Source organism: Gymnodinialimonas sp. 202GB13-11, assembly GCF_040932485.1.
Taxonomy (GTDB): Bacteria; Pseudomonadota; Alphaproteobacteria; order Rhodobacterales; family Rhodobacteraceae; genus Gymnodinialimonas; species Gymnodinialimonas hymeniacidonis.
On the sequence record NZ_JBFRBH010000001.1, the window covers coordinates 2,416,141 to 2,529,841 of the forward strand.

Consider the following 113,701-nt stretch of genomic DNA (forward strand, 5'->3'; position numbering starts at 1 on the left):
CTGCCGACACGATGATCTCAGAGGCCGGTCCGGGCCAGTTCGAGATCAACTTCATGCACCAGCCCGACGCGATGAAGGCGGCCGACGATGCCTGGCTGTTCAAAATCCTGACGCGTGGGCTTGCGCGCAGCTACGGGTTCGCGGCCAGCTTTATGGCCAAGCCCTATCCCGACTATGCGGGCAACGGGCTGCACACGCATTTCAGCGTGCTGGACACGGAGGGGCGCAATGTGTTTGACGACGGAACCGGCGAAGGCTCTGCCATCCTCCGCCACGCCGTCGCCGGGTGCCTCGCGGCGATGCCGGGATCTATGCTGATCTTCGGCCCTCACGCCTCCAGCTACGACCGCTACGTGCCTGAGGCGCACGCGCCAACCAAGGTGGCTTGGGCCTATGAGAACCGCACGACAGCACTCCGCATCCCCTCCGGCCCCGGTGCCGCGCGGCGCATCGAGCACCGCGTGGCTGGCGGTGATATCAACCCCTACCTCTTCCTCGCCGCCGTCTTGGGGGCCGCTTTGGACGGGATCGAGCGCGCAGAAGAACCGCCCGCCGCGATAACGGGCAGCGCCTATGCGCAAGACCTTCCGCTTCTGCCCACCACATGGACCGACGCCATCGACGCCTTCGGCAAAAGCCCCGAGATCGCCCGCATTTTCACGGAAGAACTCCGCGCCAACTTCCTCGCCACCAAACGACAGGAACTGCACTACATGGCCGAGCTTTCGCCGGAAGAGCAGCAGGAGCTTTATCTCGACACGGTTTAGGGCGCGGCCCTTTCGTCTTGCCAAAAAACCTAGGGGGTTTGGGGGCTGGCCCCAATCCATCCCTTGCCGCCCTGCCTTACGGCCCATACCTTCATCCCACGCAACCAAAACGAGCCATTCATGCACCTCGGCATCCTGCAATGCGGCCATGTCCCCGACGAAGTCGCCGCCAAAGACGGCCCCTACGAGACCCTGTTTCACGACCTCTTCGCCCATCGCGGGTTCACCCAGACGTTGTGGTCGGTTGTGGATATGGACTTCCCCGAAGGTCCAGAGGCAGCCGACGCCTGGCTTGTCACCGGCTCCAAACATGGTGCGTATGAAGATCACGCCTTCATACCGCCGTTGGAGGACTTGATCCGCGCGATCCGTGACAGCGGCAAGCCGCTCGTCGGCTCGTGCTTCGGCCACCAGATTATCGCCCAGGCGCTGGGTGGAACGGTCGTGAAATGGCCAAACGGCTGGTCCGCTGGAAGGACGGAGTATCGGCTTGGCAACTGCACGCTGACACTCAACGCGTGGCATCAGGATCAGGTGACGGACCTGCCCGAGGGCGCAACCATCCACGCAAGTTCCGATTTCTGCGCCAATGCCATCATGGCCATCGGTCCGCGCATTCTGACGGTCCAGCCCCACCCGGAATTTGAGGACAGCGTGGTCGAAACCCTGATCGAGACACGCGGCAAAGCCTTGCCGCCCGAAATCACAGGTGCCGCGCAGGCAAATCTTGGCCATGCCAACGACAACCGCTTCATCGCCGATTGGCTGGCCGATGTTCTGGAAGGGGCCGACGCAACCGCCCCCCGCGTGAAATCATGATGGAAAAGCTGCCCGACGTGGCGCGCACATACCTCGATGGCCGCGTGCTGGATGAGGTCGAGTGCATCGTCGCGGACCTTGCCGGCGTAGCCCGCGGCAAGGCGATGCCCGGCGCGAAATTCGCGCGACAAAGCCAGTTCTACCTGCCCAATTCGATCTTCTTCCAGACGATCACTGGCGATTGGGCGGATGATGTCGCAGATGGCTTTACTGAGCCCGACATGATCCTGACCCCCGACTGGGACACGGCCATTCCCGCGCCGTGGACCGCCGATTGGACGCTTCAGGTGATCCACAACATCGACGATCAGCAGGGCAATCCGGTTCCCTTCGCTCCACGCAATGTGCTCAAGCGGGTCTGCGACCTTTACGCCGCGCGGGGCTGGCAGCCGATCGTGGCACCCGAGATGGAATTCTACCTCGTCGCCCCCAACACCGATCCCGCGCGCGAGATCGAGCCGCCGATGGGCCGCTCGGGCCGCCGCGCCGCAGCCCGGCAGGCCTATTCCATGAGTGCCGTGGACGAATACGGGCAGGTCATCGATGACATTTACGATTTCGCCGAAGCCATGGGGCTTGAGATCGACGGCATCCTGCAAGAAGGCGGCGCGGGCCAGATCGAATTGAACCTGCGCCACGGCGATCCGGTGCGGCTGGCGGATGAGATGTTCTACTTCAAACGCATGATCCGTGAGGCAGCGTTGCGCCACGATTGCTACGCGACGTTCATGGCCAAACCCATCGCCGGAGAGCCCGGAAGCGCCATGCACATCCATCACTCGGTGGTCGATGCCGCAACGGGGCAGAACATCTTCAGCAGTGCGGATGGCGGTGAGACGCCCGCCTTTGCGCATTTCATTGGCGGCATGCAGAAGAACCTGCCCGCCGTGATCGCCCTACTTGCACCTTACGTGAACAGTTATCGCCGCTACGTCCCCGACTTCGCCGCGCCGATTAACCTCGAATGGGGCCGCGATAACCGCACCACGGGCATTCGCGTTCCCGTCTCAGGTCCCGACGCACGGCGTGTCGAGAACCGCCTGCCGGGGATGGACTGCAACCCGTATCTGGGCATCGCGGCCAGCCTCGCGTGCGGCTATATCGGGCTGGTGGACGAGAGCACTCCGTCTGATGAATTCAGCGGAGACGCCTATGCAAGCGAGTCCGGCGTGCCGCGCGGGCTCGGCGATGCCCTTGGCCTGCTGGAATCCAATCCAGCCGTGCAACAGGTCCTCGGCGAGGAGTTCTGCCGGGTCTACGCCGCCGTTAAGCAGTTGGAATACAGCGAATTCCTGCACGTCATCTCACCGTGGGAGCGGGAGCATCTGCTCCTGAACGTGTAGTGCCGGTCTGGCTGAAAGTGGCGCTCATCACGCTCGGCACGTTGGCGGTGCTGATGGCCTTGGCCATCTACATTTTCGCCCGGATGATTGGCGGGATCTTCGACGGATTTGTCGAAGGGTTCACCAACCCCACAGGGTCTGCCCCCGCAGCGGAAACCGGCCCGCAAGAAGTGCGCTTTCTTCAAACGGAGGGGTTTGATCCCACAGCCCCCGGGGCCGCCATTATACTGCATCCAGCCTTTACCGGCCTTGCCAATCCGGTCGCCGTCACCGACCCGGCCCTTCTTGCAGAAGCCGCGGATACGGCCTTCTTCACCGACAACCGAAGCGCGGAGACCAGAATGGTCCTGCTATCGATCCTGTTCCTCAGCCCGCCCGGCAATGGCACGCGCTCCGCGATGGTCAGCCTGTTTCAGGATGGGCGTGAAGTGGGGACGCTGACCTGTTTCACGGGCCAATGCCCAAGGGGCGGCCCGCCGACCGCGCCCTACGATCTTGCGGGGCTGGAGGCGTCCGCGCAGCCCGTGACGCTGGAGGACGAGACCGTCATGGGCCTTCCCGCCGCCCGCGCGTTTCAGGCCGAACTGCTTGAGCAACCGGGCACGCTACTGACCAACGATGTGCAAGACCTGCCAGAGGCCGCGACGCGCTTCGACGGATATATGCGCGTGCGCCTGCCCTCTACCTTCGGCCCGTGGGAGGAATTCTCATCTTACCGGGGGGATGCCGAACAGGCCGCGTTCGAAACAGGGTTGCGCCAGATCGGGCAAGGCACAGAGATCCCGTTTGAGATCACATACTCATTCTCGCGTACGTCGTGGACGCAATACGTGATCCATGATGCTGCGACGGAGCGAGCCGTGGTCGATGCAAATGGCTATGAGATTGTGGATGGGTGGCTGCCCCACATCATCCCGCAGGCCGATCTTTGGGTGGCCGCAGAAGATGCAGACGCGCTGCGTGCAGCGCTTTTGGCTTACGATTGGGCGGACCCGCGCGACCCGCCTGCCGATGACGTCCTTGCCGCTCGTATCCCGCAGGTCATGGCCGCACATGATCTGCCCGGCGCGGCGGAGGACTACATGCACCGGGCCACCGTTTTCGACATGGAGGATGACGTCATCGTTGGCCCGTTCCGCGAGCCGGAGGTCTACTTTTCCTACTACAGGCTTGTCGAATGAGCGCGCCGGGCAGCAAGATCTGGTGGGTTGAGACGGCCCTGATCTGCGCCAGCGGTGTCGCCTTGGCGATCTGGTTGTGGGATGGCCCGGTTTTCGTGACCACCCTTGAACCGGTTTCTGCTGACGCACCGCAAACGGAGATAACCCCAGCCTCGCCCCGCACCATCGTGGAGATGTTCGAGTACGGCTGCGTCACCTCCGAACATCTGCAAGCCATGCGAGAGGGGCGCACGGCACATGTGTTGTGCCCCGTCGAAGCGTTCGCGCCGACCGCCCCCAACGCCCCACCAGCAGACCGGCTATTTCCATGAACCCGCTCTACCGCAATGACAAACCCGGCCAACATGCGCCATCTTCCTATGCGGCAGGGCTGACGCCTGTGGACCGCCCGCCGCTGACCGGCCAGATCAAGGCGGATGTCGCCGTGATCGGTGCGGGCTATTGCGGGTTGTGGGCGGCGAAAACGCTGGCTGCTGCGGGCCGGGATGTCGTGGTGTTGGACGCGCACCGTGTGGGGTTCGGGGCATCGGGCCGTAACGGGGGGCAGATCCATTCCGGCTTCAACAAGACCCAGCCCGAATTGGAAGCCAAACTCGGCGATACCCGCGCGAGCGCCTTGTGGGATTTGGCGGAGGCCGCGAAGGCGCAGGTCCAGGCATTCTGTGCACAGCATCCGGAAACCGCCTTGCGCGAAGGTTTGGGGTACGGCGTCTACGACAAGCTTGAATTGGCGGAATTCCGGCTTCTCGCCGATCACATGTCCCGCCACTACAGCCTCGACATGGACGTGCTCGACAAGGAAGCATTCGCCGATGTGGTGAAATCCCCGCTTTACTGCGGCGGTGTGCTCGACCCGTCAGGTGGGCATCTGCAACCGCTGCAATACGCACTGGCCCTTGGGAACGCGGCAGAGCGTGCGGGCGCCACGATCTATGAGCGCACCGAGGTTGAGAGCGTCACGGAAGGCGCGCGCGTCACCCTGCGCACACCGCGCGGACAGGTTGAGGCAGGCCATGTGATCGTGGCCGGCAATGGCTACCTGCCCAACATCCTTCCGGCGGTGAACCGCAAGGTCATGCCGATCAATTCGTTCATCGCCGCAACCGAGCCTTTACCCGACCGCTGGCAGGAGGTGTTGGCCCAGGACATCGCCGTGGCCGACAGCAAATTCGTGGTGAATTACTACCGCTTCGATCCAGAAAAACGGTTTCTTTTCGGTGGGCGGGAAAGCTATTCCATTGGCTTCCCCTCTGACATCCAGACCGCTTTGATCGCCCGGATGGAAGGGCTGTTCCCGCAACTCAAGGGCGTGAAGATTGAACATGTCTGGGGCGGCTCCCTTGGGATCACGCCCACCCGTGTGCCCCACGTGGCACGTGTTGCCCCTAACATCCTGTCCGGCGCGGGTTTTTCCGGTCAGGGCGTTGCGTTGTCTGGCATGGCGGGGCGTGTGATGGCCGAGGCCGTGTTGGGCCAGGAAGACGGATTGACGACCTTCGAGGCTCTGAATGTGCCCGCATTTCCCGGTGGAACAGCCCTCCGCACCCCGATCCTGACGCTGGCCATGACCTGGTTCGCGCTGCGCGATCGCCTCGGCCTTTAGAGCATTTCGGCGGATTGACGCCATGTCACACCCGCAGGGGATTCCCTTGGCTGCCCGGATCATAGTATAAGGGAATCGAAATTATACATTTCAAAAAGGTGAATGTATGTCCCTCGATCACGTCCCCGCCCCGAATGTCTACGATGCGGAACCGATCCCGCCCGCCGCCCGCGCTGAGATTGACCGGCTTCTGCTCTCCGGCGATCTGTTCCGCTACACCGCGCCATCCGATGCGCCGGTGGCGCTTTTGGAGCGCGAGTTTGCTGCGCTGATGGGCACGAAGTACGCGCTGGCGGTATCGAGCTGCTCGGCGGCTCTGTTCCTGTCGCTGGAAGCGCTTGGCCTGCCCGAAGGGGCCAAGGTCATGATCCCGGCCTTTACATTTGCGGCTGTCCCCTCCTCCATCGTGCATGCCGGGATGCAGCCGGTGCTGTGCGAAGTGGGCGAAAACTACCGCATCGACATGGACGATTTCCGTGCCAAGCTGCCTGACGTAGATGCCGTCATCATCAGCCACATGCGCGGCCATACCTCAGACATGGACGCCATAATGAAGGCCTGTGATGCGGCGGGTATTCCAGTGATCGAAGACGCCGCGCACTCGCTTGGCACCACGTGGCACGGGCGCAAGATCGGCACGATTGGCCGCGTCGGTTGCTTCAGCTTCCAGTCCTATAAGCTGGTGAATGCAGGCGAAGGCGGCATTCTGGTCACAGACGATGCCGATCTGGTGGCCCGCGCAGTGATCATGTCCGGCGCTTATGAGCACAACTGGAAAAAGCATGGCGAAGATGCCGATCTGGCCGAGGCCTTTGCCCGCTGGCAGAACAAGCTGCCGCTCTACAATTTGCGCATGCAGAACCTGAGTGCCGCCGTGATCCGCCCACAACTGCCTGAAGTGGCCCGCCGTGTCCGGGATGGGCGGGCGAACCACGACTACGTGGCAGAGCTATTGAACGCTTCGTCTTGGCTGCACGTGCCCGATGCCCTTTCACCGGAAGATCGCGCGCCGGATTCCATTCAATTCAATCTGGTTGGATTTGAGAGTGACGCGAAGGCGCGCGCTTTCGCGGATGCCGCCGCAGCGCGCGGCGTGAAGGTGCAAGTATTCGGGCTCAGCACAGACAATGCACGCGCCTTCTGGAATTGGCAGTTCATCCCCGGCGACGTGCCGGACCTTCCGCAAACCCGCGCCATGCTGATGCGCGCCTGCGACGTGCGCTTACCCGCGCGGCTGCAAAAGCCGGACCTCGATTTCATCGCGAACGTACTGGTGTCTGCCGCCGAAGAGGTGAAAGGCGCAAAAGCCGCCTGATCTTGCGCATAGGGGCGAGCCTAGGCAGGCTGCCCCCATGACAGATCTTTCCAAAGGCGCGGCCCATTGGCAGGGCCGTATCGTTCCCATTGCAGAGGCCGCCCTGCCCGTCACCGACTGGGGCGTCACCCATTCCGATATCGCCTATGATGTGGTCCCTGTCTGGAAAGGCGGGTTTTTCCGGCTCGATGACTACGTGGCGCGGTTCATGGCGTCGCTGGCCGCTTTGCGGATGGAAATCGGGCGAGATGCTGACGAGGTGAAAGCGGCGCTGACGGAAATGGTCGCCGCCTCTTGCCTGCGCGACAGCTACGTCGCCATGGTTGCCGCCCGCGGACGCAATCCTGTTCCCGGGTCCCGCGATCCACGTGACTGCGAGAACCACTTCTACGCCTGGTGCGTGCCTTACGTGCATATCGTAAAGCCTGACGCCGCCATGCAGGGCACCTCTGTCTGGATCGCCAAACGCATCCGCCGCATTCCGGCCGACAGCGTCGATCCGACCGTGAAGAACTACCATTGGGGCGATTTCACTGGCGGGTTGTTCGAGGCCAAGGACAATGGCTTCGAGACGGTGCTGTTGCTGGACCACGAAGGCAATGTCACCGAAGGCCCTGGGTTCAACGCTTTCGCTGTGTTCGACGACCGACTGGTGACATCGGACCACGGAGTCCTGCACGGGATCAGCCGCCGAACGGTGCTTGAGATGGCAGCAGAGGCCGGGCTGCGCGTTGAGACGCGTCCGCTTCCGTTGGATGAATTTCTTGAGGCGGACGAAGTCTTTCTCAGCTCCTCCGGCGGCGGCGTGATCCCTGTGGCGCAGGTGGATGAGCTGCATTTCTCGAACGGCGCTGCCGGTCCGGTCGCGTTGGACATGCGGCGGCGGTATTTCGACTGGATCGAACGCCCGAGCCACCGCACCGAAATCACATATTGAGCGTGTCCAGCGGCGGGCGTAGCGTGACCGCAAAGGGAGGCCCGTCATGAACACTCACGCCCCGAATTCCTGGGAAGCCCGCGCTGAGGCGCATTCGCTCTACGGCTTCACCGATCTGCCCTCGATCCGCGAGCGCGGCACGGTTGTGATCACCCACGGTGAGGGGCCGTATGTGTTCGACACCAACGGGAAAAAATACCTCGATAGCAATTCGGGGCTTTGGAACATGGTGGCGGGGTTTGACCACAAGGGCCTGATCGAGGCGGCAAAGGCGCAATACGACCGCTTCCCCGGCTATCACGCCTTTTTCGGGCGGATGAGTGACCAGACCGTCGCCCTGTCGGAGCGCTTGATCGACGTCTCGCCGTGGGATCGGGGCAAGGTGTTCTACACAAACTCAGGGTCCGAGGCGAATGACACCATGGTCAAGATGCTGTGGTTCATGGGCCAGCAGGAGGGCACGCCACAAAAGCGCAAGATCCTGACGCGGGGCAATGCCTATCACGGGGTGACGGCGGTGGCGGCCTCGATGACCGCGAAGCCCTATAACGAACTGTTCGGTCTGCCGATGGAGGGCTTCGTCCACCTCACCTGCCCGCATTACTGGCGAGAGGGGCGCGACGGAGAGAGCGAGGCGGACTTTACCGCACGTTTGGCAGCCGAGCTTGAGGACGTCATCGCGCGCGAAGGGGCGGACACGATTGCGGGCTTCTTTGCCGAGCCGGTTCTGGGCGCGGGCGGAGTGATCCCGCCGCCTGAGGGCTATTTCCAGGCGATGCAGGCGGTGCTGAAGCGTCATGGCGTCCCGCTGATCTCGGACGAGGTAATCTGCGGGTTCGGGCGGACGGGTGAGGTCTGGGGCTGTGAGACGTATGATTTCGTGCCGGATGTCATCATCTCCTCCAAGGCGCTGACCGCCGGGTATTTCCCGATGGGCGCGGTGATGCTGGGGCCGGAGATGACAGACCGGTTGCAGGCCGCGATTGATCCGGTGGAGGAGTTCCCGCATGGCTTCACCGCCTCGGGTCATCCGGTTGGGTGTGCCGTGGCGCTGAAGGCCATCGACGTGGTGATCGAGGAAGGGTTGCTCGACATGGTCCGCGCGGGCGCGTCGCGAATGGAGGCGGGGCTGCGCGAGGTGGCCAGCCATCCCAATATCGGAGAGCTGCGCGGTGTGGGCTACATGTGGGCGCTGGAGGCGGTGCGCGACCGCGACGGAAAGGTGCCGTTCGAGGGGCATCTGAGCGTGTCGGAGCGGATTGCCAATACCTGTACCGATCACGGGCTGATCTGCCGCCCGCTGGGGCAATCTGTGGTGCTTTGCCCGGCCTTCACGCTGACCGACGGGCAGATGGATGAGATGTGCGAGAAGCTGGATGCAGCGTTGAAACAGGTCTTCGCGGAGGTGGCGTGAGGCTGGATGCTCACGCGTGAGCAGATGGGTTAAGCTACTGACAAAAAAAGACTATCCTGTTTCTGTTTACCAAAAATTAAGGATTTCAGACCGGATCAATGGATGTGCGCCCCTTGCCAACGGACTTCGACGCTGAGGCCCCGTTACAGTCTGACCTGCTAACCCTGCGCCCCATGACGGAGGCGGATCGCACGGACCTGAGCAAGGCTGCCAGTGATCCGGGAATCTGGGCCGGACACCCCGCATCGGACCGGTGGAAACCAGCGGCGTTCAAGCCGTATTTCGACTTTCTGCTGGAAGCCGGCGGGACAATGACGGCGCGGGACACCAAGGGCCGGGCCATTGGGATATCGCGCTTCTACCACAGCGCCGATGCGCCGGACGGGATCGGGATTGGGTTCACATTCCTCGTGCGTGACCATTGGGGCGGAGCCACGAATTTCGCAATGAAACAGCTGATGGTGGACCATATATTCGCCCACCGCCCGGAGGTCTGGTTTCACATCGCGCCGACGAATATCCGCTCTCAAAAGGCAACGACGAAACTGGGGGCGGGGCGGATTGCGGATGCGGTGCTGGATCTTGGGACCGGCCCTGCCGATTGGGTGCGGATGGTGCTGCGGCCTGATGCATGGAAGGCGGTCCATGCAGCCCGGTCCGAGATGAAGACCTAAGCGGGCTCGCACGACACAGCCGCACCGTTTTTGCATTTTCGTGGAACAAAGATGGGAAGGACGCGGGAAGCGAGTGAGCGCGGCCTATTGGGCAAGCGTCAATTGGCAGCGCTCAGAGGCGGCGACGACGCGATCCAACTCATAGAAATGCCCGGCATTGGCCGGGTCGGTCACGGCCTGCATCTGGGCTGCGGCCTGAACGAGGCGCGCGGCGGCAGCTTGGCGCGCTGACGGGTCGGGCGCGGTTTCGCACAGTGAGAAATCCGCCATCGCAGCGAGGTAGGGGCTTTCATAATCGTCGGCCCGGTCGCCAAAAAGCGCGGAGAAAACAGCGCAACCAGATACGGAGAGGGCCGCACCACTGAGGATCAGAAGCCGAAAGGGTCGCACTTACATCTTGCTCAGTTTGGATTGCAGATCAGCGAGCTGGCGCTTGATTTCGTCCAGCTCTTCCGCAGGGGCGGTGTCGTCTGCGGTAGCTTCGGCCTCTGGCGCGTCGCCGGCCGCCATCCCGCCGGTCATGGCTTTGAAGAATGCCTCTTGCTGCGCGCGCATCGCTTCGAACCCGGGCATGGAGGCCATAGGATTAATGGCGGCCATATTGTCCATCATTTTGGATTGGCCTTGCTGCAGCATCTCGAAGCTCATGGCGAGGAAATCTGGGACGACGGATTGCGCCGCGCCGGTATAGCTGCGCACCAGATCCGTGAGCACGGCGATGGGCAAAACGCTTTCGCCCCGGCTTTCATGTTCTGCAATGATTTGAAGGAGATACTGGCGGGTCAGGTCGTCTCCGGACTTCAGATCAACGATTTTCACTTCGCGGCCAGCGCGGATGAACCCGGCAATATCTTCCAGCGTCACGTAGTCGGACGTCTCGGTATTGTAGAGCCTGCGCGAGGCGTAGCGTTTGATCAGCAGGTGGTCATCGGCGGCCATGTCTGTTGCCCTCCCCTAAAGCGCACGTTGCGCTGCAGCATATTTGGAGCGTACGCTGCACTTGCGAGACAATGCAATCGGCGTTTTGCAAACTTCTTATAGATGAATTGGAGGCGGAGGGATGTGGAGCTTTGATACGGACCGCCTTTCGGTGCGTCCGCTGAGCGACGCAAGTCGCGCGCGCGGGCTCGCAGCAGAATTTGTCTCGCTTTTGACACCCGCAGTGCTGGCACCGCTACCTGCGTCCCTGCAGCTTGGTGAGGGGCCAGATGCCGTTGCCAATTGGATCGCAGAGCGCCTTGCGGAAAGCGATGTGAGCCTTGTGCGCATGCGCGGAGACGAAACGTTGGTTGGTGCATTGATCTGTGTGCAGCCCGAACCCGGCGGTCCCGTGCATCTGGGCTACCTGTTCGGCGAGGCAGCTTGGGGCCGGGGTTATGCGACCGAAATGCTAAGCGGATTAGTGACCATTGCGGGGCCGCAGCCCCTACGCGCGGGCGTGGCGCGCGACAACCCCGCATCTGCGCGGGTGTTGGAGAAGGTGGGCTTCCATGTGGATCACGAAGCCTCAACCGAGCGGGTGCTGAACTACCGGCACCCGGAATAGGAAAAGGCGGGCCGCGATGTGCGGGCCCGCCTTTCTGTCAGCGACGTTTCGGGGGGAGGACCCGATCCGCGCCTATCCTTTTGCCTGAAAGGCCGCGCTTACTTGGCGGTTGCTTTCTTGGCTGCGGTCGTCACTTCGGCAGTTGCCTTCTTGACGGCTGCGGTGGCTTCTTCGGTGGCTTCTTTGCCAGCGGCCATCATCAGCTCAACCGTTTCCATCTGAACCTTCTTGGCGACTTCAGCGAAGGCGGCCATCGTTTCAGCGGCCATTTCTGCCTGAGCCGATGCAAAGTCGGTCATGGATTTGGTGTAGTCGGCAGGCTCGTCCTTGACGGCGGCGACGTCGCCCATCTTGGCGATGGTGTCTTTGGTCCACTTCGAGGAGATCTCGGTGGATTTCTCAGCTGCGTCGAGGGCAACTTTGGCCATTTTCTCGCCAGTTGCGGCCTGCGATTTGAACGCGTCGGTGTAAGCGGACATGTCCATCGGGAATGATGCCATCATTTCCGACATGTATTTGGTGAAGTCGGGGGTCTGTGCGGCTTTAGCCATAATAATTCTCCAGTCTATTCCAGCCCGTGTGGGGCAGTGTGTTACCCTAGGGCGGGCGATTGCTGCGTGTGCACATAATATGGATGCTGCAGCGCAGAAAGTCAAGGTTTATTCTGCACTGCAGCATAGAGAAAGAATCTAATGAAATCAGGCGGCTTTGCTCTCTTTCACGTAAGTTCCAGGGGCTGGAGCCAGAATCTCATGGCCGTCCGCACCCGGTTCGCGCGCCTTGATCATCGCGCCTGATCGCTTGGCCAGCCATGCCTCCCAACGTGGCCACCAGGAGCCTTCGTTGTAGTCGGCTGCTTCCAACCAATCTTCAGCCGCGCCCGAGACATCTGGGTTGGTATAGTGTCCGTATTTCTTCTTCGAGGGCGGGTTCACGATGCCTGCGATATGGCCAGATTCGGACAAGATGAAGGTCTTGTCCTTGGACGCCATCTTGGTCACGCCACGGAAACTGTCGGCCCATGCGGCGATGTGGTCGGTCATGCAGCCAACCGCGCACAGCGGGACGGTCACGTCCTTCAGCGAAAGTGTCTCTCCACACAATTCGAACCCGTCGGTTGCAAGCCCGTTCCCTTGGCACAGGCCGCGCAGGTACTGCATCGTCATCTTGCCGGGCAGGTTCGTGCTGTCGCCATTCCAGAACAGCAGATCGAAGGCGGGCGGGGCCTCTCCCATCATGTAGCTGCGCACAGCCGGGCCGTAGATCAGATCCTTGGAGCGGAGGAACGACATGGTCTTGGACATGAAGTAGCTGCTCAGCACGCCGTCCTGATCAATCTGCCGCTCGATCGCTTCGACGAAATCGTCCTGCAGGAAGGGCGTGAATTCCCCCTGCTCCGAGAAATCGGTGAGCGTGGTGAAGAAAGTGGCGGATTTGATCGACTTGTCCTTGCGCTTCTTCATCAGCGCCAGTGTCAGGTTCAGGGTGGTCCCGGCAATGCAATAGCCGACGGTGTTGACCTGCTTTTCGCCGGTGATCTCTTTCACCTGTTCAATGGCGGTCAGATAGCCGTCCTCGACGTAGTCTTCCAAGCCGACATCGGAATAGCTTTCGTCGGGGTTCTTCCAACTAACGACAAACAGGGTATAGCCCTGCTCCACGATCCATTTGATCAGGCTGTTCTGCGGCTTGAGGTCGAGGATGTAGAACTTATTGATCCAGGGCGGGAAGATGATCAGGGGCGTTTTGTGTACCTTTTCGGTTTTCGGCGCGTATTGGATCAGCTCCATCATGCGGTTGCGGTAAACCACGCTGCCCTCAGACGTGCCGATATTGCCGCCCACTTCGAACGCATCGGGGTCGGCGAGAGTTGGCAGGATCTCACCATGGTGGGTTTCGATGTCGCGGACGAGGTTCTCCAACCCGTGGACAAGGCTTTCGCCATCCGTCTCAACCGCCTTTTCCAGCGCATCGGGGTTGGTTGCGAAGTAGTTGGTCGGTGAGAAGAGCTCAATCACCTGGCTGGCGAAGAATTCGACGCGATGCTTGTCCTTCGGCTCCAGCCCTTCAAGGTCTGCCACGGCCTGACGGATCGCCTCGGATCCCATAACGTATTGGTGGCGGACGAAGTTGAAATAGGGATGCGTGCGCCAGAGCGGATTGGCGAAGCGTTTGTCGGACGGCAGATCATCATCGGGCAAAAGGGGCATCTTGCCCTCGGCCAGCGCATTCTGCATTTCCATGAAATGCGCCATCGCCTGGCCCCAATACTGGGCCTGCGTTTCCAGCATTTTGCTGGGGTTCGACATCATGTCGGCCCAGTAGGCCAGACCCGCCTTCATGTAGAGATCCTGGCCCGGGCCCTGTAGGCCGACATCCGCTGGCGTGCGCTGCCCCATGGCCGCGACGAGGCGCTTGGAAAGCTCCTCCACCTTTGCCAGATTCGCGTTCAACTTTGCCAGATGTTCGCCGTCCTCCGATGCAACCTCTTGGTCTGCATCGCTTTCCGTTTCGTCGTGTGCCACTTGATTTCCCGTGCCTTATGCTGCATCTGCATAGTAGCGGGACCAAGGTGAGGGGGTCCACGCGACGAAATGATCCGGGTCTTCCCGGTCTCGGCGCTTGGAGTAGCTCATGCGGTACATGCTTACCTACGATCTGATGGAATCAATGCGGGTCACGAACCAGTGGATGGGCGCATCGGCGCGCGCCATGTGCTCGTATCCTGCCTTTGGACTGGTTGCGAACCCGCTCATCCAGATGACAGCCGCGTGGGGCGAAGTGACCGAACGCAGCTTTGCGCGCATGGTCGCAAAGCCTGACTGGCACATCGACAGTGTCCCCGGCGATGATGGGCGCGATCATGTTGTAACCGTGGAAACGGTGGTGGAGCGCCCCTTCGGCGATCTGATCCGGTTCGACGTTCAAGGCCGCGCGCCCACAGGCCGCAAGGTTCTGCTGGTGGCACCGATGTCGGGCCACTACGCAACGCTTCTACGGAAAACGGTTCTGTCACTGCTGCCCGATGCCGATGTCTACATCACCGACTGGCACAATGCGCGCGACATTCCAGTCAGTGTCGGCAAGTTCGATATCGAGGATTACACGCATTACCTCGTTGATTTCATGCGCGAAATGGGGCCGGACACGAATGTAATCGCGGTCTGTCAGCCCGCGCCTCTTGCGCTTGCTGCGACCGCCTATCTGGCCGAAGAAGATCCGAGCGCGCAGCCCCGCACGCTGACCCTGATCGGTGGGCCGATTGACCCCGACGCCGCCGCGACAGATGTGACCGATTTCGGACGCCGTGTGACGATGGGCCAGTTGGAGAAGTTCGTGATCCAGCGCGTCGGCTTCAAATATGAAGGCGCAGGCCGGATGGTTTATCCGGGCCTGCAACAGCTGTCGTCGTTCATGGCAATGAACGGGGAAAAGCACGCCAAGGCCTTCTCGGACCAGATCGTACGCGTTTCCAAAGGTGAAGCCAGCGATCACGACAAGCACAACACCTTCTACGACGAATACCTCGCCGTGATGGATATGACGGCGGAATTTTACCTGTCGACGGTCGAGCGCATCTTCAAAAAACGCGAAATTGCGAAAAACATCTTCGTCGTGGACGGCAAGCAGGTGGATATCGGCAAAATCACCACCGTTGCTGTGAAAACCGTCGAGGGCGGGAAGGATGACATTTCAGCACCCGGCCAATGTGTTGCGGCGCTGGACCTGCTGACTGGGTTGCCTGAGGACAAGAAGGCCTCTTACCTTGAACCCGATGCAGGCCATTACGGGATTTTTGCGGGCAAAAGCTGGCGCGACAATATCCGCCCGCTGGTTCTCGATTTCATCGATACGAATGCGGGCAAAACGGCAAAGCGCCGCCCGAAGCCGAAATTGGTTCAGGAACCGCCAGTCGACAACGTCGCGGTGTGACCTGAATGGGCGAAGTGTCTTTATCTTGCCAATGCGGCGCCCTGCGGGGCACGCTGACGGAGAAGACACTGAAATCCGGCACGCACCTGACCTGCCATTGCAAGGATTGCCGCGCCTTTCAGGTGGCCGTCGGGCGTGACGATCCTGGCGCGATCGACGGTGTGCGCATTGTGCAGATCGGACCGGGGGGAATGGCGATTACGCAAGGTGTCGAGCATCTGGCTGCTCTGCGATTGTCGCCGCGCGGTCCGCTTCGCTTCTACGCCGCCTGCTGCGGGACGCCGATTGCGACAACCCCGTCGAAATTGAGCATCCCCTTTGCTGGCTTGCTGGCCGATATGGTCGAGCATCAGGATGCCTTGGGCCGGGTCCGCGCGCAGGTGAACATTACGCAGCCCGACGGCAAGGTCACGCACAAGCGCATGGGCCGCGTGGTTATGGCGCTCTTTTCAAATGCGGGTGCCGCCATCCTAAAAGGTGAACGGAAAAAGACTCCGTTCTTTGACGCTGAAACGGGGCGTCCGGTGGTTGATCCCGTGGTGATCGACAAGGTGCGGAAGGCCGAGATTTACGCACGCCTGTGAGGTGTGACTTTCACTTTTGCGCACAACTCACAGACTTATCCACAGATTTGGCACGTACTATTTCATAAACGCGAATTCGCCAGCTTGACGCCCTCAGACAGCGCGCCAAGCTTTGCATAGGCAATGGACGGGTCCACAGCGCCGAAGCCGGCGAAGGTGCCAAAGCCGCAATCGCTGCCCGCAATCACTCGATCCGCGCCTACAATGCCCGTGAATTTAGAAATCCGTTCGGCGACCAATTCAGGATGCTCGACAAAGTTCGTCGTCGTATCCACGACCCCCGGAACAAGGATTTTGTCGTCCGGTATTTCGCCCGCACGGTCCCGGAACACGGTCCATTCATGGGCATGGCGGGGGTTCGAGGTTTCGAACAGAAGCTGGTTCGCATTCACCGACATGAAGGTGCTGAAAACTGTTTCCATCGGCACGTCACAGATATGCGGCCCTTCGTAATTGCCCCAGCAGATATGCACCCGCACGCGCGAAGGGTCGATGCCGCTGAGCGCATGGTTCAGCGCGTCCACATGGGACGCCGCGATCTTCACGAACTCCTCATCAGAGAGTTCGGCGAACAGCATATGACGCGACAGGGCGAGGTCCGGACAATCCAACTGCAACAGCAGGCCCGCATCTACGATGGTGCGATATTCCTCGGCCATCGCGTCGGCCAGAGCGGCAAGATAAGCCTCTCGCGTCGGATAGAAGTCGTTTTGCAGGAACAGCGAAATCACACCGGGTGACGCGGCATTCATGAAACCTTCCGCCGCACCATGCTTGGCCATTGCGGCCTTCAGATTGTCGATATCCTTCTGCAACTCCCCCTGCCCTTTCGACCGCACCTCGCCCGTGCACATGGGTCGCGCATAGGTTGGCGTGCCGCCATCATTGGCCAGCCGCTCGAGGAAAGAGGGGAACATCTTCAGATCCGCGGGCGCATTGCGCGGGCTGTCGCCGGAAAACCCGGTATAGCGATCTTTCACGTAAGTGGCGTAGCTGATCTTGGAGGTCTCGCCATCGCTGACGATCTCAACACCAGCCTCAACCTGCTTGCGCACCGTCTCGTCCACGGCGGCCGTCATTGCAGCATCGAACGCGACCTGATCAAACGGCTGATCTTTCTCGCGTGCGAAGATGAAATCCACGACTTCCTGCGTGCGTGGAAGCGAGCCTACGTGAGTGGTTTTGATCATTTTGGTCCCCAATCCTTGTCCCTGTTGTCTCTATATCAGACTTCGGCCAGCAGGATCTGCTTCCAAACCGACGTTTCATCGAACAGCGTATATTCGCGGCGCAATTGCGGCTCTGCCCCGCCCAGTTGCCCGAATTCCGCATGGGTGCAGCCAAGCACATAGACCATGGCACCCGTGGGCACACCAAACATACCCCAGCCCTCATGCTTGCCCCAAAGGCTCCACCTGACGGCGGCACGAGGGGCCATGTTCTCATCGTCCATCCCGACCTGGTGGTCGATCTTGAATTCCGCGTTCGGGAAACTGGCACGCAGGCCCATCCAGAAACGATCCGCCTCTGCCGTGCCGTGACCCGTCACATGGCCCGGATATTCCAGATGGCAGGCGCGGTCGTAAACCTCTGGAATCGCTGCCATATCCGCACCCATGATGCGCGTCAGCGTCTCGGCCAGCTTCGCACCCCACGGGTTGTCATTGCCGCGCCCCTTGTACGGACCTTTCATGTCATTTTCGGGAGTCAGAGGCCGCACGCACGCATCGCGCCCGCCTTCGCGCTCAATCAGATCAGCGGCATACGCCTTCGGCTCCCACCCCAGCTGCTTCACGATGGCGGTCTGGTCGCGGATCAGCCATTCATCGTCGATCGCATTGTTCTTGGCGTGGCAATCCGCAAGAATCCGGTACTGCAACTTCTTGCCCGTCGCGGCACCATAGACGCCGTCACCGCCATGGGTCGCCTGGCTGATGATGCGGTGAGAGGACAGCATCCCTTCCTCCGGCGTGCCGGACCAGATCACATCTTCACCCAGCAAAACGCGGTCCGGGAACTCGGCCAATGTCGCCATGGTCGCGGCGATAACCCCCTGATTGCCAACAACAATCGAGGCTGGCGATCGCACCACAATATCCTTGGCATAATACTCATGCAGGGTCGCAATCCCGCGATCCTCCCAAATCTCTTTGGTGATCCCGATGATATAGTCGGGAAAATCGCGGAACTTGTTCGAGAAGCCGATCATTGGGCCTTATCCTTTAGTGGTGCGGGCCGAGCCGCGTACAATCAGCTCTCCCTGGATTTCAGTCACAGTGCCCGGCGGGCGGGCCTGTTCTATTTCATTGAGGAGCGTGTCTACCGTGGCCTCGACCATGCGGTTCACCGGTTGGCGCAGAGTCGTCAGGTCATAGGCGGGCCAGGCGGCCATCGGCACATCATCGTAGCCGACGACACTGACGTCGCCGGGCACATCCAGCCCCATCTCAAAGCGCAGCATGTCCAGCACACCAAGGGCCATGTGGTCATTGCCCACGAAAATCGCGTCGGGCGGTTCGCTTTCCAGCATCATCGCGCGCGCAGCCTCAGCCGCCTTCTCGCGCCGGAACCTCGCATCATATTCCGCGTGCAGGGCCACACCTGCCGCCTCTAGCGCTTGCACGAAACCTTCCCGCCGATCCTTGCCGGTCGAGGCCCCAAGCCAGCCTGAAATATGCGCAATTCGCTTATGGCCGGCATCCATCAGGAACTCTGCCACTGCAGCCCCGCCGACCTTGTTGGCCGAGGTCACAGCACTCAGGCCCGACCCCTCGATCCCCCGGTTGAACAGCATCACCGGAATGCCGGCGGCCCGGCACCGATCCGTCAACTCGCCAGATAGGTTGATCGAGGCCGTGATGATCCCATCAACCTGATAGTCCATCAGATCATCAATCACGCTTTCCACGTCTCCGTCGCTGTTTCCGGCAAGGAAAACAAGGATATGGTAGCCCCGCGCCTGCAAGGCTGCGCTGAGTTTTTCCAGCGCATCGGGGTAAAACGGATTGTCCAGATAGGCCACAACCAGCCCGATTATCCGCGATCTGCCGGTGATCAGCGACCGCGCAAGTACATTGGGCCGATAGCCCAGATCATCCGCCGCCTTGCGTACCCGGTCGGCCATTTTCTTCGACACGCTCGCCCCGGGCGTAAACACCCGGCTCACTGCCGATTGGCTGACCCCTGCACGTTTGGCCACGTCGACCGAAGTGATCTTCCGATCCGCCATCAGCCCGCCGTCCAGCCGCCGTCAACGAGAATGGAGGTGCCCGTGACCATAGCGGAGGCATCTGAGGCCAGAAACAGAACCGCGCCCATCAGGTCTTCGACTTCTGCAACGCGCGGCAGTTTGATCTTCGACTCGATCCACGCGCGCTTTTCAGGATCGGCAAAGGTGGGTGCGGTCAGCTCAGTCCGCACGAAGGTTGGGCAGATCGTATTGACCCGGATATTGCGCGGCCCCCATTCGATTGCCATCGATTTGGTCATGCCTTCGACCGCGTGCTTCGTGCCGCAATAAACGGCGCGATCCTGTCCGCCGACATGCCCCATCTGGCTTGAGATCTGGATGATCGAGCCGCCGTTTTCCATCCCACGCGCCGCGAATTGCGCCATGAAGTACGCCGCGCGGACGTTGATATTTGTGACGGCATCAAAGTCTGACGGATCCGTTTCCAGCGCCGGGGAATGCCGCGCCAGCCCGGCGGAGTTGCACAGAATGTCGAGCGGGCCAAGCGCCGCGATGGCGGCCTCCATCGCGTTCAGATCCGTGACATCGAGTGAGATTCCATCCGCCTGATACCCCGCATCACGCAGGCTTTGCGCAGCACCCTCCACCTGATCCGCATTACGCGCAGCCAAGGTCACATGCGCCCCGGCCTCAGCCAAAGCAGCCGCACATCCCAGCCCGATCCCGCGCGACCCGCCGGGCACAAAGGCACGCTTTCCAGTCAACGAAAAGGAAGGGGTGCGGGGCAGTGTCATATCAGGTCCTCGATCAAGTCTTGTTCGAAATAGTCAAAAATTTCCGGCATATCTGTGGATAAGTCTACATCCGCTACGTGAATTTGATATCAAACAGACAGCTCCCGCATGCGCGCCAGAACATCCACACCCAGTTGCGCGTAAACATGCAGCAGGTCCACCAACACCCAATTCTCCGCAATCTTTCCCTCTTCGATACGCCAGAAATCAAGGCTGCGCATCTCCAACTTTTGCCCAGCGCCCGGCAGGCCAAGCCAGGATCCGCCGGTCAAACTCACATCCATGCCGGGCCACCCCGTGAACCCCACGTAATTGCCCTCGGCAAACAAATGCCCCTCATCCATCCGGGCGAAGCGATCTGGCATTCCGCCCAAGAACGGCGCTTGATGGTGTTTGCGAAAGCCGTCGATCCCGCGCGCAGTTCCAATACCGGATGGACCGTACCAGGACATATGCTCATGCCAGTACTGCGCCATCGTCGCGCGCGGCGTGCCGGCAGGGTCATTTCCCAAACCGTTCAGCATATCCTCGACCGTCTTCAAGGCCGCTGCCCCATCCCCCGCCACGCGCAGGCCGTCCTGCGTGGCCGGACCCGGCACATGGAATTCGCGCCCCAAAGAGGGTGAGAGCGGCCAAACCCCCGCCTGCAACATCAGCTCCGGCAGGTCCCAAAGCGACTGCATCTCAACTACCGCGCCGTCTTCCACGCGGAAAAAGTCGTGAAACCGCATAACGGCCATCCGCTGCGTTGGCGGGATGTCCATGAAGGGGGCCACGAAAAGCCCGCACCAATATCCGCCCTGCCCGACCCAAAGCTGACCGTTTCCATCACGCCCCGCCATTTCGATGGTCACACGGCGTTCCAGATCGGGAAAGGCGGCCGCTAAATCATCCAGCACCGCGCCATAAGCGGCCAGATCCAGCGTCTCGAACGGATGCGCCAGATGCACCGGACATCCAGCCTTGGCGACGTCTTCCAACCGTCCGCTCTTCCGAACCCCGCTCAATAGCTCTTTCGCCTGCAGCTCTTCGCTCATCTTTGTTCCAAAAATATGCCGGGGGTTAGGGGGCAGCGCCCCCAAATGGGGTGGGCGGGCGGGCCCGCCCTACCCCAAACTCATTCCGCTGCGTCCCGATAAGGCGCGCCCTCGCCATACGGAACATTCAGCCCACCGTACCGGCGTACGCGGACGTTGCACTGCTCGGCATGGCCCACAAAGCCTTCCAACATGCACAGGCGAGAGCCATATTCGCCCACCAGCGTCGCCGCCTCATCCGTCACAACCCGCTGATACGAATGGGTTTTGATGAACTTTCCGACCCAAAGACCACCGGTATAGCGACCGGCTTTCTTCGTGGGCAGCGTATGGTTGGTGCCAATCACTTTATCGCCGTTCGCCACATTCGTGCGCGGCCCGAGGAACAGCGCGCCGTAGTTGGTCATGTTGTCGAGGAACCAGTCATCGCGGTCCGTCATCACCTGAATATGCTCGGACGCGATATCCTCAGACACCTCCAGCATTTCATCATAGCCGTCGCACAGGATGATCTCGCCATATTCCTCCCAGGACACGCGCGCGGTCTCAGCGGTCGGCAAGATCCCCAAAATCCGCTCGATCTCAGCCATCGTATCGTCGGCCAGTTTCCGCGAGTTGGTGATCAGCACCGCAGGCGAATTGTATCCATGCTCCGCCTGCCCCAGCAGGTCAGTCGCGCACATTTCACCATCCACAGTCTCATCCGCGATCACGCAGGTCTCCGTCGGGCCAGCGAAAAGGTCGATACCAACCCGTCCGAACAACTGCCGCTTGGCCTCCGCCACAAAGGCATTGCCCGGCCCCACCAGCATATCGACCGGCTTGATCGACTCTGTCCCGATCGCCATCGCGCCCACGGCCTGAACGCCACCCAGCACTAGAATCTCATCTGCGCCGCCTTCATGCATCGCGGCGACAATTGCAGGATGCGGCTTGCCGTTCACCGGCGGGGCAGAGGCCACCACCCGCTTCACGCCCGCCACCTTGGCCGTCAACACCGACATGTGGGCCGACGCCACCATCGGGAACTTGCCACCGGGCACGTAGCATCCCACTGAATTCACAGGGATATTCTTATGGCCCAGGATCACGCCCGGGATCGTCTCAACCTCGATATCCGTCATCGAGGCCCGCTGCGCCTCGGCGAACCGCCGGATCTGCGCCTGCGCGAAGCGGATATCATCCATCTCGCGGGTTGTGACCTGCTGCATCGCCGCTTCGATCTCGGACGGAGTCAGGCGAAACGCCTCGGGCTCATAGCCGTCGAATTTGGCCGAAAGCTCTTTAACCGCCGCATCCCCGCGCGCCTCGATATCGCCCAGAATGCCCTCCACGATGCCGCGAACCTTCGCGTCATCCTCCGCACGCTCTTCGGCTGGTTTGCCGCGCTTGAGATATTCAGCCATCTCTTCCCTCCAGATTCCTCGTCCGGAGGGAGGATACAGGCCGAAAATTCACCTTCAAGTCATTTTTGCATACGATTGCAAAATGCTGCGCCGCGGCACTCTCTGCTAGCGGATCGCCAAACCATCCCCGCCGAAGTAATGCCGCTTCTCTTCGGGGAACATCAACCCCACCGCATCACCGGGGCGCAGCGTGCTTTCGCCATCGGTGCGGACGGTCAATTTGCCCGCTGCACCGCAATCGACAATCAGGAAGATGTCCGCGCCAAGGTATTCGGCCACGTCGACTTTGCCGTCTATCGCGCCTTCGCCCGCAGCACCGATCCCAATCGCCTCAGGCCGTACACCCAGATGCGCCGCATTGCCGGGCATACCATCCAGTCGCAATCCATCGGCAGGCAGATTGATCACGTTCATCTTGGGCGAGCCGATAAACTGCGCCACGAATAGGTTGTCAGGATGATCGTAAAGCTGTTTCGGCGAGCCCACCTGCTCGATCCGGCCCGCGCTCAGCACCACGATCCGGTCGGCCAGCGTCATCGCCTCTACCTGATCGTGGGTCACGTAGACCATCGACGCTTTCAACTGCTGGTGCAGCTTCGCAATCTCATACCGCATCTCGACCCGCAGCGCGGCGTCGAGGTTCGACAGCGGCTCATCAAAAAGAAACGCCGTGGGATCACGCACAATCGACCGGCCAATCGCCACGCGCTGACGCTGTCCCCCCGACAAATCCTTTGGCCTACGCTCGAGATACTCCTCCAGCCGCAACGCGCGCGCGGCCTCGGCCACCTTCTCTTGCTGTTCGGCCTTGGAGGCCCCCGCCGTCTTCAGCGAAAAGCCCATATTCTCGGCCACAGACATGTGCGGATACAAAGCGTAGCTCTGGAACACCATCGCCAGCCCGCGCTTACTCGGTGGCTCCGCCGTCGCATCGCGCCCGTCGATCATCACCTGCCCGCGAGAGGTTTCCTCCAGCCCCGCGATCATCCGCAGAAGCGTGGATTTCCCGCAGCCCGACGGCCCCACGAAAATGACAAACTCACCATCGTTGATCGTCAGGTCCACCCCTTTGATGACCTGCACCTCGCCGTACCATTTCTCAACGGCCTTCAGTTCAATTGCACCCATGTCAGCTCTCCCGTGCAGAGGGGGAGGCCCAGTCGAGCCACACCGCCGCAGTCCATGTGAAAGTTCCTCCACCCGCCGGCGTGCCATCGACGGGTGAGAAGTATTCGGCAAATCCGCGATCCGCGATCAGCTTTGCCGTGTCGCGTCGAATGCGGTCGGCCTGTGCTGCAAGGCCGGCCTCTGCCATGCCATTTGCGGCCATGTAGTTCATGATCGCCCAGACCGGTCCGCGCCAATAGCGCAGATGGTCGAATTGCGGTCCCGCCGGATCGTAGCTGGGAAGCGCATATCGCGCGCGATCCAATACACCATCCAGCGTGGCACGCGCGGCCTCCTTGTCGATCCCCGCCCACCAGCACAGAAAGCCTGCATTGCTCACTGATCCCGTGAAGTTCCCGGTGCGCAGATTGCGCCCTTCGTAGCTTTGCGTTTCAGGGTTCCACAGCGTCTCGGCGCCCGCTTCCAGCGTGGCGATCCAATCGTCGACCTGCGTCCGGTCTTCCCCCAGCAGATCAGCCACGTCCCCCAGATCCCGCGAGGACCGCAAGCAAGTGAACGTCATGGTCGGATCGGCCACCCGGAATGGGCTTTCTTCGGCGATCTTCGCATCGTCCCAATCGCGATCCCGCCCGAATTGCACGAGCCAGATATAGCGGTCGTAATCGGCTTGCGTTGGCCGCATCTTGGCATCCACATGGCCCGTGTCTCGGCGCGTATAGGGCTGCACCCCAACCGGGTCGATCCCGGCCATGGCCTCATCCCAATCCGGTGCATTGTCCCGGCCCGCCTCCCACGGATGGGTAATGCAGACCGCGCCACTTTCCGCGCGCGCTTCCATCATCCAGCGGTGGAAGGCCAGCATCTTGGGATAAAGCGCGCGAAGCCGAGCCTCCCCCGCGTCCGGGTCGGATCGATAGACCCGCCAAGCGAGGGATGCGGCAACCGGTGGCTGGCTGATCCCCGAGGACGGCACAGTCTGCGCCCCGCGCCCAACCGCGTTTTGCGTGCCCCAAACGTCCGGCCCGGGGAAATACCCCTCGTCGACCACATGGAACAGGATATGCGGCACCATGCCGTTGTCCCATTGCGCGGCGAAAAGCGTCTCCAACTCAGTCCAGGCGCGATCCACGTCAAAGGTCGCAAACCCGATGGCCGCAAAGGCGCTGTCCCAGTTCCATTGGTAAGGGTACAGCCCCGCCGTCGGCACCGTATACCCGCCTTTGTCATTCAGGCGAAGGATGCGGCGGGCCTCTTCATCCAGCGGCCCGGTGTTCAAATCAGTCATATCCTTCATCCTTTCACACTCCCTGCTGTCAGGCCCTTGGTCATGAATTTCTCAAGCCCGAGGAACAGCACCATCACCGGCACCGTGGCGATCACCGCACCCGCCATCAGATGCTGGCGCGGAATTTCCGAGGAGTTGAGCGACGCGATCCCCCGCGTCAGCGTGAAGATCTGCGGATCATCCAGCAGCATGAACGCCAGCAGAAATTCGTTCCATGCGATCATGAAGACATAGAGCGACACCGAGACCATCGCCGGAAGCGACAGCGGCAACGTGATCTTCCAGATCACCTGAAGCCGGTTGAGACCGTCCATCAGGCCCGCTTCTTCCACCTCTGCGGGGAGGCCGCGGAAGTATCCTTGCAACATGTAGAGCGCCACGGGGATCGTCGTGACCGGATAGATCATCACGATACCGATGATCGTGTTACGCAGACCCGTTTGCGAGAAGACGATGTAGATCGGCAGCGCCAGAACGATCATTGGCACCATATAGATCAGAAGGATCGACCGGCTGAGCGACTTCTGCCCCTTGAACCGCAACCGCGCGACTGCATAGGCGCCGGGCACGCTGAATAGCAGCGTCACGAAGACGGTGATCACCGAGATGTAGAAACTCGTCCACATGTAGCGACCAAAGTTGAAGTCGCGGAACAGCTCGTCATAGCTGCGGAACAGGTCCCAGCCTCGGCTGAGGTCGATGGAATAATCCAGCGGGTTGGCGATCAGTTCCCCTTGGGTTTTCATCGAGGTCAGCACCATCACGTAGAACGGGATGAACACCGCCGCCGTGAAGAAGATAAAGCCGAAGCCGGTGAGGAAACGGATCACCGCCTCCTCCCATTCGTGCCGCGTCATCGCGCCGGACGGCGCATCCCGCAGGATCGTGGCCAGCGACAATCCCATGGCGAGGCCGAAGAACACAGCCATCGACAGATGCGCACCAAGCCCAAGCGTCTCGCCCACATGTACCGGCGACAACGGCGTATAGCTCAGCGCCAGCGCCAAGGCTGCCCCACCCGCCGACAACACCCAGCCCGAGCGCACATGGAACGCCGCCGCCCCTAGCCCCGCGCCCAAGATTAGGCAACCGAACAGACCGGGCCGGAACGCTTCCCCGGTGGAGAAGCTGAGGATCACAGCCACCGTCGTTGCCACGATGAAGGCCCAAAGGATGCCCAGAACCGGGCCCGTCACATATCCCTGACGTACCATCTTACAGGCCCTCCTCTTTCGACATGAACTTGAAGAACGCCCACGAGAAGCACAGCAGGCAGCACAGGATCACCACGGCCACCGCCGCGCCCGCACCGATATTCGAGACCGCGAAGGCCTGCTCATACACATTCACCGTCAGCGTCCGCGTGCCTGCGTTACCGCCCGTCAGCAGGAAGATGTCGTCGAACTTGTTGAACGTCCAAATGAAGCGCAGCAGGAACAGGACCGACAGGATGCCCATCAGCATCGGCAGGCTCAGGTAGCGGAACTTCTGGAAGGGCGTGGCCCCATCCACATCCGCCGCCTCATACATGTCGGTGTCAATCGATTGCATCCGCGCGAGTATGAACAGGAACGAGAGCGGGAAGTACCGCCAGATCTCGAACACCGTCACCATGATCAGCGCGTTGGGCCGGACCCCGAAGAAGTTGATTGGGCTGTCCACCACGCCCATTTGCACGAGCAGCGCGTTGATGGAGCCCGAGGTCGGGTCAAACAGGATCACCCACGAAAACGCCACGGCGATCACCGGGGCCACGTAGGGGAATAGGTAAAGGCCCCGCAAAACGCCCTGCCCAGCGAAACTCTTGTTCAGCAACAGCGCTGCAAACAGGCCCACAACCAGCGCGCCGATTGTGCCGACAACCGTGTAGAACAAGGTGGCAAAGATCACCGACCAGAATTCACGGGCTTCGAAAATGTCGCTGAAATTCTCCAACGTGAATTCACCGCTGGTCAGAACGTTCGTGGCATCGCCCGTGATTTCCACCGGCGTGTCATCCTCAATCGCGTCCTCGAGGCTCGCCTCGAAGGTCGCGGGGATTTCCAGCGTCACACGCTCACCCGCGCCCAATTCGTCATAGCTGCAGGTCAGGGTTGCCCCATTAACCTCGCAGGCTTCGGGCAAGTCCGTCAGGGCAACACCATCCGGCAACACATCGGTCAGCACCACATTCCCGATTGGGTTGTCCTGACTGGGGTTGCGGATGCGGTAGCGGATCAACTGATCCGGGTCGCCCACATTGCGCACATCCTCACGCACCACGGGCGCGGCAGGGCGCAGATCGGCCAGACCCACGGGTTTGAAGGAAATCCAGATGATCGCCAATAGCGGCAGCAAAACCACCAGCATCACGGCGGTCAGCGTGGGCAGGAGAAGACCCCAGGCCAGCCGCGCCTCGCGTTTGGCCAGCGGGCCCGTGCCCTTGGGGGGGGTGGCAGTATCAGACATGGGGCGCGTGCTCCCGATGGATAAAAGGGGGGTGTCCGGGGGCCGCACTGGCCCCCGAGCGTTCTTGTCGGGCGAGGCATAGGCCCCGCCCAGGATCGTGTCGATTTACGCGGTCACCCGGAACGGGTGCTTACTCAATCGCGCCGAGTTCTTCGTTCATCAGCGCAACGGTTTCTTCGGCCGAGCGCACACCATCCACATATTCGCGGACAAGGCGGTTGATGATCTGGCTGTTGATGATGCGGCTCGACAGGGCCAACTGGCCTTCGGCCACACCCCAACGCTGTGCCACATCAAGGCCGCCGACGATCTCATCGATCATCGACTGCTCATAAAGCTCACCCAGAGGCGCGCGGCGATCCACACCCACGTCCAGTGCGGCCCAGGCTTCCACGAACTGCGTCGGGTTCTCTTCCGTGCCGCGGCGGATCGGGAACTTGCCCTCCGGTGCGATGGCAAGCGTCGCGGTGTAGCCGTCGTTCATCGAATACTCGACAAAGGCCATGGCCGCATCGGTTTCGGCATCTGCCGTGATACCGAAGTAACGCACGTCACCCCAAGCTGCACCGTCAGGGTTCGACGGGCCGGAGAAGTTGGTCACGATACCCGTAGCCGCCGCGAGATCGCGGGAGGTCGGATCATCGTTGATCGTGGGCGGGGCGCTGTCGCGCAGACCGGCCAGCTCATCAAGGATGAAGGGCGACCAGATGATCATCGCCGCGTTGCCCGAGAAGTAGAGCGTGCGGGACTGATCCCAGTACAGCTCACCCTCAGGCGAAGCCTCAACGATGCCACGGTAGAATTCCAGCACCTCAACGGTCGCTGCTTCGTCAAAGCCCGAGAAGCCATTCTCGTCCACCGGCGACGCGCCATTGGCGAGGAAGACATGCTCCAGCACCTGAGACATGAAGTTTTCATCGACCTTCGTGGGTGCGACGAAGCCATACATCTCTGGCGGATTGTGCAGCGCTTCCACGGCGGCCATCACGTTGGCGTAGCTGTTGGGCGGCTCAAGGCCCGCTTCCGCGAACAGGTCGGCGCGATAGACCAGCATCTGTGTCCAGCCATCGACCGGCACAGCGGCATAGCCACCATCGACCGCAGCCATTTCCAGCGCGCCCGAAGCGAAGGTGTCGCCGCCGAGGTTTTCGATCACGTCCGTGGCCGCGTCGCTATCCAGAATGCCGGCCTCATACCAAGGCAACGCGTATTGCAGCGTGTGGTAGATCACGTCCGGCAAATCGCCTGCCGCGAAAGCAGCCGTGGCGCGTGTGCCCAGATCGCTTTCGGTGACCGGGATCACTTCCACTTCGATGCCGGTCTCTTCCGTAAACGCAGCCGCCATGGCCTCCTGACGCTCTAGGCGCTCAGGCTGCTCTTCCGTGGTCCAGAAGCGGATCGAGTCCTGCGCCGCCGCGACGCTGGCCATCGCCAGCCCCGAGACCGCCGCCAGAAGCGCGATACGTCCTGTGGTTTTGAGATTGGTCATGCCTTTCCTCCCTTTGGTTTTATCAGGCGTTCAGCTTCGCCCGGGCCAGTTGGTCCGGGTCGAAATCAGGTAAAAGATCAGATTGCCGCGCGATCAGATGCGCCGGGGCAAGCTCTCTCAGATGGGTCAGGTCGATGCCGCGAATGCGTGCAATCAGCAGCCGCGCGAGGCGTTGGCCGGCGGCTTTGTTATCGACCGAGAAGGTGGTCAGCGGTGGGTTTGCGACCGCCGAATCCGGGATGCCGTCATAGGCGATCACTGCGAGGTCGCGGCCCACTTGCCGCCCCATGCTCTCCGCCGCGCGGTAAAGTCCCAGGGCTGCGAGGTCGAGCGCGCAGACGACTGCCGTTGGCGGCATGTCAGCCGACAGAATCTTCCGGCCAGCCGCCTCCCCCGCGGCAATATCCAGCACCCCTTCCGCAATCGTCGCGGGGTCTGCCACCAGCCCAGCTTCTTCCATACCGGAGAGGAAGCCGTCATAGCGCAGATGTGCGTAGGTGTAGTCGCGTGATCCGTTAATGAACCCGATGCGCTTATGCCCGAAGCCCGCCAGCCGCAGCACGGCCAACCGCATCGCATCCTCGCCGGAAATGTCATACCAGGCGCATCCCTCCGGGTCGCCGGTGCGCCCATAAAGGATAAACGGCACCCCGCGCGCCTTGCACAAGGCCACGCGCGGATCGTCGTACATCGCACGCGGCAGGATGAACCCGTCCGCCTTCCGCTCGTCGATCAGACGCCCCATGGAGGTCACTTCATCATCCACCCCCGTGGCGGTCGAAACGGTCAGCGTCCAGCTCTCTTCCGAGGCCGCGCGGCTGATCCCGTCGAGGAAATCGGTCAGGAACGGGCGGTGCAGATCGGCGTTACCGGTATTCAGAACCAGCCCCAGCGACCGGACCCGCCCGGTGCGGATCGCCTGCGCCTGCGCCAGCGGGCGATAGCCCATCCGCTCCGCCGTCCGGGTGACGCGCGCACGGGTGGATTCCGCGATATCCGGGTAGCCGTTCAGCGCGCGGCTGACCGTCCCTTTCGCCAATCCCAACGCCTCGGCCAGATCATTGATCGTGACCCTTTGCGTCGTTCCATTGGATGCGCCGTTCGGTTGCATCGAGTTCCTCCCCGAATCTCAAAATCGAGACCGAAACCGGTTTCGGCAACGGAAAATCGCAATCGAAACCGGTTTTGGTCGCTGCAGCGCAGAAATCGGAGCGGGTTAGTTTAGGGTCTCTCGTAGCCAGTTCGTGATGTCTTCGACGGCCCTATCAGTCGTTGCAGGGCTTAAGATTTCACCTGCAATTACATGGTGAAACGGGTCGCCGCCCTCTTCCGGAACGGCCACGGGAATGAGGGTCGTATCACCGCCCCAGCCTTCGGCAAATTCGCGTGCCGCAGGCGCAGAAATCACCTGATCCGTGTCCGCAAACATGAACAAGGCAGGGATCGAAACGCCCGAATAATCCCGTCCCCGCGTCTCTCGTAGAAGCGTTCCCATCGAAACCGTGGCCACCGTTGGGTACTGAGTCGTCCAGTACGTTTCGTGCCCCTCGTTGATCGGCTCAAAGCTGCGTTCCGCGCCCGCGATCCACGGAACCCAGACCCTTGCACCGAACAATTCCAGAAGCGGCCCTGCTGGGTTCGCCACCTCGATATTGGGTGAGATCATCACCACCGCCTCAACCGCCTCGGCATGTTCCGGCTCAACCAACACGTAAGCCGCCAACGTGGCCCCGGTCGACGTGCCCATGACGATCACCTCGTCGCCCACAGACCGCGCGATCTGCAGGAACAACTCGGCATCTGCCACCCAGTCACCCGCCCGCGCGTCACCCAAGGCGGCACCGCTACGGCCATGGCCGGTCAGCCGTGCGAAAACCAGGTTTGCGCCAAATTGCTCGGCGACACGGTCCGGAACGGGGCGGATTTCCTCTGACGTCGCCGAGAAGCCATGCAGATACAGCACCACGGTCTCTGTCCGCGCGCCTTCTTCCCCGGCCCAGACGATCCGCGCCTCCGTCCCGGGCGTGATGTCATCGGCATTTTCGCGCGCCGCCAGATAGCCCACCGGGTCGCTGAATTGCGCTTGCGCCTCCCGCTCGATCCCCTCACCGGGGACAAAGATCACAACGCCCAGCAAAACGCCGAGCGCGATCAGAAGGCGCCCCAACCACTTGCCGAACTTACGCATTAATCAAAACCTCTTCGACGGCCCGCGTGATCGTATCGAGGCATTCGGGCGTCGAGAACCGATGATCGGCATCCTTGATCAGCTCCAGATGAATATCGTCGCCTTCCACATGGTCCAGCAACCGCAAGGCCACGTCCGTCGGCACATCCATATCCGCCGTGCCCTGCAACATCCGCACGGGCAGGTCGATCTTCAGCGGCTCGCGTAGAACGAAGTGATTGCGCCCATCTTCTATAAGTTTGCGCGTGATGACCATCGCATCCCCGTATTCGGACGGCAGGGCGATCTCACCCTCCTCCATGACGGTCTTGCGCTCTTCCTCGGTCCAGACCTCCCAATAACCGTCCTCTGTGAAGTCCGGGGCCGCCGCAATCGTCACGATCCCGGCCAGCTTCTCGGGCATCCGCTTGGCCAACAACAGTGCCTGCCACCCGCCCATGGAGGAGCCGACGACAACCACCTTCTCTTCGGTCAGTGCGCTGATCGCCGCCACCGTGTCTTCATGCCAGTCGCCAATACATCCATCGGTGAATTCACCCGAACTCTCGCCGTGGCCCGAATAGTCGAATCGCAGAAATTCACGGCCCGATCTGCGCGCCCAGGCTTCCAGATGCACCGCCTTCGTGCCGGTCATGTCCGACCGCAACCCACCCAAAAACACCACCGCCGGCATCCGCCCGGAAAATTTGTGATAGGCCAGTTGCCGCCCCTGCTCGGTCTCCAGAAACTGAGTGTCGCCCATTTACCTGCCCCTTATTTCACTGGCCTTTCGCTGCGCGGCACCCTGCCCCGCCACGCCCGCTACCGCAACACGATCACCACGTCATGGGCGGAGGCTTGCGCAAATCTTATAGGTGACCATCTTGTCACGTAACTAAATAGTCACATATACTCACCCCATGGATGCGATTTTCAAAGCCCTGGGCGACCCCGCCCGCCGTGCGATCCTCGACAGCCTCAAGGCGCGCGACGGTCAGACCCTCTCCGATCTCGAAGAGCAGTTCGAGATGACGCGCTTCGGCGTGATGAAACACCTCAACGTGCTGGAAGACGCCTCCCTCATCGTCACGACCAAGAAGGGCAGGTTCAAATTCCACTACCTCAACGCGCTTCCCTTGCAGGAGGCGATTGACCGCTGGATCGACCCGCTTCTGGCCAAACCCGCCGCCCGCGCCGTGATTGATCTCAAATCCAAGCTGGAGACTGCTCAAATGTTAGATACGTCCAACCACCCCGACTTCGTCCACCAGACGATCATCCAATGCACCGCCGCCGCCCTTTGGGACGCGTTGATCAATGGCGAGGCCACGCCGCATTACTATTTCGACACCGTACTAGAAGGCGACGCGAACCCCGGCGAAACCCTCATCTACCGCGCCCCCGACGGGTCAGAGATGCTGAGCTGCGATGTCATCGCCGCCGACCCGCCGAACCGGCTGGAAATGACCTTCGCCCCGCACTTCATCCCCAACGCCGCCCCCTCCCGCCATGTCTACCTCATCGACGAAATGCCCGGCGCCTGCCGCCTGACGATCGAGCACTACAACCTGCCGCCCGAAATGGCCGGCATCCGCAACGGCTGGGTACTCATCGCCTCACGCCTAAAGACCTGGCTGGAGACGGGCACCGCCCTGCCTGTCACGCCCGAAATGATGGGACGCTAAGCCATGACCGCAAAACCCGATTTCATGATGCAGACCTATATCCGCTGCACCCACGATGCGCTCTGGGACGCGCTACGCGACCCAGAGGCGATCTCGGCCTACCACTTCCTATCGCCGAAGATCACGCTGGCCGATGGTGTCTATACCTACGAGACGCCCGATGGCCGCACGATGATGCTGGCCCGCACGCTGGTCGAGGATCCGAAATCGCGCCTTGAACACACGTTCGAGCCGCACTGGGCTCCAGACATCCCGCCCTCGCGCTCCGTCTTCGTGCTGACGCCCGAGGCCAACCACATGAAGCTCGTGATCGAGCATTACGACCTGCACTTTCCCGTCGTGCCCGGCGAAGGCGTCGCCGACGGGTGGGAGCGCTGGGCCGCAGGCCTGAAAACCTTCCTCGAGACCGGCGAGGCCCTTCGTTTCAATGAGAAAGGAACCCTCTGATGACACCCGAACTCTTCTGGCTCACCATGACCGCCCTGCTGGCCGCCACCATGTGGATGCCCTTCATCATCGGGGTGAACGCCGTCGGCATGCCGATGCCAACCGAGAACCGTCCGCCGGACGTGTCCCAGGCCCCGCCTTGGATCCACCGCGCCTGGCGCGCGCACCTCAACCTGTTGGAGCAGTTCTTGCCCTTCGCCGTGATTGTCCTGATCGCCCATCTGGCGGGCGTTTCCACCCCGGTCACGGCGGCGGCGGCCATGGCGTTCTTCATCATCCGCGTGGTCCACGCCATCTGGATGATCGCGGGCCTGCCCGTCCTTCCCGTGCGCCCGATCCTGTTCACCCTCGGTTGGGTCGCGATCTGCGTGATCGGCGGCGCCGTATTACTGGCCTAGGCGTCCAAGGACTGCGCCAAGACCCGGCTGATCTCTTTCAGGCTTCGCTCTGACTGATCCGCCCATTCATTGAATGCCCCCTGAACCGCCTGCATCGCCTTTTGCGATGTGGGCGGTTTGTCGATCACCCCTTCGGCAATCAACCGCCCGACCACATCCTTGCCCAGCACGTATCCATCTACCCCCATCTTGCGCAGCATGTACTGCGCTGAGGTTCCGCTCATGTGGCTGCCGCCCTTGCCGAGCCACTGCAAGAGACCTGCGAAATCCTCGCGCGGCCAGCCCGCGATCTTCGCGCCAAAGCCGCCCTCAACACTCTGGATCAGTTGCGCATTCACCTGCACCGCGCGGATTTTCTTCCCGTTCCGCACAATTCGCGTATCAGCCGCCAGTTCCTCAAACCAATCCTCCGGCATGAACGCGCAACGGCCCACATCGAACCCCTCAAACGCAGCCTCAAAGCCGGGCCACTTCTTCTCGATCACATCCCAGTTGAAGCCCGCCTGAAAAACCGCCCGCTTCATCTCCGCCAGCCAACGATCATCCGGGACCGCCGCCACCTCCGCCTGCGGCGCGACCGGTGTGACAGCGCCCAGCACAGCCTCAACACTGCCTTTCCGCTCCGCCGCAATCGCCAAAATCTCGTCAAACGTCCGCATCGTCCGCTCCTCCTCGCAGGCCCGAACCCCAGTCTGCGCGCATTTCCCCCGGCCTGCCAGCCCGCTCCTGACAAGCCATTGACGCCCCCGCCCGCCCCTCTAGGGTGGCGCAATGGCCGACGCTCCCCGCCTTCTGATCCCTACCCTTTCGGCCGTGAATTTCATCGTGGGCATGGGCGCTTTTCTGACCGTCGGCATCATCGAGCCCATCGCCGATGATTTCGGCGTCACCGACGCGCAATCCGGCGCGCTTCTGACCACTTACGCCATCCTCTACGCGATCTTGTCGCCACTGCTGGTGTCTCTTGCAGGCCGGATCGGCCGCCGGCGCGTTCTGGCCATGGGCCTCGCCATCTTTGGCCTCTCCGCCCTGATCTCCGCCATCGCGCCGACGCTGTTCACACTCCACGTGTCACGCGGCATCGCGGCCATGGGCGCAGGCGTCATCACACCCGTCACCGCCGCCGTCGCCGCCATGCTCACTGCGCCCGAGCGCCGCGCCCGAACGCTCGCCGCCGTCTTCGCGGGCCTGACCATCGCGCAAGCCGTGGGCATCCCCATCGGCGGCTGGGTCGCCTACACCTTCGGCTGGCGCTATGCCTTCGCCATCGTCGCCATCCTCTCTGTCCCCGCGCTGATCCTGCTCTGGCGCATCGTGCCCGCTGGCCTCTCTTTCGCCCCCGTCTCTCTCAAGGACCTCGGCAAAACCCTGGCGGACCTGCCCCTGATGGCCGCCGTCTTCTTCACCGCGACGTTCCTCTGCTCCATCTTCGTCCTCTACACCTACTTCGCGCCGCTCTTGGCAGCCGACATGGGCTATGCCCGTGACGGCATTACCGTAGCCCTTTTCATCTTCGGCCTCGGCGCCATTGCGGGCAATTTTACCGGCGGCGCGATGAGCGACCGCATCGGTGCCTCCCGCACGCTCCTCATCCTGACGCTCCTGCAAATCGCCACCCTACCGCTCTATTCCTACTTGCCCCTGCCCACCTGGCTTCTCATGGCCTACACCTTCCTCTGGTCCGTCATCGGCTGGTCCTTCGGCGCAGCCCAGCAAGTCCGCCTCGTCACCCTCGACCCCGCCCGCGCGCCCGTCCTGCTCTCCCTGAACGCCGCCTGCATCTACGTGGGCGCCGCCGCCGGGTCCGCCATCGGTGGGGCCGTGATCGAGGCGCGTTCGGAATCAACACTCGGCCTCGCCGCCACCCTTGTCATGATCGCCGCCCTCGCCCACCTGATCGCATCTGACCGCGCCACCCGTTGACAAAATACGCCTCCAGCGCGACAAGGCCGCACATCATACCCGCAACCGGGCGTTCCGTAGGCGCCAAACCGACGAGGAGCCAGAAAGATGGCCCAAATCTCCCTTACCTTCCCCGATGGCAATTCGCGCGACTACGACGCCGGGATCACCCCCGCTGACGTCGCCGCCACCATCTCCAATTCGCTCGCGAAAAAGGCCATCTCGGCCACCGTCAATGGCGCTCATCACGACCTGCAATGGCCCATCGATGCCGACGCCTCAATCGCGATTCACACGCTCAAGGATGACGATCAGGCGCTGGAACTGATCCGCCACGACTGCGCCCACATCATGGCCCGCGCGGTGCAAGAGATCTGGCCGGACGTCAAAGTCACCATCGGCCCCGTGCGCGACAATGGCTGGTTCTACGATTTCGACCGGGAAGAGCCGTTTACGCCCGAAGACCTCGGCGCCATCGAGGCCAAGATGAAAGAAATCATCAACGCCCGCGATGCCGTACGCACCGAGGTTTGGGACCGCGAAAAGGTTCGCGCGCACTACGAAGGCACGAATGAACCCTACAAGGTCGAACTCCTCGACCGCATCCCCGGGGATGAACCGATCCGCATGTACTGGCACGGCGAATGGATGGACCTCTGCCGTGGCCCGCACCTCCAGCACACCGGTCAGGTCCCCGCCGACGCCTTCAAACTAATGTCGGTGGCCGCGGCCTACTGGCTCGGCGACAACACGCGCCCCATGCTCCAACGGATCTACGGTGTCGCTTTCAAGAACCGTGACGACCTCAAGAAGCACCTGAATTTCCTGGAAGAAGCCGCCAAGCGCGACCACCGCCGCCTCGGGAAAGAAATGGGCCTCTTCCACATGCAGGAAGAAGCGCCGGGGCAGGTGTTCTGGCACCCCAATGGCTGGACCGTTTATACCGAACTGCAAGATTACATGCGCCGGCAGCAACGCGCGGGCGATTATGTGGAGGTCAACACGCCGCAACTGGTGAACCGCAAGCTCTGGGAAGAGTCCGGCCACTGGGAAAAGTATCAGGAAAACATGTTCATCGTCGAAGTGGACGAAGATCATGCCCGCGAAAAGGCCGTCAACGCGCTCAAGCCGATGAACTGCCCCTGCCATGTGCAGATCTTCAACCAGGGCCTGAAATCCTACCGCGACCTGCCGATGCGCATGGCTGAATTCGGCTCCTGCGCGCGCTATGAACCTTCCGGCGCGCTGCACGGCATCATGCGTGTGCGCGGCTTCACGCAGGACGATGGCCATATCTTCTGCCGCGAGGATCAGATCGAGGAAGAGACCAAGATCTACATCGATTTCCTCTCGAACATCTATCGCGATCTCGGCTTCCCGGAATACGAGGTTCTGCTGTCCACCCGCCCCGACGTGCGCGCCGGATCGGATGAGACTTGGGACAAGGCCGAAGCCGCGCTCTTGTCTGCGACCCGCGCTGCGGGGATCGAGCCGGAAATCAACCCTGGCGAAGGCGCGTTCTATGGTCCGAAGCTCGAATTCACGCTGACCGATGCCATCGGTCGGAAATGGCAATGCGGCACCCATCAGGTCGATTTCGTCCTGCCCGAACGGCTGGACGCGACCTACATCGCCGAAGACGGCGCCAAGCACCGCCCCGTGATGCTCCACCGCGCCTGCCTTGGCAGTTTCGAGCGGTTTATCGGCATCCTGATTGAGGAGCATTCGGGCAAGCTGCCCTTCTGGCTCGCGCCCCGTCAGGTCGTCGTGGCCTCCATTGTCTCGGAAGCCGATGATTTCGTGCATGAAACCGTCGCCGCCCTCAAAGCGGCAGGGGTGCGGGCCGAGGCGGATATTCGCAACGAGAAGATCAACTTCAAGGTCCGCGAGCATTCCGTCGGCAAGGTCCCCGCGATCCTCGCCATCGGGCGGCAAGAGGTCGAAAACCGCACCGTCACCCTGCGCCGTCTGGGCGAGAAGCAGACCAGTGTCTTGCCGCTGGATGAAGTGGTGCAAGATCTGGCAGCCGAGGCGATCCCGCCCGATCTGCGCTAATCTAGCGCCATCCGGGCCCCTCCGCCCGGATGGCCACAGTCTTGCCACAATTCAGTCAGCATTCCGCCAATCCGTTCGGTTACCTTCACGTCAACAAGCCGAGTCAGTCGGCGGTTTTGCAGGTATCGAGTATGTATCAAACTGGCACATTTGCGCCGGCACACGCCGGCACGGAAGGTCTCGAGTGGGACCAAGCGGCGTCAACAAACGCGCACGCGGCACCCCCGCTCCTTGGCGTCGCTGCAGCCACGCCTTTCCAAACCACCAAGGGCACCGTCAAAGCGCAAGACCTCTGCAGCGGCGATGAAATCATCTGTGCCGACGACAAACCCGTCACAGTGCGCAACATCGAAACAACCCGATTGTCTCGCACCGACCTTTTGCTGAACCGCGCACGTGCGCCGATCCGGTTTGACCACGGCTCGCTGTCCGAAGACAGCCAGATGGAAACCTTGCTGATCGCACCCGAAATGCCTGTTCACGTTGACCCAGTTGGCGAGATAACGGTTCTGGCCGAACAGTTGGCCAATGGCGGCACAGTTCGCACGGTCATCCCCGACGATGGCGTGACCTACGTCACCCTGCATCTCAGCAGGCCCGTCTCAGTAACCGTGCAAGGCCTGCGCCTGTGCTTCGATGCGGTATCCTGTAAGGCGAACTCGGCCACGGCCGCGTTGACGTTTCATCGGGAAGAAAAGCGCGTCTTCCGTCCTATGCGGTAGACGGCGCTAGAAATGGGCGTGCTCTTCGTCGGGCCGCCCCGCGGCCAAAGCGAGAACGCCACCAAGGCCGCAAAAGGCAATTGGGAACATGGTGAAGACGCCAAAGCCAAAGGCGTAAAGAATGCCCGCCGCCGCCAGCAGCATCAAAACTCCGCCCCACAAAGCCCGTGACTTTGCCATCGCGCCCCCGGCAATCGCCAGGATCGGCGAGAGGAAAGCCATGGTCCGGTAAAATTCGGGGTTGTCCACTTGGCTGGCGAGGTCCGGGATCTCTCCGAACCAATCAATGAACACCGTGTAGCCGTAGACGAAAAAGCCCACGATCATGGCGAGGACTCCACCGATTAGGCCAAGGACAAGAGCTGCGTTGCGCATTGAGGACTCCGTAATTTGCCGTCCTACTGCACATGGGGGGCGGTTGCGCACCACCCAAGCCCTCCTACGGGGAAAACCGGCGGCGCTTTCCCCTCAGCCCAGCAAGGCCGCCTGCACGTCCTTCCCCCAGCCCAGATGAAGTGTGCCGTCATCCGTCTCGATCACCGGGCGCTTCATCAACGCGGGATGTGCGGTCAGCAGAGCCTCAGGCGCTTTGGCCCGCTCCGACTCATCCAGGCCGCGCCAGGTGGTGGAGCGTGTGTTCACCAACGCATCCCCAAACGCCTCCAGAAACCGTGCAATCTGGTCCGGGCCCAACGGATCAGCCCGCACATCCACCAGCTCCGCCCCGTCCAAAGCCTTCACCGCCTTGCGGCACGTATCGCACGCTTTCAGCCCGTAAATGCGCATATTTTCATCCTCCGCTCGCTTCGTAGGCAATCTCATGCCACCGGCGAGATACATGTACACCCGCCCTTGTTTTCAGCCGGAAAACCGCCAACATTTTCAGTGTGGGGAAGGTTAACGACGTCCTTTCAGCTTCGGAAGGGGTCTTTACCTGTCCGCACCGCACCGCCGCACCGCTTGTGGGCGGGACTTAAAGCTATAGAAAGACACGGGAAAAATGCCTACCGGCACTGTTAAATGGTTCAACACCACCAAGGGCTTCGGCTTCATCGCACCTGACGACGGCGGCAAGGATGTGTTCGTGCACATCTCGGCCGTGGAACGCGCAGGCATGACCGATCTGCCTGACAACACCAAACTCAGCTTCGAATTGCGCGAGGGCCGCGATGGCCGTTCGTCTGCGGTGGAGCTGCAAAAGATCTGATCCACGCACCCGCGTGACGTACCAATTTCCCGCGCCCTGCCCGGCGCGGGCCACCCTCTCTCGCCCTCATTAACCGCCTCTTCACCCTGTGCTGCTACCCTCAATCGGCATTGGGAGGTGACTATTCGTGCGTTTGCGCGCCAGCCCCCTCCCGGCCAGCGCCCTCTCTCCCCTGTCGCCTCCGCCCTTTGATCGAAAGGAGGCGCCCCCATGGCCGAATTCCTCGACCTGCTCGCGCTCTACTACCTCTGCGATGCGACCGCCCTGCTCCGCCCCATGGCCGGGGCAGAGGTGCAGGACTGCATGGCCACCTACGACGCCGTCAAAGCCTGGTTCGCCCCCTTCGACCTCGCCGACCCCGGCACTCTCGAACGCCACGCCCAGATGCTCGACGGTTATCGCGGCTTCCTGGCCTGGCAGGAGGCCAATCCGGATCTCGTCACCCACCTCCGGGCCGAGGCGATGGCCCAGGCCCGCGGCCTCACCACCCACGCCATCCGCTAACCCCAAGTGCCGAAACGCCACACCTCCAACCCCCGCCACTTCCACGCAGGATTCACAACACGCCCCCCAGCAGACTAGACTGCCCGCAATAACCAAAAGACGACCCCACCCAAAACAAAAACGGGGCGTCACCAGAGGCAGAGGCAGTCATATGAAAACCGCAGCCATGGCGTGCATGCGCAATGAAGCCATGTTCGTACTCGAATGGATCGCCTATCACCGCGTGATCGGCTTTGATGAAATCCTCGTTTGCACCAACGAATGCAACGATGGCACGGACGAATTGCTCGACCGCCTCTCGGCGCTGGGCGCAGTCCACCACATCCGCAACGACGACCACGGCGATACCGCCCCGCAGCCCGCTGGCGTTACCAAGGTGCTTGCCCACGATGCGGTGAAAGATTGTCGTTGGCTCCTGCACATCGACGCCGACGAATTCCTCAACATCCACGACGGCAATGGCAAGCTCGACGCCTGGCTCCCCCGGCTTAACGATTTCGACGCCGTCGCCATCCGCTGGCGCATCTTCGGCGATAGCGGCCTCGACAGCTGGCCCGAATTCGGCCTCCAGCTGGAAGAGCTGACGATGGCCAACGACATCGCCCGCGAACACACCGCCATGCAGAAGACCATGTTCGACCCCTCAGCCTTTGCCGCCGGGATCGACCATATGCCCAAACAGCCCCTGCGCGACGTGACGCTGTGCAATGCCGAAGGCGGCCGCCGCGACCCGGAGGCGATGTATCACCCCACCCTCTCCGACCACCGCCACGTCGCCAACCGCAACGCCAACAAAAAGCGCCACTTCCCATGGCGCGGCGCGTCGATCAACCACTACGCCGTGCGCACGCCCGACCTGTTCGTGATGAAGAACTATCGCGGCGATGCCATGCAATCGCGCCACAACAAGCGCTACATGCTGAACTCGCGCTGGCACCGCGCCATCAACGTCAACGATGTGGAAGAAACGTCGATCCAGCACCACATCCCGGCCGTCAAAGCGCTGATGTCCGAATGGCGCACCCAAGACCGCCAGATCGCCGAGATTGAGGCCGAGGCCTATGAATGGTTCGAGACCACGAAAGCCAATTGGCTGACCGAGGAACGGCTGGAGGCGCTGACCAACAAGGCCGCCTGACCCGCGCGCGCCTCGCCCGAATGTGAGCGCGCCTGCGCTTGCCAGCCCACCGCCCCCGGCCTTTACTGGGGGCGAAAGGGGCCGATATGGGCGAATTCCTCGCACTCCTGCTGAGCTACTACACCTGCGATGCCGCAGCCCAGACGCAGCAACCTCTCGGCGGCGACCGCCTCGCCTGCGTGGAGCTGTATGAGGAGGTCAAATCCTTCTTCGCCCCCCTCGATGAGGCGCCCCACGGCACCCCCGAATGGGCCGCCCAGCGAATCGAAGCCTACGTGGCGTTCAGCGCATGGGAGGCCGAAAACCCCACCCTCGTCGCAGACCTCCGGGCGCAGGCAGAGGCTGCGGCGCAGTAGACCGGGCCTCGGCCCGGGACCGCAGGGCCGGACGTGTCCCACCAAGCATCCACCGCTCAGAGCACAAGCCGTGCCATCGCCCATTGCCCGACAGGCTCTTTTTCATGGAAAAAGATGCCGAAAGGGGACCGGGGTTTGGAGAGCCGACAGGACCGGATTGGCAGTTTATTCCAGCCAAACAATCGAACCTAACAACCGGAGCGCCCAGCCTAACCAAATCGCCCCTCGCCCGGCAGGCTTTTTTTGCCAGGCAAAAGATGCCGAGAGGGAGACCGCGGGATGGTCCGGCGATGGTCGCCATTGAGGTGCGCCATTGGTTCGAGCACCCAATGACGACGCGGCCTGCGGCCTTGTTCCGTGCTTGGCGTCACACTTTGAATCGGCGCCTAACGCTGAACACTGAGAGAGAGATTAAGCCAAGAGCTGAAAAGCCGTAGAAAACTTGAAACCCAGCAGCAAAGTTGTTGCTTGGAATGACTAGCCGACGCCCAGAGACCACTCCGAGTGGTGATGTAAGCCCCTCGAAAGATGATACAATTGCTCTTTCTAGGCTGTCAGCGTGAGAGCCATCATTCAAGTTCGTACGCCAACCTGCCAATTGGTCGTTTGAAAGCCCAAGTTCCGAGCCGCTTAAGCAGATCATCAAGGTATTCAGAAGAAAAAGGCCCAACAACCATGCCAAAGGTTTGCCAGGAGATAGTCCGTGATCCGAAGTCAAACCCCATAGTCTAAGCCATAACCCATACAATCCACGCGTCGTTGATTGCTCGATGGCTAACTCATGGCCTCGCGCCAGATGGGCAATCTCTGAGCTTCCGGTTTTTCGTGCCCACTCTCCGAGATACCCAAAAGATGCTCGGTCAAGTTGCGGAACGGGCGCACGAAACTCCTGCTGGCTTAACCGTTCGCCCAGTTTCTCAGTACTCGTGGATAGGCTGACCCGATCGACGACAAGACTTCTCAGGGCAAGACTGCGATCTACACGGACTTGAAGAATTTGACAGTCCCTTAGCTCGATCTCTAGCTGCGAGCTCTTTTCCAACGAGGTCAGATCCAGTACTCCAATGACCCCTCCGTTGATCGCAAGACTATCAACAGTATCATTCTGCAGATACAAACGTCCGATTTCGCAATTCTCATAAAGAGTGTTTTTGTATTGAGTAGACGACTCACCGGCGCGGATACCGATCGCATGAGCCGAACTTGCTCCCGAATTCCCTTTCAGAAGGTTGAATGCCACGAGTGGCGGTGCTTCATCGCGTTCGCGCGTAATCACTACATCACTGTAGCCCCCAACCGATTTGACCACCAACGTGCTTCCATAGGATTCACCGCCCATCGCGGCCTCCAAGAGGCCTTCGAGGTTGTTGGACACAATGATGTCTTTGCTTCCGGATTTTTCGCCCTTGTTCGCCAGAACATAGCTGGTGAATTCTTTTGGGCGCGCCTGAAAAAGATCGGCGATTGAATTAAATCCCTTCGGAACGAGCATCCCGGGGCGATACTTCACTGGTTGCACTCCACAGCTTTGAAGAGGGAATTTCTCGATTTCAGGCAGCCGCTTTAATCGACATGCCTCCTTAACGAACCCTTAACGCCACACTCTTTCCTCAACAAAACCAATCCCTTAACCCCTCTGCTCACGCGTGAGCAGCCTCACCCGAACACCGCCTCGAACTCCCGCCATTCGCCCATCGACATGCCCGAGCTCTCCTGCGTCACGGCCTCCCCTGCGAGCCGCCGTTTGAGCACCTCAACGCCCTTGCCCGACAGCTGCACGCCGCCCATCCGGTAGTCCTCGAACGCGCCGTAGGCCGCAGGCACCCAGTCCTTCACCATCTCGCAAATCGCGTCCGCATAGACCCGGATTTCATACTGCGCGTGCGCATCCGCCCGCAGCCGCAGGAAGTGGAACAGGTTGTGCAGATCCACCTTCCAATACCATTGCGTGTAGACATTCGCAGGCAGGTTCATCCGCGCCAATTCGCGGGCGAGGCCCTTCTGGCCGTCCTGGCTCAGCATCTCCTCGTAATGGTCGTAAGCCCGCCCCGCATCGTCCTTCAGAACCCGCAAAACCCGCTCGGCCTCTTCGCCCTCCAGCGTCTCGCCACGTCCCTGATTGTTCACCACCGACTGCGCCGCCAGATGCTCGGGCTGAGGGATGTAGAATTCCCGGTCGAGGATCGAATACCGCGCCGAATATTCGTTCACATTCGCCGTCCGGTGCCGGATCCACTGCCGCGCCACGAAGACAGGCAGTTTCACATGCAGCTTGATCTCGCACATCTCGAACGGCGTCGAATGCCAGTGCCGCATCAGGTAGCGAATAAGCCCGCTATCATCCCGCGCCTTTTTCGTGCCCGCGCCATACGACACCCGCGCCGCCTGCACGATTGCCGCGTCATCGCCCATGTAATCCACGACCCGCACGAACCCGTGGTCTAGTACCGGCTTCGCCTCATAGAGGTGCTTCTCCATCCCCGGCGCCACGGCGCGCAGAGTCGGTTGCGGGTTGGAGCGGGCAGACTGGATATCCTCCAGTTGTTCAGGCGTCAGCGGCATGGCATGTCCTCAGGGAATCGGTGGATCGGCGGCGTGAGGCCACATATTGCCCCACGCGCTGCACCGACCGCAAGAAGTTGAGGGATCATGACAGGCTTGAGCGTGGCCAATCTGGAACGGCGGCAGGCAAAAAGCCCCTCAGCCCTCGGCCTGACCGCCCTGATCCTCGCCAAGATCGCCTACGCCGCGCTGTTCGGCATCCTGATCCTGTCGGCCCTCATCCTGACCCGCCTGATCTGGCAAGACGACTGGCCGCTGGCCCGCTACGACGCACTGGTGATCTTCGCCGTCACGACTCAAATCGTCTTCATCTGGCGTGGGCTTGAGACGTGGGAGGAGGCGAAAGTCATCCTCATCTTCCACATCACAGGCACGGTGATGGAGATCTTCAAACTCGCCCAAGGTTCATGGGATTATCCGGACCAGGGCATACTTGAGATCGGCGGCGTCCCCCTTTTCTCAGGCTTCATGTACGCCTCTGTGGGCAGCTTCATCGCGCGCGCCATCCGCATCTTCCACATTCAGTTCGCGCCCTACCCGGCGTTCTGGATGACATTCCTCCTCGCGCTCGCGATCTATGTGAACTTCTACACCCACCATTACACCTACGACATCCGCTGGGCGCTGTTCGCCGCCACGTTCATCCTCTTCTGGCGCACCCGCATCTGGTTCTACCCAGCCACCAATCCCCTCGCCATCCGCCTGCCCGTCGGCGCGTTCCTCTCGGCCTTCCTGCTCTGGATCGCCGAAAACATCGGCACCTTCACCCGGACATGGACCTACGAGACGCAAGGCGACACCGGCATCGTCGACATCGGCAAGTTCGGCTCCTGGTATCTGCTGCTGTTCGTGGCCTTCGTCACCGTCACTCTCGTGGTCCGCGACGCCATGCACCCCAAGCCGATCCAGCCGACCCCACGCGAAATTTAACGCGCCCCCGGGCTGTTCAACCGCCATTCCCGCGTTAAGCTACCCTGAACACCAAACACGGGGAGCATGTGCCACATGGGCATCCAATATCTTCACACGATGGTCCGGGTGAAAGACCTCGACGCCTCCATCGCCTTCTACAAGCTGCTGGGTCTGGAAGAGACGCGACGCATCGACAATGACGGCGGACGCTTTTCGCTGATCTTCCTTTCGCCTCCCGGGCAGGAGAATGCCGCGGTCGAATTGACCTACAATTGGGATGGCGACGAAGGCCTGCCCTCGGACAGCCGCCATTTCGGCCATCTCGCCTACCGCGTCGATAATATCTACGAGATGTGCCAACACCTGATGGACAACGGCGTCACCATCAACCGCCCGCCCCGCGACGGGCACATGGCCTTCGTCCGCTCGCCCGACAATGTCTCCATCGAACTGCTTCAAGCGGGCGACAGCCTGGACCCGGCGGAACCTTGGGCGTCGATGGAGAATACGGGCCATTGGTAAGGGCCGCCGCCCTCCTCGCGGCTTTGGCCGCCACACCCGCCGCCGCGCAGGACCAATGCCGCCTCGCCCTGCAACTGGGCATGGATGTCTCTGCCTCTGTCGATCAGGCGGAATACCGCATCCAGGTCGAAGGGCTGGCTGCGGCCCTGGTCGACCCCATCGTGACCGAGGCCTTCCTGAACGGCCCCGGCCCGGTCGCCTTGTCGATCTTCGAATGGTCGGGCCGCTTCCAGCAGGACATCATCGTCGATTGGGTGATGATCGAGACGGAGGCTGATCTGCTGGCCGTCGCCGAACGGGTCAATCAGGCGATCCGGGGCAATCAGGATTTCCCGACCGCGCTTGGTTATGCGTTGGGCTTCGCGTCCACCCGATTCCGCGAAGCCCCGGCCTGTCTTTTCCAGACGCTCGATATCTCTGGCGACGGCCAGAACAACGATGGCTTCCCCCCCTCCGCCGCATTCGAGCATTTTGATTTCGACGGCGTCACGGTGAACGGATTGGCCATCGGCGGCGCCTCGCGTGAGATCGAGGAATACTACCTCGAACAGGTGATCCACGGCCCCGGCGCATTCGTGGAATATGCGCTGAACCACGACGATTTCGCCGAGACCATGCGCAGAAAACTAGAACGGGAATTGCGCGCCATGATCCTTGGCGATGCGTTGACGAACGGACGCGACCTGCCCCCGATCACCACGTTCTGACCGGCCCACGCTCTATTGACGCGACCCTGTCTTCCACTGGTTTCAAATACTCAAACCTGCGCCGCTCTCAACCACAAACGCCGCGCCCGCAGTTGAAGCACCGGGCAGGGCGTCGTCGGGGGTGGGCGGGTGGGCCGACGTCGCCCTGCCCGGCCGGTCGTCAGACCGGCAACATCGCCGCCCCTACGCGCCGCCCTTCTGCCAATAGCACGTTATAGGTCCGGCACGCGGCGGGGGAGGCCATGACCTCCAGCCCGATCCCGGCCACTTCCAGCGTCTGCCGAAACGCCGCCGGAGGGTGCGCAATCTCGGCCCCCGTGCCGATCAGCAGGAAATCGACCTCACCGGCCTTGGCCGTGATCGTCGCCGCATCCTCAAACCCGGCCCATCCCGCCACACCCGATGGCGTGAGCAAAACCGCGCCCTGCACCACTTCACCGCCGACGCGGAAAAAGCCCGGCCCGTAGCCGTCCACCGGGCGGCTGTCATCAAAGCTGACTTCATTCATACGCATCGTATCACCCTTCCCAGATCGGCAGGCCCATCACGCCCGCAGCCCCGATCAGCACATAGGCCGCAGTTTTGTAGACGCCAGCGGCCTCCGGCCGGAACAGGCGCGCGCCGCTCCACGTGCCCACGGCATAGGGCAGCAGCAGGATCACGCCCAGCCAGATCGCGGGGCCGTCGATCAACCCCTGCAGCCACATCATCGGCATCATCAGAAGCGAGTTGAAGGTCAGGAAGCAGGCCAGATTGCCGCGCGTGACTTCCACCGATTGATCGCTGCCAAGGTTGAACAGGATAACGGGTGGCCCGTTCAGGCCAGTCGACCCGCCGGTTATCCCGCTGAGCGCGCCCACACCAGCGCGGAGGGGCGTGCCGCCCTTCAAGGGCACCTTCCAGCCCGCCAACAACGCGGCCAGTGTCACCAGTGTCAGGATACAAACCACCGTGCGGATCGTGACCTCAGGTGCCAGGCGCAACAGGGCAATCCCAAGCGGCATCGTAATCAATGACATCCCCACCATCAGCAGGGTTTGCGGACGGTTCGCAACCTTCCACGCCTTCGGGATGACCGTGACAAGTGAAGCCAACGCCGACAGCGAGAACGCTGCAATCGCCAGAGGCGGCGGCAGGAAAATCACGGCGAGCGGCATGAACACAAGCGCGGAGCCGAAGCCCGCGAACCCGTAAACCAATCCAGCAAGGAGGGAGGCCGCGCAGACCCAGACGAGGCCCGGCGTCGCCAGGGCCTCGACCAACGCCTCAGGCATCGACGTTCGCGAATTGCGTGCCGGACGCGCCGCCCCCATCGGACGGTTTGGACCAGTCGCGTTTCACGCCCAACATCAGAACCACGTTCTTGGCCACGTAGATCGACGAATAGGTGCCCACGATCACGCCCCAGAGGATCGCGAAGACGAAGCCGCGGATCACGTCGCCGCCCAGAACCAGCAGCGCAATCAGCGCCAAGGCCGTCGTGCCCGAGGTCATCAAGGTCCGGCTGAGCGTCTCGTTGGCAGAAAGGTTCATCACATCCCGCAAGGCGCGTTGCTTGTACTTGATCAAGTTCTCGCGCAGGCGGTCGAAGATCACCACGGTGTCGTTGATCGAATAGCCCACGATGGTCAGAAGTGCTGCGATGGTGGCCAGATCGAAGCGGATCTGGAACAGGCTGAAGACGCCGATAGTCAGGATCACGTCATGGATCAGGGCAGCCACAGCGCCGACCGAGAACTGCCATTCAAAGCGCAGCCAGATATAGACAAGGATCGCCCCGAGAGAGGCCAGAACCGCGATGATCGCGGTCTGGATCAGCTCACCCGAGACCTTGGGGCCAACGGATTCAACGGACGGAAACGTCATTTCGCTGTCCACGTTGGCCAGAAGAGCCGCCTCGATCGCTTCGATGGTTTCCGGCGTGACCGCCTCAACCCCCTCCTGCGCCTGAATGCGAACAGTGACGACGTATTGGTCTTCATCGAAATTCGGGTCGAACACGCGGGAGATCACCACATCGCCCAAATCCAGATCTTCCAACGCCGCACGGTAGTCGGCCACGTCGACCTCAACCGTGGCGTCCGTACGGATCGTCGTACCGCCCAGAAAGTCGATGCCGAAGTTCAGGCCAACCATCAGCCAGATCGCAATCGACGCGATCATGGCCACGATGGACGCGCCAAACGTGACCTTCGCATATTTGAAGAAATCGAAGTTGGTTTCCTGCGGAACAAGTCTCAGGCGCATATCAAACCTCGATTGTCTTGGGGCGGCGGCGCTCAAACCAGAAGATGATCAGAAGCCGTGTGACATAAATGGCCGTGAAGACCGACGTGACGATCCCGATCCCCAACGTGACGGAGAAGCCCCGCACGGGGCCGGAGCCGAGGACGAACAGGATCGTCGCAATGATGAAGGTCGTGATGTTGGCATCGATAATGGCGCTCAGCGCCCGCTCGTACCCCAACTCGATGGCCCGCGCAGGCCCGCGCGCCGTTTTCAGTTCTTCCCGGATGCGTTCAAACACCAGCACGTTGGCGTCCACTGCCATACCGATCGTCAGCACGATCCCCGCGATCCCCGGCAAGGTCAGCGTCGCCCCGATCAGCGACAGGACGCCAAAGATCATGCCCACGTTCAGGATCAACGCGATGGAGGCGAAGATACCGAACGTCCCGTAACTGAGGATCATGAACACAAGCACCGCCGCAAACGCCACCAAAGCCGCGATCTGTCCCGCCTCGATGCTGTCCGCGCCCAATTCCGGCCCGATGGTTCGCTCTTCCAGGAACGTCATCTCCGCCGGCAAGGCCCCGGCGCGCAGCAAGATCGCCAGCTCCGTCGAGGACTCCACCGTGAAGTTGCCGCTGATCTGGCCCGCACCGCCCGTGATCGCCTGCCGGATTACCGGGGCGCTGATCACCTCTTCATCCAGCACAATCGCAAACGGCGCGCCCACATTGGCCGCCGTATATTCGCCAAACGCCCGCGCACCGGACGGGTTGAACCGGAACGTCACCACGGGCAGCCCGCTTTGCTGGTCAAACGAGGGCTGGCTGTCCACCAGATCATCGCCCGTCACCACCGGCGTCTGCTCAAGAATGTAGAATGTTCCCTGCTCATCGGGGTCAATCGACGGCAGCACCATCTGACGGCTTTCAACCTGCTCGTCGGCGGATCCCGCACGCCCCACAACCGGGTGGAACGTCAGCCGCGCGGTTGTCCCGATCAGGTCCTTCAATTCCTGGGCCGAGCCGATCCCCGGCACCTGGATCAGAATACGGTCCTGCCCCTGCCGCTGAATGGTCGGCTCCCGCGTGCCCGCCTCATCCACACGACGCCGCACAATCTCGATCGATTGCTGCATCGTCCGGTCATTCGTGGCCTGCTGTTCCGCATCGCTCAGACGCACCGTCAGGATATTGCCCGACCCGCTCACATCCAGCGTGCTTTCACCGATCCCACCCGTCAGGCTGACCACCGGCTGGCCCAACTCGCGCACCGCGGCAACCGCCGCAGGCATGCCTTCGACATTGCGGATCAAGACCTGCAACTGGCCGGGATCTGTATCCTGTCGCTGGATGCCGCCCGTTTCAGCCTGCAACTCACGCAGCGCGTTGCGGACCTCGGGCCAAAGCCCATCCATCCGCGCCTCGTACACATCTTCAACCTGCACCTCGGCCAGCAGATGCGCACCGCCCCGCAGGTCGAGGCCGAGGTTCACCAACGTCGCCGGAAGCACGTCGGGCCACAAAGCCTGCTCGGCCAAAAGCTCTTCGGTCTCAACGCCTTCCCGCTCCATCTCGGCCACGGCATCATTGTGCCGCTCCACTCGCTCATAGAAGAAATTCGGGAAGGCGAATGTCAGCCCCGCCAGCAGCACGAGCAGGATGAACAGCCGGTTCCAGAGCGGGATCTGAAGCATGTGTGGTCCTCGCAGGGAGGGGCGTGAACCGCCCGCTTAATCGTTCTCGCCAGCAGCGCGCCCGAATTTGCGCGCCGTCAGCAGGGATCAGTCGTTTGCAGGCTCGGTCTTGGAGCGGACCTGCGCAATCGTCGGCCGCAGCACCCGGATGCGCACATCCTTGGCGATCTCGACCTCAACCTCGGTGTCGTCCTTCACCTTGGTGATCTTGCCAATGAGGCCACCTTGCGTGACAACCTCATCCCCCCGGCGCAGCGCCTCGACCATCGCCTGATGCTCTTTCACCTTCTTCTGCTGAGGGCGGATCAGGAAGAAATACATGATCACGAGGATCAGGATCAGCGGGATCACCTGGCCGAAGGCTTCCATGGGCGGGGTCCTTTGTTTGTTGGTCTTGGCGCGGCTTTGCGCGCCGGTGTCAAAATTTGCGGCACCCTAGTTGGGAGGCGGGCAGAGTGCAACGGGTCCTAAAGGGCCAGATGGGCGCGGGAACGGAGGGGTGCAAGGCGTGAGGGAGGATAAGGTGCGGCTGTCGCTTGGTGGCGACACTGGTGCGTCTGGTTGCAGGTCGCCGCGATTACCGCAAAAGTGAGTGAGATGGCAGAACCTGACCCGATCCACCGCGTCCAAATCGAAGACGACCATGTCGATGCGCAAATCAACCGCATCAATGAGCTGACGAGGGTCGGGCGCACGAACTGGTTCGGGCTACTGGCGTATCTCGCGTTTGCGACGGTCACCGTTCTCGGCGTCGAGGACGCGGATTTCTTTCTTGATACACGACAGACGACACTTCCGCTGATCGGTGTTTCGATCCCTACTTTGTCATTCTTCATCTTTGCACCAATTCTTGGCGCAGCCCTTTACGTTTATCTACACCTCCATATTCGAAAAATGGGCGCGGCAATTCATGCCCCGAACCCTTTCCCGAAAAGAGATGATGTCCGATTGGAGCACTATCTTAATTCATGGCTCCTCGTGGATCTCCTATTGAAGATGCGCGGCGACGGCGCGATCGAGGACCGCCCATTGGACTGGGGCGTGAAATGGCTGACGCTGGGGCTCGTCTGGTGGGCGGCACCGCTTGTGCTGGTCCTCTTCTGGTACCACAGCTGGGTCGCGCACCAATGGGTACTCACGTTGGGGATTGTCGGACTGACGACACTTTCTGGTCTGGCAGGGATCGTCTCTTGGATCTCAGTACGTTCCGCACTGGGGTCCCAATTACGCGCTGAAAGAGATAGTTTAGTCTACGCGGTCGGCTTCGCACCAATCATGATTGCTTGTGCCTTGTTGGGCATGGTCAAGACCCATTGGGGAATGGTGCGCGATTTCAGCAATCCCGTCGTATTGCCAAGTGACGCGACAGCACAGATCTGGCTGGATTCAACATTCTCAAGTTTTCTGTTCCTTGAAACAGCAAACCTACAAAACCTTCAAACGATTGATTTGCCCGCCAATCAGCGCGACTACGCTGTGGCGCGACGGCAGTACAGAATAGAATGGTGTGGCCGTGTGAACCTGGAAATGAGCGAATGTGGCCCCGACGTCGAATGGGCCGGTGCGCGCCCAAGTAGCGTGGTAAGCGCAAGAGAAGATTGGTGCAGCACGCATCGTGCCGATTTACAAGGTCTCGATTGTGAACAGCATTTCGCGAACCTCGAAGCTGAATTCTTCACGCTTTGGGAAAGTTACCGAGCTGACCAAATCCTCTCGCTGGGACCGCCAAACTTGGCAAACCGTGATTTGCGCAATGCAGACTTGCGCGGGGCTCAGTTGTTCGGTGCGGTTCTGACCAACGCAAACCTGCAGGGGGCAGACCTCTCAGAAGCACAACTGCAAACGGCACAGATGAATTCCGTCCAGCTGCAAGGCGCCCGATTGTCCGGAGCAAATCTCCAGGAAGCGAACATGGTTCTTGCAAATCTAAGCGGCGCGAACCTCAATGACGCATCACTTCAAAGGGCTAATCTTGGTGCGGCTCAAGGCGCGGGCGGGACAACTTTTCGCAACGCAAACTTTCAAGGCGCAAGAATGTTTGGGGCGCGCTTTCTGGGCCAAGACTTTATTGATGCGGAATTTCAGGGAGCGCGATTGCACGAAAGCGACTTGCGTTATGCGAACCTATCCAATTCGCAATTTCAAGACACGCAACTGTTCGGAGTACGGCTACACGGAGCACAGTTGACCCGCATCTCACTCTCCCAAGGCACAAGAATTGCCGATGCCGAACTTCAAGGAGCCGCAATCTCCGAGATTTCAGAGGCTGAGATTGAATGGATCGACGATCACTGGAACGATGTGATCGTGTTCAACGAGGTTCTGGCGGAGCGAGCACCTGACCATTGGATTGTTATGGAGGGCAGGTTCACAAACGAAGACTTCATAACCCAATGGCGCGACTGGGCCGCCACCCTCGATCCACCCGTCACCATCGCCCCCGATTACCGCCCGTAGGGTGGGTGCAACCCACCATTCCTCCGCACAAAACCCACCCCAAACCCCAAAATCCGTGCGCAGATCTGTAACTACAGAATAACTACAGGTTCACTACACAATCACTCACCCCCAAACCGCCCCCTTCCCCCCTTCGCGCCCCTCTGGCATACCCCCGCCAAACTACACCCACCGGAGGCCACCCCATGCACGACATCCGCATGATCCGCGACAATCCCGCAGCGTTCGACGCCGCCCTCTCGCGCCGTGGTTTGTCGCCCATGTCCTCCGATATCCTCGCGATTGACGAGGCCCGCCGCGCCGCGATCACGGCCGCCGAAGCAGCGCAAGCCGACCGCAACGCCGCCTCCAAGGAAGTCGGCAAAGCCAAGGCCAGCGGGGACGAGGCCGAATTCGAGCGTCTCCGCGCGTTAGTTGCTGAAAAGAAAGATGAAATCGCCCGTCTGGAGGATGAGGCGAAGGCCAAGGATGCCGAGCTGACGGCCATTCTGGAGGCCATTCCCAACCTCCCTGCCGACGACATTCCCGACGGGGATGACGAGGAGGATAACGTCGAACTCCACCGCCGCGGCACTCCGCGCACGTTCGATTTCCAGCCGGTTGAGCACTTCGACATCCCCGCCGTCAAACCGAGCATGGATTTCGAGACCGCCGCCAAACTCTCCGGCAGCCGTTTCGTCCTGCTCAGCGGCGCCATCGCCCGCCTCCACCGCGCTCTGGCGCAATTTATGCTGGATATTCATACCGTTGAGAACGGCCTCACCGAAGTCAACGCGCCGGTTTTGGTCCGCAATGAGACGATGTACGGCACCGGCCAACTGCCCAAATTCGGCGAGGACAGCTACCAGACAACCAATGGCTGGTGGCTCATCCCCACGTCCGAGGTCAGCCTCACCAACATTGTCGCAAACGCCACGATCGACGAGGATTACCTCCCCCGTCGCTACACCGCTCACAGCCTCTGTTTCCGGTCTGAGGCAGGCTCCGCCGGCCGCGACACAGCGGGCATGCTCCGCCAGCACCAATTCGAAAAGGTGGAGATGGTCTCCGTCACGCATCCTGAAAAAAGTGACGAAGAACAACAGCGTATGCTGGGATGCGCCGAGGGCATCCTCGACCGCCTGAACATCCCCTACCGCACGGTTGTCCTCTGCACCGGCGATATGGGCTTCGGCGCCGTGCGCACCTACGATATCGAAGCGTGGCTCCCCGGCCAGAACACATACCGTGAGATCAGTTCCGTCTCCACCTGTGGTGCCTTCCAGGCCCGACGCATGAATGCCCGCTTCAAGCCGTCCGAAGGCGGCAAGCCCGAGTTCGTCCACACCCTCAACGGCTCCGGCCTCGCCGTGGGCCGCTGCCTGATCGCGGTGCTGGAGAATGGGCAGGAAGCGGACGGGTCGGTCTCGCTGCCCGAGGCGCTCCACCCCTATCTGGGCGGCAAAACGCGCGTCGACAGCGACGGCACACTCGTCTGAGCCGCCCGACGGAACCATCGCATAAGTAACGCGTTAGTTCGCATGACTTATATGCATGTTCCCGCGCAAACGGATCGCGCCCGCCTCTGGGCCATCCTTTGCCTGACCGCCTCAATCGCCTTTGCGATGGTCCCTTTCTTTGCCACGCCATTCGGCGGGTTCGAGGCAGATCGCTTCCCCGTTCCGGTCACGGATTTACCGATCCAACCGGCTGGATGGGCCTTTTCCATCTGGGGTGTGATTTACCTCTGGCTGATCCTCAGCACTGGCTACGGCTTGTTCAAGCGTGACGACGATGCACGCTGGACCGGCCATCGGCCATGGCTGTTCGTCTCGCTCTCTGTTGGGGCCGCGTGGATCCCTGTCGCTAATGTGAGCCCAATTTGGGCCACCGTGCTGATCCTAGTCATGTTGGTCACGGCCCTGGTCGCACTCGCGAAAGCTCCGATTATCGAGCGGGCATGGGCGCGCTGGCCCATCGGGCTCTACGCCGGTTGGCTAACGGCCGCCAGCTTCGTCTCCCTCGCAACCATTACCGCAGGTTACGGCATTGCATCGCCGGAGCTGGCGAGCTGGGTCGCCTTACCAATCGCCATCATAGTGGCCGCCGCAATCACCTGGCGTGTTTGGACATGGACGTACCCGCTCGCGGTGATGTGGGCCGCAGTCGGAATTGCGATCGCCGCCTGGCCCTCAGGGTTCGCATGGGGTGCGGCGGGCGGCGCTTGCCTCATGATGGCTTTTGCAAGCATGGCCGTCGCCCGCAGGATGTGACCGCCAACTGGGCTGGCCGTTGCGCAAGCACTGTTCTACATGCCACGCATGCATACACTTATCGCCGCCCTCACATTCGCGACAGCCATTGCCTTCGCGGTTGTGCCGGTCTTCACGCAGCCCTTTACCGGCTTCGATCCGGCGCAGCTTCCCATCCCGGTCGAACGTCTGCCGATCCAGCCCGCAGGCTATGCCTTCGCGCTTTGGGGCTTGATCTATCTGGGCCTCATCGCGTCCGCCGCCTACGGCCTGTTCAAGCACGCCATTGATCCGGACTGGGCCCCATTTCGACCATGGCTGATCATCTCCATGGTTCTGGGGGCCGCGTGGATCCCCGTGGCGTTAGCTGCACCCGTCCCGGCAACTGTGATGATCATTGCCATGTGGGCCAGCGCGCTTGCGGCGCTTCTTAGATCCCCCGCCACGCCATATGCACGCGCGCCGATTGGCCTTTACACAGGCTGGCTCACCGCCGCGTCTTGCGTGGCGGCCAGCACGGTGGCAGCAGGCTATGGCCTTGCCTCGCAAAACACAGCCAGCTGGATCGCACTGGCTATCGCCCTCATCGCGACCATCACGATCACCCGCAAAACAGACACACTCGCCTATCCCGGCGCGGTCGTCTGGGCATTGATCGGCACCATGATCGCGAACTGGAACATCTTTCCTGCTTTCGCAACCGCCGCCGCCCTCGGCGCGCTTTTGCTGATCGCCATCGCACTGGGTCGCCGCATAGAGGCGCAGTCAACCTGACGCGAAACCCGGTCTTCCACTGGTTCCAAATACTTTAAATTCTTGTACCGCGAGCCACATGCACCGGCGCCTGCAGACTGGCCCGGGTGGACGAGAGGGGGTGGGCGGGCGGGCCTTTCGCCCAACCGGGCCACGCCACCGCTGGACGCCCCCCGCGCCACCGGATACACCCGCGCCCATGCGTATTCTCATCACCAACGACGACGGCATCAATGCCCCCGGCCTCAAGGTCCTGCACGCCATCGCAGCCGAGCTTGCGGGTGCGGACAATGTCTGGACCGTCGCACCTGCGTTCGAGCAATCGGGCGTCGGCCATTGCATCTCTTACGTGCACCCCACCCTGATCTCGGAATTTGGGCCGCAGCGCTTCGCCGCCGAAGGCTCACCCGCCGATTGCGTTATCGCCGGCCTGCATGAGGTGATGAAAGACAGCCCCCCCGACCTGATCCTGTCGGGCGTGAACAAGGGTAACAACTCGGCTGAGAACACGCTTTATTCCGGCACCATCGGTGCGGCGATTGAAGCGGCTATTCAAGGCGTACCTGCCATCGCGCTCTCGCAATACTATGGCCCTGCTAATATCAGCCTCGACAACAGTTTTGAGGCCGCAGCGACCCACGGTGCCGACGTGATCCGCAAGATCCTCGCAGCACCCGGTGCGTTCGACAGCGTGCCCTACAAGCTTTTCTACAACGTCAATTTCCCGCCCTGCCCCGCGGCGGATGTCAAAGGCACCCGCGTGGTGGCCCAAGGCTTCCGCGAGGGGCAGTCGGGCATGGGCATGAAGGCCGACATCGCCCCCAACGGTCGCAAGTTCCTGTGGATCACAGGCAACCCGCAAAACGTCTCCTCCGGCGCGGACACGGACGCTACGGTCAACATCGAAGGCTATATCTCGGTCACGCCCATGCGCGCTGATCTAACCGCGCGCGACCGTCTCGAAGACCTGAAAGCCGCCGTCGAATGAGCGACACGCGGGGCTATGACGCGGAACGCAAGATGCAGTTCCTGTTCCAGCTCCGCCAGAAGGGGATAACCGACAAGCGCGTACTGGAAGCGATGGAGAAAGTGGATCGCGGTGCCTATGTGCGCGGCCATTTCGCTACCCGCGCGTACGAGGATATGCCGCTTCCCATCGCCTCGGGCCAGACGATCAGCCAGCCCTCGGTTGTGGGTCTGATGACCCAGGCGCTTGAGGTGCAGCCGCGCGATACTGTGCTCGAAGTGGGCACTGGCTCTGGCTATCAGGCCGCGATCCTGAGCCATCTGGCCCGCCGCATCTACACGGTCGACCGCCATCGCAACCTGACCCGCGACGCGGAGCTCGCCTTTACCCGCGAGGGCCTAGTGAACATCACGGTCATCACCGGCGATGGCTCTTTCGGGTTACCGGATCAGGGCCCATTTGACCGCATCCTTGTGACCGCCGCCGCAGAGGATCCGCCCGGCCCCCTGATGCAGCAGCTTAAGCCCGGTGGTGTCATGGTCGTGCCCGTGGGCCAATCAGATGCCGTGCAAAGCCTAATCAAAGTCACCCGCATCGACGACGGCTTCGACTATGAAGAGATCATGCCGGTGCGCTTCGTGCCCTTGATGGAAGGCGTTGCGCGGGAGTGATCCTTACTGCGCAGGAATGTCGAACACGCAAATCTGATCGTCCGACCCAAGGCTCAACACCGCATCATCCCCCGGCAGTACCCTCGCGTCCGACACCACACCCTCATGAGCAAGGAAACGAGCCAATTCCTCGCCGGTTTCCGAGTCCCACAGACGCACGGTTGCATCCTGACCCGCACTGACCAGTCGAGCGCCTGTTGCATCCATCCGCAACCGTTGCACTGAGTCCTCGTGGTCGAGCCGATGCAGAACCTCTCCGGTTGCAAGGTTGTGCACATAGACCGATGACGTGTCATCGTAGGCAAGATAGGCATGGTTCAGCGAGGCTACGACATTGACCAACGCAAACTCTGGCTCCGCAGCCCAACTGCGCAGCAGACGCCCCTCACTATGGTTGATGATCCGCACCTCGCCCCGGCTGAACACGAGGATCGAGTGGTCAGCGTCGAAAAACTGCACGTGGACAATGTGATCGGCGATCTCAGCAAATTCGTAGCTGTGCAGACGTTCGCCCGCCCCAGCATCGTAATAGAGAACACCATTGCCTACACCCACGACCGCCATCGTTCCATCCTCGGAAAACGCGAAGGCCGAGACCGGGTTTTGGGGTGGGACGAACGTCACGATCTCTGTCCCGGCTGCCACATCCCAAAGGGCCCCGACCAGGTTTGCGTCCCGCGACATGGCGCGTGAGCCATCGGCGTTGATGATCGTCTCGCGCAGATAGCCGCGATGCGGACCCATCGCAGACATCAACGTGCCGGTCGCCAGATCATGGGCCTGGAACGAGCGGTCTTCAAATCGCACCAACACCACGCTTTCGTCGGCGCTGACGCTCAGGTTGAAAACCTCGTCACTCAAGCCCTCAAGGACCGGGGTTGCCGTGCCATCCTCAAGCGACAGCGTGTACAAGGTTCGGGTCCAGTCCGAGAACATTATTCCGTTGCCCAATGGCAAGGCACGTGGCGCACGGGCGTTGTCGAGCTCGGTATCGAAACACAGCCGCGCTGTGACCTCTACCTCTCCGGATTGCGCCCCAGCAGCAAGGCCAGAGAAACACATCACGGCGGCCGAAATCACCGCACCAAAACAAAATCGCATGTCAGGAATACCTCAATGAAATCAGGTGTCGTCAGAGCTATCGGCGGATTTCAACGCAGTGGCGATCACGCGCCCCAACTCCTCCGCCGGGGCCGGCTTTTGCAACAACGGGGCCCGCACGGCTCCCATCTCAGTGTCGGTAAACCCGGTATAGCCCGACATGTAGACCACCGGCAGATCGGGCTGAATTTCACGGGAAAGGCGCGCCAGTTCAAACCCGCCCAACTTGCCCGGCATGACCACGTCCGTCAGCAAAAGGTCGATGTGCTCTCCAGCCTCGATCTTTTCCAACGCCTCTTGGCCGGACGATGCTGTGACCACGTCGTAATCGAGCTTCTCCAGCAGATCGGTCATCATGCTCAGCAGCATGAATTCATCCTCGACCACCAGGATCGTCTCACCATTGCCTTGCGCGACCGGGGCGGTCTGGACGGCGGCTTCCCGTGTGCCAAGCGCTGTGCCACGCGGCAGGGTCATCTGCACTGTTGTGCCAATCCCCTCTTCGGAATAGATGCGCAGATCACCGTTGGACTGGGTGATGAACCCGTAGACAATCGCCAAGCCCAGGCCGGTGCCGGAATTGCTCTCCTTTGTGGTGAAAAACGGATCGGTGCAGCGCTTCAGTGTTTCCTCATCCATGCCCGGTCCGTTGTCAGACACGCTAATTTCTACATACCGCAAGGCGGCGCCATCTTCAGCCGCTTCCTCGGTGTGTTGGGTATCGTCGAGGCTCTCACTCGTTGCGAGAACCGGACGTGCCTTGATCTGAATACGGCTACCTTCACCCGACCGCATCATGGCATCCCGGGCATTCAACACCAGGTTCATCAACGCAGTTTCAAGCTGAGTCTGATCACATCGGTGGCGCAGATCCGGATCGCTTACCGACAGTTCAAGCTCAAAATGCTCTTCGATCATGGGGCGGACCAGCAATTTGAACTCTTCAAAGACGTCGGCAGTTGACCGGACGGAGGCAAGCCCCGGTTGACGGCGCGCAAACGCCAACAGTCGCGCCGTCAAGGCCGAGCCGCGCTTGACCGATTGCGCCGCCGTCTCAAGATAGCTTGCACGCTGATCCGGTCTTTCGGCCTTGCCAGCAAGATCGATGGCATACAGCAGAGACGCCAACAGGTTGTTGAAATCATGGGCAATTCCGCCCGTCAGCTGACCAAGGGCATCCAGCCTGCTCTTGCGTTCAATGACCTGTCGATTGCGTTCTTCGCTCGACACATCGTCCAGAACCAGCACCATGTCTATGCCACTGGCCCTATGTTCCACCGCAGCATTGCCCACCCGAACGTACCGAGCGGTCTCAGGGCCGGCATGACGCCGCAGCAAATGGGTTTCGCCTTGGAGGGAATGGCCCGCCAAAGCGCGGCGCAACGGATCGGCACTCGCGATCAAGGGCTGCATGGTTTCAGGGTCCAGAAACTGGATTGTCTCCGGCCACTCAAAGGGCACTTCCTTCACGATCCCACCCAGCATGTGGCGCGCGGTCGAATTGATGCGGACGATCACCCCTTTTTCATCCATGGCGACGATACCGCTTGAGGCCGCGTTGAAGATCGTCTCCAACTCATCTCGCGTTGCGGCGGCGGCGGCTTCGCTGCTCTTTTGGGCCGTAATATCCGTGGCCACACCGATATGGCGCGCAACGGACCCATCTTCGTCGCGATCAAAGACCGTGTCGTATGACAGCAGCCAGACCCAATAATCGCTTTTGTGGCGCATTCGGTATTCGATCGACGCCGTCTCACCGTCCTTCAGTTGCTGGAGAGAGGCAAAGTACTCGCCGATCCGAGGCAGATCATCAGGGTGGCACAATGTCGGAAACAGCGCATCGCCCATCTCAACCAATTCTGGGCTGGAATAACCTAGAATTTCGGCAAGCGTTGAATTGGTGTATTCGTTGGATTGGGTCTTCTGATTGAAAACATATACAATCCCGGGAACCACATTGGTTATCTTTGCCAAAAAGGCATCCGCTTCCCATTGCGACGTCGGCATTCAAAGGTCCCCATATCGGTAGTTTGATCTGATGTAGCACAGCTTTAGCTGCGAACACATGACCTGCCTTGGCACATCGCACGACCAGCTTTGCCAGCAATCCCCCGCCCATCGCGCCCCCGCGGGGCAAGACCCTTCCGATTTCCCCTTGGGTCATGCTATACTTGCATGCAATTAAAGGCCAAAGGCCCGTTACGAGGCCGACATTGAGGAAGGTTCGAGCGCCATGCGCCTGCCCATGACACGTTTTGCCCGCCGCAGCCTGACGCTGCTGGCGCCTGCCTTGTTGGCCGCCTGTGTTGGCGCGCCCTCCGAGTGGGATTTCGATTTCCGCCCCAACGCGCCGCGCGGCGAAGCGGTGACAGCCGATCGCCCTGACCCCGATAGTCGCGGGCTGATTTCCTATGACAGCTACCAAGTCGCCGTCGCGCGCCGCGGTGATACGGTCGCCGATGTGGCCACACGCATCGGCCTAGGTGCCGAGGAACTCGCCACCTTCAACGGCCGCTCCGCAGGCGACGCGCTGCGTGATGGTGAGGTCTTGGCCCTGCCCCGCCGCGTCACCGGCGGCACGACGCCCGGCACCGGAAACGACATTGCATCCATTGCACGCGGCGCAATTGATGCCGCTGACGCCGCAAACCCGACGGCCTCCGGCCCACAGCTTCCCGATGGACAGGAGCCTGTTCGGCACCGCATCGCACGCGGCGAGACCGCCTATTCGGTCGCCCGTCTTTATGGCGTTTCGGTGCGCAGCTTGGCCGAATGGAACGGCCTCGGCCCGGACCTCGCCGTACGCGAGGGGCAGTTCCTCTTGATCCCCATCGTGATCGAAAACGCAGCCGCAGCAGATGCGACCGAGCCCGGCACTTCCGTGGCCCCGCTGCCGCCCTCTGCCTCTGACCCGCTGCCCGGCCAAATCGAGACGGCAACCTTGCCCGACCTTCAAGGCACCGGTACCGGCGCGCCCGAAGCAGCCCCGGCGCCCGCCCCTGCAGCGCCCCAGCAATCCAGTGCCCGGCTAATCCGGCCTGTCGAAGGCTCCGTCCTGCGCGGCTATGGCTCGGGCAATGAGGGCATCGACATTGGGGCCGCTGCCGGCACTCCGGTGCGCGCCGCCGCAGACGGAACTGTGGCTGCGATTACGCAAGACACCGATCAGGTGCCGATCCTCGTGGTGCGCCACAGCGGTGGATTGCTGACGGTGTACGCCAATATCCAGAACATTCGTGTCAGCCGGGGTGACAGCGTCAGCCGGGGCGCAACCGTGGCGGAAGTAGGTGGCGGAGACCCGTCATTCCTGCACTTCGAGGTCCGGCGCGGGTTTGAGGCTGTAGATCCTTCTGATTACCTGCCTTAACGCGTTAGAGCGTTGGAGGGATTGCGCCGACTTCGCCATCGTCGCACGCGCGCTGTAGGCGCGCGGCAGCGCTGAATCCTGCCGATCCGGTGCCCATTCGGTTGGAGGCGTTTTGATTTTCGCCGCAAACTCGGGCAAAATCCCTGTGGTTCAACAGAATTAGGAGGCTGCCCATGTGGGATCGCATCCTGGACCGCATGATGCGCGATTTCATTCAGCGCCGTGCCCTTGCTTTGACCTACCCAGACGGCACCCGGCGCGTTTATGGCGAGGAGGATGCCGCGCCGATTGAGGTTACGCTGCACGACCCCGGCCTGCCCCGCCGCCTTGTCCTGAATACCGATCTTGCCGTGGGCGAGGCCTATATGGATGGCCGCCTGACCATCGGACAGGATGATCTGGAGGGGTTTCTGGCCTGCGCCACCGAAAATGCGGGCGTCGGGGACGATGTCTGGTGGCGCCGCGCGACGGCGGCCATTTTCAAGGCGCGCCGCCGCTTTGATCAGTGGAACCCGGCCCGGCGCGCGCGCGAAAACGTGGCCCATCACTATGATCTGAGCTCGGAGCTCTATGACCTCTTCCTCGATGCCGACCGGCAATACTCCTGCGGCTACTTCCCCGATCCTTCCATGTCGCTCGACGCAGCGCAGGAGGCCAAAAAGCACCACATTGCCGGCAAGCTCTTGTTGCAGCCGGATATGGAGGTGTTGGAGATCGGCTGCGGCTGGGGCGGCATGGCGCTGACACTTGCGCGCGATTATGGCGTGCGCGTGCTTGGCGTGACCCTCAGCGAAGAACAGCATCGCACCGCCTGTCAGCGCGCGGCAGATGCCGGTTTGCAAGATCGTGTCCGGTTCGAGTTGCGCGATTACCGTGAGGTCACGGGCGAATTCGACCGCGTCGTCTCAATCGGCATGTTCGAACATGTTGGCGTGCCTCATTATGTCGAATACTTCCGAAACGTCCGCGACCGGTTGAAGGAGGGTGGGGTGGCCCTGATCCACACGATCGGGCGGGCCTATGTGCCCGGCCACACCTCCCCCTGGATCCAGAAATACATCTTCCCCGGCGGCTATTGCCCGGCCCTTTCGGAGATGTCGGCGGCGGTCGAGAAATCCGGCCTCTACTCCTGCGATGTAGAGGTCTGGCGCCTCCACTACGCCGAAACCCTGCGCCACTGGCACGATCGTTTCGTGGCGAACGAGGATAAGGCCCGCGCGCTCTATGATGATCGTTTCTGCCGCATGTGGCGCTACTATCTGAAGGCTTGCGAAGTCACCTTCCGCCACAACCGCCAGTGCGTGTTCCAATACCAGATGACCAAGCGGCAGGAAGCGGTGCCGCTCAGCCGCGATTACCTCTACCGCGAACCCAACCGCAAAATGGAGGCAGCAGAATGAACCCATCTAAACCGATCATAGGGGGCAATCACACCTTCCATACATCTGGCCAGTTCAATGGGATGGTGGGCGGCACCGCCACTGTCGCCGCCGGGGTGAACCTGAAACTGAACGGGATGGTCGGCGGCGACCTTGTGATTGAACGCGGGGCCACGGTGACGCTTGCAGGGATGGTGGGGGGCCGCATCGACAATCGCGGCGGCCACCTGTCCGACGGTTAGGCCGCCGACAGACCCAGCCCACAGAAACTGGGCTCCAACCGATCCAGAACATGCGTGATGCCGGACGGAAAGGACCGACCCCGTGCCGCCTCACCGGGAAAGGCCAGCGTCTCAATCCCGGCGGCGAGCGACGATTGCGCGCTTTCGGGTGTGTCCTCGATCGCCACGGCTTGGCCTGCACTGATCCCAAAATGGGCCAGTCCCAACCGGTAGATTTCCGGCGATGGCTTGCTGGCCGAGACGAAATCGCGATCCCCGACAAAGCCGAACATGTCGCGTGTGATCACGCCCTTCAGCCCTTCGAAAATCAGATCGACGGTCTGCGTCCCCGTGGTGGTCGCAAATCCCAGAGCCACGCCTTTGGATTGCGCCCGTTCGATCACGTCGAGCACACCTGGCCGCGGCTCCAACCCGTCGCGCGCGAATTCCCGGAAATAGGCGACCTTGGCGCGATAGATCTCATCCACGTCCACATCCTGCCCCTGCGCCTCGGCATAGGCCTCGATCCGGGATTTGCCGCCGGGGGCGTGCAGCATCTCTCGGTAGGCCTCGCGCCCCCAGCTCCAGCCAAGACTGAGATGGTTAAAGGCCGCGTTGAACGCGCGGCGCTGCATGTCCGAGGTTTCGACGAGCGTGCCAATGGCACCGAAAAACAAGGCTTTAGGCTGGGGCATGGAGATCTCTCCGTGAAGGGTGACGCAGACGTTCAGAGCCGAAACATAGGGCGCGCCCGAAAAGTTCCCCTTCTTTGCAGAAAATAGACTCAGGACGCCGACGCATTTGACCACGATCAGGGCGGCCTGGCGCTGGGGATGGCATGATTGAACATCCCCTCAGATCATTTCCGGAGACAGCCATGAAATACCTGATCGCCTATGCAAGCACCCACGGCCAAACCCGCAGGATTGCACGTCATGCGATGGACCGGCTTCACGACATCGGGCATTCGGTCGAGCTTTTGCCGTTGATCGAGGCTGAGGGGCTCGACCCGCGTCGCTTTGACGGCGTGATCCTCGCAGGCTCCCTCCACGCCGGGCACTACCAGCCCGCGATGACCGAGTTCGCCTCTCTCCACGCGGATCGGCTGAACACCATGCCAACCCTGTTTCTGGCTGTCTCCTTGGCGGCAGCAGGCCACGACACCGACGATTGGCGCGGCCTCGACACCGCCCTGCATGACCTGACCGAGGCCACCAGCTGGCACCCTGGCCATGTCACCCATGTGGCGGGCGCTTACAAACCCAGCGCCTACGACATCGTCACCCGCCTCATCATGCGTCGGATCATCGCCAAGAAGGACCCGGGCACCGACCTGTCCGCCGATCACGACTTCACCGATTGGCCCGCGCTGGACGCGGCGCTGGAAGGCTGGCTGGAGCAGGCCTGACGTCGTGATGATTGCGCAACGTCCCGCAAATTTCTGGAGTAAAAAGGGCAGTTTTGTTTTGCTTTGGCGGCTCAGAGCGCGTCCCAAGTAACCTTGGGGCGAAAGGATGTCGTCATGATCAAACACGCTATTTTTACCGCAGGCATTGTTGCGGGCCTTATCACCACGTCCGCCCAAGCGCAGGACTGGGCCGGCGCATATGGCGGCGGCGCACTGTCTTATGGTGTTGGGACAAATCAGGGATTCTTCACCTTCTTCGGACTTTTGTCCTCGCAATACGATGCTGAGGTGACTGGCGCACACGTCCGTGGCTTCGCCGGGCATAATTGGTACCTGAGCGATACTGTTGTTACCGGTGTCGAATTGTCTGCCGGATTTGGTGAAATCTCCGGCTCTGGTGTGGGCGGCAACCCCGGACAATCCGCCAACATGACCTACGGGACATCGGCCACCTTAGCAGTTCGGTTTGCCTATGATGCTGGCCGCGCCTTGCCGTTCATCTCTTTTGGCGTGACAACAACCGAGGTGTCCAGCAGCTATACGATCCCCGCCCTTGGCCCAATTGAACGGGACGCGACCTTCCGCACCGGAACGACCGTCGGCGCCGGAGTGGACTACCAAATATCCGACCGCTCTTTTTTGCGCATTCAGGTTTCGCACACACAGATGGACGACATCCAGTATGGTCTTACTGCATTTCCGCCGCCGAACACCGGGGTTTCTCTCATACCCCAGGTAATCACAAACCCCTCCTATTCAGATGTCACAGTCGGCTACGCGTTCCGCTTCTGAGAAGGCCCGTCCCGGAAAACAGCGCCGCGCCGGCCCCGGCGTGCCCTTTTCTTTGAGTCTCTCCCTTGCACCCCACGCCCCCACCACTATAACGCCGACAGTTTGCCCGGCACTCAGGCGGGCCAGGTCATTGCGTCGGGGGACACCATGCCGAAAAGAACCGATATCAACTCCATCATGATTATCGGCGCGGGCCCCATTGTTATCGGGCAGGCCTGCGAGTTCGACTATTCCGGCGCCCAGGCTTGCAAGGCGCTGCGCGAGGAAGGCTACCGCGTCATCCTCGTCAACTCGAACCCCGCCACGATCATGACGGACCCGGAGCTTGCCGACGCCACCTATATCGAGCCGATCACGCCCGAGGTCGTCGCCAAGATAATTGAAAAAGAACGCCCCGATGCGCTTCTTCCGACCATGGGCGGGCAAACCGGCCTGAATACGTCGCTGGCGCTTGAGGAAATGGGCGTCCTCGACCAATTCGGGGTCGAGATGATCGGCGCCAAGCGTCCCGCCATCGAGATGGCCGAAGACCGTAAGCTGTTCCGCGAGGCGATGGACCGCCTCGGCATCGAAAACCCGAAGGCCGAGATCGTGACCGCCCCAACGGTAGACGGCAAGAAAGACCTCGACGCCGGCGTCGCCATCGCGCTTGAGACGCTGGAATTCGTGGGCCTGCCCGCCATCATCCGCCCTGCCTACACCCTTGGAGGCACTGGCGGGGGCGTAGCTTACAACCGCGACGATTACGTCGCCATCTGCCGCTCCGGTATGGACGCGTCGCCTGTGGGCCAAATCCTCGTCGACGAGTCCCTGCTCGGCTGGAAAGAATATGAGATGGAGGTCGTCCGCGACAAAGCCGACAACGCCATCATCGTCTGCTCCATCGAAAACGTGGATCCGATGGGCGTTCATACCGGCGACTCGATCACCGTCGCCCCGGCCCTCACGCTGACCGACAAAGAATACCAGATCATGCGCACGCATTCGATCAACGTGCTGCGGGAAATCGGCGTCGAAACCGGCGGCTCCAACGTGCAATGGGCCGTGAACCCCGCCGATGGCCGCATGGTCGTGATCGAGATGAACCCGCGCGTCTCGCGTTCCTCCGCGCTGGCCTCCAAAGCCACCGGCTTCCCCATCGCCAAAATCGCCGCGAAGCTCGCCGTGGGCTACACGCTGGACGAATTGGACAACGACATCACCAAGGTCACGCCCGCCAGCTTCGAGCCGACCATCGACTATGTCGTCACCAAGATCCCCCGCTTCGCCTTCGAGAAATTCCCCGGCTCCGAGCCGCACCTGACCACCGCGATGAAATCCGTGGGCGAGGCCATGGCCATCGGCCGCTCCTTCCACGAGTCCGTCCAAAAGGCGCTCGCCTCCATGGAAACCGGCCTCACCGGCTTCGATGAGATCGAGATCCCCGGCCTCGGCGAAGACCCCGCCGCCATCACCAAGGCGCTCAGCCAGCAAACCCCCGACCGCCTCCGCGTCATCGCCCAAGCCATGCGCGAAGGCCTCTCTGACGACGACATCCAGCACGTCACGGCGTTTGATCCCTGGTTCCTCGCCCGTATCCGCGAGATTATCGACGAGGAAACCCGCATCCGCGAACAGGGTATGCTCGCCACGCCCGAAGACTTCCGCCGCGTGAAGATGATGGGCTTCACCGACGCCCGCCTCTCCATCCTCACCGGTATCCCCGAGGCCGAGATCCGCACCGCCCGCCACGGCGCCGGTGTCATCGCCCAGTTCAAGCGTATCGACACCTGCGCGGCCGAGTTCGAGGCGCAGACGCCCTACATGTATTCCACCTACGAGGCCCCCGCGATGGGTGAGGCCGAGTGCGAGGCCCGCCCCTCCGACCGCAAGAAGGTCGTCATCCTCGGTGGTGGCCCCAACCGCATCGGCCAGGGCATCGAGTTCGACTATTGCTGCTGCCACGCCTGCTTCGCGCTCAGCGATGCGGACTATGAAACCATCATGGTCAACTGCAACCCGGAGACGGTCTCAACCGATTACGACACCTCCGACCGCCTCTACTTCGAACCGCTCACGCTGGAACACACCCTCGAAATCCTCCGCGTGGAGCAGGACAACGGCACCCTCCACGGCGTCATCGTGCAATTCGGCGGGCAGACCCCCCTGAAACTCGCTAACGCCCTTGAGGCCGCAGGCATTCCGATACTCGGCACCACGCCCGACGCCATCGACCTCGCCGAAGACCGCGAACGCTTCCAGCAACTCGTCCAGAAGCTCGACCTGAAACAGCCCGAAAACGCCATCGCCACCACCGACGAACAGGCGAAAGAGGCCGCCGAACACCTCGGCTACCCCCTCGTCATCCGCCCCTCCTACGTCCTCGGCGGCCGCGCCATGGAAATCGTCCGCGACACAGCGCAGCTTGATCGCTATATCCGCGACGCCGTGGTCGTCTCCGGCGACAGCCCCGTGCTGCTCGACTCCTATCTCGACGGCGCAACCGAAGTCGACGTCGACGCCCTATGCGACGGCACGGACGTCCACGTCGCAGGCATCATGCAGCACATCGAAGAGGCGGGCGTGCATTCCGGCGACAGTGCCTGTTCCCTGCCGCCCCACACGCTCTCGACCGACGTGCAGGACGAAATCATCCGCCAAACCAAGGCACTCGCCAAGGCGCTCAACGTCGTGGGCCTGATGAACATCCAGTTCGCCGTCAAAGGCGACGAGATCTACCTGATCGAGGTCAACCCCCGCGCCTCCCGCACCGTCCCCTTCGTCGCCAAGGCCACGGACAGCGCCATCGCGAGTATCGCCGCGCGCCTCATGGCCGGTGAGAAACTGGCCGACTTCCCCGCCCACGCGCCCCATGTCGACGTGGACGAAGACACCCCGATCGAGATCGGCGACCCCATGTCGCTCGCCGATTTCCGCACGCCTTGGTACTCGGTGAAAGAGGCCGTCCTCCCCTTCGCCCGCTTCCCCGGCGTCGACACGCTTCTGGGGCCGGAAATGCGCTCCACCGGCGAAGTCATGGGCTGGGACCGCACCTTCCCCCGCGCCTTCCTCAAGGCGCAGCTCGGCGCAGGCACCCATTTGCCGACCGAAGGCACGGCCTTCCTGTCGATCAAGGAAGCCGACAAGACGGCGGAACTGGTCGAAACCGCCCAGATGCTGAAAGACCTCGGCTTCACCATCCTCGCCACCCGCGGCACCGCAGCGTTCCTGAGCGAGCACGGCATCGCGTCAGAGGTCGTGAACAAACACTACGAGGGCGGCCGGACCATCGTCGACATCATGAAAGACGGCGGCGTGCAGCTGGTGATGAACACCACCGAAGGCGCGCAAGCGGTCGAGGACTCACGGTCCATGCGCAGCGTCACCCTGATGGACAAGATTCCGTATTACACGACTTTGGCGGGCAGTCACGCAGCGGCGCAGGCGATGGTGAGCGCGAAAGAGGGCGAGACGGTGGTGCGGGCGTTGCAGGGGTGAAGAGTGGCAATAAAGACTCGATTGCCTAGATGTAGTGTGTTGGTCCTTGCCAGAATCCATTTGTCGATGGCAGTTTGAGAACAACAAAGAAACCTAGGGAGCTCAGCAATGTCGGAACCACTTGAACGACTTGTCGAACAAGCACGGCGTGTGCAGATGACTGGCGCTCAGAGAACCGAGCAGCGTATTAGCTTTGCGTTTGGTACCGCCAAAATCGAAAACGATGACGTAACCAAGGAGATGGTCGTCGAAGCCGCGCAAAAGGGCAGCTGAATACATGTCCGATCGCAAAAGTGAGGCGGAAATACCTCCACTAATAGAAGATCCGATTGAACTAGCACAGAAGGAAGCTGAAAATGCTCTCTTACAGTTTGATTGGGGGATGGAGGAAGTTGAGCGCTGGATTGCTGACGGTAAGCCGAAGCTTCGCGTCTCTACGCTCTTGAACCTACATCGAAAAGCGATGGATGGAATCGACCAGTACGCGGGCAACTTTCGGCCCGCTAACGTGGCGATCAGAGGCAGCGTGCATCAGCCAATATCAGGCGATGATGTGCCAAGATATGTGGAAGAGATGTTGGAATACATCGCAGACCACTGGGAGTCCAAAACTGCGACGCATTTATCGTCTTATGCAATGTGGCGTTTAAACTGGATACACCCGTTTGCTGATGGAAACGGCAGAACCTCTCGTATGTTGTCATACATGGTACTGTGCGGGCGCCTAGGATACGTGCTGCCCGGAACGAAGACTATTCCTGAGCAGATCTCTGAGAACAAGCAGCCTTACTATAACGCTCTAGAAGCAGCAGATGCCGCAAACAAAACTGGGACAATGAATGTATCCCAGATGGAGAAGCTGCTCGAAAACTATTTGGCTAATCAATTGGTTGATATTCACGGTAAGGCAACAGGGAATGACCACATGCAACCTTCGGCGAGCCCGCCACCAGAAAGAGGTGGATTGCTCGCTGCGCTGGAAAAACGTCCGGTTTTCTATGGGGGCTGCATAGCCATAGTTCTGGCCGTTATCGGTTGGATAATTGCCTAACCTGAAAGTGGCCTAAGAGGTCGACCACGTCCCGTCGTTTATTGGCCTTGGCCCGATCACGTGACTCCGTGGTTTTCGACAAGATTTAAGCGCCACCCTCACTCACTCACACACCAACTCCGTCACCTCCAGCGTATCCGGATCGATAACCTGCGTGCACCGATCACCTCCGCCAACACACCCGGCCACCAAAACCACCACAACAACCAAACCCATCCGAACCATCTCAAAACCCTCAATAAAATCCGCCTCCACCCTCGCCAAACCCTCGCCCAAAATCAACTCCGCGTCATCAAACCCCGTTAATTCCCCGCATTTCCTTACCTTGCGCCACGCCCCGCCAGCGGCCACCTCTGTTCCACCAGCCACAACCAAAGGCACCGATATGCACCGCATTCTGGCCGCAACGGCCCTCACAGCGCTCGCCCTCCCCGCCCTCGCCGACGCCCACAAACCTGGCGAAGAACCCGGCCTGACCCCGCCGCTCTTCGGGCAGGTCGACCTCGTCACGAACTTCCAGCCCGACCCCCACGAAGTCCAACTCGAAGCGGGCGGCCCGCATATCGGCACCTATTCCGACCAGCGCACTGGCAACCGTTGCCAAGGCCACTTCTCGGGCGATCCGAACTTTCGCCTGAACTTCACCTCCGGCGATCTCGGCTTTCCGCTGCAGTTCTTCGTCACGTCCGGTGCCGATACCGTGTTGCTCGTGCAGACGCCCGACGGCACCTACCATTGCAACGACGATTTCGCGGGCCTGAACCCGCGTGTGCGCTTCGACACGCCCACAACCGGCGAATACAACATCTATGTCGGCACCTATGCGCCGGTCTCTGGCCAATTGCCCGTCGCCGACCTCGCCATTACGGAATACGAAAACTACGGGCCCAGCTTCGACCGCGCCTTTTTCGGCAATGATGACCGCATCGTCATGGATGCCGCCTCCGCCCCGTGGAACATGATCGGCTTTCTCGACCTGGGCGATGCGTCCTGCACCGCTGTACTGATCGGTTCTGCCACGATCCTGACCTCGGCCCATTGCCTGGCGGAAAACGGGCAGATCGTCTCACAACCCGTCGAATTCCTCGCCGGGTTCCAGAACGGCAACCACGTCGCGCGCTCCGGCATCTCGGGCTATCACGTCGCCCAAGGCTACCTGAACGGTGAGCAGGAGGGGACGGACTACGCCTTCCTCTACCTCGACCAACCGCTTGGCGATCAACTCGGCTGGATGGATGTGGGTGTTCTGACGCCTGAGGAGATCTCCGCCCTGCAAGCCGGGGGCGGCCCCGATATCCTGCAAGCGGGCTACAGCTACGACCAGCAAGGCACGCTGACCGGCAACCTCGATTGCCCGTTCATCGAAGTGGCCCCGCAGAACGTCCTCGTCCACCAGTGCGACACACTGCAAGGCGACAGCGGCTCACCGCTGTTCATCCAGGATGGCGACCGTTACCGGATCATCGGCGTGGAAAGCCGCACCGATCCCCGCCCGAACGAGGAGTACGACCGCAACGTCGCGATGTATGTCGACTATGTGGTAAGAGAGCTTGCGACGGTTGGCCAGGGCGGCGCCCCGGCGGCAGCCCCGCAGCCCGTCAAGTAAAGATCAAAAGGGGCGGCCCGACGGCCCCTTTCTACGCCTTAGGGCTTATAGACAGCTCGTATATTGACGCCCGTAGATATCATACGCCGTCGCGCAAATGTCCGGATTTCCACTAAACGCATACAGGTCACGCCGAGTCAGAACAGCATTCGCCTGGTCGGCATTCGTTACAGGGAGGATCACACCTTCCTGGCCACCCACATATGCCCTGTTGCCGACACGCCGAAATCCGGGACGGCGGGCTCATTCCGCCGGGAAAGTCGCAGCCGCCGCAGCCGGGGCTGCCGTCGGGCTCGGCCCCGCCGCGCCGCCGCCGCCGGTCAGAAACGGCCCCGGTCCTACCGCCTCACGCGGTGCGGTGCCAAGGACCGGGCCAAAGGCCCCGCCCTCGCCCACCGGCAAGGGATCAACTCAGGCCCCCAGGGCCAGGACACTCAAAACCATCAAATATCGCACGGAACGTCCTTCCTCTCTTTACGGGCACACATTCGGGTACAATCGGCTCGCATGGGTCGTCACGCCCCAACATCCGGGCTGCCCCCCTTCGACCGGGTCGGCAGGATAGACGCTGCGGATATCCCCCGGCGCAACGCCGATGATGGAGGCCAGAACCGCGTTGCTCGGCTGATTGGGATCGGCAATCACGATGGCACCCGGGTCGGGATTGGTAAATCCTCCCGGCGGCGGGTTTGCCGGCAACGGCGTTCCCACCTGACCACCCCCGGCGGTGAACACACCACCCCCAAGCGGCGTCACCGCACCGCCAACAGCCACACAGCCCGACAGCGCCAGCGCAGGCATCAACCAGATGAATCGTTTCATGAAAATGTCCCCTCTTTTTTTGCGGAGATATCCTAGGGCGCAACTCTCACGCCTGCCTAGTTTTTTTTGCGACCGCCCCGAAAAGACGCGCGCGTCTATTGGGCCGCGCGCAGCCAGTCCAGACGGGCCGCGCTGAAATCCACTGGGCCAATCCGCACGCCGCAATCGGCCTCCAGACGCGGCGCCAAAGGCGGGGTCAGCGTGGCAAACGCGCCGGGCACATCCACGCGGTCATGGCTGCCCGCCACTTCACGCAGGCCCGCCTCGACGACATTGGCAACCTGCAAGCCCGGCATAGTCTCGAAATCCCCAAAACAAGTCCTTGCCCAATCCGCATCCGCCAGATCAAAGCTCGCCACCGCACCCGTCAGTTCCAGCCGCGCATCATCGCGGGACAGGAGCGGCAGGTCGAAAATCTCCACCCGCAGCTCCCCCAAATCCGCCTCGGCCTGCACCAGCTCCATCGCCTCGCGCACGACCTCAACCTCCGGTACATCGTCCGCCGCGGTCGCAGCCCCCGCACAGGCCCCGACATCAGCGGTGAGCCGCAAGATCTCTATGCCCGGTGGCGCGGCCTCCTGAACCGCCACTCGCAAGGCATCCATGTCAGGCCCCCGCAACTGCGCCAACGACAGGTCCGCCGCCTCCATCAGCGCGCGCAACGCGGCGTCTTGGCCCGCAATGGCGTCGTAATCCCCGCCGTCCATGTGGAAGGCCAGCACATCCCCGACCCTATACGTCACCAAAAAGGTGACCGGGCACTGATCCACCATCACAGGGTCCGCCACCCGGTGCTGTCGCTCCAGGAAGACATCGTAGATGGTGACATCCCGGACCAGCCCACCGACGACATAAACGCCAGGCTCAAGCACGTCCAGCGTATCACCGCGGTCCGCGACAGCCTGCTGGTGTGGCTGCACGGTCACAAAACCCTGCCACAGCCAAACCGCGTACAGCACAAGCGCTACGCACGCGGCACCACCGATCCAAACCCATCGCCCCATCAGGCCACTCCCGTTTGCCGCGCGACAAACGCATCGCGCGGGCATCGATCAGATGCAGCCGAGACGATGAATTGCGTCAGCGGCAGATCACCTGCTGATACTGGTCATAATAGCAATGCGCGGGCAGGTCATAGATATCCGGCTCTGCCGGGCCGCCATAGCCACCGCCGCCATAGGGGACGGTCGGGGCGTAAACACAGGCGCTGGTGGCAAGAAGGCCGGCAATCAAGATCAGTTTCTTCATGGAAATCTCTCCTTTTCAATGGCTTGAGCCTATCCCGCGATATTTCATTCGTCGAGGGGGTTTGTCGCGACAAACATTCGGCCCCACCCGAATTCATCCCCGATCATGCGCCCGGATCTGTTTGGCGAGGTGTCGAGGAGTATGCAGTGCATCTGGTTGACCCCTCAAAAATCTGAAGGGCCAAACTCTCGCAACTTGGTTGGTATTGCGTAGATGCCGCGCCGGTGTGCGGGCTGCATACGGGTTCTATACCCCCGCATTCACCGGCTTATGCGGCGCGTAAATCTCCGCCACGCGGGCCACGGCGGCCTCGGGCGACAGCTCTTCGCTCTCACCCGTTTTGCGGCTCGTCAGCTCCACCACACCGTTCTTCAGGCCACGCGGGCCAACCGTAATCCGCCACGGCAGACCGATCAGATCCATGGTCGCAAACTTGCCGCCAGCGCGTTCATTCCGGTCGTCGTAAAGCGGCTCAAGTCCCGCTGTCTCCAGCGCAGCATAAAGGCTTTCGCAGGCCGCATCCGCCTCCCCATCGCCCTGTTTCAGGTTCACGATGCCGCAATGGAACGGTGTCACGCCCTCGGGCCAGATTATGCCGTTGTCGTCATGGCTCGCCTCGATGATCGCGCCTAGCAAACGGCTCACGCCGATCCCGTGGGAGCCCATGTGGAGCGGCACACGCTCGCCCTCTTCATTCTGCACCATCGCCCCGAACGCCTCGGAATACTTGGTGCCGAAATAGAAGATCTGACCAACCTCAATGCCGCGCGCAACCCTTTGACGGTCCTCGGGAATTTCCTTGAAGAGGGCTTCATCATGGGTCTCGTCGGTGCGCGCATATCGGCTGGTGAATTCATCCATCACCGCTTGACACGCCGCTTTGTCGTCGTAGTCGATGTCGCGGTCGCCAAAGCTCAAGTCGGTGACTTCACTGTCATAGAAAACCTCCGACTCGCCCGTCTCGGCCAACACCAGGAATTCATGGGTGTCATCCCCGCCAATCGGCCCGCTATCGGCCCGCATCGGGATGGCTTGCAGGCCCATCCGCTCGTAGGTCCGCAGGTAGCTGACGAGGTGACGGTTATACGCGTGCAGCGCGTCTTCTTTCGAGACGTCGAAATTGTAGCCGTCCTTCATGTAGAATTCGCGGCCTCGCATCACGCCAAAGCGCGGGCGGACCTCGTCGCGGAATTTCCACTGGATATGATACAGCGTCAGCGGCAGCGCCTTATAGGAGGTCACGTAGCTCGCCACGATTTCGGTGATCATCTCCTCATTGGTCGGGCCGTACAGCATCTCGCGCCCATGACGGTCCATAAACCTAAGCATTTCAGGACCATAGGAGTTATGGCGCCCCGATTTCTGCCAAAGCTCACCGGACTGCACCGTGGGCATCAGCATCGGAATATGGCCCGCGCGGATCTGTTCTTCGTGCACGATCCGCTCGATATTGCGCAGCACCTTGTAGCCAAGCGGCAGCCACGAATAGATGCCCGCGCTCTGTTGCTTGATCATGCCTGCGCGCAGCATCAGCCGGTGGCTGACAATCTGCGCCTCGGCAGGCGTTTCCTTTAGAACGGGGAGGAAGTAGCGGCTAAGGCGCATGGCGGCGGAACCCTTGGAAAAACTGGTTCTGCCACGTCTAAGCCAAAGAAAATTGGCTCACAACATCAGATGTTCGGTGAACCGGAAGCCGTGGTGCTGAACCCATCCAGGCGCGGCGCTGATGTGGGCTGGTCGATAACCCTGAAGCCACCTGCGGGCGCTTCCAGAACGGCAGCTGCTGCGGGCTTGACCGCCAGCGACAGCGCAGCGACGCCAATGGCAAAGGTCAGAGAGGCAAGGACCACCCTCGACATCATACCGTCCCACCAGTGCAAGATCCGGGAACAAGCCCGGCTATCCACGGAACCAAACAAAACGAGGGCCGATCGATCGTGCCGAAACCACCCGTGGGCGTTTCCAGCACGCCGGCCTGCACGATCCCCACGCCGGCCATCGATGCAAGCAAAACAAGGGTCGCAGCAAGGTGAAGGCGTCCGGGTGTGGTCATGTCACTGCACCTCAACGAAGCTCGACACTTCGTCCATCGTGTCGGGCGCGAAATTCGCCTCAACGCTTGGGACGGGCAACAAGACAGGGGCGATTGGCTCATTGGCCTGCGCGGCGCGGATGCCGAAGAACAGGGCAATCCCAGAGGCGAGGATCAATACAATAAGGGTAATGGACAAAATATTCATGGTGGACATTGGGGCAGCTCCTTCTCTCCTGCGTCCAACCTACGCTTTCACGCCCCCGGCCGGTATGGGGGCTTTCCCTACCATTTGTGGTCGGCACGCAAAAAAGCGGCCCCAAAAGGGGCCGCAGGAAAAGGGAACAAAGGGAACGGTGCGGCGGTACAAGGGACAAAACCCGCCGCACCTTCAGGGACATATCGCTTCAGATCACCCCGGCAGAGACGGGGGCAGATAGCATGACCGTAAACATCACAAGGATCAGCAGAACAGCAGAGCAGGCGATGGTATTCAGGGCAGTCATGGCAGGTCTCCAACGAAGTCATCCTTCGCGATGACCCATAGGTAGGGCATCGCGTGCGATCACTCTATTGAGGGAATCCCTACCACCCGATTAATGGAGGCCCTTCACAATCGGCTCCACGTCCATGGCCTGCGCCAAGGCTTTGAACCGGGCCTCGGAAACTTCTCCAAACAGACTGCGGCCTTCGTCCGAGGTCAGCGTCAGGATCAACTCGCGCCGCTTGGGGCGCAGGCGCAGCTTCCCGTGATCGACGGGATTCTCCAGCGCGAACATGGCCCCGAACCGCATGGCACGGCCAAGGATCTCAGCCTCGCGCACCTTTTTCTCCGAAAGCAGCTCCAACAGGTTCGCATCGAAGCCCGTCCCGGCCCGGTTCGACTTGTAGCGATGCAGCAGCGCCAGCCCCAGGTAGACCCGCTCGCCATGGGTCAGCCCGCCCAGATTGGCGCGTGTGGCGTTATCAAAGCAAACCTCGGCCCGGTAATCGGGATGCGCCCGCCAACTCACGTCATGCAGCAGACAGGCGGCGCGGATCAGGCGTTTCTTGTCAGGCCGCGCGCCGGGGAAGAGCGGCTCGATAAACCGATAAAGCGCCCGCCCGAACCCGCGTTGCCGGGCCGACGATGCCTCCGCATGGCGGGCCGCTTCGATCAGCGGGTCACGCTGGCGCAAAGCGTCCGACATCTGGTCGTAAAGCAACCCTTCGCGGATCCCGTAGCTGGAAATCGCGACCTCCTTGGGCTTGAGCTGCCGCACCAGTTCTTTCAGCACCAAAGCCGCCAGAGGCACCAGCCGCATCCGCTCCACCGAATTGCCGGTCTGCGCCCTCAGCGCCTCCACATCCGTGGCACCGATATGCTTGATCGTGTTCATGATCGCCTTGGGCGTCATGCGGTATTCGTGCAGCACCTTCAGCGGATAGTCGCGCCGGATCATATCGACCCGCGCAATCGCCCGCCACGAGCCACCGACCAGAAATAACCGCTTGGGGCGTTCCGGGAAGCCGTCGACCAGTTCGGCAATCCGTTCGCGGATATGGGCGCGGATGGCCTTCTTTCCGCCCTTGATCCCCATCAGCTTCAGCGGCCCAAGGTTGGACGTGCGCCGTTCACCGACCACGCCATCCCCCTTCAACACAGCCAGTTCCATGGACGAGCCGCCAATGTCGCAGATCAGCCCCTGCGCGCCGGGCCAGCCCAACAGCACGCCCTGCGCCGAAAGCCGCGCCTCCTCCTCCCCGTCGAGAATCTGGATCTCCAGCCCCGTGTCGCGCAGCACGTCCGCCCGAAACTCCGGCCCATCCTCCGCGTCGCGCACCGCCGCCGTAGCAACCGTCAGCATCGGATGCACCTGCATCGACCGCGCCAGCGCCGCAAAGCGTTTCAGCGCCGCCAGCGCCCGTACGCGCCCTTCCGCATTCAAGCGGCCGGTTTCGGCAAAGCCCGCGCCAAGGCCGCAAAGGATCTTCTCGTTGAAATAGTAGGCCGGGGATCGCGCCGCGCCGTCGAACACCACGAACCGGACCGAGTTCGAGCCGATGTCGATCACGCCCACCCGCGCCAGCGACCGCGCTTCGGGGCCGTCGAACAGGGGCACTCCAAAAGGCCCCCAATCGGGGTGGCCGTCCTCCATGGTCATGCTCCCCCTCAGGCCCGGATGCGTGGGTTTTGTGGCACGGCGCGCGCGCCCCGGTCAATCATCGCCGTGGGTCAGTTCCGGCACATCTTTCGCCCCGGCCGAGCCCCGACCAGACAGCGATGGATTCTCCATGAAGAACCGGTGGCAGGAGAACGGGTTTTCGATCGTTGACAGATCGGGCCGCTCAAACGATCCATCGCCGCGCAGAACCCAGCTTTGCGCCACATCGGCGAGGTTCGCCGCCATGATCTGCCCCACGATCTGCGCCTTCACGGTGGCATTCTTGCATTCCACCAACGTCTCGACCCGGCGGTTGAGGTTGCGGCCCATCCAGTCGGCGGAAGAGATGAATACCCGCGCCTTCTTGGCAGGCAGGCCATGGCCATTGCCGAAACAGACGATCCGCGAATGCTCAAGGAACCGGCCCACGACGGACTTCACGCGGATATTTTCGGACAGCCCCTTCACGCCCGGGCGCAGGCCACAAATCCCCCGGATCACCAGCGCGATCTGTACGCCCTTCTGGCTCGCGTCATAGAGCGCGTCAATCACGTCCGGCTCGATCAGCGAATTCATCTTGGCCCAGATCATCGCGGGCTTACCGGCCTGCGCGTGCTCTGCCTCGGCCGCGATACGGTCCAGCAGTGTGGTCTTCATCGTCAGCGGCGAGATGGAGAGATTCTCAAGATCCGCAGGCTCGGCATATCCGCCGATATAGTTGAACACCTTGGTCGCATCGCGGCCCAAAGCCGCGTCGCAGGTGAACAGGCTCAGGTCCGTGTAAATCCGCGCCGTAATGGGATGGTAGTTGCCGGTGCCGTAGTGGGTGTAGGTGACGAGCTTATCGCCCTCGCGCCGGACCACGGTGCTGATCTTTGCGTGTGTCTTGTAGTTGATGAACCCGTAGACGACATGCGCGCCGGAGCGTTCCAGCTTGCGGGACTGTCGGATATTGGCGGCCTCGTCGAAGCGGGCTTTCAGCTCCACCAGTGCGGTCACGGATTTCCCGTTCTCCGCTGCCTCACACAGCGCCTCCACAATGGGGCTCTCATTCGAGGTCCGGTAAAGCGTCTGCTTGATCGCCACCACGTTCGGATCCCGCGCGGCTTGGGCGAGGAACCGGATGACCATATCGAAGGTCTCGTAGGGGTGATGCAGCAGCATGTCCTTGGATTGGATCGCTGCGAACATATCGCCGTCATGGTCCTGCACCCGCTCCGGCACACGCGGCATGAAGGACCGCCAGAGCAAATCGGGGCGGATGTCCGTGACAAGTTCCTTCAGCGAGACAAGGCCGATCATGCCCTTGACCTCAACCACCTCATCCCCGCTGACATGCAGTTCATCAAGGATTTCGCGGGCCAACTTGTCGGGCGCGCCGTCGCTGATCTGCAGGCGCACAACCTCCCCCCGGCGGCGGCGTTTCAGGGCGGTCTCGAATTCACGGACGAGGTCTTCGGCCTCTTCCTCGACCTCAAGATCGCTGTCGCGCAGCACGCGGAACAGGCACGTGCCGCTGACATTATAGCCGGGGAACAGCGCGTTGATGTTGAGAAGCAGAAGCTCCTCCAGCGGCAGATACCGCGCTTTGCCATCTTCGGCCTCCAGAGGAAGGAACCGATCAATCTGGCCGGGGATCGGCAACAGCGCCTGAAGCTGCCGCCCGTCCCTGTCGCGCTTCATCTGCAAGGCCAGCGCGATGCCTTCGTTCGGAATAAACGGGAACGGATGGGCCGGGTCGATGGCCAACGGAGAGAGGACCGGGAAGACCTGCTGCAAGAAGATGTCGGCCAAATGGGCCTTGTCGGCCTCGGTCAACTCGTCACGCGTCACGACGGTGATCCCCTCGGCCTCCAACTCCGCGCGCAGGCCGGTGAACACCTCTTGCTGGCGGATCATCAGGGCGCGGGCATCAGCGTTGATGAGCTTAAGCTGTTCCGCCGGGGTGCGCCCATCGGCGGCTGGCGTCAGGTTCCCTTCCTGCGCCAACTCCCGCAGGCCCGCGACGCGGACGGTGTAGAATTCATCGAGGTTGCCGGCTGAGATCGAGACGAAGCGCACCCGCTCTAGCAAGGGCACGCGGGGGTTCGCCGCCTCCTCCAGCACGCGCCAATTGAAGGCCAGCCATGACAGCTCGCGGTTGAAGAACCGCTTTGGGCCTTCGATGTCCTCCGCGCTCAGTTCGAGCGGGGCACAGACGGGCGCGTTGAGGAAATCGGCGAAGCTCATGGGGGCAGGGCTACCTCGGGTTTGTGGCCTCAGGATGACGGATCGTCGGGCAGGTCCGCAAGGGCCGCGCGGATATGGGCCATGTTGACGGGCTTCTTCTCGCTCAGCGCCAGCGCGTCCGCCTGTTGGATCAGCGTCGTGATCGCCGCGAAATCGCGTGGCATACGGGCAGTGATGTGGGTCAGCATGTTGGGCGTCAGCGCCATGTTCCGGTCAGCAGCCTGTTTGACCAGCACCATCATCAGAAGCTGGTCATCGGGCGGGTCAATATGGGCCAGGCCAGCCTGCGCCATGCGGCTGGCCAAGTCCGGCAGGCGCAGCCCCCAGCGGCTGGGGGCCGTGGTGGCAGTGAAGAGCATCGGGATACCCTCGCCCACGCAGGCATTATGAAGGTGAAACAGCCCCTCCTCGGCCGCGGAATCCCCCGCGACCTCCTCGCAGTTTTCCAACACAAGCGCGGGCGGGAGGGTGGCAAGGTCTTGCGGCTCAGTGGCAGCCACAATCCGCGCACCGGATTGTGCGGCCCAGACATGGGCCAGATGCGTCTTGCCCGCCCCCGGCGCGCCGGTCAGCACCATCTTGCCGTGGGGCCAATCGCGCCAGCCATCGATCAGCGCAACGGCGGCGCCATTGGCCGTGCTGACGAAAAAGTCGTCACGCCCCATCGCCGGGCGCGGGGGCAGATCGAAGGTCAGTTGCCGGGGCATTAGTCCGCGTCGCCGTCCTGGCTGTTTTGCGCCTCAACGCCGCGATAAAGCAGCCCATGCTTGTAGCGTTCGATGAAGTAACGCACGAGCACTCCGATTGCGGCGGCCACGGGCACGCCAACAAGCAGGCCCACAAACCCAAAGAGGGCGCCGAAAGCCGACAGCGAGAACAGCAACCAGACCGGGTGCAGGCCCACCGAGGACCCAACGAGCTTCGGCGTCAGCACATTGCCTTCGATCATCTGGCCGACCTGGAAAATCGCGGCGACCACGATGATCATCCACCAATTGTCCGCCCCCCAGAACTGGAACAGGGCCAGACCCACGGCGAGCAGGCCGCCCACCAGCGCGCCGACATAGGGAATGAAGGTCAGAAGGCCGGCAACCAGCCCCACAACCAGGCCGAATTGCAAGCCCACGACCATCAGCGCGATGGCGTAGAATGCCCCAAGGATCAGGCAAACTGTGCCTTGGCCGCGAATGAAGCTGGCCAGTGTCCGATCAATGCGCGACGCCAGATCGCGGATCACCGGGGCGTGGTCGCGGGGCAGAAGGTCGTCGATGCGCGCGACCATCCGGTCCCAATCCAGCAGCATGTAGAAGGCCACAACTGGCACAACCACCATGAAGACCAGCACATTGATGACACCGGCGGCCGAGCTGAGCACGGTTTGCAACAACTCCGCCCCGCGCTCCTGAATCGTCTCTCCGATATTGGCGAGCGACTGACGGATGGGGGAGGCTTCGTTGATCAACTCTGGAAAGCGTTCCGTCAGAAAGCCGCGCAGGTTCTCGAAGATGCCTGGGGCCGCAGCGATCAGGTCGCTGGTTTGCTGCACCAGAAGCGGGATCACGATCAGCGCGGCGAGCACCACGATCAGGATCAGGAAGACGAAGATCACCGCCGTCGCCAAAACGCGCGAAGCGCCCATTTTTTCCAGCCGGTCGGCCAACGGGTCGAGGAAATAGGCAATCGCCCCGCCCACAAGAAACGGCATGATCACATCGCCAAGCAGGTAGAGCACCGCAAGGAAGACAAGGGCTGCGATACCCCAATAGATCATTTGTTGCCGAACGGGCAGTGCCATGGAACGCGCCTTTCTGTTGGCATTCTAGATGCGTCAGGTGGCGCGGCTGTGCAAGGGGGCGCTGCCCCCCATCGCCTGTGGCGACGTCCCCCGAGGTTTCTCTGGCAAGATGAAAGGGCGCAATTGGCTGTTCAGAGAAAGCCGTCAATTGCGGCGGCGGTCTCAGCGGGATGTGTGATCGGGGCCATGTGGGACGCCCCGGCAATCCGCACGCGGGTTGCATTTGGTAGGCCTAGGGCAAGGCGGGTGTTGATCTCATTGATGACGGGCGGCGAATGCGCGCCCTCGATTAGGAGGGTTGGCACGTACAGATCGCCCAGACGTGGCAGGAGGGCCGCTCGATCCTGAATAAGCGCGGGCTCGGTCGCCTCGGGGATCCAGATGCGGTCGATGATATAGCGCTGTTGCGCCTTTGGGAGGTCATCGAAGTCTTCAGTGCCCCAGAGGCCAAGGAAGACGCGCGCTGCCTCAGCAAGGTCGCCGTCGGTCATGGCCGCAGCAAGTGGCGCGAAATGCGCATCATGGGCGGCGCGCCCGGGGCCATCGGCGGCGCAGAAGAGCACTGGTTCGATCAGTGTGAGCGAACGCACGCGCTCAGGCGCCTCAACGGCGAGGCGCAGGGCAAGCGTGGCCCCAAAGCTGTGGCCGATCAGATGCGCGGGCGCGTCGGGCAAATGCCGCGCAGCAGCCTCGGACGCTTGGTCGTGGAAGTCGCGGTTGCGGTCGGCCTCAGGCCCCGCACCATGGGCCAGAAGATCGGGCGCAGACATGGTCAACCGATGGGCCAGATGCCGTGCAACGCCTGCCCATGCCCCGCCATGGGCGAGCGTGCAGTGGAGCAGAAGGGCAGGCTCCGCCCCCTGCCCCCAATGACGAACGCTCACAATTTGCCGGACAGGAACAGGTCAAGGTCGGCGATACGATCCTGACCCCAGAATTTCTCGGAACCATCGACGATGTAGAATGGCGCGCCAAAGGCCCCGGCGCTGACGGCATCTTCGAGGTTGCGGGCGTATTCCTCGGCCCCTGCCAGCATGCCGCTATCGGCCAAACCGCCGTCAAACCCGGCCTCTACCAACGCGGCGCGGATCACATCGTCCTTGCTGATATCCTGTTCATCAGCCCAAACACGGCGGGTCAGCGTGTGGACCAGTGCGCCCAAATCGCCACCGCCTGCTTTCGCTGCCGCGATGAACGCATAGGACGAAGGAGCGGGGTTCGTGGGCCAGAAGGCTGGCTGGAGGTTCATCTTCATTCCCAACTTCGCGGATTGCCGCCGCATCTCCTGCAGGCGCATCTCTTTCCGGCTTTCGTGGCGGTCGGCCGGCTTCACACCGCCTGTGCGCCCAAACAGTGCGATAATGTCCAGCGGCTTGTAGGTTATCGTCGCGCCATGTTTGGCCGCGACCTCCTCCATCCGGGTACCGGCGAGGTAGGTGTAGGGTGAGATGGTCGAAAAATAGTAGTCGATATGCGGCATGATGCGCCCCCTTTTGGCTTGGCGGATAAGTGGGGCGGGTGTTAGGGGGTGTCAACTGTATACCGGGGGGCCGCGTGGGGACGGGCCGACACCCGGGCCAGAGGGGACAGATCAATGGCTGCACAAGACCCGAAACTCATTTCCGGCAATGCGAACAAGAGCTTGGCGGATGCCATCGGCAAACGGATGTCGATGCATCGCGGAATGCAAGTGGGCCTTGTCGATGCCCGGGTCGAGCGCTTCAATGATGGCGAGATCTTCGTCGAGGTTTTCGAGAATGTCCGGGGCGAGGACATGTTCATCATCCAGTCGACCTCGAAGCCTGCCAACGACAACCTGATGGAATTGCTGATCATGGCCGACGCACTGCGCCGGTCTTCCGCCGCACGCATCACCGCCGTGATCCCTTATTTTGGTTATGCCCGCCAAGACCGCCGCACCAAGGCCCGCACGCCGATCTCCGCGAAGATGGTATCGAACATGATCGTCGCGGGTGGGATCGAGCGGGTGCTGACGATGGACCTGCACGCCGCCCAGATTCAGGGTTTCTTCGATATTCCCGTCGATAACCTCTATGCCTCGCCGATCTTCGCACTCGACATCCTGCACCAGTTCGGCGGCGACATGTCTGACGTCATGGTCGTCTCGCCAGACGTCGGAGGAGTGGCCCGCGCACGTGAACTAGCCACCCGCATCGGCGCACCGCTGAGCATTGTGGACAAACGTCGGGAAAAGGCAGGCGAAGTGGCCGGAATGACTGTAATTGGTGATGTCACAGGCAAGAAATGTATCATTGTCGATGACATCTGTGACACCGCTGGCACGCTTTGCAAAGCCGCGGAAGTGCTGATGGAAGCAGGTGCGACGGAAGTGCATTCCTACATCACCCACGGCGTCATGTCCGGCCCGGCGGTGGAACGTGTGACGAACTCCGTCATGAAGTCGCTCGTCATCACCGATACGATTGAGGCCACCGAACCGGTTGAGAACTGCGCCAATATCCGCGTGGTCCCGACCGCGCCGATGTTCGCGCAATCCATCCTCAACATCTGGAATGGCACGTCCGTCTCGTCGCTGTTCGACACGGCATCACTCGTACCGATCTACGAAGGGCTCTACCCCAAGGGCATGTGGGGCCGCTAAGCGCGCCGCCACATCGCAAGGGTCGTCAGGAACAGGGTCTGCCACCCAACATAAAGCGGGATCAGCCAAGACAGGGACAGCGCGTCATCCGCCTGCTGCACCCCCATGAGCACCGCGACGCCAAGCGCCAACAGGGAAGGCAGAACAACCAATGCTGCAAGCAATTTCAGTTTCGCCGCATAGGGCCGTAGCAGAACCAGCGGTCCACCCAGGATCAAGGCGCCGACAGGGCTCGCGCAAAGATACGGGATGATGAAATCAGCGCCCCCGCTGTTGGAACTGTCGTACGTCAGGATTGACACATAGAAGGCCGCACCCATCCCGACGATGGAGCCGGTGAACCAAAGGGCTGCCACCAAAGGCCGAAACCCAAGGCGGGACAGCCCAAAGATCGCGCCGATCACGCCAAAGACGAGGCCGGCTGACATTGCCATTGGAAACAGAATACCAGTCAGCGTGTCTGCCAACACCGTCAAGCTTTCCATGACCTCTACTGCGGGCTCCAGCAAAAGGCCCGATACGATGCCCGACACGATGCCTGCACCTGCGGCCAGCCCCACATTGGTTTTTTGATCCGCTGAATTCTGAATGGCCAAAGCGCTCTCTCCCGGAAGTACATAATTGAACATAGTTCATTTTTGAACGACGTTCAAGTACTCACTGGAGATCGCTTAGTCTACATCCCAAATATCGTCGTCCGGCAGCTGTCCGATTGCCATCCAATCGGCCCGGATCCGCGCTACGCGGCTGTCGCCCCATGTGCGGAAGACAAGACTGAAGCCTTTGGTCGTAATCTTCTCGGCCCGCAAATCCGCGCGTTGGTTGGTATCGCCGCCCGTATCCCACATAGAGATCGCCACATGCACCATAGGCGGCTCCAGATAGGCCTCTGTGAATTCCACTTTAGTGATGGATTCGCGAGGACCCTCCCCTGACCACATAGGCCCATTATTGGAAAAGTCTGAAAACAGAACGCTCGACCCTTGGTCGACGGCGACGGAATTGGATTGGAAACGTTTCATGGCACTGACGAAATTACACTTTCGCTGTTTGTAAGCTGAAATCTGCGGCAATGTTGAGAAAAAAGATGGGCGCAGGCGGTGAATTCACCGCTGAAACGAAAAAAGGCCCCGGCGGTGCACCAAGGGCCTTCTTCCAGTCTTTTCGAACCGCTTAGCGACCGACGATGGCGTCCAACGTAGCCGTAAGGTCCGCGTGGTATTTCGCGGCAGTGTCGGCTGCTGCATCGCTGGCCTCAGCCTTCTTGGCCTCAGAGGCCGAGATCAGCTCCTCCACCAGCTCCCCCGTCACTTCCTCGATGGGAAGCGCGCGTTCGGCCAGGATCGTAGCCGATGGCCCCGCGACGTCCGCAAAACCACCAGTCACGAAGTACGATTTCTCGCCCTCTGCGCCAGACACTTTCAACACGCCGGGCCGCAGCGTCGTGATCATCGGCGCGTGGTCGGGCATTGCCGTCAAGTCGCCATCAGCGCCGGGGATCTGAACCTCGGACACTTCCATAGACGCCAAACGGCGCTCAGGGCTGACAAGATCGAATTGCATGGTTGCCATGATGTGGCTCCGTTATCTGCAAAACCCGCCCCGGCGGACCGGGGCGGCTTAAATCAAGCGGCTTCCGCTGCCATCTTTTCGGCTTTGGCGACGACTTCGTCGATGCCGCCGACCATGTAGAAGGCTGCTTCGGGCAGGTGGTCATATTCACCGGCCACAACCGCCTTGAACGAGCGGATCGTGTCCTCCAGCGGCACCTGCACGCCGGGCGAACCGGTGAAGACCTCAGCCACGTCGAACGGCTGCGAAAGGAAACGCTGGATCTTCCGGGCGCGGGCCACGGTCAGCTTGTCCTCTTCCGACAGTTCGTCCATCCCGAGGATCGCGATGATGTCCTGCAGCGACTTGTAGCGCTGGAGGATACCCTGCACGTCACGGGCAACCTGGTAGTGCTCGTCACCCACAACACCCGGATCGAGGATACGGCTGGTGGAGTCCAGCGGGTCCACGGCGGGGTAAATGCCAAGCTCCGAGATCGCGCGCGACAGAACGGTCGTGGCGTCGAGGTGGGCAAAGGACGTGGCCGGCGCGGGGTCGGTCAGGTCGTCCGCAGGCACGTAGATCGCCTGCACCGAGGTGATGGAGCCTTGCTTGGTTGAGGTGATGCGTTCCTGCATCGCGCCCATGTCGGTGGCCAGCGTCGGCTGGTAGCCCACAGCCGAAGGAATACGGCCCAGAAGGGCGGACACTTCGGAACCGGCCTGCGTGAAGCGGAAGATGTTGTCGACGAAGAACAGAACGTCCGTGCCGGACTGGTCGCGGAACTGTTCGGCCAGCGTCAGACCCGACAGGGCCACACGCATACGCGCGCCCGGAGGCTCGTTCATCTGACCGTAGACGAGCGCCACTTTGGACTCGACCAGGTTCTCCATGTTGATGACGCCGGATTCGATGAATTCGTAGTAAAGGTCGTTGCCTTCACGCGTCCGCTCACCCACGCCGGCGAACACCGAGAAACCGGAGTGCACTTTGGCGATGTTGTTGATGAGTTCCTGGATAAGAACCGTCTTGCCCACACCGGCACCGCCGAAGAGGCCAATCTTACCGCCCTTCGCGTAAGGCGCCAGCAGGTCCACAACCTTGATGCCGGTCACGAGGATCTCGGACTCGGTGGACTGTTCCTGGAAATCAGGCGCTTCCTGGTGGATCGCACGGGTCTCGTCGCTGTCGATCGGGCCCTTTTCGTCGATGGGCTCACCCACAACGTTCATGATCCGACCCAGCGTGCCGTTACCCACAGGCATCACGATGGGGCCATCCGTGTCAGTCACTTCCTGACCGCGCACAAGGCCTTCGGTTGCGTCCATGGCGATGGTGCGCACAGTGCTTTCGCCCAGGTGCTGCGCCACTTCCAGAACCAGCCGCTTGCCGTTGTTGTCCGTCTCAAGCGCGTTGAGAATGTCGGGCAGTGCATCTTCGAACTGCACGTCAACGACGGCGCCGATGACCTGCGTAATTTTGCCGACTTTTGCCATTGTCTAAGTCTCCGGTTCCGTTAGAGCGCTTCCGCGCCCGAGATAATTTCGATCAGCTCGTTGGTGATGACGGCCTGACGCGAGCGGTTGAATTCGATGGTCAGCTTGTCGATCATCTCGCCCGCGTTGCGCGTGGCGTTGTCCATCGCGCTCATCCGGGCGCCCTGCTCGGACGCGCCATTTTCGAGAAGCGCGGTGAAAATCTGCGTGGCGATCCCACGTGGCAGAAGGTCTTCCAGCACCGCCTCTTCCGAGGGCTCATAATCGTAGAGCGTGCCGGCATCGTCATCCTCGTTCGCCTCAAAAGAGGCCGGGATGATCTGCGTGGCGGTCGGGATCTGGCTGATGACGCTCTCAAAGCGGTTGTAGAAGATCGTCGCGACGTCAAATTCACCTTCGTCGAAACGGCCCAACACATCCGAGGCGATGTCAGCGGCATTGGCATACCCGATGCGCTTGACCTCTGTCAGGTCCACATGGCCAACCATATGGTCCGACATGTCCCGCTTCAGTTGCTCACGGCCCTTCTTGCCGACCGTCAGGATCTTGACGGTCTTGCCCTCACCCAGAAGCTTCTGGGCATGGGTCCGCGCAAGGCGGGCAATCGACGAGTTGAAGCCACCGCACAGGCCGCGTTCCGCCGTCATGACGACAAGCAGATGCACATCGTCCTTGCCGGTTCCGGCCAACAGACGCGGCGCGCCTTCCGACGCACCAACCGCCTGCGCCAGCCCGCCCATCACGGCGTTCATACGCTCAGCATAGGGGCGTGCAGCCTCCGCCGCTTCCTGCGCGCGGCGCAGCTTTGCGGCGGCGACCATTTGCATCGCCTTGGTGATCTTGCGGGTCGATTTGACCGTGTCGATCCGGTTTTTCAGGTCCTTCAGGCTAGGCATATGCCATTCCCCTTAAGTCTCGTTTTCGGATCAGGCGAAATCGGACGCGAATGCGTCGAGCACGGCTTTGATCTTGTCCGCAGCCTCGCCCTTCACCTTCGGGTCTTCCGTGGTGATCCAGTCGAGCAGATCCTGATGCTTCGAGCGCAGGAAGGTCAGCAGACCCTGCTCGAACCGGCCCACATCGCCCACCGGCAGATCATCGAGGTAGCCGTTGGTACCCGCGAAGATGACCACAACGATTTCTGCGTTGGTCAGCGGCGAGTATTGCGGCTGCTTCATCAGCTCGGTCAGACGCGCGCCACGGTTCAGCAGCTTCTGCGTCGAGGCGTCGAGGTCCGAACCGAACTGCGCGAATGCCGCCATTTCGCGGTACTGCGCCAGCTCGAGTTTCACCGGGCCAGCCACCGACTTCATCGCGTTGGTCTGGGCCGAGGAGCCCACACGAGACACCGACAGACCGGTGTTCACGGCGGGGCGGATGCCCTGGAAGAACAATTCCGTCTCAAGGAAGATCTGACCATCGGTGATCGAGATCACGTTTGTCGGAATAAACGCCGAAACGTCGCCGCCTTGGGTCTCAATAACCGGCAGAGCCGTCAGCGAGCCCGAGCCATTGTCTTCGTTCAACTTCGCGGACCGCTCCAGCAGGCGCGAGTGCAGGTAGAAAACGTCACCGGGATAGGCTTCACGTCCGGGCGGACGGCGCAGCAGCAGCGACATCTGACGATAGGACACAGCCTGCTTCGAGAGGTCATCATAAATGATTAACGCGTGCTTGCCGTTGTCGCGGAAGTACTCCGCCATCGCGGTCGCGGCATAAGGTGCCAGGAACTGCATTGGCGCAGGGTCGGATGCGGTTGCGGCCACAACAATCGAATATTCAATCGCGCCGGTCTCTTCCAGCTTCTTCACCAGCTGCGCAACGGTGGACCGCTTCTGACCCACGGCCACGTAGATGCAGTAGAGCTTCTGGCTCTCATCCGTCGCGGCGTCGTTGTAGGTCTTCTGGTTCAGCATCGTGTCGAGCGCCACGGCGGTCTTGCCGGTCTGACGGTCGCCAATGATCAGCTCGCGCTGGCCACGGCCAATCGGGATCATCGCGTCGATCGCCTTCAGGCCCGTTGCCATCGGCTCGTGCACCGATTTACGCGGGATGATGCCCGGCGCTTTGACGTCGGCGACCCGACGCTCTTCCGCGTCAACGGCACCCTTGCCGTCCAGCGGGTTGCCCAGACCGTCCACAACACGGCCCAACAGGCCCATGCCCGCGGGCACGTCCACGATGGAGTTCGTGCGCTTAACAGTGTCGCCTTCTTTAATGTCGCGGTCGGACCCGAAGATCACGACGCCCACATTGTCGGCTTCCAGGTTCAGGGCCATGCCCTGAATGCCGCCGGGGAATTCAACCATCTCACCGGCCTGCACGTTGTCGAGGCCGTAAACGCGCGCAATACCGTCACCGACGGACAGAACGCGGCCGACTTCGGCAACCTGTGCGTCCTGACCGAACGACTTGATCTGGTCCTTGAGGATCTGAGAAATCTCAGCTGCTTGGATCGCCATGTTATCCGACCTCTTTCATCGTGTTCTGGAGTGCGTTGAGCTTGGAGCGGATCGACGTGTCGATCATCTTCGAGCCAACTTTGACAACAAGACCGCCGATGATGCTTTCATCGACGGTCGCTTTCAGGTTCACGGACTTGCCGACCGACGCCTTCAGCGTCTTGGCCAGATTATCCATTTGAGTTTTCGTCAGGGCCTTCGCCGACGTCACTTCCGCCGTCACCTCACCCTTATGGTCCGCGATCTTCTCGCGCAGCTCGGTCAGCAGAGCGGGCAGCACGAACAGGCGGCGCTTGGACGCCATCAGGCGCAGCGTGTTACCGGTGATCGCGTTCAGACCCATTTTGTCGGCCACGCCACCAATCGCAGCAGCCGTTTCCTCGCGACCATAGATCGGCGAATGGATCAGGTCGCGCAGATCGGCGCTGCCCTCAAGGGCTGCGTCCAACGCATCAATATCGGATTCCAGCGCGGGGAGCGCCTTTTCCTCAGACGCCAATTCAAACATCGCAGTCGCATAGCGCGCGGCAATGCCGGTCGAGATCGAAGCTGGTTCGCTCACGAAGACCCCTTTCGTATAAGTGATGCCCGGGTCGGTTGGCAGCGACGCTGTCCCCGGGCAATCCCTGTCGTGACGGCGTGGTGCCATCACTCCCCTGTGAATTCGGGCGGGGTGTAGCAGAGGGTTTGCGATGCTGCAACAGGGTCCGCAAAAGCCCCTTCAGGTTGAAAAATGCCTTATTTCAAAGGCTTGCAACCCCGATGCGGCGCTGCGGCGGTTTGCCCATAGCGATAGTGCGGCAGAATGGCTCGATTCTTGCCTGAATTTAGCGGGCAAAGGCCCGGCGTCGCACTACTGACCCAACACACAGGGGCGCGGCCCACAGCCTTCCCGGCACGACCCTACGCCCCGGCACTGACCGCGTCCTAGGCGACAGGCACCCTGTTACCCCCCCTCGCTATAGAGAAGCCGCGAATGGCCGTTTTGAACCCAAAGCTGCACCATTGCCTTGACTTACACGTAGTCACTTCCAGCTAACAGCTGACCTCGCAACGCACGGAGACGTATTCCCTTGATATTTGAGAAGCGTGTCCTCATTCCCTTAGGCCTTCTGATCGTATGGCAGATTTTGGACGTTGCCGTTCATGTTGCCGCGCAGCAGGCCGAACCAATTCGGATCGCATCCAACGCTGTTCTAACCGCAGGCGCACTGTCGGCTGTTTTACCTACTCTCTCGCCGTCGCGCTTTGCTATTCCACTTGCAGTTGTGGTCTACCTCATGCTGCACGTTCTTTTTCTTTCCCTGAACGGCTTCGTTAATCCGACGACAGAGGCTCCTCGCCTCCCACTGTTCGTGTTTGTTCTGGGTAGCTTGGGCTTGTCGCAATGGCTGCGCCAGCGAGTTTCTTAATCAAGCCCTCGCCTTAGCGCGGTCCAACGATTGTCAGATCGCTTTGGAAAGATACCAGGGTCACTTGCCCTGATGTTACATTGCAATTTGGCGCTTCATCCAGTGTCCCTGGGCCGGAGCGCAACAGAATTCTCAGCCTCGATTTGCGACATGCGTCTGGTACCGACCAAGTTCGTCGATCAGCGTGCTACCAGCCGCCGTGTCATGCCGAGCGCAGAACTCCTGCCATATCTCCGCGAACGGCAGATCTTTTGTTTCTTCCGTCATGATCAATCGCGTCGTGTGATCCAGCGCGGTCTCGGCATCCTTGAGCCGAGCCTGCGGCAACAAGAGAGCCCGGAGCAGAGCCTTTTGCATGTTCCGCGTGCCGATGACCCAAGCGGCAGTCCGGCTGATCGTAGCGTCAAAGAAATCGAGGCCAATGCGGGTACGGTCGAGCAAGTCAGCAAACACCAATTCCTGCGCCATGGAGAGGATATCATCGTTCAGAAGGATCACATGGTCGCTGTCCCATCGCATTGGACGGGAGACATGAAGCAGAATCTCCGGCACTGAAAGTGCGATAGAACTCAGTTTGTCGGACACGCTTTCGGTTGGGTGGAAATGGCCCATGTCGAGGCAGAGAAGCGTTCCGTTGCGGATAGCGTAGCCCATGTAGAATTCGTGGCTGCCGACCGTGCAGGCCTCCACCCCGATGCCGAAAAGCTTGCTTTCTACGGCGTCCAGCATATCCGAATGGGCCGCCGCCAGCATCGTGTTAAGTGAGGCCTCCAGCCGTTCGCGGGCGGCTATACGATCGACGGGAATGTCCTTGTAGCCGTCCGGTACCCAGATGTTGTTGACACAGGCGCTGCCAAGTTCGGACCCCATTCGATCCGCGATCTCGCGGGAGCGACGGCCATGTTCGACCCAGAAGTCACGAATACCCTGATCCGGATGGCTGAGTGTCAGGTTATCGTCAGCCTTCGCGTGGGCGAAGAAGGTCGGGTTAAAGTCGAGGCCAATGCCCTGATCCTTCGCCCAATCCACCCAAGGCGCGAAATGATCGTATTCGATCTCGTCCCGGTCAGGCGTCGCGTCGGTGTCGAGGTACATGGCGTGTAGATTCAAACGGTGCGAGCCGGGAATTTGCCCGTAGGCGAATTCCAGATCGGCGCGGAGTTCATCCGGCGTCCGGGCGCGACCGGGATGGTTGCCTGTGGCCTGAATGCCGCCACCGGACGATCCGGTTTTGGTTTCGAACCCAACAACATCATCGCCTTGCCAACAATGCATTGAGATCGGGATGGTGGCGAGCCGTGCCATAGCGGCTTCAGCATCCACACCCCAATCCGCGAACTGGGCCTTTGCGCTCTCGTAACTCATGACCGGCTCCTATCGCGTGAAGGCTTGGGCGTTGCCCGCATCGACATTGATGATATTGCCGGTGGATTTCGCAGAGGTCTCAGCGGCGAAGAAATACGCCGCCTCAGCGATATCCTGCGGCAGCACGGAGCGCTTTAGCATGGAGCGTTCGCGGTACATTTCCTCCAACCCCGCCTTGTCGGTTCCGTAGGTAGAGGCACGTTGGTCGAGCCATTCGCCCTGCCAGATCTTCGAGCCTTGCAGCACGGCGTCGGGGTTTACGACGTTCACGCGGATGCCTGCCCCGGCGCCCTCCAGTGCAAGGCAGCGGGCAAGGTGCAACTCGCTGGCCTTGGCGGTGCAATAAGCAGCGGCATTCGGACTGGCAGCCAGTGCGTTCTTCGACCCGATGAACACGACCGAGCCGCCCATGCCTTGCGCGCGGAAAAGTTTGAACGCCTCGCGGCTGACAAGGAAATAGCCGGTGCTGAGGATGTCCATGTTCTTTTGCCACAGCGCGAGCGAAGTCTCTTCGATTGGGGAAGAAGAGGCAATTCCGGCGTTCGAGACGAGGATGTCCACGCCGCCATATTCGACGGCTGCATCCTCCATCGCGCGGGTCACTTGGGTTTCGTCGGTCACGTTCATCACAACTTGCCGCACCACATCGCCGGAGAAGCGGTCGCTGAGCGCGTCGGTCGCCTTGCCAAGCGCTTCGGCGTCAATATCGGCGAGCACAACGCACGCCCCTTCGGTCAGGTAGCGTTCTGCGGTGGCCGAGCCGATCCCGCCCGCCGCTCCGGTCACAAGCGCCACGCGACCGGCCAGCGACTTGGGTTTCGGCATACGTTGCAGCTTGGCCTCTTCCAAAAGCCAGTATTCGATATCGAAGGCCTCCTGCTCGGGCAGGCCCTGGTATTCCGATACCGCAGAGGCGCCGCGCATCACGTTGATGGCGTTGACGTAGAACTCGCCTGAGATGCGGGCAGTCGCCTTGTCTTTGGCGAAGGTGATCATGCCCACGCCGGGCACCAGATAGACCACCGCGTTGGGGTCGCGGATGGCCGGGCTGTCGGCGCGTTTGCAGCGCTCATAGTAGGCGGCGTAGTCGTCCCGGTAGGCGGCGACTTGATCACCAAGCCCAGCCAAAACCGCATCTACGTCCGGCGCGCCGGGGTCAAAATCCACCACAAGGGGGCAAATCTTTGTGCGTAGGAAATGGTCGGGGCAGGAGGTGCCGAGTGCCGCCAGAGGCTTCATATTGGCGGAATTCACGAATTCCAGAACTGTATCGCTTTCGTCGAAATGACCGACCATGTGCTGCTGGCCCGATACCATGCCGCGTATTGCAGGCATAAGGCGCGCGGCAACGCTGCGTCGGTCACTGGCGGGCAGGCTTTCGTGGACCGGGCCGCCAAATGATGCGGTGTCTGCAGTTTTGGCCTCAAACCAATCCATCGCCTTTTGAATGACATCCAAGGTCAGCTCATAGCAGGCGCGGGCGTCATCATCCCAAGTGAACAGGCCATGGCTTTCCAGAACCACGCCCTTGGCTTCCGGGTTGTCCTGGCAGAATTTCTCAAGCCATAGCCCCAGTTCGTAGCCCGGGCGCTTCCAAGGGAGCCAGCCGATCTCATCCCCGAAAATTTCTGTCGTCAGGGCCTTGGAGTCCTTGGCCGCCGCAATGGCAATGATGGCATCGGGGTGCATGTGATCGACATGTTTGCGCGGCACGTATGCGTGCAGGGGCGTGTCGATGGAGGCCGCGCGCGGGTTCAGGTTGAAGGTGCAATGGGGCAGCAAGCCGACCATCTCATCCTCGAACTCTACGCCACGATAGATGCCTTTCAGGGCGCGCAGTTTGTCCATGTAAAGCGTGGCGAAGCCATCCAACTTAATGGAGCCGACATCGCCGCCCGATCCCTTGACCCACAGCACTTCAACCGGATCGCCGGTGAGCGGGTCCGTCTCGGTCACCTTGGCAGAGGTGTTCCCGCCGCCGTAATTTGTGATCCGCTTGTCTGATCCCAGCAGGTTCGAGCGATAGAGCAGCTTTTCCGACTCGGACATGTCAGCTGCAACGCTTGCGTCCCATTTGTTCAAAAGACGCTTTTTTTCAACGGCTTCCAGCATGCGACCTCCCCTTTCGGGCGCGTTCGCCCGGCATGAATTCAGCTACAGGTTGCGAACGGGGCGACCGGAAGTCAATCAAAAACGATCATTAATGATCATGCTGCGCCGCAGAATGATTGATAATGACATTTAATGATTGACACATGATGAAAATACAATCCACGATTGAGCCAATCTGGGAGGATTCGATGCACGAAAAAGAACGCCACAACGTGATACTGAGCGCCGTTCAGGAGCGCCCCGTTATTACCGTTGCCGACATTTGCGCTCTTACCGGCGCGTCGGAAGCAACTGTGCGTCGCGACATCAACACCCTTCACTTGGAAAAGCGACTGCGCCGCGTGCGGGGCGGGGCCGAGGCAATCACTCCACCGCAATTCGTGGGGCTTGCGGGCCGGACATTCGCCGTCAACGAAACCATGCGCAGCGCCGAGAAGCAGGCCATTGCGCGCGCTGCCGTCGAGCTTTGTGATGATGGTGATGCAATCATCATCAACGGGGGGACGACAACCTTTCAAATGGTTCACCCGCTGGCGATGCGCCGGATGCAGGTCTTCACCAACTCTTTCCCGATCGCCGAACACCTGCTGAAGCATTCGAAGAACACGATCATGCTGTCCGGTGGTGCCATCTACCGCGAACAGAACATCATCCTGTCGCCCTTCGACAATGACGTGACCCGCAACTTCGCCGCGAAACGCATGTTCATGGGCGCGCAGGGGCTTGGGCCGCTTGGCCTGATGGAGGCGGACCCCCTGTTGATCCAGGCCGAACAGAAGCTGATCGGGCAGGCGGACGAGTTGGTGGTTCTGGTCGATAGTTCAAAATTCGAACAGCGTTCCAGCCTCGTGCTGTGCCCGCTGGAACGCATCGACGTTGTCATCACCGACGACGGCATTTCTGACCGTGCAGCAGCCATGCTTGAAGCGGCGGACATCACACTGATCGTAGCCACGCCAAATGCTGCGACCCAGACCGGATCGGGCTGAGGGCCCGGAAGACAACTCATTCTTAGGGAGGAACTATCATGAGTATTACACGCAGAATTTTCGGGGGCACGGCACTGGCCGCCTTGATGCTGGCAGGCGGTGCGGCGCATGCCGACGATCCGGTGCGCATTGCGTTGGTTGTGAAGGCGCTTGGCATCGGCTTCTTCGAGGCCGCGAATGACGGCGCGATGGAAGCGGCGGAAGAACTTGGCAATGTCGAGATCATCTACACCGGCCCGACATCGACCACCGCAGAAGGCCAGATCGAAGTGATCAACTCGCTGATCGCGCAGGGCGTCGATGCGATTGCTGTCTCGGCCAATGATCCCGACGCGCTGGTGCCGGTTCTGGAACGCGCCATGCAGCGCGGCATTGCTGTGATCTCATTTGACTCCGGCGTCGCGGAAGCTGGACGAATGTTGCACCTTGCTCCGTCCTCTGACGCCCTGATCGGGCGCACGATCATCCAGCTTGCGGCAGATCACCTGCCGGATGGCGGGCAAGTTGCGCTTCTATCGGCCACCGCGACATCGACCAACCAGAACACCTGGATTGCCGAGATGAACGCCGTGATGGGCGACTACCCAGACATCGAGGTAGTTGCGACGGTTTACGGCGATGATCTTGCCGACCGTTCTTATCGTGAGGCCGTTGGCCTGATGCAGACCTATCCTGACCTCGATGCGATCATCGCGCCAACGTCCGTTGGTATCGTGGCCGCCGCGCAAGCCGTGGTCGATCAGGACATGGTTGGTCAGGTGAACGTGACGGGCCTTGGTCTGCCGTCCGAGATGGCCGGTGCGATTGAGTCCGGTGCCTCGCAGTCCTTCGCGATCTGGAACCCGATTGATCTGGGCTACGCCGCAACCATGCTGGCCTATGAACTGTCAGCAAACGGCGCGGAAGCGGCACCCGGCGCAGTGATCCCGATGGGTCGCATGGGCGAGTTGGAGCTGGACGACACCACCACGGGTGCCATGGCCAACCCATTCACCTACGACGCTTCAAACATCGAGCAGTTCCGCGAGATCTTCTGATCAACGCGGCTCTCCCGGCCCGGTCCGCTTTGATTGCGGGCCGGGTGTTTCAACCTTTCGGACGGACTTGATGCAACAGCTCGCCCCCAAAGCGGACGCGGCGCACGATATCCCCGTGCTGCGACTGTCCGACGTGACCAAGACATTCCCCGGCGTAAAGGCGCTTAACGGCGTTTCGCTGGAGCTTTACCCCGGCCAGGTCACCGCCCTGATCGGTGAAAACGGTGCAGGCAAGTCCACCATCGTTAAAGTGCTGACCGGCATTTACCGCGCCGATGAAGGCGAGATCGAAGTCGACGGCGCACCAGTTCATTTCGCCACTGCCGACGATGCGACCGCCGCAGGTATCACCGCGATCCATCAGGAAACCGTTCTGTTCGATGAGCTTTCGGTCGCGGAAAACATATTCATCGGCCATGCGCCGCGTGGGCGCTTTGGCTTGATCGACACGGCCGCAATGAACAAGCGCGCGGCTGATATCCTTGACCGGATCGACGCCGCGCTTGATCCGACGACGCCGCTGAAAGACCTGGGCATCGCAAACAAACACCTTGTGGCCATCGCCCGCGCCCTGTCCGTCGATGCGCGTGTGGTCGTCATGGATGAGCCGACAGCCGCCCTGTCCCAAAAGGAAATTGAAGAGCTTTATGAATTGGTCGACCGGCTGAAGGCCGAAGGTCGCGCGATCCTCTTCATCTCTCACAAGTTCGACGAGATTTTCCGCATCGCCGACCGCTATGCTGTCTTTCGGGACGGGGAGCATGTGGGCGCGGGCCTGATGGCAGACGTGACCGAAGGCGACCTAGTGCAGCTTATGGTCGGGCGTGCGGTCGATCAGATCTTCCCCAATCGCAACCATCAAGCCGGCGATGAGGTTCTGCGTGTCGAAGGGTTTGCACATCCCACAGAATTCGACGGCATCGATCTTACGCTACGGTCGGGCGAAATCCTGGGCTTCTACGGCCTCGTCGGCGCGGGCCGGTCCGAGTTGATGCAAGCCATATTCGGAATTACGCGACCTTCTGCTGGAACGATCACAATTGACGGCGAAGCGCGTACCATCCGCTCGCCCGCCGACGCGGTTGCCAATGGGATCGTCTATGTCCCCGAGGATCGCGGGCAGCAGGGCGCGATTCTTGGCCTGCCGATCTTCCAAAATGTCACCTTACCCTCCCTTGGCCAGACCTCACGCAGCGGGTTTTTGAAACTCGCCCGAGAGTTTGACCTAGCGCGCGGCTATACCGAACGGCTCGACCTCCGCGCGGCGGCGCTGGATCAGGATGTGGGCAATCTTTCCGGCGGCAATCAGCAGAAAGTGGTGATCGCCAAATGGTTGGCCACGAAGCCCAAGGTCATTATTCTGGATGAACCGACAAAGGGCATCGACATCGGATCTAAGGCTGCGGTCCATACCTTCATGGCGGAACTCGCCGCCGAGGGGCTGGCCGTGATCATGGTCAGCTCGGAAATCCCCGAAATCCTCGGCATGTCGGACTGCGTGATCGTCATGCGCGAGGGGCTGATCGCGGCGGAATTGGAAGGGGATGAGCTGACCCCTGAAACGCTGGTCCGCCACGCTGCCGGCATAGGAGAGGCCCAATGACCCGCCTTCTGAAATCCCGTGAGGTGCTGCTGGTGGGCGTGATCCTTGCGCTTCTGGCGCTGATCGCCAGCCGCTTTCCGGCCTTCATCCAGCCTGGCAACCTCGTCGACGTACTGACGGATACCTCACCGCTGATCATCCTTGCCCTTGGTCAGGCGGTGGTGATCCTGACGCGGTGTATCGATCTTTCAGTTGCCTCGAACCTCGCGCTGACCGGAATGGTCTGTGCAATGCTGAACGTGGCCTATCCGGGCTTGCCGATTCCGGTAATCCTTGTGGTGGCCTTGGCGCTTGGCGCGGTGCTGGGGGCGTTCAACGGCATACTGGTCTGGAAGCTTTCCATTCCGCCCATCGTGGTGACGCTTGGCACGTTGACCATTTACCGGGGCATCATCTTCGTGATTTCCGATGGCCAATGGGTGAATGCCCATGAGATGAGCGCCGCTTTCACCGGCTTCCCCCGCGCCGATATTCTTGGCCTTCCCGTGTTGGCCTGGATTGCCATTCTCGCCACCATCGCCCTGCTGGTCATGGTTGCACGCACACCGCTTGGCCGCGCCTTCTACGCGGTGGGCGGCAACCCCAACGCCGCCGTCTACACCGGCCTGAATGTCGGACGGACGCAGTTCTGGGCGTTTGTTCTGTCCGGCACCTTGTCAGGCCTGTGCGGATACCTTTGGGTAGCGCGCTATTCGGTGGCTTATGTGGACATCGCGCGGGGCTTTGAGTTGGAGGTCGTCGCCGCCTGCGTCATCGGCGGCATCGCCATTGCGGGCGGTGCGGGGACCATCATGGGGGCCGTTCTTGGCGCGCTCTTCCTGGGCATCATTAAAAATGCGCTACCCGTCGTGGGCATCTCCCCCTTCTGGCAGTTGGCAATCTCAGGCGCGGCCATCGTGATTGCCGTGGCCTTCAACGCCCGCGCCGGACGCAGACAGGGCCGGATCATCCTCAAACGCGCAGAACAGGAGGCCCAGGCATGAGCGACACGACCCGCCATATCCCCGACCGTCTGCAAAGCCCCGCGCTGAAGGCCTTCAAGTCGTGGGAGACACTGCTGCTGGCCGTTGCCATTGCGATCTTCATCACCAACAGCTTCCTGTCGCCCTACTTCCTGAATGCCTGGAACCTCAGCGACGCGACCTTTAATTTCACCGAAAAGGCGATGATTGCGTTCGCCATGGCCTTGCTGATCATCGCGGGCGAGATTGACCTTTCGGTCGCCTCCATCATAGCGCTGGCCTCCACCGCCATGGGATATGCCTTACAGTTCGACGTCGGCACATGGGGGCTGGTGATGATCGGCCTGACCACCGGGCTACTATGTGGCGCGTTCAATGGCCTGCTGGTGACCGCTCTTGGCTTGCCGTCCATCGTTGTGACCATCGGCACGATGAGCCTTTTCCGCGGTATCTCCTACATCGTTCTGGGCGATCAGGGGTTTCGTGGCTACCCGAGTGATTTCAGCTTCTTCGGGCAGGGCTATGTCTATTGGGTGATTTCGTTCGAATTCGTGCTCTTTGCCGGGCTCGCGATCCTCTACTACGTCCTGCTGCATCGCACGAATTTCGGGCGCGCGGTTTATGCCATCGGCAACAATCCTACGGGTGCCCTGTTCTCAGGCATCAAAGTCGCGCGTGTGAAGTTCATCCTCTTCCTACTGACCGGGCTAATGGCTGGGGTGGCTGCTGTTTGCCTAACCTCTCGCCTAGGATCGACACGGCCCACCATCGCGCTGGGGTGGGAACTTGAGGTTGTGACTATGGTGGTCTTAGGCGGAGTGAACATTCTCGGCGGATCAGGCTCCATCCCGGGTGTCGTGATTGCAGCCTTTGTGATGGGTCTCGTGACCTTCGGACTAGGTCTTCTGAACGTGCCCGGGATCGTCATGTCGATCTTCATCGGCTGCCTGCTGATTGGCGTGATCGCCCTGCCCCGGCTGTGGGCCATGTTGCGCGCGTGATGGAGGGAGGAATGGAGAAATTCGCCTTCAAAATGCACCTCAACCCCGGTTGCCTCGACGAATATCGCAAGCGCCATGACGAGATCTGGCCTGAGCTTGTGACGCTTTTGCACGAGGCCGGGGTCAGTGACTATTCCATCCATCTTGATCCCGACACCAACATCCTTTTCGGCGTGCTTTGGCGACCTGCGGATCATGGAATGGACGCTTTGCCCAATCATCCCGTGATGCAGCGCTGGTGGGCCCATATGGCTGACATCATGGAAACGCATCCAGACAATGAGCCGGTCGCCACGCCTTTGGTGCCGGTGTTCCACTTGCCATGACCCATGTCGCGGTCATCGACATCGGCAAGACCAATGCCAAGCTCGCGCTTGTGGACCGCGACAGCCTTTCTGAGATCGCCGTCGTCACACGGCCCAATATCGTGCGCCCTGGCCCGCCATGGCCGCACTTTGACTTGGACGGGCATTGGCAGTTTCTGAAAGCGGCGCTCAAGCAATTCCACGAAACCCATGGTGTCGACGCGATTTCGATAACAGCCCACGGGGCGTCCATTGTCTTACTAAACGAAGAAGGCGGGCTGGCTGCCCCGATGCTTGATTATGAACATCCCGGCCCCGACGACTTGGCAGGCGACTACGCCGCCATACGCCCCGACTTCAGTGTCACCGGTTCCCCAAAACTGGCAGGCGGTTTGAACGTTGGCGCCCAACTGCATTGGCTGTTTCAGCAAGACCCTGATCTGCGTGACCGCACCGCACAGATCGTGACCTACCCGCAATACTGGGCGTTTCTCCTGACAGGTGTCGCGGCCACAGATTTTACCTCATTGGGATGTCACACCGACCTTTGGCTTCCGGGCGAGAGGAAGGTGTCGCAATTGGCAGCGACCCTCGGCATATCCAGCGCACTCGCACCGGTGCGCGCCCCAGCCGACAAGTTGGGTGGCTTGCTACCATCGGTGGCAGAGGCAACCGGGCTGCCAGTGGACACACCGGTTACCTGCGGAGTGCATGACTCAAATGCATCTCTGCTGCCGCACCTGCTGACTCGAACGGCTCCGTTTTCCGTTGTCTCAACCGGAACGTGGATCATTGCCATGACGATCGAAGGCGCAAAGGTTGAACTGGATGAGAGGCTCGATACCTTGATGAACGTGTCCGCCAAGGGCAATCCGGTTCCATCTGCGCGCTTCATGGGGGGGCGCGAATTTGAAACGATTTGCCCTGATCCGTCAGCGGACCAAGACTCAATCTCCTTGAACCGAGTCCTTGCCGAGAAAATCATGCTGCACCCGTCGTTTGCGCCGGAAACCGGACCCTTCAAAGGTCAGGCAGGCGGATGGGCAGGTGGCACTGCACCGGAAAGCGAAAGCGCGATCCAGATTGCAGCCTCCTTCTACTGCGCAATGGTCACGTCGGTTTGCCTAGAGCTGACAGGCCATCGAGGCCAGATCGTGGTCGAAGGTCCGTTCTCAAAGAACAAGGCATTCGTCGAGATGCTGGCAGCGGCCTCAGGGTCGCCCGTTGTTCCGGCGGCAGGCCAGACCGGCACAAGTATCGGCGCTGCGCTTCTCGTGGAAGGGCCAGCCTATGAGCAGCGGACGAATGGCGAGGTGACGCCCGATCAACTCGAAGATTGTTTTTTCGCCTATGCCGAGGCTTGGCGCAGTCAGGTTCGCAATGACGAAAGCGCCTAGTGCGAAACTGGAAATTCAGCCAAATAATTCAAAAAACTACCATACCCAGCTTCTTGGAAGCGCAACGAAGGTCTGCGACCTGTCCGAGATGTTGTTCGCAGCTTTGCAGAGCGACGTGTTGCGGCTGTGAAGAGCAATGATCCGGCATCGAGAGTGACCAGCCCGGGGTTTGCCTAGACTTTTTCGATTCCGTTGTTCCAGCGAACGTCCGTTCTCACGAGCCGCGACGCAGCGTAATCACGGCATCGCAAAGTCGACGACGCCCGACCTTAACCACTGGATAAGTCGATGATACCTAATTCTGCATGACCACTGAAGTAACCCCGCCAATCTACGCGACAGTGTCACGCCAATTCATCGCAGATTGGCTTGCCGCCTTGCGTCCACTTTGCACGGAGCTTGAATACCGCTCATTTTTGAAGCGCGCCGACTTGGCAGCAGACCAGATGCCATCGCAGGAGCGGGTGACGTTGGATCAAATTGTCTGCTTGTATCAACTTGCCGCAGTTGAGACTGGCGATGAAATGATGGGGCTGTGGTCCCGCCCCATACGTCCGCGCGCCCTTCAGCATCTTCTAACGTCGGTCCGGGAAGCAACGTCGCTGGCGTCTGCGCTGTTTCGATTTTCGACGTTCTGGAACCTGCTGCTTGATGACTATCAATTCGCATTGATTGAAACGGGCGCGGACGTGACGCTGCAACTTACTCCGCAAGGTGATCAAGCGGCCCAGCGATTTGGACAAATGCTGATCCTGAAACTGGCGCATGGGTTGCTATCCTGGCTCGCGCGATACGAGGTGCCCGTCGCAAGGGTCGGTTTTTCCTTTGAGCGGCCCGTGTTCGAAGAGGATTATGCCGTGGTCTTTCCTGCGGCAGTTCAGTTCGGCCAGCACGCGACCTCAATTTCGTTTTCTTTGGATGTCTTGGGGACAGTACAGTCGCGTCCTTCGGCTGATCTGGATCGCTTTTTGGAAAACGCCCCGCGCGATTGGATTTTCACACGGTCCCAGCAACACACTCAGTCATTGCGCGTCCGCACTTATCTCAGCCAGACAGATTGGGACAGGGCGAACCTTACCGCGGCTGCAAGTGCCATGCACATGACCCCACGCACGTTAATCCGAAAGCTGGAGGCGAACGGCACCACCTTTCAGGCGATCAAGGACGCCTTGCGCCGCGACATTGCGATCCGCCACCTGCAGTCAGGGCAGCATTCCATCGAGGCCATTGCGCACGAGGTGGGGTTTTCGTCGGCTGCCAACTTTCACAAGGCCTTTCAAAGATGGACCGGCAATACGCCCAGTTCCTATCGGCGCAACCATCCAGCCAGCGGCTGAATTTGTCACTTTTCGACAATAAGTTGTCACCTGGCGAGATAGAGGGCGGCGCTGCTGGGCTCTATTCCAACATTAGAATCATTTGCTCAACCTTGCTCACCCGTCTTTTCGAGTATCCCGCCGTCTCGCCTTGAAACGGCGGGATATGACAATGCACGCCGCTCAAAAGGATCATCCCATGTCCGACAAACTCGACGCAATTCTCGCCGCAGCCCTCGCGCATGCCAAAGATGTCATCGCGCCCAATGTGGACGCTTGGAACACCGCCAAGTCCTGGCCGCGCGATGCGTCGGACAAGGCGGGGGCGGCCGGTCTCACCGGGCTATATGCCCCCGAAGAATGGGGCGGTCAGGGTTTGCCTTTGTCGGAAGGCATTCAGGTTTACGAGCAATTGGGGTTAGGAGATGGGGCCTATGCCTTTGCCCTTTCGATGCACAACATCTGCACCTTTGCGGGCTGCGGATATGGGACCGACGCCTTCAAGGAAAAATGGGCGCGTGATCTGACCTCGGGCCGCAAACTGGCAAACTTTGCGCTGACCGAACCGCAGTCAGGGTCCGACCCGATGAAGATGTACACACGTGCTACGATCAACGGCGACGGCACATGGACAATAAGTGGTGCGAAGGCGTGGGTCAGCTTGGCAACCGAGGCAGATGTGTATTTCACAGTCGTGAAAACCAGTGATGTGCCGGGCCATAAGGACATGGCGATGATCGCGATTCCCGCGGACGCACCGGGAATCTCCTTTGGCCCACTCTATGACACCCCATCCTACAACTTCCTGCCCATGTCCGAGATGTACCTCGACAAGGTGGTGGTCAGCGAAGACAACATCATCCTGCCCATTGGTCAGGGCCTGCAAGGGTCGCTCATGGCGATCGATATTGCTCGGGTTTCTATTGCGTCCGGGTGTTGTGGGTTGATGCAAGCCGCCCTTGATACCGCGCTGTCTTATTCCAAGAACCGTAAGATGTTTGGCGGCAAAAATCTGGATCTCGACGGGATTCAATGGATGCTCGGCGAAGTGGCAACTGACCTAGAAGCGTCCAAGCTGCTGTATCGCAAAGCAGCTGAAGCGCTCGGCACGCCAGAGGGTCCGTTGATGGCCGCCCATGCCAAACGCTTTGTTCCTGACGCTGCAGTCAAGGCCGCCAATACATGCACTCAGGTGTTGGGCGGAATGGGGCTTTTGCAGCCCTATGGATTGGACCGTCTTTCGCGGCTTGCCCAGATGCTGCGGATCGTAGACGGCACGACCGAAATCAGCCGCGTCGTTATCGGACGCGCCTTGCAAAAGCGTGCAGCAAGCTTGCCCGATTTGCCAGTGCCGCAGGGGTTTGGCGAGGCGGAAGAAGACACCGCCGCCGTTGCAGCCGAGTGATCAGCCTCTGCTATCGGCAGTTATTGAACGCGGTCGTTTACAATTCAATTGTGAACGACCGCACTGTCCCACACAGCCGACCTTCGGTTTTTTTACTAGCGGGTTAGCAACGGCGCAGCCGTCGCGCGATCCAATGCCTGACAGAGTATCGCACAGCGATATCACGAGACGGGCCGCGCCGTCCGGCGCCCCCCCCCTGGCAGATTTTACTCGTGCAATCGGCAGACTGGCAGCGGGCGATTTCTCTGAACATGACATTCAAAATGGGCGGAGTGCGGGTTTGGTGGGCATGGGATTTGGTGGGCGTAAGGCCCCTGGAAATTCCCGCAGGGTCGACAGGCCCCGGCCCGACGCTGGGGGCTTTGCGGTCAAACGAAGGAAACCAGGAAGGGCTCGCCTGCATGGCAAGCTCCAGTCCTCCCACTCATAAGGGAACATCGAAATAAACTCGAAAATATTTCTACAATCCTAGAAGGATTTTTCAATCCTACTATTTATTTTTCAATGTGTTACGCGGCTACAAAGCCCGATATCATGCGTGAGCAACCTTGCAACCACCCGCTGCCCACCGCGCGCTTGCTCCCGCCACCCGTGCCCCAAACAGGCGCGCCGTCGCCTTGTCCCCCTCGCTCACCGGATCCGTCGCCATTAGCCCCAACCACGACCCATCGCGGTTGATGCCTTCCCGCTCCGGCTTGACCGGTGCGCCAATTTCTGACTGCCCGACCCAGATCATCCCCATCTGCGCCGCAAACACCGCCAATCGCACGAGGGCATTCATCTTGTCGCCCGACGGATGCACCGCCACCGTGAATCCGGCCGCCACCTTGTCAGCCCAAAGCCCCGTGTCCCACCGGCTCGCCGCTTCCTCCAGAAACATGTCAAACCGGGCAGCCGTCGACCCCATATAGGTCGGCGCGCCAAAGATGATGGCCTCCGCCGCATCAAGCGCCACCCAATCCTCCGGTCCCATCGCCTCCACGTCGATCAACTGCACCTCTTCCGCGCCCTCGGCCACAGCCTGCGCCAGCATCCGCGTGTGCCCGGTGCCGCTGAAATAGACGATACAGATCACGAAACGTCCCGCCCGGAGACTCCCGCCGGCGTCGGCGCGCCTTCCAGAACCCGTAAGGGCCGCCGTACCGCCGCCGCCAATCCGGGCCGTGGCCGCGCAGGCACACGCTTTGACGCCTCCAGCAAGATCACCCCGCCCGCCCGGCTGCGGGTCAGCTTGCCGCCGATCCGCTCCAGCATGTCCGACGATTTCAGCCAAAACTTCCGGTGCGACGGAGGGGAGAACAACGCCGCAGCATGACGCTCTGGCACGAAATCATGCCGCTTCAACTGCGCCTCCAACTGCCCCAGCGAATAGGGGCGCCCGAACCCAAACGGCGTGCCATCCCGCCGCGCCCACATGCCCGACCGGTTCGGGACGATGAACAGCGCCCGCCCGCCCGGCGCCAACACCCGCTGGCATTCCTCCAAAACCGCCGCCGGATGCTCGGACGTCTCCACCCCATGCAGGCACACCAGCTTGTCCGCGCTTTCCGATTGCACCGGCCACAGGCTTTCGCGGCAAAGGGCTGAGACATTCTCCAACCCCGCCGGCCAGGGCATCACGCCCTGCTCGCCCGGCATCAGGGCAATCACCCGCCGCGCGTCCGCCAGATACGGGCGCAACAGCGGCACCGCGAACCCAAAGCCCACGACCGTCTGCCCCTTTGCCTCCGGCCACATCTTCAACATCCGCTCCCGCACCGCCTTCTGCGCGATCCGGCCCAACCGTGTGCGGTAGTAGAATTGCCGCAGATCGAGAACGTCGAGATGCATGACCCGTTATCCGTTTGAACCCGCGCGCGCACCGGCGCACACTCAAACCTGAAGATAGCCAACCAAGGGGGGATTACCATGTCCGAGCCGCAGATCGTCACCATCCCGTGCCTGTCGGACAACTACGCCTTCCTGCTGCATGACCCCGATACCGGGGCCACCGCCTGCATCGACGTGCCCGATCACGCGCCCATCATCGCCGAGCTTGACGCGCGCGGTTGGACGCTGTCGCACATCCTGATCACCCACCACCATTGGGACCATGTGCAGGGCGTCGACGCGCTGAAAGCTGCAAAAGGCGGCGCGGTCTGTGGCTGCGGGGCCGACGCCGCCCGCCTGCCCGCGCTTGACCACAAGCTGGCAGAAGGCGACAGCTTCCAGATCGGCGGCCTCACAGCCGACGTCCTCGACGTCTCCGGCCATTGCGACAACCACCTCGCCTTCATTGTCCCCGCGGCCAACGCCGCCTTCACTGCCGACAGCCTTATGGCGCTTGGCTGTGGCCGCCTGTTCGAGGGCACGCCCGATCAGATGTGGGATAGCCTCAGCAAGCTCGCCGCACTGCCGCCTGAGACCATGATCTATTCCGGCCACGAATACACCGCATCCAACGCGCGATTTGCGATAACCATTGAACCCGACAATCCTGACCTTATCTCTCGCATAGCTGAAATCGACGCCGCCCGTACGGCAGACCGTCCAACCGTTCCCTCCACCCTCGCCCTGGAATTGGCCACAAACCCGTTCCTGCGCGCGACCAACCCCGACATCGCCACCGCCCTCGGATTGGCCGATGCCGCCCCCGCCCGCGTCTTTGCCGAGATCCGAGCAAGAAAAGATGCGTTTTGATCACCTTTGCGGCACCCTGCCACAAAACCGTGCAACCCCAATACCTTACGCCGGATTAACCTGTATACCCCAGCATCTTGTGGCCCCGAACACGGACCGTTGATGCGTTTTTTCTTGAAACCTCCGCGCGGAAAGCAAAACTTAATCATATGAGGCCACAATCGAGCGGTGGCTTGCGCCCCTCGATGCAGACGAAAGGAGCACGCGACGTGCCATCTTTTTCGACCACTTTGGAACAGGCCATCCACGCTGCCCTGGCGAATGCGAATGCTCGTCGTCACGAGCTTGCAACGCTGGAACACTTGCTGCTTGCCCTGATCGACGAACCCGATGCGCAAAAGGTCATGAAGGCCTGCTCGGTGGATGTCGAAATCCTTCGCGAAACACTCGTGAAATTCATCGATGATGATCTCTCGACACTGGAAACCGATGTTGAAGGGTCTGAGGCCGTACCAACGGCGGCCTTCCAGCGCGTCATTCAGCGCGCGGCGATCCACGTCCAATCCTCCGGCCGCACCGAGGTGACCGGCGCAAACGTGCTGGTCGCGATCTTCGCCGAACGCGAAAGCAACGCCGCCTACTTCCTGCAAGAACAGGACATGACCCGCTACGACGCGGTCAACTTCATCGCCCACGGCGTCGCCAAGGATCCGTCCTACGGCGAAGCACGCTCCGTGTCCGGGGCCGAGGATGAAGAGAGTGAAGGCCAGGCCGTCCAAGGCGGCGAGGTTGAGGAGGAGGGCAAGGAATCCGCCCTCGCCAAATACTGCGTAGATCTCAATGCCAAAGCCACCAAGGGCGATGTCGATCCCCTGATCGGCCGTTCCCATGAGGTTGAGCGTTGCATTCAGGTCCTCTGCCGCCGCCGTAAGAACAACCCGCTACTCGTGGGCGATCCGGGCGTAGGCAAAACCGCCATCGCCGAAGGCCTCGCCAAGAAAATCGTCGAAGGCCAGACGCCTGAGGTGCTGCAAGGCGCCACGATCTATTCACTCGACATGGGCGCGTTGCTCGCAGGCACCCGCTATCGCGGCGACTTTGAGGAACGCCTGAAGGCCGTGGTCAAGGAACTCGAAGATCACCCCGATGCGGTGCTGTTCATCGACGAAATCCACACCGTCATCGGTGCCGGTGCGACCTCCGGCGGCGCAATGGATGCCTCCAACCTCCTGAAGCCAGCGCTTCAGGGCGGTGGACTGCGCTGCATGGGCTCCACTACCTACAAGGAATACCGTCAGCATTTTGAAAAGGACCGCGCGCTTTCCCGCCGGTTCCAGAAGATCGACGTGACCGAGCCTTCGGTGGAAGACAGCGTGAAGATCCTCAAGGGCCTCAAGCCCTATTTTGAGGAGCATCACTCCGTCAAATACACCGCCGATGCGATCAAGACCGCGGTGGAGCTGTCCAGCCGCTACATCAACGACCGCAAGCTGCCCGACAAGGCCATCGACGTGATCGATGAAGCCGGGGCCGCACAGCACCTTGTGGCTGAATCCAAGCGTCGCAAAACCATCGGCACCAAGGAAATCGAAGATGTCGTGGCCAAGATTGCCCGCATCCCACCCAAGAACGTCTCCAAGGACGATGCCGAGGTTCTCAAAGACCTCGAAGTCTCCCTAAAGCGCGTTGTCTTCGGGCAGGATACGGCGATCGAAGCTTTGGCCTCGTCCATCAAACTCGCCCGCGCGGGTCTGCGCGAACCGGAAAAGCCCATCGGCAACTACCTGTTCGCGGGTCCCACCGGCGTCGGCAAGACCGAGGTGGCCAAGCAATTGGCCGACACGCTCGGGGTAGAGATGCTGCGCTTCGACATGTCCGAATACATGGAAAAGCACGCCGTCTCGCGCCTGATCGGGGCCCCTCCGGGCTATGTCGGCTTCGACCAGGGCGGCCTTCTGACCGATGGCGTCGACCAGCATCCGCATTGCGTGCTGCTGCTTGACGAGATCGAGAAGGCGCATCCGGATGTCTTCAACATCCTCTTGCAGGTCATGGATCACGGCACGCTCACCGACCACAACGGTCGCTCCGTCGATTTCCGCAACGTGGTCCTCATCATGACCTCGAACGCTGGCGCGGCAGAGCAAGCCAAGGCAGCCATCGGCTTCGGTCGGGACCGTCGTGAGGGCGAAGACACTGCCGCGATCGAACGCACCTTCACGCCGGAATTCCGCAACCGTCTGGACGCGGTCATTTCCTTCGGCGCGTTGCCAAAGGATGTGATCCTGCAAGTGGTCGAAAAGTTCGTCCTCCAACTGGAGGCGCAGCTGATGGACCGCAACGTCACGATCGAGCTCACCAAGCCCGCCGCCGAATGGCTGGCCGACAAGGGCTACGACGACCGGATGGGCGCCCGCCCGCTTGGCCGCGTGATCCAAGAGCATATCAAGAAGCCGCTCGCGGAAGAGCTTCTCTTCGGCAAACTGGCCAAAGGCGGCAACGTCAAGGTCGGCGTCAAGGATGGCGAGATCGAGCTGCGGATCGAAGAACCCGGCAGCCCGCGCCTTTCGTCCAAAAAGAAGCCTCCGCTTCTGACGGCAGATTGATCAGGTTCGGACCAGAGCATCAGGGGTCGGCAGAGCAATCTGCCGACCCTTTCGCTGCCGGGCTTACGCCAGGATCAAACTCCTCCCGTTCGGGAAGACCGCGCATTTTGCGCCCAAACTCCTCCCGTTCGGGAACATATTCGGGTCCGTTAACTACAAAACCCCTCCCGTTAGGGAACAACTCCTCCCGAACGGGAGGGGTTTTGGCCGCTTTACTGGCCCTTCTGACCGCCACGCCAACGCTCGCCCAAGACGCCCTGCAACTCACCTTCCCAGTTGATTGCACTCTTGGTGAGAGCTGCGTGATCCAGCAGCTCATGGACCGCGACCCAGGTCCCGAGGCGCAGGATTTCCGCTGTGGATCAATGACTTACGATGGGCACCAAGGCACCGATATCCGCCTGCCCGACTTCGCAGCGATGGCTACCGACGTCCCGGTCCTCGCCGCCGCCCCCGGCACCGTCCTCGGCACCCGCAACACGGTCCCTGACACCGGAATAGATGGCTTCCCAGAGGGTCAGGATTGCGGAAACGGCGTCGTTCTGGATCACGGAAATGGCTGGCAAACGCAGTATTGTCACCTTGCCCAGGGCTCCGTCTCCGTGGCCAGCGGCGATCAGGTTGAATCTGGTCAACCCCTTGGAACCATTGGATATTCTGGCGCGACAGAATTCCCGCACTTGCACATTTCCGTCCGCCAAGACGGCACCCACGTCGACCCGTTCGACCCGGCCGAGTCGAACACCTGCGCCATCGACGCCACCCCGCTTTGGGCAGATGAGCTCTCCGTCCCAGCCGGCGGCATCCTCAGCGCCGGGTTTGCTGAAACAGTGCCGGAATACGGTGCCATCCAGGCCGGAACCGCAAACGTCGAAAGCCTTCCGCGCAACAGCGAAGCTCTTGTTGTTTGGGGTTTTTTCCACAACGGCCAGGCCGGGGACCGGGTCGAATTGATCATCACCGATCCTGCCGGGGAAAACCTGCATTACGGCGATATTACGCTTGAACGCACCCAGGCACAGCTTTTCCGCGCCTCAGGTCTGCGCATTAGAAACGGTTTGGAAACAGGCACTTACCGTGGAACAGTCATGATCAGCCGGAACAATTTTCTCGTCGACAGTCGCGTCGTCACGGTCGACGTCCCTTAGCGTTCCGTTAGTTTCAACTCGATCCGCCGGTTCGCCGCCTGCCCTTCCGCCGTTCCGTTCGACGCAATCGGGCGATGCTCTCCAAACCCGGTGGCCGCCAATCGCGACGGAGGAATCCCAAGGTTTTCAGACATATAGAGGACAACGGACAAGGCCCGCGCCTGGCTCAATTCCCAATTGTTGGCAAATTGCGCCCCCTCGCGCAGCTGCTGGTCGTCCGTGTGCCCATCCACCCGGATGATCCAATCAATCTCCGACGGGATCTCGTCGGCCACTTCCAAAAGCAGGTCCGCAACCCGTTGAATTTGGGCCAAACCTTCGTCGGCCAGATCTGCCGAACCGACCTCGAAGAGCACCTCGGACGAGAAGACGAACCGGTCACCCTCAATGCGCACCCCTTCGCGGCCTTCCAGCAATTCCCGCAAACGTCCAAAGAATTCAGAGCGATAGCGCTCCAATTCCTGCGCCTCTGCGGCCAACCGCTCGGCCTCCGCCGCCTCCAACGCCGCATTCGCGCGCTCTTCCGCCGCCAGTTGCGCCAGCGCCGTGTTCAACCGCGATCCCAGCGCGCTGATCTGAACCTGAGCCTCCGAATCCCGCTCATCGGCCACGTCCAGAAGCGCCTCCAACGAGCCCAATTGCGCCCGCAACGCGGCCACCTGCTCGTTCAACAAAGCCACCTGCCGCGCGCTCTCAGCCGACGCGCTTTCAGCAGCTTCCAACTCCTGATTTGCCTGTGCCAGCAATGCATCGCGCACCTCTGCCTCGCTCAACGCCTCGGCCAGTTCCGCGTCGGTGCTTTGCCGCGCCGCCAATGCAGCGGCCAATTGTGCCTCGAGCGTAGACAGCTCACCCGATGCCTCTGACGCCTCGGCATTCGCGGCACTCGCTTCCGCCTCAGCCTCTGCGATCTGCGCCTCCAACGCGGCCAAACGCGCGGCCGTGCTCGCTTCCGCGCTTTCGAGTCGCGACAACGCCAAAGCCAATTGCGTTTCCAACTCCGACATATCGCTGGATTGCGCCTCGAGCGCGGTTTCCACGCGACCCAGTTCCAGCTCAGCTGCGGCAAGGGCATCAGCCAAAGTCGCCGCCTCGCCCTGCCCCTCATCTGCGCGGGCCAGTGCACCGGCCAACCGCGTCGCCAGATCCTCACGTGCCGCATCAGCCGCAGCCAGAAGGGTCAGTGTATCCTCGGCCCGCTGGCGCTGTTCTTCCAAGGCCAGCGACATCGCCGTCAACTCAGCATCCGCATCCTCAAGCCGCCGCCGCAAGGCTTCCGCCGCCGCAGCCTCGGCCAGACGCGCAGCCTCTTCTTCGGACAAGGCCGCGTTCGACGCCTCAAGCAGCGCCTGCAACGCCGCTGCGGCAGCCGCCTCGGCCAGACGAGCGGCCTCCTCCTCAGACAGCGCGGCTTCAACCTCACCCAAGCGCTGGCGCAACGCCTCTGCCGCTGCAAGTTCCGCCAGCCGAGCGGCTTCCTCCGCCGATAATTCCGCCTCAACGCCTTGCAACTCTGCCTGCAATTCCGCGACTCGTTCATCCCCTGTCGCCAAGGCCGCCAGCGCATCCGACAGTGTGCTATCGCGTTCCAAAAGCGCGCCCGCGAGCTGCGCATTCCGCGTCTCTGCCGCCGCCAAAGCGCGCAAGGCATCGGTCAGCGAGCCGTCCCGCTCCTCCGCCTGCGCTTCCATGTCGGCAATCAACGCTTCCAGCGCCTCCCGACGTGCCGCCGCCAGACGCGCAGCCTCTGCCGTGGCGTCGATCTCGGACCGTGCTGTGGCAAGCGCCAAGTTCAACGCCTCCGCCTCTGACATGGCTTCGGCCAATTCGCCTTCGGTCGCCGCCAGTCCAGCCGCCAACTCGCTGTTTTGTGCGAGCAACCCTGCCACTTGTTCTTCAAATGCCACGATCCGCGCGGCCCGTTCTGCGCTTTCCGTCGTGAGTGAGGCAATCAACGCCTCCTGCGCCGCCGCCTGTTCTTCGGCTGCGGTAAGGGAGCCAGTCAGCGTCGCCACCCGGTTTTCCAGATCGCCCGAGCGTGCCTCTTCCAGACCCAGCGCCTCCGCCAATTGGTTGACCTGCGCGGTCAAGGAATTCAGCTCATCATCCTGCGTGCTGATCTCTTCCGACAGGACGAATTGCATGACCATGAAGATCGACAGGACGAAGATCATCACCATCAGCAGCGCGGTGATCGCATCGACAAAACCGGGCCATATGGTGCCCGACATGCCTTGGCGTGCGCCGCGGTGAAAGGCCATCGCTACTCGCCCTGTGCTTGACGGCGCGCGCGGGCCTCAGCCGGTGCGCGGGCGGCTTGGGTCAGGGCCTGAAGCGCCTCGGTCAGCTGTGCGATGTCGCCACGCAGGCCCGAAACCTCTGCATCGCGGGTCGCGCCCATCTCCTCAGCGAGTTTGAACAGCTGCACGTCGATCGAGC

General features: G+C 61.2%; 113 protein-coding genes (2 of these 113 running past the window's edge). 55 read left to right on the plus strand and 58 right to left on the minus strand.

Annotated elements, in window-relative coordinates:
- The 10 genes from V8J81_RS12155 to V8J81_RS12200 all read left to right on the plus strand — a co-directional run.
- Positions 1–767: the 3' portion of a glutamine synthetase family protein gene (locus tag V8J81_RS12155; RefSeq protein WP_368476015.1), read on the plus strand. Its footprint begins 568 nt before the window's first position; only the last 767 of its 1,335 coding nucleotides appear in the window; its start codon lies beyond the left edge, outside the window; its stop codon occupies positions 765–767.
- Positions 768–887: 120 nt separating this feature from the next.
- Entirely contained in the window at positions 888–1,586 is a 699-nt protein-coding gene (locus tag V8J81_RS12160) for a type 1 glutamine amidotransferase (protein ID WP_368476016.1), read from the plus strand.
- Positions 1,583–2,929, plus strand: coding sequence for a glutamine synthetase family protein (locus V8J81_RS12165; RefSeq protein WP_368476017.1), 1,347 nt, complete (start codon positions 1,583–1,585; stop codon positions 2,927–2,929). The genes V8J81_RS12160 and V8J81_RS12165 overlap by 4 nt, the downstream gene beginning before the upstream one ends.
- Positions 2,896–4,110 (plus strand): hypothetical protein, encoded by a 1,215-nt coding sequence (locus tag V8J81_RS12170; protein ID WP_368476018.1) that lies wholly within the window; start codon positions 2,896–2,898, stop codon positions 4,108–4,110. Before V8J81_RS12165 ends, V8J81_RS12170 begins: the two co-directional genes overlap by 34 nt.
- Positions 4,107–4,421 carry a hypothetical protein gene (locus V8J81_RS12175; protein ID WP_368476019.1) on the plus strand — a complete coding sequence of 105 codons (315 nt, stop codon included), beginning with the start codon at positions 4,107–4,109 and terminating at the stop codon, positions 4,419–4,421. Before V8J81_RS12170 ends, V8J81_RS12175 begins: the two co-directional genes overlap by 4 nt.
- Positions 4,418–5,713 (plus strand): NAD(P)/FAD-dependent oxidoreductase, encoded by a 1,296-nt coding sequence (locus V8J81_RS12180; RefSeq protein ID WP_368476020.1) that lies wholly within the window; start codon positions 4,418–4,420, stop codon positions 5,711–5,713. The genes V8J81_RS12175 and V8J81_RS12180 overlap by 4 nt, the downstream gene beginning before the upstream one ends.
- Positions 5,714–5,819: 106 nt before the next feature.
- Positions 5,820–7,028, plus strand: coding sequence for a DegT/DnrJ/EryC1/StrS family aminotransferase (locus V8J81_RS12185; RefSeq protein ID WP_368476021.1), 1,209 nt, complete (start codon positions 5,820–5,822; stop codon positions 7,026–7,028).
- 37 nt (positions 7,029–7,065) lie between these two features.
- Entirely contained in the window at positions 7,066–7,965 is a 900-nt protein-coding gene (locus tag V8J81_RS12190) for an aminotransferase class IV (protein ID WP_368476022.1), read from the plus strand.
- 46 nt (positions 7,966–8,011) lie between these two features.
- Positions 8,012–9,379: an aminotransferase gene (locus tag V8J81_RS12195; protein ID WP_368476023.1), complete on the plus strand. Its 1,368-nt coding sequence runs from the start codon at positions 8,012–8,014 to the stop codon at positions 9,377–9,379.
- Between the two features lie 98 nt (positions 9,380–9,477).
- Positions 9,478–10,053 (plus strand): GNAT family N-acetyltransferase, encoded by a 576-nt coding sequence (locus V8J81_RS12200; RefSeq protein ID WP_368476024.1) that lies wholly within the window; start codon positions 9,478–9,480, stop codon positions 10,051–10,053.
- 84 nt (positions 10,054–10,137) lie between these two features.
- On the opposite strand, the gene V8J81_RS12205 is transcribed toward V8J81_RS12200, so the two are convergent.
- Positions 10,138–10,443 (minus strand): hypothetical protein, encoded by a 306-nt coding sequence (locus tag V8J81_RS12205; protein ID WP_368476025.1) that lies wholly within the window; start codon positions 10,441–10,443, stop codon positions 10,138–10,140.
- A complete protein-coding gene (gene phaR, locus V8J81_RS12210; RefSeq protein ID WP_368476026.1) occupies positions 10,444–10,992 on the minus strand; it encodes a polyhydroxyalkanoate synthesis repressor PhaR in 549 nt (182 codons plus the stop codon).
- Between the two features lie 121 nt (positions 10,993–11,113).
- Between phaR and V8J81_RS12215 the strand changes: the two genes are divergently transcribed.
- On the plus strand, positions 11,114–11,599 hold the full coding sequence (locus tag V8J81_RS12215; protein ID WP_368476027.1) for a GNAT family N-acetyltransferase: 486 nt from the start codon (positions 11,114–11,116) through the stop codon (positions 11,597–11,599).
- Positions 11,600–11,697: 98 nt separating this feature from the next.
- Here the strand turns inward: V8J81_RS12215 and V8J81_RS12220 are convergent, their stop codons facing one another.
- Both V8J81_RS12220 and V8J81_RS12225 read right to left on the minus strand, forming a co-directional pair.
- Positions 11,698–12,150, minus strand: a complete 453-nt coding sequence (locus V8J81_RS12220; RefSeq protein WP_368476028.1) for a Phasin — start codon at positions 12,148–12,150, stop codon at positions 11,698–11,700.
- 147 nt (positions 12,151–12,297) lie between these two features.
- Positions 12,298–14,124: a PHA/PHB synthase family protein gene (locus V8J81_RS12225; RefSeq protein ID WP_368476029.1), complete on the minus strand. Its 1,827-nt coding sequence runs from the start codon at positions 14,122–14,124 to the stop codon at positions 12,298–12,300.
- Between the two features lie 109 nt (positions 14,125–14,233).
- Here V8J81_RS12225 and phaZ point away from each other — a divergent pair, with 109 nt between their 5' ends.
- Positions 14,234–15,532, plus strand: coding sequence for a polyhydroxyalkanoate depolymerase (gene phaZ / locus V8J81_RS12230; RefSeq protein WP_368476030.1), 1,299 nt, complete (start codon positions 14,234–14,236; stop codon positions 15,530–15,532).
- Positions 15,533–15,537: 5 nt separating this feature from the next.
- On the plus strand, positions 15,538–16,116 hold the full coding sequence (locus tag V8J81_RS12235; RefSeq protein ID WP_368476031.1) for a DUF6151 family protein: 579 nt from the start codon (positions 15,538–15,540) through the stop codon (positions 16,114–16,116).
- Positions 16,117–16,178: 62 nt separating this feature from the next.
- Here V8J81_RS12235 and V8J81_RS12240 read toward each other — a convergent pair whose 3' ends face one another.
- From V8J81_RS12240 to V8J81_RS12305, 14 genes are all read right to left on the minus strand, one after another.
- Positions 16,179–17,306, minus strand: coding sequence for a cobalamin-independent methionine synthase II family protein (locus V8J81_RS12240; protein ID WP_368476032.1), 1,128 nt, complete (start codon positions 17,304–17,306; stop codon positions 16,179–16,181).
- A gap of 35 nt (positions 17,307–17,341) precedes the next feature.
- Complete coding sequence (locus V8J81_RS12245; protein ID WP_368476033.1) at positions 17,342–18,325, minus strand: nuclear transport factor 2 family protein; 984 nt, start codon at positions 18,323–18,325, stop codon at positions 17,342–17,344.
- Positions 18,326–18,331: 6 nt separating this feature from the next.
- The gene (locus V8J81_RS12250; protein ID WP_368476034.1) at positions 18,332–19,345 is read right to left on the minus strand and encodes a LacI family DNA-binding transcriptional regulator; all 1,014 of its coding nucleotides are present in this window, start codon (positions 19,343–19,345) and stop codon (positions 18,332–18,334) included.
- Complete coding sequence (locus tag V8J81_RS12255; RefSeq protein WP_368476035.1) at positions 19,345–20,100, minus strand: SDR family NAD(P)-dependent oxidoreductase; 756 nt, start codon at positions 20,098–20,100, stop codon at positions 19,345–19,347. Before V8J81_RS12255 ends, V8J81_RS12250 begins: the two co-directional genes overlap by 1 nt.
- A gap of 89 nt (positions 20,101–20,189) precedes the next feature.
- Positions 20,190–21,137, minus strand: coding sequence for an ester cyclase (locus V8J81_RS12260; protein ID WP_368476036.1), 948 nt, complete (start codon positions 21,135–21,137; stop codon positions 20,190–20,192).
- An 80-nt stretch (positions 21,138–21,217) separates the two neighbouring features.
- Positions 21,218–22,543 (minus strand): histidinol dehydrogenase, encoded by a 1,326-nt coding sequence (gene hisD, locus V8J81_RS12265; protein WP_368476037.1) that lies wholly within the window; start codon positions 22,541–22,543, stop codon positions 21,218–21,220.
- A gap of 105 nt (positions 22,544–22,648) precedes the next feature.
- Positions 22,649–23,671: an ABC transporter ATP-binding protein gene (locus tag V8J81_RS12270; RefSeq protein ID WP_368476038.1), complete on the minus strand. Its 1,023-nt coding sequence runs from the start codon at positions 23,669–23,671 to the stop codon at positions 22,649–22,651.
- Position 23,672: 1 nt separating this feature from the next.
- Positions 23,673–24,956: an MGH1-like glycoside hydrolase domain-containing protein gene (locus V8J81_RS12275; RefSeq protein ID WP_368476039.1), complete on the minus strand. Its 1,284-nt coding sequence runs from the start codon at positions 24,954–24,956 to the stop codon at positions 23,673–23,675.
- Positions 24,957–24,961: 5 nt separating this feature from the next.
- Entirely contained in the window at positions 24,962–26,170 is a 1,209-nt protein-coding gene (locus V8J81_RS12280) for a carbohydrate ABC transporter permease (RefSeq protein WP_368476040.1), read from the minus strand.
- Between the two features lies 1 nt (position 26,171).
- Entirely contained in the window at positions 26,172–27,404 is a 1,233-nt protein-coding gene (locus V8J81_RS12285) for a sugar ABC transporter permease (protein ID WP_368476041.1), read from the minus strand.
- A 130-nt stretch (positions 27,405–27,534) separates the two neighbouring features.
- Positions 27,535–28,833, minus strand: coding sequence for an ABC transporter substrate-binding protein (locus V8J81_RS12290; protein ID WP_439649923.1), 1,299 nt, complete (start codon positions 28,831–28,833; stop codon positions 27,535–27,537).
- Positions 28,834–28,915: 82 nt separating this feature from the next.
- Positions 28,916–30,004, minus strand: coding sequence for a LacI family DNA-binding transcriptional regulator (locus tag V8J81_RS12295; RefSeq protein ID WP_368476043.1), 1,089 nt, complete (start codon positions 30,002–30,004; stop codon positions 28,916–28,918).
- Positions 30,005–30,109: 105 nt separating this feature from the next.
- A complete protein-coding gene (locus V8J81_RS12300; RefSeq protein WP_368476044.1) occupies positions 30,110–31,081 on the minus strand; it encodes an alpha/beta hydrolase in 972 nt (323 codons plus the stop codon).
- Positions 31,074–31,823 (minus strand): alpha/beta hydrolase, encoded by a 750-nt coding sequence (locus tag V8J81_RS12305; protein ID WP_368476045.1) that lies wholly within the window; start codon positions 31,821–31,823, stop codon positions 31,074–31,076. Before V8J81_RS12305 ends, V8J81_RS12300 begins: the two co-directional genes overlap by 8 nt.
- A gap of 157 nt (positions 31,824–31,980) precedes the next feature.
- Between V8J81_RS12305 and V8J81_RS12310 the strand changes: the two genes are divergently transcribed.
- The 3 genes from V8J81_RS12310 to V8J81_RS12320 are packed head-to-tail and all read left to right on the plus strand — an operon-like array spanning position 31,981 to position 33,590.
- Positions 31,981–32,745: an ArsR/SmtB family transcription factor gene (locus V8J81_RS12310; protein WP_368476046.1), complete on the plus strand. Its 765-nt coding sequence runs from the start codon at positions 31,981–31,983 to the stop codon at positions 32,743–32,745.
- A gap of 3 nt (positions 32,746–32,748) precedes the next feature.
- Positions 32,749–33,192 (plus strand): SRPBCC domain-containing protein, encoded by a 444-nt coding sequence (locus V8J81_RS12315; RefSeq protein ID WP_368476047.1) that lies wholly within the window; start codon positions 32,749–32,751, stop codon positions 33,190–33,192.
- On the plus strand, positions 33,192–33,590 hold the full coding sequence (locus V8J81_RS12320) for an MAPEG family protein (RefSeq protein ID WP_368476048.1): 399 nt from the start codon (positions 33,192–33,194) through the stop codon (positions 33,588–33,590). Before V8J81_RS12315 ends, V8J81_RS12320 begins: the two co-directional genes overlap by 1 nt.
- Here V8J81_RS12320 and V8J81_RS12325 read toward each other — a convergent pair.
- The gene (locus V8J81_RS12325; protein ID WP_368476049.1) at positions 33,587–34,249 is read right to left on the minus strand and encodes a DNA-3-methyladenine glycosylase I; all 663 of its coding nucleotides are present in this window, start codon (positions 34,247–34,249) and stop codon (positions 33,587–33,589) included. The genes V8J81_RS12320 and V8J81_RS12325 overlap by 4 nt on opposite strands.
- 112 nt (positions 34,250–34,361) lie before the next feature.
- On the opposite strand from V8J81_RS12325, the gene V8J81_RS12330 reads away from it, so the two are divergent.
- From V8J81_RS12330 to V8J81_RS12340, 3 genes are all read left to right on the plus strand, one after another.
- On the plus strand, positions 34,362–35,513 hold the full coding sequence (locus V8J81_RS12330; protein ID WP_368476050.1) for an MFS transporter: 1,152 nt from the start codon (positions 34,362–34,364) through the stop codon (positions 35,511–35,513).
- A gap of 87 nt (positions 35,514–35,600) precedes the next feature.
- Positions 35,601–37,547, plus strand: a complete 1,947-nt coding sequence (thrS, locus tag V8J81_RS12335) for a threonine--tRNA ligase (RefSeq protein WP_368476051.1) — start codon at positions 35,601–35,603, stop codon at positions 37,545–37,547.
- A 29-nt stretch (positions 37,548–37,576) separates the two neighbouring features.
- Complete coding sequence (locus tag V8J81_RS12340) at positions 37,577–38,269, plus strand: Hint domain-containing protein (protein WP_368476052.1); 693 nt, start codon at positions 37,577–37,579, stop codon at positions 38,267–38,269.
- 6 nt (positions 38,270–38,275) lie between these two features.
- Here the strand turns inward: V8J81_RS12340 and V8J81_RS12345 are convergent, their stop codons facing one another.
- A complete protein-coding gene (locus V8J81_RS12345) occupies positions 38,276–38,644 on the minus strand; it encodes a hypothetical protein (RefSeq protein WP_368476053.1) in 369 nt (122 codons plus the stop codon).
- Between the two features lie 93 nt (positions 38,645–38,737).
- Positions 38,738–39,055 carry an arsenate reductase family protein gene (locus tag V8J81_RS12350; protein WP_368476054.1) on the minus strand — a complete coding sequence of 106 codons (318 nt, stop codon included), beginning with the start codon at positions 39,053–39,055 and terminating at the stop codon, positions 38,738–38,740.
- Between the two features lie 214 nt (positions 39,056–39,269).
- Here V8J81_RS12350 and V8J81_RS12355 point away from each other — a divergent pair, with 214 nt between their 5' ends.
- The 4 genes from V8J81_RS12355 (at position 39,270) to V8J81_RS12370 (ending at position 41,474) form a co-directional block, all read left to right on the plus strand.
- A complete protein-coding gene (locus V8J81_RS12355) occupies positions 39,270–39,476 on the plus strand; it encodes a cold-shock protein (protein ID WP_368476055.1) in 207 nt (68 codons plus the stop codon).
- 210 nt (positions 39,477–39,686) lie between these two features.
- Complete coding sequence (locus tag V8J81_RS12360) at positions 39,687–39,980, plus strand: hypothetical protein (RefSeq protein WP_368476056.1); 294 nt, start codon at positions 39,687–39,689, stop codon at positions 39,978–39,980.
- A gap of 151 nt (positions 39,981–40,131) precedes the next feature.
- Positions 40,132–41,118, plus strand: a complete 987-nt coding sequence (locus V8J81_RS12365; protein ID WP_368476057.1) for a glycosyltransferase family 2 protein — start codon at positions 40,132–40,134, stop codon at positions 41,116–41,118.
- Positions 41,119–41,204: 86 nt separating this feature from the next.
- Positions 41,205–41,474 carry a hypothetical protein gene (locus V8J81_RS12370; RefSeq protein WP_368476058.1) on the plus strand — a complete coding sequence of 90 codons (270 nt, stop codon included), beginning with the start codon at positions 41,205–41,207 and terminating at the stop codon, positions 41,472–41,474.
- 367 nt (positions 41,475–41,841) lie between these two features.
- Here V8J81_RS12370 and V8J81_RS12375 read toward each other — a convergent pair whose 3' ends face one another.
- Together V8J81_RS12375 and thyX are read right to left on the minus strand one after the other, a co-directional pair.
- Positions 41,842–42,984, minus strand: coding sequence for a hypothetical protein (locus tag V8J81_RS12375; RefSeq protein ID WP_368476059.1), 1,143 nt, complete (start codon positions 42,982–42,984; stop codon positions 41,842–41,844).
- 146 nt (positions 42,985–43,130) lie between these two features.
- The gene (thyX, locus tag V8J81_RS12380) at positions 43,131–44,036 is read right to left on the minus strand and encodes an FAD-dependent thymidylate synthase (protein WP_368476060.1); all 906 of its coding nucleotides are present in this window, start codon (positions 44,034–44,036) and stop codon (positions 43,131–43,133) included.
- 87 nt (positions 44,037–44,123) lie between these two features.
- Between thyX and V8J81_RS12385 the strand changes: the two genes are divergently transcribed.
- The 3 genes from V8J81_RS12385 to V8J81_RS12395 all read left to right on the plus strand — a co-directional run bounded on the left by V8J81_RS12385 (position 44,124) and on the right by V8J81_RS12395 (position 46,177).
- Entirely contained in the window at positions 44,124–44,966 is an 843-nt protein-coding gene (locus tag V8J81_RS12385) for a DUF817 domain-containing protein (protein ID WP_368476061.1), read from the plus strand.
- A 75-nt stretch (positions 44,967–45,041) separates the two neighbouring features.
- Positions 45,042–45,470 carry a VOC family protein gene (locus V8J81_RS12390; protein ID WP_368476062.1) on the plus strand — a complete coding sequence of 143 codons (429 nt, stop codon included), beginning with the start codon at positions 45,042–45,044 and terminating at the stop codon, positions 45,468–45,470.
- Entirely contained in the window at positions 45,437–46,177 is a 741-nt protein-coding gene (locus tag V8J81_RS12395) for a DUF1194 domain-containing protein (protein WP_368476063.1), read from the plus strand. Before V8J81_RS12390 ends, V8J81_RS12395 begins: the two co-directional genes overlap by 34 nt.
- Before the next feature lie 160 nt (positions 46,178–46,337).
- Here the strand turns inward: V8J81_RS12395 and V8J81_RS12400 are convergent, their stop codons facing one another.
- From V8J81_RS12400 to yajC, 5 genes are all read right to left on the minus strand, one after another.
- Positions 46,338–46,691 (minus strand): Mth938-like domain-containing protein, encoded by a 354-nt coding sequence (locus V8J81_RS12400; protein ID WP_368476064.1) that lies wholly within the window; start codon positions 46,689–46,691, stop codon positions 46,338–46,340.
- Positions 46,692–46,695: 4 nt separating this feature from the next.
- Complete coding sequence (locus tag V8J81_RS12405; protein ID WP_368476065.1) at positions 46,696–47,451, minus strand: sulfite exporter TauE/SafE family protein; 756 nt, start codon at positions 47,449–47,451, stop codon at positions 46,696–46,698.
- On the minus strand, positions 47,444–48,424 hold the full coding sequence (gene secF, locus V8J81_RS12410) for a protein translocase subunit SecF (protein ID WP_368476066.1): 981 nt from the start codon (positions 48,422–48,424) through the stop codon (positions 47,444–47,446). The genes V8J81_RS12405 and secF overlap by 8 nt, the downstream gene beginning before the upstream one ends.
- Position 48,425: 1 nt before the next feature.
- Positions 48,426–50,102: a protein translocase subunit SecD gene (gene secD / locus V8J81_RS12415; protein ID WP_368476067.1), complete on the minus strand. Its 1,677-nt coding sequence runs from the start codon at positions 50,100–50,102 to the stop codon at positions 48,426–48,428.
- Positions 50,103–50,189: 87 nt separating this feature from the next.
- Positions 50,190–50,471, minus strand: a complete 282-nt coding sequence (yajC, locus tag V8J81_RS12420) for a preprotein translocase subunit YajC (RefSeq protein ID WP_368476068.1) — start codon at positions 50,469–50,471, stop codon at positions 50,190–50,192.
- A 228-nt stretch (positions 50,472–50,699) separates the two neighbouring features.
- On the opposite strand from yajC, the gene V8J81_RS12425 reads away from it, so the two are divergent.
- The 6 genes from V8J81_RS12425 to V8J81_RS12450 all read left to right on the plus strand — a co-directional run bounded on the left by V8J81_RS12425 (position 50,700) and on the right by V8J81_RS12450 (position 57,181).
- Positions 50,700–52,559: a pentapeptide repeat-containing protein gene (locus tag V8J81_RS12425; protein WP_368476069.1), complete on the plus strand. Its 1,860-nt coding sequence runs from the start codon at positions 50,700–50,702 to the stop codon at positions 52,557–52,559.
- A gap of 185 nt (positions 52,560–52,744) precedes the next feature.
- Positions 52,745–54,037 (plus strand): serine--tRNA ligase, encoded by a 1,293-nt coding sequence (gene serS, locus V8J81_RS12430; RefSeq protein WP_368476070.1) that lies wholly within the window; start codon positions 52,745–52,747, stop codon positions 54,035–54,037.
- 42 nt (positions 54,038–54,079) lie between these two features.
- Positions 54,080–54,811 carry a TspO-related membrane protein gene (locus V8J81_RS12435; RefSeq protein ID WP_368476071.1) on the plus strand — a complete coding sequence of 244 codons (732 nt, stop codon included), beginning with the start codon at positions 54,080–54,082 and terminating at the stop codon, positions 54,809–54,811.
- Between the two features lie 48 nt (positions 54,812–54,859).
- Entirely contained in the window at positions 54,860–55,564 is a 705-nt protein-coding gene (locus V8J81_RS12440; RefSeq protein WP_368476072.1) for a TspO-related membrane protein, read from the plus strand.
- Between the two features lie 178 nt (positions 55,565–55,742).
- Positions 55,743–56,531 carry a 5'/3'-nucleotidase SurE gene (surE, locus tag V8J81_RS12445; RefSeq protein WP_368476073.1) on the plus strand — a complete coding sequence of 263 codons (789 nt, stop codon included), beginning with the start codon at positions 55,743–55,745 and terminating at the stop codon, positions 56,529–56,531.
- The gene (locus V8J81_RS12450) at positions 56,528–57,181 is read left to right on the plus strand and encodes a protein-L-isoaspartate(D-aspartate) O-methyltransferase (protein ID WP_368476074.1); all 654 of its coding nucleotides are present in this window, start codon (positions 56,528–56,530) and stop codon (positions 57,179–57,181) included. Before surE ends, V8J81_RS12450 begins: the two co-directional genes overlap by 4 nt.
- Before the next feature lie 3 nt (positions 57,182–57,184).
- Here V8J81_RS12450 and V8J81_RS12455 read toward each other — a convergent pair whose 3' ends face one another.
- Entirely contained in the window at positions 57,185–58,282 is a 1,098-nt protein-coding gene (locus V8J81_RS12455) for a WD40 repeat domain-containing protein (protein WP_368476075.1), read from the minus strand.
- A gap of 21 nt (positions 58,283–58,303) precedes the next feature.
- Entirely contained in the window at positions 58,304–60,289 is a 1,986-nt protein-coding gene (locus V8J81_RS12460) for a hybrid sensor histidine kinase/response regulator (protein ID WP_368476076.1), read from the minus strand.
- Between the two features lie 238 nt (positions 60,290–60,527).
- Here V8J81_RS12460 and V8J81_RS12465 point away from each other — a divergent pair, with 238 nt between their 5' ends.
- The 3 genes from V8J81_RS12465 to V8J81_RS12475 all read left to right on the plus strand — a co-directional run bounded on the left by V8J81_RS12465 (position 60,528) and on the right by V8J81_RS12475 (position 63,270).
- The gene (locus tag V8J81_RS12465) at positions 60,528–61,649 is read left to right on the plus strand and encodes a peptidoglycan DD-metalloendopeptidase family protein (RefSeq protein ID WP_368476077.1); all 1,122 of its coding nucleotides are present in this window, start codon (positions 60,528–60,530) and stop codon (positions 61,647–61,649) included.
- Positions 61,650–61,822: 173 nt separating this feature from the next.
- Positions 61,823–63,049, plus strand: a complete 1,227-nt coding sequence (locus V8J81_RS12470; RefSeq protein WP_368476078.1) for a class I SAM-dependent methyltransferase — start codon at positions 61,823–61,825, stop codon at positions 63,047–63,049.
- Positions 63,046–63,270 carry a hypothetical protein gene (locus tag V8J81_RS12475; protein ID WP_368476079.1) on the plus strand — a complete coding sequence of 75 codons (225 nt, stop codon included), beginning with the start codon at positions 63,046–63,048 and terminating at the stop codon, positions 63,268–63,270. Before V8J81_RS12470 ends, V8J81_RS12475 begins: the two co-directional genes overlap by 4 nt.
- On the opposite strand, the gene V8J81_RS12480 is transcribed toward V8J81_RS12475, so the two are convergent.
- Positions 63,267–63,944 carry an HAD family hydrolase gene (locus V8J81_RS12480; protein ID WP_368476080.1) on the minus strand — a complete coding sequence of 226 codons (678 nt, stop codon included), beginning with the start codon at positions 63,942–63,944 and terminating at the stop codon, positions 63,267–63,269. The two genes, V8J81_RS12475 and V8J81_RS12480, sit on opposite strands and share 4 nt — an antisense overlap.
- A gap of 182 nt (positions 63,945–64,126) precedes the next feature.
- Here V8J81_RS12480 and V8J81_RS12485 point away from each other — a divergent pair, with 182 nt between their 5' ends.
- From V8J81_RS12485 to V8J81_RS12505, 5 genes are all read left to right on the plus strand, one after another.
- Positions 64,127–64,657 (plus strand): flavodoxin domain-containing protein, encoded by a 531-nt coding sequence (locus tag V8J81_RS12485; RefSeq protein WP_368476081.1) that lies wholly within the window; start codon positions 64,127–64,129, stop codon positions 64,655–64,657.
- Between the two features lie 114 nt (positions 64,658–64,771).
- Positions 64,772–65,449 (plus strand): outer membrane protein, encoded by a 678-nt coding sequence (locus tag V8J81_RS12490; RefSeq protein WP_368476082.1) that lies wholly within the window; start codon positions 64,772–64,774, stop codon positions 65,447–65,449.
- A gap of 147 nt (positions 65,450–65,596) precedes the next feature.
- Complete coding sequence (carB, locus tag V8J81_RS12495) at positions 65,597–68,926, plus strand: carbamoyl-phosphate synthase large subunit (protein ID WP_368476083.1); 3,330 nt, start codon at positions 65,597–65,599, stop codon at positions 68,924–68,926.
- A 108-nt stretch (positions 68,927–69,034) separates the two neighbouring features.
- Positions 69,035–69,199, plus strand: a complete 165-nt coding sequence (locus tag V8J81_RS12500) for a hypothetical protein (protein WP_368476084.1) — start codon at positions 69,035–69,037, stop codon at positions 69,197–69,199.
- A gap of 4 nt (positions 69,200–69,203) precedes the next feature.
- Complete coding sequence (locus V8J81_RS12505; RefSeq protein WP_368476085.1) at positions 69,204–69,977, plus strand: Fic family protein; 774 nt, start codon at positions 69,204–69,206, stop codon at positions 69,975–69,977.
- A gap of 102 nt (positions 69,978–70,079) precedes the next feature.
- Here V8J81_RS12505 and V8J81_RS12510 read toward each other — a convergent pair whose 3' ends face one another.
- Positions 70,080–70,373 (minus strand): hypothetical protein, encoded by a 294-nt coding sequence (locus tag V8J81_RS12510; protein ID WP_368476086.1) that lies wholly within the window; start codon positions 70,371–70,373, stop codon positions 70,080–70,082.
- Between V8J81_RS12510 and V8J81_RS12515 the strand changes: the two genes are divergently transcribed.
- Positions 70,363–71,583 carry a trypsin-like serine peptidase gene (locus tag V8J81_RS12515; protein ID WP_368476087.1) on the plus strand — a complete coding sequence of 407 codons (1,221 nt, stop codon included), beginning with the start codon at positions 70,363–70,365 and terminating at the stop codon, positions 71,581–71,583. The genes V8J81_RS12510 and V8J81_RS12515 overlap by 11 nt on opposite strands.
- A 243-nt stretch (positions 71,584–71,826) precedes the next feature.
- Here V8J81_RS12515 and V8J81_RS12520 read toward each other — a convergent pair whose 3' ends face one another.
- The 13 genes from V8J81_RS12520 to V8J81_RS12580 all read right to left on the minus strand — a co-directional run bounded on the left by V8J81_RS12520 (position 71,827) and on the right by V8J81_RS12580 (position 83,333).
- The gene (locus V8J81_RS12520; RefSeq protein WP_368476088.1) at positions 71,827–71,985 is read right to left on the minus strand and encodes a hypothetical protein; all 159 of its coding nucleotides are present in this window, start codon (positions 71,983–71,985) and stop codon (positions 71,827–71,829) included.
- Between the two features lie 72 nt (positions 71,986–72,057).
- Positions 72,058–72,405, minus strand: a complete 348-nt coding sequence (locus V8J81_RS12525; protein ID WP_368476089.1) for a hypothetical protein — start codon at positions 72,403–72,405, stop codon at positions 72,058–72,060.
- Positions 72,406–72,500: 95 nt separating this feature from the next.
- On the minus strand, positions 72,501–73,409 hold the full coding sequence (locus V8J81_RS12530) for an SPFH domain-containing protein (protein WP_368476090.1): 909 nt from the start codon (positions 73,407–73,409) through the stop codon (positions 72,501–72,503).
- A 76-nt stretch (positions 73,410–73,485) separates the two neighbouring features.
- Complete coding sequence (locus V8J81_RS12535) at positions 73,486–73,653, minus strand: hypothetical protein (RefSeq protein ID WP_368476091.1); 168 nt, start codon at positions 73,651–73,653, stop codon at positions 73,486–73,488.
- A 246-nt stretch (positions 73,654–73,899) separates the two neighbouring features.
- Positions 73,900–75,258, minus strand: coding sequence for a proline--tRNA ligase (proS, locus tag V8J81_RS12540; RefSeq protein WP_368476092.1), 1,359 nt, complete (start codon positions 75,256–75,258; stop codon positions 73,900–73,902).
- Between the two features lie 65 nt (positions 75,259–75,323).
- Complete coding sequence (locus V8J81_RS12545; RefSeq protein ID WP_368476093.1) at positions 75,324–75,512, minus strand: hypothetical protein; 189 nt, start codon at positions 75,510–75,512, stop codon at positions 75,324–75,326.
- Positions 75,513–75,707: 195 nt separating this feature from the next.
- Positions 75,708–75,902, minus strand: coding sequence for a hypothetical protein (locus V8J81_RS12550; protein WP_368476094.1), 195 nt, complete (start codon positions 75,900–75,902; stop codon positions 75,708–75,710).
- A 379-nt stretch (positions 75,903–76,281) separates the two neighbouring features.
- Positions 76,282–77,829 (minus strand): Ppx/GppA family phosphatase, encoded by a 1,548-nt coding sequence (locus V8J81_RS12555; RefSeq protein WP_368476095.1) that lies wholly within the window; start codon positions 77,827–77,829, stop codon positions 76,282–76,284.
- 54 nt (positions 77,830–77,883) lie between these two features.
- The gene (locus tag V8J81_RS12560) at positions 77,884–80,058 is read right to left on the minus strand and encodes an RNA degradosome polyphosphate kinase (protein WP_368476096.1); all 2,175 of its coding nucleotides are present in this window, start codon (positions 80,056–80,058) and stop codon (positions 77,884–77,886) included.
- 29 nt (positions 80,059–80,087) lie between these two features.
- Positions 80,088–80,765 (minus strand): P-loop NTPase family protein, encoded by a 678-nt coding sequence (locus V8J81_RS12565; protein WP_368476097.1) that lies wholly within the window; start codon positions 80,763–80,765, stop codon positions 80,088–80,090.
- Positions 80,765–81,853 carry an AI-2E family transporter gene (locus V8J81_RS12570; RefSeq protein WP_368476098.1) on the minus strand — a complete coding sequence of 363 codons (1,089 nt, stop codon included), beginning with the start codon at positions 81,851–81,853 and terminating at the stop codon, positions 80,765–80,767. The genes V8J81_RS12565 and V8J81_RS12570 overlap by 1 nt, the downstream gene beginning before the upstream one ends.
- 131 nt (positions 81,854–81,984) lie before the next feature.
- Positions 81,985–82,737: an alpha/beta fold hydrolase gene (locus tag V8J81_RS12575; RefSeq protein ID WP_368476099.1), complete on the minus strand. Its 753-nt coding sequence runs from the start codon at positions 82,735–82,737 to the stop codon at positions 81,985–81,987.
- Positions 82,734–83,333: a 2-hydroxychromene-2-carboxylate isomerase gene (locus V8J81_RS12580; RefSeq protein ID WP_368476100.1), complete on the minus strand. Its 600-nt coding sequence runs from the start codon at positions 83,331–83,333 to the stop codon at positions 82,734–82,736. The genes V8J81_RS12575 and V8J81_RS12580 overlap by 4 nt, the downstream gene beginning before the upstream one ends.
- 114 nt (positions 83,334–83,447) lie before the next feature.
- Here V8J81_RS12580 and V8J81_RS12585 point away from each other — a divergent pair, with 114 nt between their 5' ends.
- On the plus strand, positions 83,448–84,476 hold the full coding sequence (locus V8J81_RS12585) for a ribose-phosphate pyrophosphokinase (protein WP_368476101.1): 1,029 nt from the start codon (positions 83,448–83,450) through the stop codon (positions 84,474–84,476).
- Here the strand turns inward: V8J81_RS12585 and V8J81_RS12590 are convergent.
- From V8J81_RS12590 to V8J81_RS12620, 7 genes are all read right to left on the minus strand, one after another.
- Positions 84,473–85,072 carry a hypothetical protein gene (locus V8J81_RS12590; RefSeq protein ID WP_368476102.1) on the minus strand — a complete coding sequence of 200 codons (600 nt, stop codon included), beginning with the start codon at positions 85,070–85,072 and terminating at the stop codon, positions 84,473–84,475. The two genes, V8J81_RS12585 and V8J81_RS12590, sit on opposite strands and share 4 nt — an antisense overlap.
- Before the next feature lie 75 nt (positions 85,073–85,147).
- A complete protein-coding gene (locus V8J81_RS12595) occupies positions 85,148–85,378 on the minus strand; it encodes an H-type lectin domain-containing protein (protein ID WP_368476103.1) in 231 nt (76 codons plus the stop codon).
- A gap of 271 nt (positions 85,379–85,649) precedes the next feature.
- Positions 85,650–86,048: a F0F1 ATP synthase subunit epsilon gene (locus V8J81_RS12600; RefSeq protein ID WP_439649893.1), complete on the minus strand. Its 399-nt coding sequence runs from the start codon at positions 86,046–86,048 to the stop codon at positions 85,650–85,652.
- A 53-nt stretch (positions 86,049–86,101) separates the two neighbouring features.
- Positions 86,102–87,523 carry a F0F1 ATP synthase subunit beta gene (gene atpD / locus V8J81_RS12605; protein ID WP_368476104.1) on the minus strand — a complete coding sequence of 474 codons (1,422 nt, stop codon included), beginning with the start codon at positions 87,521–87,523 and terminating at the stop codon, positions 86,102–86,104.
- Positions 87,524–87,543: 20 nt separating this feature from the next.
- Entirely contained in the window at positions 87,544–88,419 is an 876-nt protein-coding gene (locus tag V8J81_RS12610) for a F0F1 ATP synthase subunit gamma (protein ID WP_368476105.1), read from the minus strand.
- Positions 88,420–88,449: 30 nt separating this feature from the next.
- Positions 88,450–89,985 carry a F0F1 ATP synthase subunit alpha gene (atpA, locus tag V8J81_RS12615; RefSeq protein ID WP_368476106.1) on the minus strand — a complete coding sequence of 512 codons (1,536 nt, stop codon included), beginning with the start codon at positions 89,983–89,985 and terminating at the stop codon, positions 88,450–88,452.
- 1 nt (position 89,986) lies between these two features.
- Positions 89,987–90,547 (minus strand): F0F1 ATP synthase subunit delta, encoded by a 561-nt coding sequence (locus tag V8J81_RS12620; RefSeq protein WP_368476107.1) that lies wholly within the window; start codon positions 90,545–90,547, stop codon positions 89,987–89,989.
- A gap of 511 nt (positions 90,548–91,058) precedes the next feature.
- Between V8J81_RS12620 and V8J81_RS12625 the strand changes: the two genes are divergently transcribed.
- A complete protein-coding gene (locus tag V8J81_RS12625; RefSeq protein ID WP_368476108.1) occupies positions 91,059–91,397 on the plus strand; it encodes a hypothetical protein in 339 nt (112 codons plus the stop codon).
- A 132-nt stretch (positions 91,398–91,529) separates the two neighbouring features.
- On the opposite strand, the gene V8J81_RS12630 is transcribed toward V8J81_RS12625, so the two are convergent.
- Positions 91,530–92,762: an L-rhamnose isomerase gene (locus tag V8J81_RS12630; protein ID WP_368476109.1), complete on the minus strand. Its 1,233-nt coding sequence runs from the start codon at positions 92,760–92,762 to the stop codon at positions 91,530–91,532.
- A 9-nt stretch (positions 92,763–92,771) separates the two neighbouring features.
- Positions 92,772–94,874, minus strand: coding sequence for a bifunctional rhamnulose-1-phosphate aldolase/short-chain dehydrogenase (locus V8J81_RS12635; protein WP_368476110.1), 2,103 nt, complete (start codon positions 94,872–94,874; stop codon positions 92,772–92,774).
- A gap of 188 nt (positions 94,875–95,062) precedes the next feature.
- On the opposite strand from V8J81_RS12635, the gene V8J81_RS12640 reads away from it, so the two are divergent.
- From V8J81_RS12640 to V8J81_RS12680, 9 genes are all read left to right on the plus strand, one after another.
- On the plus strand, positions 95,063–95,863 hold the full coding sequence (locus V8J81_RS12640; RefSeq protein WP_368477637.1) for a DeoR/GlpR family DNA-binding transcription regulator: 801 nt from the start codon (positions 95,063–95,065) through the stop codon (positions 95,861–95,863).
- A gap of 38 nt (positions 95,864–95,901) precedes the next feature.
- Positions 95,902–96,900: a rhamnose ABC transporter substrate-binding protein gene (gene rhaS, locus V8J81_RS12645; protein WP_368476111.1), complete on the plus strand. Its 999-nt coding sequence runs from the start codon at positions 95,902–95,904 to the stop codon at positions 96,898–96,900.
- A gap of 70 nt (positions 96,901–96,970) precedes the next feature.
- Positions 96,971–98,503, plus strand: a complete 1,533-nt coding sequence (locus V8J81_RS12650; RefSeq protein WP_368476112.1) for a sugar ABC transporter ATP-binding protein — start codon at positions 96,971–96,973, stop codon at positions 98,501–98,503.
- Positions 98,500–99,486 (plus strand): ABC transporter permease, encoded by a 987-nt coding sequence (locus V8J81_RS12655; RefSeq protein ID WP_368476113.1) that lies wholly within the window; start codon positions 98,500–98,502, stop codon positions 99,484–99,486. The genes V8J81_RS12650 and V8J81_RS12655 overlap by 4 nt, the downstream gene beginning before the upstream one ends.
- The gene (locus V8J81_RS12660; RefSeq protein ID WP_368476114.1) at positions 99,483–100,466 is read left to right on the plus strand and encodes an ABC transporter permease; all 984 of its coding nucleotides are present in this window, start codon (positions 99,483–99,485) and stop codon (positions 100,464–100,466) included. The genes V8J81_RS12655 and V8J81_RS12660 overlap by 4 nt, the downstream gene beginning before the upstream one ends.
- Before the next feature lie 11 nt (positions 100,467–100,477).
- On the plus strand, positions 100,478–100,792 hold the full coding sequence (rhaM, locus tag V8J81_RS12665) for an L-rhamnose mutarotase (RefSeq protein WP_368476115.1): 315 nt from the start codon (positions 100,478–100,480) through the stop codon (positions 100,790–100,792).
- The gene (locus tag V8J81_RS12670; RefSeq protein ID WP_368476116.1) at positions 100,789–102,168 is read left to right on the plus strand and encodes an FGGY-family carbohydrate kinase; all 1,380 of its coding nucleotides are present in this window, start codon (positions 100,789–100,791) and stop codon (positions 102,166–102,168) included. Before rhaM ends, V8J81_RS12670 begins: the two co-directional genes overlap by 4 nt.
- Before the next feature lie 305 nt (positions 102,169–102,473).
- A complete protein-coding gene (locus tag V8J81_RS12675) occupies positions 102,474–103,505 on the plus strand; it encodes a helix-turn-helix domain-containing protein (RefSeq protein ID WP_368476117.1) in 1,032 nt (343 codons plus the stop codon).
- Positions 103,506–103,683: 178 nt separating this feature from the next.
- Positions 103,684–104,889, plus strand: a complete 1,206-nt coding sequence (locus V8J81_RS12680) for an acyl-CoA dehydrogenase family protein (protein ID WP_368476118.1) — start codon at positions 103,684–103,686, stop codon at positions 104,887–104,889.
- 532 nt (positions 104,890–105,421) lie between these two features.
- Here the strand turns inward: V8J81_RS12680 and V8J81_RS12685 are convergent.
- Both V8J81_RS12685 and V8J81_RS12690 read right to left on the minus strand, forming a co-directional pair.
- On the minus strand, positions 105,422–105,964 hold the full coding sequence (locus V8J81_RS12685; protein WP_368476119.1) for a flavodoxin family protein: 543 nt from the start codon (positions 105,962–105,964) through the stop codon (positions 105,422–105,424).
- On the minus strand, positions 105,961–106,719 hold the full coding sequence (locus tag V8J81_RS12690; RefSeq protein ID WP_368476120.1) for a class I SAM-dependent methyltransferase: 759 nt from the start codon (positions 106,717–106,719) through the stop codon (positions 105,961–105,963). The genes V8J81_RS12685 and V8J81_RS12690 overlap by 4 nt, the downstream gene beginning before the upstream one ends.
- A 78-nt stretch (positions 106,720–106,797) precedes the next feature.
- Between V8J81_RS12690 and gloB the strand changes: the two genes are divergently transcribed.
- The 3 genes from gloB (at position 106,798) to V8J81_RS12705 (ending at position 111,262) form a co-directional block, all read left to right on the plus strand.
- Complete coding sequence (gene gloB, locus V8J81_RS12695; protein WP_368476121.1) at positions 106,798–107,568, plus strand: hydroxyacylglutathione hydrolase; 771 nt, start codon at positions 106,798–106,800, stop codon at positions 107,566–107,568.
- A 209-nt stretch (positions 107,569–107,777) separates the two neighbouring features.
- Positions 107,778–110,114, plus strand: a complete 2,337-nt coding sequence (clpA, locus tag V8J81_RS12700; RefSeq protein ID WP_368477638.1) for an ATP-dependent Clp protease ATP-binding subunit ClpA — start codon at positions 107,778–107,780, stop codon at positions 110,112–110,114.
- 203 nt (positions 110,115–110,317) lie between these two features.
- A complete protein-coding gene (locus V8J81_RS12705; RefSeq protein ID WP_368476122.1) occupies positions 110,318–111,262 on the plus strand; it encodes a M23 family metallopeptidase in 945 nt (314 codons plus the stop codon).
- Here V8J81_RS12705 and V8J81_RS12710 read toward each other — a convergent pair.
- Both V8J81_RS12710 and V8J81_RS12715 read right to left on the minus strand, forming a co-directional pair.
- Complete coding sequence (locus V8J81_RS12710) at positions 111,259–113,523, minus strand: peptidoglycan -binding protein (RefSeq protein WP_368476123.1); 2,265 nt, start codon at positions 113,521–113,523, stop codon at positions 111,259–111,261. The two genes, V8J81_RS12705 and V8J81_RS12710, sit on opposite strands and share 4 nt — an antisense overlap.
- A gap of 2 nt (positions 113,524–113,525) precedes the next feature.
- Positions 113,526–113,701: the final stretch of a biopolymer transporter ExbB gene (locus V8J81_RS12715; RefSeq protein WP_368476124.1), read on the minus strand. It continues 1,030 nt past the right edge of the window; 176 of the gene's 1,206 nt are visible here — the last part of the coding sequence; its start codon lies off the right edge, out of view — the gene reads right to left on this strand; the stop codon is at positions 113,526–113,528.

Coding starts and splice junctions, on each gene's coding strand:
- V8J81_RS12160 (WP_368476016.1), top strand. CDS start 888: ATGCACCTCGGCATCCTGCAATGCGGCCATGTCCCCGACGAAGTCGCC.
- V8J81_RS12165 (WP_368476017.1), top strand. CDS start 1,583: ATGATGGAAAAGCTGCCCGACGTGGCGCGCACATACCTCGATGGCCGC.
- V8J81_RS12175 (WP_368476019.1), top strand. CDS start 4,107: ATGAGCGCGCCGGGCAGCAAGATCTGGTGGGTTGAGACGGCCCTGATC.
- V8J81_RS12180 (WP_368476020.1), top strand. CDS start 4,418: ATGAACCCGCTCTACCGCAATGACAAACCCGGCCAACATGCGCCATCT.
- V8J81_RS12185 (WP_368476021.1), top strand. CDS start 5,820: ATGTCCCTCGATCACGTCCCCGCCCCGAATGTCTACGATGCGGAACCG.
- V8J81_RS12190 (WP_368476022.1), top strand. CDS start 7,066: ATGACAGATCTTTCCAAAGGCGCGGCCCATTGGCAGGGCCGTATCGTT.
- V8J81_RS12195 (WP_368476023.1), top strand. CDS start 8,012: ATGAACACTCACGCCCCGAATTCCTGGGAAGCCCGCGCTGAGGCGCAT.
- V8J81_RS12200 (WP_368476024.1), top strand. CDS start 9,478: ATGGATGTGCGCCCCTTGCCAACGGACTTCGACGCTGAGGCCCCGTTA.
- phaR (WP_368476026.1), bottom strand. CDS start 10,992: ATGGCCGCCGATGACCACCTGCTGATCAAACGCTACGCCTCGCGCAGG.
- V8J81_RS12215 (WP_368476027.1), top strand. CDS start 11,114: ATGTGGAGCTTTGATACGGACCGCCTTTCGGTGCGTCCGCTGAGCGAC.
- V8J81_RS12220 (WP_368476028.1), bottom strand. CDS start 12,150: ATGGCTAAAGCCGCACAGACCCCCGACTTCACCAAATACATGTCGGAA.
- phaZ (WP_368476030.1), top strand. CDS start 14,234: ATGCGGTACATGCTTACCTACGATCTGATGGAATCAATGCGGGTCACG.
- V8J81_RS12235 (WP_368476031.1), top strand. CDS start 15,538: ATGGGCGAAGTGTCTTTATCTTGCCAATGCGGCGCCCTGCGGGGCACG.
- V8J81_RS12240 (WP_368476032.1), bottom strand. CDS start 17,306: ATGATCAAAACCACTCACGTAGGCTCGCTTCCACGCACGCAGGAAGTC.
- V8J81_RS12245 (WP_368476033.1), bottom strand. CDS start 18,325: ATGATCGGCTTCTCGAACAAGTTCCGCGATTTTCCCGACTATATCATC.
- V8J81_RS12250 (WP_368476034.1), bottom strand. CDS start 19,345: ATGGCGGATCGGAAGATCACTTCGGTCGACGTGGCCAAACGTGCAGGG.
- V8J81_RS12255 (WP_368476035.1), bottom strand. CDS start 20,100: ATGACACTGCCCCGCACCCCTTCCTTTTCGTTGACTGGAAAGCGTGCC.
- V8J81_RS12260 (WP_368476036.1), bottom strand. CDS start 21,137: ATGAGCGAAGAGCTGCAGGCGAAAGAGCTATTGAGCGGGGTTCGGAAG.
- hisD (WP_368476037.1), bottom strand. CDS start 22,543: ATGGCTGAATATCTCAAGCGCGGCAAACCAGCCGAAGAGCGTGCGGAG.
- V8J81_RS12270 (WP_368476038.1), bottom strand. CDS start 23,671: ATGGGTGCAATTGAACTGAAGGCCGTTGAGAAATGGTACGGCGAGGTG.
- V8J81_RS12275 (WP_368476039.1), bottom strand. CDS start 24,956: ATGACTGATTTGAACACCGGGCCGCTGGATGAAGAGGCCCGCCGCATC.
- V8J81_RS12280 (WP_368476040.1), bottom strand. CDS start 26,170: ATGGTACGTCAGGGATATGTGACGGGCCCGGTTCTGGGCATCCTTTGG.
- V8J81_RS12285 (WP_368476041.1), bottom strand. CDS start 27,404: ATGTCTGATACTGCCACCCCCCCCAAGGGCACGGGCCCGCTGGCCAAA.
- V8J81_RS12290 (WP_439649923.1), bottom strand. CDS start 28,833: ATGGCCAGCGTCGCGGCGGCGCAGGACTCGATCCGCTTCTGGACCACG.
- V8J81_RS12295 (WP_368476043.1), bottom strand. CDS start 30,004: ATGCAACCGAACGGCGCATCCAATGGAACGACGCAAAGGGTCACGATC.
- V8J81_RS12300 (WP_368476044.1), bottom strand. CDS start 31,081: ATGCGTAAGTTCGGCAAGTGGTTGGGGCGCCTTCTGATCGCGCTCGGC.
- V8J81_RS12305 (WP_368476045.1), bottom strand. CDS start 31,823: ATGGGCGACACTCAGTTTCTGGAGACCGAGCAGGGGCGGCAACTGGCC.
- V8J81_RS12310 (WP_368476046.1), top strand. CDS start 31,981: ATGGATGCGATTTTCAAAGCCCTGGGCGACCCCGCCCGCCGTGCGATC.
- V8J81_RS12315 (WP_368476047.1), top strand. CDS start 32,749: ATGACCGCAAAACCCGATTTCATGATGCAGACCTATATCCGCTGCACC.
- V8J81_RS12320 (WP_368476048.1), top strand. CDS start 33,192: ATGACACCCGAACTCTTCTGGCTCACCATGACCGCCCTGCTGGCCGCC.
- V8J81_RS12325 (WP_368476049.1), bottom strand. CDS start 34,249: ATGCGGACGTTTGACGAGATTTTGGCGATTGCGGCGGAGCGGAAAGGC.
- V8J81_RS12330 (WP_368476050.1), top strand. CDS start 34,362: ATGGCCGACGCTCCCCGCCTTCTGATCCCTACCCTTTCGGCCGTGAAT.
- thrS (WP_368476051.1), top strand. CDS start 35,601: ATGGCCCAAATCTCCCTTACCTTCCCCGATGGCAATTCGCGCGACTAC.
- V8J81_RS12340 (WP_368476052.1), top strand. CDS start 37,577: ATGGCCACAGTCTTGCCACAATTCAGTCAGCATTCCGCCAATCCGTTC.
- V8J81_RS12345 (WP_368476053.1), bottom strand. CDS start 38,644: ATGCGCAACGCAGCTCTTGTCCTTGGCCTAATCGGTGGAGTCCTCGCC.
- V8J81_RS12350 (WP_368476054.1), bottom strand. CDS start 39,055: ATGCGCATTTACGGGCTGAAAGCGTGCGATACGTGCCGCAAGGCGGTG.
- V8J81_RS12355 (WP_368476055.1), top strand. CDS start 39,270: ATGCCTACCGGCACTGTTAAATGGTTCAACACCACCAAGGGCTTCGGC.
- V8J81_RS12360 (WP_368476056.1), top strand. CDS start 39,687: ATGGCCGAATTCCTCGACCTGCTCGCGCTCTACTACCTCTGCGATGCG.
- V8J81_RS12365 (WP_368476057.1), top strand. CDS start 40,132: ATGAAAACCGCAGCCATGGCGTGCATGCGCAATGAAGCCATGTTCGTA.
- V8J81_RS12370 (WP_368476058.1), top strand. CDS start 41,205: ATGGGCGAATTCCTCGCACTCCTGCTGAGCTACTACACCTGCGATGCC.
- thyX (WP_368476060.1), bottom strand. CDS start 44,036: ATGCCGCTGACGCCTGAACAACTGGAGGATATCCAGTCTGCCCGCTCC.
- V8J81_RS12385 (WP_368476061.1), top strand. CDS start 44,124: ATGACAGGCTTGAGCGTGGCCAATCTGGAACGGCGGCAGGCAAAAAGC.
- V8J81_RS12390 (WP_368476062.1), top strand. CDS start 45,042: ATGGGCATCCAATATCTTCACACGATGGTCCGGGTGAAAGACCTCGAC.
- V8J81_RS12400 (WP_368476064.1), bottom strand. CDS start 46,691: ATGCGTATGAATGAAGTCAGCTTTGATGACAGCCGCCCGGTGGACGGC.
- V8J81_RS12405 (WP_368476065.1), bottom strand. CDS start 47,451: ATGCCTGAGGCGTTGGTCGAGGCCCTGGCGACGCCGGGCCTCGTCTGG.
- secF (WP_368476066.1), bottom strand. CDS start 48,424: ATGCGCCTGAGACTTGTTCCGCAGGAAACCAACTTCGATTTCTTCAAA.
- secD (WP_368476067.1), bottom strand. CDS start 50,102: ATGCTTCAGATCCCGCTCTGGAACCGGCTGTTCATCCTGCTCGTGCTG.
- yajC (WP_368476068.1), bottom strand. CDS start 50,471: ATGGAAGCCTTCGGCCAGGTGATCCCGCTGATCCTGATCCTCGTGATC.
- V8J81_RS12425 (WP_368476069.1), top strand. CDS start 50,700: ATGGCAGAACCTGACCCGATCCACCGCGTCCAAATCGAAGACGACCAT.
- serS (WP_368476070.1), top strand. CDS start 52,745: ATGCACGACATCCGCATGATCCGCGACAATCCCGCAGCGTTCGACGCC.
- V8J81_RS12435 (WP_368476071.1), top strand. CDS start 54,080: ATGACTTATATGCATGTTCCCGCGCAAACGGATCGCGCCCGCCTCTGG.
- V8J81_RS12440 (WP_368476072.1), top strand. CDS start 54,860: ATGCATACACTTATCGCCGCCCTCACATTCGCGACAGCCATTGCCTTC.
- surE (WP_368476073.1), top strand. CDS start 55,743: ATGCGTATTCTCATCACCAACGACGACGGCATCAATGCCCCCGGCCTC.
- V8J81_RS12450 (WP_368476074.1), top strand. CDS start 56,528: ATGAGCGACACGCGGGGCTATGACGCGGAACGCAAGATGCAGTTCCTG.
- V8J81_RS12455 (WP_368476075.1), bottom strand. CDS start 58,282: ATGCGATTTTGTTTTGGTGCGGTGATTTCGGCCGCCGTGATGTGTTTC.
- V8J81_RS12460 (WP_368476076.1), bottom strand. CDS start 60,289: ATGCCGACGTCGCAATGGGAAGCGGATGCCTTTTTGGCAAAGATAACC.
- V8J81_RS12465 (WP_368476077.1), top strand. CDS start 60,528: ATGACACGTTTTGCCCGCCGCAGCCTGACGCTGCTGGCGCCTGCCTTG.
- V8J81_RS12470 (WP_368476078.1), top strand. CDS start 61,823: ATGTGGGATCGCATCCTGGACCGCATGATGCGCGATTTCATTCAGCGC.
- V8J81_RS12475 (WP_368476079.1), top strand. CDS start 63,046: ATGAACCCATCTAAACCGATCATAGGGGGCAATCACACCTTCCATACA.
- V8J81_RS12480 (WP_368476080.1), bottom strand. CDS start 63,944: ATGCCCCAGCCTAAAGCCTTGTTTTTCGGTGCCATTGGCACGCTCGTC.
- V8J81_RS12485 (WP_368476081.1), top strand. CDS start 64,127: ATGAAATACCTGATCGCCTATGCAAGCACCCACGGCCAAACCCGCAGG.
- V8J81_RS12490 (WP_368476082.1), top strand. CDS start 64,772: ATGATCAAACACGCTATTTTTACCGCAGGCATTGTTGCGGGCCTTATC.
- carB (WP_368476083.1), top strand. CDS start 65,597: ATGCCGAAAAGAACCGATATCAACTCCATCATGATTATCGGCGCGGGC.
- V8J81_RS12500 (WP_368476084.1), top strand. CDS start 69,035: ATGTCGGAACCACTTGAACGACTTGTCGAACAAGCACGGCGTGTGCAG.
- V8J81_RS12505 (WP_368476085.1), top strand. CDS start 69,204: ATGTCCGATCGCAAAAGTGAGGCGGAAATACCTCCACTAATAGAAGAT.
- V8J81_RS12515 (WP_368476087.1), top strand. CDS start 70,363: ATGCACCGCATTCTGGCCGCAACGGCCCTCACAGCGCTCGCCCTCCCC.
- V8J81_RS12510 (WP_368476086.1), bottom strand. CDS start 70,373: ATGCGGTGCATATCGGTGCCTTTGGTTGTGGCTGGTGGAACAGAGGTG.
- V8J81_RS12525 (WP_368476089.1), bottom strand. CDS start 72,405: ATGAAACGATTCATCTGGTTGATGCCTGCGCTGGCGCTGTCGGGCTGT.
- V8J81_RS12530 (WP_368476090.1), bottom strand. CDS start 73,409: ATGGGGCGATGGGTTTGGATCGGTGGTGCCGCGTGCGTAGCGCTTGTG.
- V8J81_RS12535 (WP_368476091.1), bottom strand. CDS start 73,653: ATGAAGAAACTGATCTTGATTGCCGGCCTTCTTGCCACCAGCGCCTGT.
- proS (WP_368476092.1), bottom strand. CDS start 75,258: ATGCGCCTTAGCCGCTACTTCCTCCCCGTTCTAAAGGAAACGCCTGCC.
- V8J81_RS12545 (WP_368476093.1), bottom strand. CDS start 75,512: ATGTCGAGGGTGGTCCTTGCCTCTCTGACCTTTGCCATTGGCGTCGCT.
- V8J81_RS12550 (WP_368476094.1), bottom strand. CDS start 75,902: ATGTCCACCATGAATATTTTGTCCATTACCCTTATTGTATTGATCCTC.
- V8J81_RS12555 (WP_368476095.1), bottom strand. CDS start 77,829: ATGACCATGGAGGACGGCCACCCCGATTGGGGGCCTTTTGGAGTGCCC.
- V8J81_RS12560 (WP_368476096.1), bottom strand. CDS start 80,058: ATGAGCTTCGCCGATTTCCTCAACGCGCCCGTCTGTGCCCCGCTCGAA.
- V8J81_RS12565 (WP_368476097.1), bottom strand. CDS start 80,765: ATGCCCCGGCAACTGACCTTCGATCTGCCCCCGCGCCCGGCGATGGGG.
- V8J81_RS12570 (WP_368476098.1), bottom strand. CDS start 81,853: ATGGCACTGCCCGTTCGGCAACAAATGATCTATTGGGGTATCGCAGCC.
- V8J81_RS12580 (WP_368476100.1), bottom strand. CDS start 83,333: ATGCCGCATATCGACTACTATTTTTCGACCATCTCACCCTACACCTAC.
- V8J81_RS12585 (WP_368476101.1), top strand. CDS start 83,448: ATGGCTGCACAAGACCCGAAACTCATTTCCGGCAATGCGAACAAGAGC.
- V8J81_RS12600 (WP_439649893.1), bottom strand. CDS start 86,048: ATGGCAACCATGCAATTCGATCTTGTCAGCCCTGAGCGCCGTTTGGCG.
- atpD (WP_368476104.1), bottom strand. CDS start 87,523: ATGGCAAAAGTCGGCAAAATTACGCAGGTCATCGGCGCCGTCGTTGAC.
- V8J81_RS12610 (WP_368476105.1), bottom strand. CDS start 88,419: ATGCCTAGCCTGAAGGACCTGAAAAACCGGATCGACACGGTCAAATCG.
- atpA (WP_368476106.1), bottom strand. CDS start 89,985: ATGGCGATCCAAGCAGCTGAGATTTCTCAGATCCTCAAGGACCAGATC.
- V8J81_RS12630 (WP_368476109.1), bottom strand. CDS start 92,762: ATGAGTTACGAGAGCGCAAAGGCCCAGTTCGCGGATTGGGGTGTGGAT.
- V8J81_RS12635 (WP_368476110.1), bottom strand. CDS start 94,874: ATGCTGGAAGCCGTTGAAAAAAAGCGTCTTTTGAACAAATGGGACGCA.
- V8J81_RS12640 (WP_368477637.1), top strand. CDS start 95,063: ATGCACGAAAAAGAACGCCACAACGTGATACTGAGCGCCGTTCAGGAG.
- rhaS (WP_368476111.1), top strand. CDS start 95,902: ATGAGTATTACACGCAGAATTTTCGGGGGCACGGCACTGGCCGCCTTG.
- V8J81_RS12650 (WP_368476112.1), top strand. CDS start 96,971: ATGCAACAGCTCGCCCCCAAAGCGGACGCGGCGCACGATATCCCCGTG.
- V8J81_RS12655 (WP_368476113.1), top strand. CDS start 98,500: ATGACCCGCCTTCTGAAATCCCGTGAGGTGCTGCTGGTGGGCGTGATC.
- V8J81_RS12660 (WP_368476114.1), top strand. CDS start 99,483: ATGAGCGACACGACCCGCCATATCCCCGACCGTCTGCAAAGCCCCGCG.
- rhaM (WP_368476115.1), top strand. CDS start 100,478: ATGGAGAAATTCGCCTTCAAAATGCACCTCAACCCCGGTTGCCTCGAC.
- V8J81_RS12670 (WP_368476116.1), top strand. CDS start 100,789: ATGACCCATGTCGCGGTCATCGACATCGGCAAGACCAATGCCAAGCTC.
- V8J81_RS12675 (WP_368476117.1), top strand. CDS start 102,474: ATGACCACTGAAGTAACCCCGCCAATCTACGCGACAGTGTCACGCCAA.
- V8J81_RS12680 (WP_368476118.1), top strand. CDS start 103,684: ATGTCCGACAAACTCGACGCAATTCTCGCCGCAGCCCTCGCGCATGCC.
- V8J81_RS12690 (WP_368476120.1), bottom strand. CDS start 106,719: ATGCATCTCGACGTTCTCGATCTGCGGCAATTCTACTACCGCACACGG.
- gloB (WP_368476121.1), top strand. CDS start 106,798: ATGTCCGAGCCGCAGATCGTCACCATCCCGTGCCTGTCGGACAACTAC.
- V8J81_RS12710 (WP_368476123.1), bottom strand. CDS start 113,523: ATGGCCTTTCACCGCGGCGCACGCCAAGGCATGTCGGGCACCATATGG.